Annotated in this window: 108 protein-coding genes, 2 tRNA genes and 2 pseudogenes (2 of these 112 cut by a window edge); 64 read left to right on the forward strand and 48 right to left on the reverse strand. The window is 62.3% G+C overall.

Annotation, left to right across the window (positions count from 1 at the left end):
- Positions 1–1123 carry the 5' portion of a 3-dehydroquinate synthase gene (gene aroB / locus OHD62_RS13625; RefSeq protein ID WP_263783293.1) on the reverse strand. The gene continues 20 nt to the left of window position 1, outside the view, so 1123 of the gene's 1143 nt are visible here — the first part of the coding sequence; the start codon lies at positions 1121–1123; its stop codon lies beyond the left edge, outside the window.
- Positions 1120–1725, reverse strand: coding sequence for a shikimate kinase (locus tag OHD62_RS13630; RefSeq protein WP_263783294.1), 606 nt, complete (start codon positions 1723–1725; stop codon positions 1120–1122). Before OHD62_RS13630 ends, aroB begins: the two co-directional genes overlap by 4 nt.
- Positions 1726–1897: 172 nt before the next feature.
- Between OHD62_RS13630 and OHD62_RS13635 the strand changes: the two genes are divergently transcribed.
- From OHD62_RS13635 to OHD62_RS13655, 5 genes are all read left to right on the forward strand, one after another.
- Positions 1898–2050, forward strand: a complete 153-nt coding sequence (locus tag OHD62_RS13635) for a histidine kinase (RefSeq protein ID WP_263783876.1) — start codon at positions 1898–1900, stop codon at positions 2048–2050.
- Between the two features lie 25 nt (positions 2051–2075).
- Complete coding sequence (locus OHD62_RS13640; protein ID WP_263783295.1) at positions 2076–2993, forward strand: site-specific tyrosine recombinase XerD; 918 nt, start codon at positions 2076–2078, stop codon at positions 2991–2993.
- Between the two features lie 99 nt (positions 2994–3092).
- Positions 3093–4043, forward strand: a complete 951-nt coding sequence (locus OHD62_RS13645) for an acetyl-CoA carboxylase carboxyltransferase subunit alpha (protein WP_107650696.1) — start codon at positions 3093–3095, stop codon at positions 4041–4043.
- A 219-nt stretch (positions 4044–4262) separates the two neighbouring features.
- Positions 4263–5591, forward strand: a complete 1329-nt coding sequence (locus OHD62_RS13650; RefSeq protein WP_263783296.1) for a L,D-transpeptidase family protein — start codon at positions 4263–4265, stop codon at positions 5589–5591.
- 10 nt (positions 5592–5601) lie between these two features.
- The gene (locus tag OHD62_RS13655; protein ID WP_263783297.1) at positions 5602–5841 is read left to right on the forward strand and encodes a sulfurtransferase TusA family protein; all 240 of its coding nucleotides are present in this window, start codon (positions 5602–5604) and stop codon (positions 5839–5841) included.
- 62 nt (positions 5842–5903) lie between these two features.
- Here the strand turns inward: OHD62_RS13655 and OHD62_RS13660 are convergent, their stop codons facing one another.
- Both OHD62_RS13660 and OHD62_RS13665 read right to left on the reverse strand, forming a co-directional pair.
- A complete protein-coding gene (locus tag OHD62_RS13660; protein WP_263783298.1) occupies positions 5904–7028 on the reverse strand; it encodes a CobW family GTP-binding protein in 1125 nt (374 codons plus the stop codon).
- A gap of 4 nt (positions 7029–7032) precedes the next feature.
- Positions 7033–8205, reverse strand: coding sequence for a D-alanyl-D-alanine carboxypeptidase family protein (locus tag OHD62_RS13665; RefSeq protein WP_263783299.1), 1173 nt, complete (start codon positions 8203–8205; stop codon positions 7033–7035).
- Between the two features lie 233 nt (positions 8206–8438).
- Here OHD62_RS13665 and OHD62_RS13670 point away from each other — a divergent pair, with 233 nt between their 5' ends.
- Positions 8439–9602, forward strand: a complete 1164-nt coding sequence (locus OHD62_RS13670) for a M20 aminoacylase family protein (protein ID WP_263783300.1) — start codon at positions 8439–8441, stop codon at positions 9600–9602.
- Between the two features lie 111 nt (positions 9603–9713).
- Here the strand turns inward: OHD62_RS13670 and OHD62_RS13675 are convergent, their stop codons facing one another.
- The gene (locus OHD62_RS13675) at positions 9714–10688 is read right to left on the reverse strand and encodes a dienelactone hydrolase family protein (RefSeq protein ID WP_263783301.1); all 975 of its coding nucleotides are present in this window, start codon (positions 10686–10688) and stop codon (positions 9714–9716) included.
- Positions 10689–10892: 204 nt separating this feature from the next.
- Here OHD62_RS13675 and OHD62_RS13680 point away from each other — a divergent pair.
- Positions 10893–10969 (forward strand) — tRNA-Arg (locus OHD62_RS13680).
- 482 nt (positions 10970–11451) lie between these two features.
- Positions 11452–12537 carry an ABC transporter ATP-binding protein gene (locus tag OHD62_RS13685; RefSeq protein ID WP_263783302.1) on the forward strand — a complete coding sequence of 362 codons (1086 nt, stop codon included), beginning with the start codon at positions 11452–11454 and terminating at the stop codon, positions 12535–12537.
- A 52-nt stretch (positions 12538–12589) separates the two neighbouring features.
- On the opposite strand, the gene OHD62_RS13690 is transcribed toward OHD62_RS13685, so the two are convergent.
- The 5 genes from OHD62_RS13690 to OHD62_RS13710 all read right to left on the reverse strand — a co-directional run bounded on the left by OHD62_RS13690 (position 12590) and on the right by OHD62_RS13710 (position 18299).
- Positions 12590–13432, reverse strand: coding sequence for a carbohydrate ABC transporter permease (locus OHD62_RS13690; protein WP_263783304.1), 843 nt, complete (start codon positions 13430–13432; stop codon positions 12590–12592).
- Entirely contained in the window at positions 13429–14313 is an 885-nt protein-coding gene (locus OHD62_RS13695; protein ID WP_263783306.1) for a carbohydrate ABC transporter permease, read from the reverse strand. Before OHD62_RS13695 ends, OHD62_RS13690 begins: the two co-directional genes overlap by 4 nt.
- Positions 14314–14373: 60 nt before the next feature.
- A complete protein-coding gene (locus tag OHD62_RS13700) occupies positions 14374–15648 on the reverse strand; it encodes an extracellular solute-binding protein (protein WP_263783308.1) in 1275 nt (424 codons plus the stop codon).
- Positions 15649–15762: 114 nt separating this feature from the next.
- Positions 15763–17268 carry an alpha-N-arabinofuranosidase gene (locus OHD62_RS13705; RefSeq protein WP_263783310.1) on the reverse strand — a complete coding sequence of 502 codons (1506 nt, stop codon included), beginning with the start codon at positions 17266–17268 and terminating at the stop codon, positions 15763–15765.
- A 104-nt stretch (positions 17269–17372) separates the two neighbouring features.
- Positions 17373–18299 (reverse strand): ArsR/SmtB family transcription factor, encoded by a 927-nt coding sequence (locus OHD62_RS13710; RefSeq protein ID WP_263783311.1) that lies wholly within the window; start codon positions 18297–18299, stop codon positions 17373–17375.
- A gap of 299 nt (positions 18300–18598) precedes the next feature.
- On the opposite strand from OHD62_RS13710, the gene OHD62_RS13715 reads away from it, so the two are divergent.
- The 4 genes from OHD62_RS13715 to OHD62_RS13730 all read left to right on the forward strand — a co-directional run bounded on the left by OHD62_RS13715 (position 18599) and on the right by OHD62_RS13730 (position 21176).
- Positions 18599–18665: transfer RNA gene (locus OHD62_RS13715), tRNA-Arg, on the forward strand.
- A 234-nt stretch (positions 18666–18899) separates the two neighbouring features.
- Positions 18900–19190 (forward strand): hypothetical protein, encoded by a 291-nt coding sequence (locus OHD62_RS13720; protein ID WP_263783312.1) that lies wholly within the window; start codon positions 18900–18902, stop codon positions 19188–19190.
- Positions 19180–19896, forward strand: a complete 717-nt coding sequence (locus tag OHD62_RS13725; RefSeq protein WP_263783313.1) for a glycosyltransferase family 10 domain-containing protein — start codon at positions 19180–19182, stop codon at positions 19894–19896. The genes OHD62_RS13720 and OHD62_RS13725 overlap by 11 nt, the downstream gene beginning before the upstream one ends.
- 257 nt (positions 19897–20153) lie before the next feature.
- Entirely contained in the window at positions 20154–21176 is a 1023-nt protein-coding gene (locus OHD62_RS13730) for a LacI family DNA-binding transcriptional regulator (RefSeq protein WP_263783314.1), read from the forward strand.
- Here the strand turns inward: OHD62_RS13730 and OHD62_RS13735 are convergent.
- Together OHD62_RS13735 and OHD62_RS13740 are read right to left on the reverse strand one after the other, a co-directional pair.
- The gene (locus OHD62_RS13735) at positions 21164–22156 is read right to left on the reverse strand and encodes an alpha/beta hydrolase (protein ID WP_263783315.1); all 993 of its coding nucleotides are present in this window, start codon (positions 22154–22156) and stop codon (positions 21164–21166) included. The two genes, OHD62_RS13730 and OHD62_RS13735, sit on opposite strands and share 13 nt — an antisense overlap.
- Before the next feature lie 9 nt (positions 22157–22165).
- A complete protein-coding gene (locus tag OHD62_RS13740; protein ID WP_263783316.1) occupies positions 22166–23314 on the reverse strand; it encodes a Gfo/Idh/MocA family protein in 1149 nt (382 codons plus the stop codon).
- Between the two features lie 174 nt (positions 23315–23488).
- Between OHD62_RS13740 and OHD62_RS13745 the strand changes: the two genes are divergently transcribed.
- The 15 genes from OHD62_RS13745 (at position 23489) to OHD62_RS13815 (ending at position 37201) form a co-directional block, all read left to right on the forward strand.
- Entirely contained in the window at positions 23489–24835 is a 1347-nt protein-coding gene (locus OHD62_RS13745; RefSeq protein WP_263783317.1) for an ABC transporter substrate-binding protein, read from the forward strand.
- 3 nt (positions 24836–24838) lie between these two features.
- Entirely contained in the window at positions 24839–25756 is a 918-nt protein-coding gene (locus OHD62_RS13750; RefSeq protein WP_263783319.1) for a carbohydrate ABC transporter permease, read from the forward strand.
- Positions 25753–26589: a carbohydrate ABC transporter permease gene (locus OHD62_RS13755; protein WP_263783320.1), complete on the forward strand. Its 837-nt coding sequence runs from the start codon at positions 25753–25755 to the stop codon at positions 26587–26589. The genes OHD62_RS13750 and OHD62_RS13755 overlap by 4 nt, the downstream gene beginning before the upstream one ends.
- A gap of 52 nt (positions 26590–26641) precedes the next feature.
- Positions 26642–27415, forward strand: coding sequence for a sugar phosphate isomerase/epimerase family protein (locus tag OHD62_RS13760; protein WP_263783877.1), 774 nt, complete (start codon positions 26642–26644; stop codon positions 27413–27415).
- 3 nt (positions 27416–27418) lie between these two features.
- Positions 27419–28495: a Gfo/Idh/MocA family protein gene (locus OHD62_RS13765; protein ID WP_263783321.1), complete on the forward strand. Its 1077-nt coding sequence runs from the start codon at positions 27419–27421 to the stop codon at positions 28493–28495.
- The gene (locus OHD62_RS13770; RefSeq protein WP_263783322.1) at positions 28495–29313 is read left to right on the forward strand and encodes a sugar phosphate isomerase/epimerase family protein; all 819 of its coding nucleotides are present in this window, start codon (positions 28495–28497) and stop codon (positions 29311–29313) included. The genes OHD62_RS13765 and OHD62_RS13770 overlap by 1 nt, the downstream gene beginning before the upstream one ends.
- The gene (locus OHD62_RS13775; protein ID WP_263783323.1) at positions 29313–30146 is read left to right on the forward strand and encodes an alpha/beta fold hydrolase; all 834 of its coding nucleotides are present in this window, start codon (positions 29313–29315) and stop codon (positions 30144–30146) included. Before OHD62_RS13770 ends, OHD62_RS13775 begins: the two co-directional genes overlap by 1 nt.
- Positions 30143–30865, forward strand: coding sequence for a ribulose-phosphate 3-epimerase (locus OHD62_RS13780; protein ID WP_263783325.1), 723 nt, complete (start codon positions 30143–30145; stop codon positions 30863–30865). Before OHD62_RS13775 ends, OHD62_RS13780 begins: the two co-directional genes overlap by 4 nt.
- Entirely contained in the window at positions 30865–31896 is a 1032-nt protein-coding gene (locus OHD62_RS13785; protein ID WP_263783326.1) for an ROK family protein, read from the forward strand. Before OHD62_RS13780 ends, OHD62_RS13785 begins: the two co-directional genes overlap by 1 nt.
- Positions 31889–32980 carry an ABC transporter ATP-binding protein gene (locus OHD62_RS13790; protein WP_263783328.1) on the forward strand — a complete coding sequence of 364 codons (1092 nt, stop codon included), beginning with the start codon at positions 31889–31891 and terminating at the stop codon, positions 32978–32980. Before OHD62_RS13785 ends, OHD62_RS13790 begins: the two co-directional genes overlap by 8 nt.
- A 144-nt stretch (positions 32981–33124) precedes the next feature.
- Positions 33125–33295 (forward strand): hypothetical protein, encoded by a 171-nt coding sequence (locus OHD62_RS13795; RefSeq protein ID WP_263783329.1) that lies wholly within the window; start codon positions 33125–33127, stop codon positions 33293–33295.
- Between the two features lie 14 nt (positions 33296–33309).
- Positions 33310–34299, forward strand: a complete 990-nt coding sequence (locus OHD62_RS13800) for a substrate-binding domain-containing protein (RefSeq protein WP_263783330.1) — start codon at positions 33310–33312, stop codon at positions 34297–34299.
- Positions 34296–35297: an ABC transporter permease gene (locus OHD62_RS13805; protein ID WP_263783331.1), complete on the forward strand. Its 1002-nt coding sequence runs from the start codon at positions 34296–34298 to the stop codon at positions 35295–35297. Before OHD62_RS13800 ends, OHD62_RS13805 begins: the two co-directional genes overlap by 4 nt.
- A complete protein-coding gene (locus OHD62_RS13810) occupies positions 35294–36058 on the forward strand; it encodes an ATP-binding cassette domain-containing protein (protein WP_263783332.1) in 765 nt (254 codons plus the stop codon). Before OHD62_RS13805 ends, OHD62_RS13810 begins: the two co-directional genes overlap by 4 nt.
- Positions 36059–36115: 57 nt before the next feature.
- Positions 36116–37201, forward strand: coding sequence for a Gfo/Idh/MocA family protein (locus tag OHD62_RS13815; protein WP_263783333.1), 1086 nt, complete (start codon positions 36116–36118; stop codon positions 37199–37201).
- Between the two features lie 9 nt (positions 37202–37210).
- Here OHD62_RS13815 and OHD62_RS13820 read toward each other — a convergent pair whose 3' ends face one another.
- Positions 37211–37486 (reverse strand): hypothetical protein, encoded by a 276-nt coding sequence (locus OHD62_RS13820; protein WP_263783334.1) that lies wholly within the window; start codon positions 37484–37486, stop codon positions 37211–37213.
- Positions 37487–37720: 234 nt separating this feature from the next.
- On the opposite strand from OHD62_RS13820, the gene OHD62_RS13825 reads away from it, so the two are divergent.
- Together OHD62_RS13825 and OHD62_RS13830 are read left to right on the forward strand one after the other, a co-directional pair.
- A complete protein-coding gene (locus OHD62_RS13825) occupies positions 37721–38695 on the forward strand; it encodes an ABC transporter substrate-binding protein (RefSeq protein WP_263783335.1) in 975 nt (324 codons plus the stop codon).
- 76 nt (positions 38696–38771) lie between these two features.
- Positions 38772–40451 carry an ABC transporter permease gene (locus tag OHD62_RS13830; RefSeq protein ID WP_263783336.1) on the forward strand — a complete coding sequence of 560 codons (1680 nt, stop codon included), beginning with the start codon at positions 38772–38774 and terminating at the stop codon, positions 40449–40451.
- A 5-nt stretch (positions 40452–40456) separates the two neighbouring features.
- On the opposite strand, the gene OHD62_RS13835 is transcribed toward OHD62_RS13830, so the two are convergent.
- Complete coding sequence (locus OHD62_RS13835; protein ID WP_263783337.1) at positions 40457–41512, reverse strand: ABC transporter ATP-binding protein; 1056 nt, start codon at positions 41510–41512, stop codon at positions 40457–40459.
- A gap of 122 nt (positions 41513–41634) precedes the next feature.
- Positions 41635–42423 (reverse strand): 3-hydroxybutyrate dehydrogenase, encoded by a 789-nt coding sequence (locus tag OHD62_RS13840; protein ID WP_263783338.1) that lies wholly within the window; start codon positions 42421–42423, stop codon positions 41635–41637.
- 229 nt (positions 42424–42652) lie between these two features.
- On the opposite strand from OHD62_RS13840, the gene OHD62_RS13845 reads away from it, so the two are divergent.
- Positions 42653–43399, forward strand: coding sequence for an acetoacetate decarboxylase (locus OHD62_RS13845; RefSeq protein ID WP_263783339.1), 747 nt, complete (start codon positions 42653–42655; stop codon positions 43397–43399).
- Positions 43400–43432: 33 nt separating this feature from the next.
- The gene (locus OHD62_RS13850) at positions 43433–44593 is read left to right on the forward strand and encodes a patatin-like phospholipase family protein (RefSeq protein WP_263783878.1); all 1161 of its coding nucleotides are present in this window, start codon (positions 43433–43435) and stop codon (positions 44591–44593) included.
- Positions 44594–44725: 132 nt separating this feature from the next.
- On the opposite strand, the pseudogene OHD62_RS13855 reads toward OHD62_RS13850, so the two are convergent.
- A pseudogene (locus OHD62_RS13855) lies at positions 44726–44923 on the reverse strand (inorganic phosphate transporter); the annotation flags it as partial.
- A 338-nt stretch (positions 44924–45261) separates the two neighbouring features.
- Here OHD62_RS13855 and OHD62_RS13860 point away from each other — a divergent pair.
- Positions 45262–46149, forward strand: a complete 888-nt coding sequence (locus OHD62_RS13860) for a hypothetical protein (RefSeq protein WP_263783340.1) — start codon at positions 45262–45264, stop codon at positions 46147–46149.
- A gap of 24 nt (positions 46150–46173) precedes the next feature.
- On the opposite strand, the gene OHD62_RS13865 is transcribed toward OHD62_RS13860, so the two are convergent.
- Positions 46174–46710: a TetR/AcrR family transcriptional regulator gene (locus OHD62_RS13865; RefSeq protein WP_263783342.1), complete on the reverse strand. Its 537-nt coding sequence runs from the start codon at positions 46708–46710 to the stop codon at positions 46174–46176.
- A gap of 145 nt (positions 46711–46855) precedes the next feature.
- Here OHD62_RS13865 and OHD62_RS13870 point away from each other — a divergent pair, with 145 nt between their 5' ends.
- A complete protein-coding gene (locus OHD62_RS13870) occupies positions 46856–48193 on the forward strand; it encodes an efflux RND transporter periplasmic adaptor subunit (RefSeq protein WP_263783343.1) in 1338 nt (445 codons plus the stop codon).
- Positions 48190–51273 (forward strand): efflux RND transporter permease subunit, encoded by a 3084-nt coding sequence (locus OHD62_RS13875; protein WP_263783345.1) that lies wholly within the window; start codon positions 48190–48192, stop codon positions 51271–51273. Before OHD62_RS13870 ends, OHD62_RS13875 begins: the two co-directional genes overlap by 4 nt.
- Before the next feature lie 239 nt (positions 51274–51512).
- Here OHD62_RS13875 and OHD62_RS13880 read toward each other — a convergent pair whose 3' ends face one another.
- On the reverse strand, positions 51513–51974 hold the full coding sequence (locus tag OHD62_RS13880; protein ID WP_263783879.1) for a L,D-transpeptidase: 462 nt from the start codon (positions 51972–51974) through the stop codon (positions 51513–51515).
- Between the two features lie 613 nt (positions 51975–52587).
- Here OHD62_RS13880 and OHD62_RS13885 point away from each other — a divergent pair.
- Positions 52588–52770: a hypothetical protein gene (locus OHD62_RS13885; RefSeq protein WP_263783347.1), complete on the forward strand. Its 183-nt coding sequence runs from the start codon at positions 52588–52590 to the stop codon at positions 52768–52770.
- A gap of 59 nt (positions 52771–52829) precedes the next feature.
- On the opposite strand, the gene OHD62_RS13890 is transcribed toward OHD62_RS13885, so the two are convergent.
- Positions 52830–53516 carry a response regulator transcription factor gene (locus tag OHD62_RS13890; protein WP_263783349.1) on the reverse strand — a complete coding sequence of 229 codons (687 nt, stop codon included), beginning with the start codon at positions 53514–53516 and terminating at the stop codon, positions 52830–52832.
- 46 nt (positions 53517–53562) lie between these two features.
- Here OHD62_RS13890 and OHD62_RS13895 point away from each other — a divergent pair, with 46 nt between their 5' ends.
- Entirely contained in the window at positions 53563–54342 is a 780-nt protein-coding gene (locus OHD62_RS13895; protein WP_263783880.1) for a response regulator, read from the forward strand.
- A gap of 54 nt (positions 54343–54396) precedes the next feature.
- Positions 54397–56484, forward strand: a complete 2088-nt coding sequence (locus OHD62_RS13900) for a PAS domain S-box protein (RefSeq protein WP_263783350.1) — start codon at positions 54397–54399, stop codon at positions 56482–56484.
- A gap of 189 nt (positions 56485–56673) precedes the next feature.
- Here OHD62_RS13900 and OHD62_RS13905 read toward each other — a convergent pair whose 3' ends face one another.
- Positions 56674–57084: a hypothetical protein gene (locus tag OHD62_RS13905; RefSeq protein WP_263783351.1), complete on the reverse strand. Its 411-nt coding sequence runs from the start codon at positions 57082–57084 to the stop codon at positions 56674–56676.
- Positions 57085–57585: 501 nt separating this feature from the next.
- On the opposite strand from OHD62_RS13905, the gene OHD62_RS13910 reads away from it, so the two are divergent.
- Positions 57586–58788 (forward strand): aromatic ring-hydroxylating oxygenase subunit alpha, encoded by a 1203-nt coding sequence (locus OHD62_RS13910; protein ID WP_263783353.1) that lies wholly within the window; start codon positions 57586–57588, stop codon positions 58786–58788.
- 171 nt (positions 58789–58959) lie between these two features.
- Here OHD62_RS13910 and OHD62_RS13915 read toward each other — a convergent pair whose 3' ends face one another.
- Positions 58960–60378: an aminotransferase gene (locus tag OHD62_RS13915; protein WP_263783355.1), complete on the reverse strand. Its 1419-nt coding sequence runs from the start codon at positions 60376–60378 to the stop codon at positions 58960–58962.
- Positions 60379–60799: 421 nt separating this feature from the next.
- Here OHD62_RS13915 and OHD62_RS13920 point away from each other — a divergent pair, with 421 nt between their 5' ends.
- The 3 genes from OHD62_RS13920 to OHD62_RS13930 are packed head-to-tail and all read left to right on the forward strand — an operon-like array spanning position 60800 to position 63663.
- Positions 60800–61717, forward strand: a complete 918-nt coding sequence (locus OHD62_RS13920; protein WP_263783357.1) for an ABC transporter permease — start codon at positions 60800–60802, stop codon at positions 61715–61717.
- Positions 61718–61727: 10 nt separating this feature from the next.
- Positions 61728–62552 carry an ABC transporter permease gene (locus OHD62_RS13925; RefSeq protein ID WP_263783359.1) on the forward strand — a complete coding sequence of 275 codons (825 nt, stop codon included), beginning with the start codon at positions 61728–61730 and terminating at the stop codon, positions 62550–62552.
- A gap of 37 nt (positions 62553–62589) precedes the next feature.
- On the forward strand, positions 62590–63663 hold the full coding sequence (locus OHD62_RS13930; protein ID WP_263783361.1) for an ABC transporter ATP-binding protein: 1074 nt from the start codon (positions 62590–62592) through the stop codon (positions 63661–63663).
- Between the two features lie 46 nt (positions 63664–63709).
- Here the strand turns inward: OHD62_RS13930 and OHD62_RS13935 are convergent, their stop codons facing one another.
- The 5 genes from OHD62_RS13935 to OHD62_RS13955 form a co-directional block, all read right to left on the reverse strand.
- Entirely contained in the window at positions 63710–64993 is a 1284-nt protein-coding gene (locus OHD62_RS13935; protein WP_263783362.1) for a flavin monoamine oxidase family protein, read from the reverse strand.
- The gene (locus tag OHD62_RS13940; RefSeq protein ID WP_263783363.1) at positions 64990–66066 is read right to left on the reverse strand and encodes an extracellular solute-binding protein; all 1077 of its coding nucleotides are present in this window, start codon (positions 66064–66066) and stop codon (positions 64990–64992) included. Before OHD62_RS13940 ends, OHD62_RS13935 begins: the two co-directional genes overlap by 4 nt.
- 115 nt (positions 66067–66181) lie before the next feature.
- The gene (locus tag OHD62_RS13945; protein WP_263783364.1) at positions 66182–67264 is read right to left on the reverse strand and encodes an ABC transporter substrate-binding protein; all 1083 of its coding nucleotides are present in this window, start codon (positions 67262–67264) and stop codon (positions 66182–66184) included.
- A 30-nt stretch (positions 67265–67294) separates the two neighbouring features.
- Positions 67295–68005: a transcriptional regulator BetI gene (gene betI, locus OHD62_RS13950; protein WP_263783366.1), complete on the reverse strand. Its 711-nt coding sequence runs from the start codon at positions 68003–68005 to the stop codon at positions 67295–67297.
- A gap of 6 nt (positions 68006–68011) precedes the next feature.
- On the reverse strand, positions 68012–68806 hold the full coding sequence (locus OHD62_RS13955) for a class I SAM-dependent methyltransferase (RefSeq protein ID WP_263783368.1): 795 nt from the start codon (positions 68804–68806) through the stop codon (positions 68012–68014).
- 200 nt (positions 68807–69006) lie between these two features.
- On the opposite strand from OHD62_RS13955, the gene OHD62_RS13960 reads away from it, so the two are divergent.
- Genes OHD62_RS13960 through OHD62_RS13975 form a run of 4 tightly spaced genes read left to right on the forward strand, consistent with a single transcriptional unit; the run spans position 69007 to position 73692 of the window.
- The gene (locus tag OHD62_RS13960) at positions 69007–70626 is read left to right on the forward strand and encodes a phytoene desaturase family protein (RefSeq protein WP_263783369.1); all 1620 of its coding nucleotides are present in this window, start codon (positions 69007–69009) and stop codon (positions 70624–70626) included.
- On the forward strand, positions 70613–72178 hold the full coding sequence (locus OHD62_RS13965) for a phytoene desaturase family protein (protein ID WP_263783371.1): 1566 nt from the start codon (positions 70613–70615) through the stop codon (positions 72176–72178). The genes OHD62_RS13960 and OHD62_RS13965 overlap by 14 nt, the downstream gene beginning before the upstream one ends.
- A gap of 3 nt (positions 72179–72181) precedes the next feature.
- Positions 72182–73429, forward strand: a complete 1248-nt coding sequence (locus OHD62_RS13970) for an aminomethyltransferase family protein (protein ID WP_263783372.1) — start codon at positions 72182–72184, stop codon at positions 73427–73429.
- A 2-nt stretch (positions 73430–73431) separates the two neighbouring features.
- Entirely contained in the window at positions 73432–73692 is a 261-nt protein-coding gene (locus OHD62_RS13975) for a hypothetical protein (protein ID WP_263783373.1), read from the forward strand.
- 27 nt (positions 73693–73719) lie between these two features.
- Here the strand turns inward: OHD62_RS13975 and OHD62_RS13980 are convergent, their stop codons facing one another.
- From OHD62_RS13980 to OHD62_RS14000, 5 genes are all read right to left on the reverse strand, one after another.
- A complete protein-coding gene (locus tag OHD62_RS13980) occupies positions 73720–74397 on the reverse strand; it encodes an outer membrane protein (protein WP_263783374.1) in 678 nt (225 codons plus the stop codon).
- 184 nt (positions 74398–74581) lie between these two features.
- Entirely contained in the window at positions 74582–75640 is a 1059-nt protein-coding gene (locus OHD62_RS13985; RefSeq protein ID WP_263783375.1) for a dipeptidase, read from the reverse strand.
- Between the two features lie 217 nt (positions 75641–75857).
- Positions 75858–76157: a GNAT family N-acetyltransferase gene (locus tag OHD62_RS13990; protein WP_263783377.1), complete on the reverse strand. Its 300-nt coding sequence runs from the start codon at positions 76155–76157 to the stop codon at positions 75858–75860.
- A gap of 3 nt (positions 76158–76160) precedes the next feature.
- The gene (locus OHD62_RS13995) at positions 76161–76784 is read right to left on the reverse strand and encodes an alpha/beta hydrolase (protein ID WP_263783379.1); all 624 of its coding nucleotides are present in this window, start codon (positions 76782–76784) and stop codon (positions 76161–76163) included.
- Positions 76785–76794: 10 nt separating this feature from the next.
- On the reverse strand, positions 76795–77727 hold the full coding sequence (locus OHD62_RS14000; RefSeq protein ID WP_263783381.1) for a VOC family protein: 933 nt from the start codon (positions 77725–77727) through the stop codon (positions 76795–76797).
- Positions 77728–77949: 222 nt separating this feature from the next.
- On the opposite strand from OHD62_RS14000, the gene OHD62_RS14005 reads away from it, so the two are divergent.
- Positions 77950–79524, forward strand: coding sequence for an alkaline phosphatase family protein (locus tag OHD62_RS14005; protein ID WP_263783382.1), 1575 nt, complete (start codon positions 77950–77952; stop codon positions 79522–79524).
- 76 nt (positions 79525–79600) lie between these two features.
- On the opposite strand, the gene OHD62_RS14010 is transcribed toward OHD62_RS14005, so the two are convergent.
- Positions 79601–80938: a PRC-barrel domain-containing protein gene (locus tag OHD62_RS14010; protein WP_263783383.1), complete on the reverse strand. Its 1338-nt coding sequence runs from the start codon at positions 80936–80938 to the stop codon at positions 79601–79603.
- Positions 80939–81220: 282 nt separating this feature from the next.
- On the opposite strand from OHD62_RS14010, the gene OHD62_RS14015 reads away from it, so the two are divergent.
- Entirely contained in the window at positions 81221–82141 is a 921-nt protein-coding gene (locus OHD62_RS14015; RefSeq protein WP_263783385.1) for a diacylglycerol/lipid kinase family protein, read from the forward strand.
- Positions 82142–82170: 29 nt separating this feature from the next.
- Here the strand turns inward: OHD62_RS14015 and OHD62_RS14020 are convergent, their stop codons facing one another.
- Complete coding sequence (locus OHD62_RS14020) at positions 82171–82347, reverse strand: hypothetical protein (protein WP_263783387.1); 177 nt, start codon at positions 82345–82347, stop codon at positions 82171–82173.
- A 151-nt stretch (positions 82348–82498) separates the two neighbouring features.
- Between OHD62_RS14020 and OHD62_RS14025 the strand changes: the two genes are divergently transcribed.
- Positions 82499–84010, forward strand: coding sequence for a sensor histidine kinase (locus tag OHD62_RS14025; protein ID WP_263783389.1), 1512 nt, complete (start codon positions 82499–82501; stop codon positions 84008–84010).
- Position 84011: 1 nt separating this feature from the next.
- Here the strand turns inward: OHD62_RS14025 and OHD62_RS14030 are convergent, their stop codons facing one another.
- The 3 genes from OHD62_RS14030 to OHD62_RS14040 form a co-directional block, all read right to left on the reverse strand.
- Positions 84012–84476 (reverse strand): hypothetical protein, encoded by a 465-nt coding sequence (locus OHD62_RS14030; RefSeq protein ID WP_263783390.1) that lies wholly within the window; start codon positions 84474–84476, stop codon positions 84012–84014.
- A gap of 7 nt (positions 84477–84483) precedes the next feature.
- The gene (locus OHD62_RS14035; protein WP_263783391.1) at positions 84484–84810 is read right to left on the reverse strand and encodes a DUF883 family protein; all 327 of its coding nucleotides are present in this window, start codon (positions 84808–84810) and stop codon (positions 84484–84486) included.
- Positions 84811–84940: 130 nt separating this feature from the next.
- Entirely contained in the window at positions 84941–85702 is a 762-nt protein-coding gene (locus tag OHD62_RS14040) for a Crp/Fnr family transcriptional regulator (protein WP_263783392.1), read from the reverse strand.
- Between the two features lie 217 nt (positions 85703–85919).
- Here OHD62_RS14040 and OHD62_RS14045 point away from each other — a divergent pair, with 217 nt between their 5' ends.
- On the forward strand, positions 85920–86240 hold the full coding sequence (locus OHD62_RS14045; RefSeq protein WP_412177386.1) for a response regulator: 321 nt from the start codon (positions 85920–85922) through the stop codon (positions 86238–86240).
- Between the two features lie 26 nt (positions 86241–86266).
- Here OHD62_RS14045 and OHD62_RS14050 read toward each other — a convergent pair whose 3' ends face one another.
- Both OHD62_RS14050 and OHD62_RS14055 read right to left on the reverse strand, forming a co-directional pair.
- On the reverse strand, positions 86267–86818 hold the full coding sequence (locus OHD62_RS14050; RefSeq protein ID WP_008873939.1) for a sigma-70 family RNA polymerase sigma factor: 552 nt from the start codon (positions 86816–86818) through the stop codon (positions 86267–86269).
- 3 nt (positions 86819–86821) lie between these two features.
- Positions 86822–87013, reverse strand: a complete 192-nt coding sequence (locus OHD62_RS14055) for a NepR family anti-sigma factor (RefSeq protein ID WP_008873938.1) — start codon at positions 87011–87013, stop codon at positions 86822–86824.
- Between the two features lie 218 nt (positions 87014–87231).
- Between OHD62_RS14055 and OHD62_RS14060 the strand changes: the two genes are divergently transcribed.
- The 6 genes from OHD62_RS14060 (at position 87232) to OHD62_RS14085 (ending at position 90839) form a co-directional block, all read left to right on the forward strand.
- A complete protein-coding gene (locus tag OHD62_RS14060) occupies positions 87232–88026 on the forward strand; it encodes a response regulator (RefSeq protein ID WP_263783394.1) in 795 nt (264 codons plus the stop codon).
- A 289-nt stretch (positions 88027–88315) separates the two neighbouring features.
- Positions 88316–88480, forward strand: a complete 165-nt coding sequence (locus OHD62_RS14065; RefSeq protein ID WP_036240811.1) for a DUF1328 domain-containing protein — start codon at positions 88316–88318, stop codon at positions 88478–88480.
- A 157-nt stretch (positions 88481–88637) separates the two neighbouring features.
- Positions 88638–89672: a sensor histidine kinase gene (locus OHD62_RS14070; RefSeq protein WP_263783396.1), complete on the forward strand. Its 1035-nt coding sequence runs from the start codon at positions 88638–88640 to the stop codon at positions 89670–89672.
- Between the two features lie 166 nt (positions 89673–89838).
- Positions 89839–90009 carry a hypothetical protein gene (locus tag OHD62_RS14075; RefSeq protein WP_263783905.1) on the forward strand — a complete coding sequence of 57 codons (171 nt, stop codon included), beginning with the start codon at positions 89839–89841 and terminating at the stop codon, positions 90007–90009.
- 175 nt (positions 90010–90184) lie between these two features.
- Positions 90185–90511, forward strand: coding sequence for a hypothetical protein (locus tag OHD62_RS14080; protein ID WP_263783397.1), 327 nt, complete (start codon positions 90185–90187; stop codon positions 90509–90511).
- An 82-nt stretch (positions 90512–90593) separates the two neighbouring features.
- Complete coding sequence (locus OHD62_RS14085) at positions 90594–90839, forward strand: YMGG-like glycine zipper-containing protein (RefSeq protein WP_006328050.1); 246 nt, start codon at positions 90594–90596, stop codon at positions 90837–90839.
- Positions 90840–90927: 88 nt separating this feature from the next.
- Here the strand turns inward: OHD62_RS14085 and OHD62_RS14090 are convergent, their stop codons facing one another.
- The 4 genes from OHD62_RS14090 to xylF form a co-directional block, all read right to left on the reverse strand.
- Positions 90928–92568: a CHASE domain-containing protein gene (locus OHD62_RS14090; RefSeq protein WP_263783881.1), complete on the reverse strand. Its 1641-nt coding sequence runs from the start codon at positions 92566–92568 to the stop codon at positions 90928–90930.
- A gap of 420 nt (positions 92569–92988) precedes the next feature.
- A complete protein-coding gene (locus OHD62_RS14095) occupies positions 92989–93789 on the reverse strand; it encodes an ATP-binding cassette domain-containing protein (protein ID WP_263783398.1) in 801 nt (266 codons plus the stop codon).
- Positions 93790–93803: 14 nt separating this feature from the next.
- Positions 93804–95120 carry a sugar ABC transporter permease gene (locus OHD62_RS14100; RefSeq protein ID WP_263783399.1) on the reverse strand — a complete coding sequence of 439 codons (1317 nt, stop codon included), beginning with the start codon at positions 95118–95120 and terminating at the stop codon, positions 93804–93806.
- Between the two features lie 148 nt (positions 95121–95268).
- Complete coding sequence (gene xylF, locus OHD62_RS14105) at positions 95269–96309, reverse strand: D-xylose ABC transporter substrate-binding protein (RefSeq protein WP_263783400.1); 1041 nt, start codon at positions 96307–96309, stop codon at positions 95269–95271.
- Between the two features lie 263 nt (positions 96310–96572).
- Between xylF and OHD62_RS14110 the strand changes: the two genes are divergently transcribed.
- Entirely contained in the window at positions 96573–97817 is a 1245-nt protein-coding gene (locus OHD62_RS14110) for an ROK family protein (protein WP_263783401.1), read from the forward strand.
- A gap of 58 nt (positions 97818–97875) precedes the next feature.
- Here the strand turns inward: OHD62_RS14110 and OHD62_RS14115 are convergent.
- Positions 97876–99023, reverse strand: a pseudogene (locus OHD62_RS14115) (IS30 family transposase).
- A 181-nt stretch (positions 99024–99204) separates the two neighbouring features.
- Positions 99205–102057 (reverse strand): ATP-binding protein, encoded by a 2853-nt coding sequence (locus OHD62_RS14120; RefSeq protein ID WP_263783402.1) that lies wholly within the window; start codon positions 102055–102057, stop codon positions 99205–99207.
- Positions 102058–102281: 224 nt separating this feature from the next.
- Between OHD62_RS14120 and OHD62_RS14125 the strand changes: the two genes are divergently transcribed.
- The 8 genes from OHD62_RS14125 to OHD62_RS14160 all read left to right on the forward strand — a co-directional run bounded on the left by OHD62_RS14125 (position 102282) and on the right by OHD62_RS14160 (position 109765).
- Entirely contained in the window at positions 102282–103643 is a 1362-nt protein-coding gene (locus tag OHD62_RS14125) for an epoxide hydrolase family protein (protein WP_263783403.1), read from the forward strand.
- 86 nt (positions 103644–103729) lie between these two features.
- Positions 103730–104158, forward strand: a complete 429-nt coding sequence (locus tag OHD62_RS14130) for a DUF6130 family protein (protein ID WP_263783404.1) — start codon at positions 103730–103732, stop codon at positions 104156–104158.
- Entirely contained in the window at positions 104155–105435 is a 1281-nt protein-coding gene (locus tag OHD62_RS14135; RefSeq protein WP_263783405.1) for an epoxide hydrolase family protein, read from the forward strand. Before OHD62_RS14130 ends, OHD62_RS14135 begins: the two co-directional genes overlap by 4 nt.
- 55 nt (positions 105436–105490) lie before the next feature.
- The gene (locus tag OHD62_RS14140) at positions 105491–106162 is read left to right on the forward strand and encodes a glyoxalase (RefSeq protein WP_263783406.1); all 672 of its coding nucleotides are present in this window, start codon (positions 105491–105493) and stop codon (positions 106160–106162) included.
- A gap of 216 nt (positions 106163–106378) precedes the next feature.
- On the forward strand, positions 106379–107038 hold the full coding sequence (locus OHD62_RS14145) for a VOC family protein (RefSeq protein ID WP_412177372.1): 660 nt from the start codon (positions 106379–106381) through the stop codon (positions 107036–107038).
- A gap of 67 nt (positions 107039–107105) precedes the next feature.
- Positions 107106–108224 carry a redoxin domain-containing protein gene (locus tag OHD62_RS14150; RefSeq protein WP_263783408.1) on the forward strand — a complete coding sequence of 373 codons (1119 nt, stop codon included), beginning with the start codon at positions 107106–107108 and terminating at the stop codon, positions 108222–108224.
- A gap of 28 nt (positions 108225–108252) precedes the next feature.
- Positions 108253–109290 (forward strand): alpha/beta fold hydrolase, encoded by a 1038-nt coding sequence (locus OHD62_RS14155; RefSeq protein WP_412177373.1) that lies wholly within the window; start codon positions 108253–108255, stop codon positions 109288–109290.
- A gap of 55 nt (positions 109291–109345) precedes the next feature.
- On the forward strand, positions 109346–109765 hold the full coding sequence (locus tag OHD62_RS14160) for an Ohr family peroxiredoxin (protein ID WP_263783409.1): 420 nt from the start codon (positions 109346–109348) through the stop codon (positions 109763–109765).
- Between the two features lie 224 nt (positions 109766–109989).
- Here the strand turns inward: OHD62_RS14160 and phoB are convergent, their stop codons facing one another.
- The 4 genes in view from phoB to pstA are tightly spaced (at most 32 nt apart) and all read right to left on the reverse strand, a layout consistent with a single transcriptional unit that may run on beyond the window.
- Complete coding sequence (phoB, locus tag OHD62_RS14165) at positions 109990–110679, reverse strand: phosphate regulon transcriptional regulator PhoB (RefSeq protein WP_123150227.1); 690 nt, start codon at positions 110677–110679, stop codon at positions 109990–109992.
- Between the two features lie 16 nt (positions 110680–110695).
- The gene (gene phoU, locus OHD62_RS14170) at positions 110696–111406 is read right to left on the reverse strand and encodes a phosphate signaling complex protein PhoU (RefSeq protein ID WP_263783410.1); all 711 of its coding nucleotides are present in this window, start codon (positions 111404–111406) and stop codon (positions 110696–110698) included.
- 32 nt (positions 111407–111438) lie between these two features.
- Positions 111439–112263 (reverse strand): phosphate ABC transporter ATP-binding protein PstB, encoded by an 825-nt coding sequence (gene pstB, locus OHD62_RS14175; protein ID WP_263783411.1) that lies wholly within the window; start codon positions 112261–112263, stop codon positions 111439–111441.
- 17 nt (positions 112264–112280) lie between these two features.
- Positions 112281–113441 carry the 3' portion of a phosphate ABC transporter permease PstA gene (gene pstA / locus OHD62_RS14180; RefSeq protein ID WP_263783412.1) on the reverse strand. The gene runs 156 nt beyond the window's last position, so only the last 1161 of its 1317 coding nucleotides appear in the window; its start codon lies off the right edge, out of view; it ends in the stop codon at positions 112281–112283.

The raw sequence follows: 113441 nt of genomic DNA on the forward strand, positions 1-113441 counted from the left end.
GCTGGCCCGGATGATTCTCCCTGAGGAAGGAGAGCACTTCCGACGCCGGCACATCCTTGGCGATGAAGGCCTGGCCGATGCCGCGTGTCAGGATGAAGGTCAGGGCGCCGCGCGACACCTTCTTGTCCTGGGTGATGAAGGAAAGCAGTGCCTCGGCGTCGGGTAATTCGCCTGATATGTCGGCCATGCGCCAGGGCAGGCCGACGGCGCGAAGATGTGCCTCGACGCGGGCAGCATCGTCGGGGCTCGCCAGATTGAGCCGTGACGAAAAACGGTGCGCCAGGGCCATGCCAATGGCGACGCCCTCGCCATGCACGAGCCGGACGCCGTCATAGTGCGTGGCGGCTTCGAGCGCATGGCCGAAAGTATGGCCGAGATTGAGCAGCGCGCGGTCACCGGTCTCGAACTCGTCGCGGGCGACAACATCGGCCTTGGCGCGGCAGGCTTCGGCGATGGCCTTGGCCCGCGCCGGGCCACCGGCGAAGACCTCGCGCCAGTTCTCCTCCAGCCAGGCGAAGAAATCCGGGCGGTCGATCAGCCCGTATTTGGCGAGCTCGGCATAGCCGGCGCGGAATTCGCGGATCGGCAGCGTGTCGAGCACGCCGGTATCGGCCAGCACCAGCTTCGGCTGGTGGAAGACGCCGACGAGGTTCTTGCCGCGCGCGCTGTTGATGCCGGTCTTGCCGCCGACCGAGGAATCGACCTGGGCGAGCAGCGAGGTCGGAACCTGCACGAAATTCATGCCGCGCCGCACGATGCCGGCGGCAAAGCCGGCAAGGTCGCCGATGACGCCGCCGCCGAGCGCGATAACGACATCGCCGCGCTCGAGTCTCGCGGCCAGCACACCGTCCACCACGTCCTCGAGATGCGCAAAGCTTTTGGTCTTCTCGCCCGCCGGCAGCGTAATGACGGCGATCTGGATGCCGCCCTTTTCGAGGCCGGCCTTCAGCGTTTCGAGATGTGCCGCGGCGACATTGTCGTCGGTGACCACGGCGGCGCGCGTGCCCGGCAAGCGCCGCGCGATCTCCATGCCCGAGCGCTCAAGCAGTCCCGAACCGATCAGTATGTCGTAGGCGCGATCGCCAAGCCCGACCTCGACGGTGACTTCCGTATCGGCGCTCACGACCGCGCCTCGCCTGTCACGGCTGCAACGCCGAAATGCCCGCAGAGCGCGTCCACGACCTCGGCCGCGATGACCTCCTTGCGGTCGTCGCGGGTCGGCACCGTGACATTGGCGGCGGCGTAGACCGGATAACGCTCGGCCATCAATCGCTCGAGCACGGCGCGCGGATCGGCGCTTTTCAGGAGCGGCCGGTTCTGCTTCTTGGAAACGCGCTCCATCAACAGGTCGATCTCGGCCTTAAGCCATACCGATACGCCGTGGCCCGCAATCGCCTCGCGCGTCTGCGCATTCATGAAGGCGCCGCCGCCGGTAGACAGCACCTGTGGGCCGTGTTCCAGCACGCGCAGGATGACGCGCTGCTCCAGCGCCCGGAACTCCGTTTCGCCATAGCGCTCGAACAATTCAGGCACGCTCATGCGCGACACGCTTTCGATCTCCTGGTCGCTGTCGATGAAAGGCAATCCCAACATCGTCGCCACCTTGCGGCCGATCGCCGTCTTGCCGGCGCCCATCAGGCCGATAAAGACGATGGAGCGGTTGCCCAACAGGCCAAGCAGCGCGGCATGGCTCTCATCAGGAGGATTTGCTGGCAGCGCGTTCATGACACTATGATATTTCCAAGCCTCTTTGCCGGGTATCGACATCAAAAGCCTGTTTGCGTCAAGCGCGGCAGGCGCCCGGCGTCGTGCGTGCTTCGTCCTTGAATTGGCCGGATTGACGCATCATAAGGGCACAGGGTTTGGAAACGCAGAACAAAAAGACGGGCAAAAATTGATGCCGACGCTGTTCCGCTTTGTCGTGACGCTCACGATTCTGGCCGGCATTGTCTATGGCGCGATGTTCGCATTGGCGATGTTCGTCGAGCCGAGAAAGACGGAAATGAGTGTGCGTATCCCCCCGGAAAAGCTGACCCCCAAGAAAAACTGACCAAGAACAAAACTGACCAAGAGCAATGAACAGCGCGGCCCGCATCGAAGCCTTTCTGGAAATGATGAGCGCCGAGCGGGGCGCGGCCGAAAACACGCTTTCTTCCTACCGCCGCGACCTCGAAGACGCATCGGCCGGGATCGGCGGCGGGCTGGCGGCCGCCGGAGCCGCCGATATCCGAGCCTATCTCGATGACATCGCCGCGCGTGGCTTTGCCGCCACCTCGCAGGCGCGCAAACTGTCGGCAATCCGCCAGTTCTTCAAGTTCCTCTATGCCGAGGGTCTGCGCGGCGACGACCCGACGGGAACGCTGGACAGCCCGAAGAAGGGCCGGCCACTGCCCAAGACGATGAGCGAGGCCGATACCGGCCGGCTGATCGACCGGGCGGCTGAGGAGGCAAGGGATGCCTCGCCCGGCGATGGCGACGGCCTGGCGGCGCTGCGCCTGCATGCGCTGGTCGAGGTGCTCTATGCCACGGGCCTGCGCGTTTCCGAACTGGTCGGCCTGCCGGTGACGGTGGCGCTACGCGACGACCGCTTCTTCATGGTTCGCGGCAAGGGCGATAAGGAACGTATGGTGCCGCTATCGGCCAAGGCGCGCAGCGCGATGCGGGCCTGGCTCGCCGCCCGGGCAACGGTGCCGGCTTTTGCCGACAGTCCGTTCCTGTTTCCGGCGGCAAGCGACAGCGGCTATCTCTCCAGGCAGGTCTTTGCCCGCGACCTGAAAGGCCTCGCGGCCAGGGCCGGCATCGCTGCGGCGAAAATATCGCCGCATGTGCTGCGCCATGCTTTCGCCAGCCATCTCTTGCAGAATGGCGCCGATCTCCGGGCCGTGCAGCAGTTGCTCGGCCATGCCGATATTTCAACGACGCAGATTTACACGCATGTGCTGGAGGAGCGCTTGGTACGGCTGGTCAACGACCATCATCCGCTTGCCGACTAGGCGCCATATCGCTATGTGAGGACGACGTTTCGCCGCTCGGAGCCTTGATCTCAAGGGTTCCGTCAGTCATTGCCTTCCGGTCTATCGGTCCGCTCAAGAATGTATAATTACCTCGATTTCGAAAAGCCGGTCCAGGATCTCGAAGGCAAGATCCTCGAGCTGAAGAAGCTTGCCGAGAATGGCGAGGCGGTCGATGTCGGCGATGAGATCAGCCGGCTCGAGAAGCGTTCGCGCGACGCGCTGCGCGACGCCTACAAGGCCCTGACCCCGTGGCAGAAGGTGCAGGTGGCGCGCCATCCGGACAGGCCGCATTGCGTCGACTACATCAAGGCTCTGTTCAGCGATTTCACGCCGCTGGCCGGCGACCGCAATTTCGGCGAGGACCAGGCGATCGTCGGCGGCTTCGCCCGTTTTCGCGGCGAACCGGTGGCAATCATCGGCCAGGAAAAGGGCTCGGACACCACGAGCCGGCTGAAGCATAATTTCGGCTCGGTGCGGCCGGAGGGCTATCGCAAGGCGGTGCGATTGATGGAGCTCGCCGACCGCTTCAAGATTCCGCTGCTTACGCTGGTCGACACGGCAGGCGCCTATCCTGGCGTCGGTGCCGAGGAGCGCGGCCAGGCGGAGGCCATTGCCCGCTCGACCTCGGCCTGCCTTGGCCTGAAGGTGCCGTCGATCTCGGTGGTCATTGGCGAAGGCGGCTCGGGCGGCGCCATTGCGATTGCCACCGCAAACCGCGTCTACATGCTCGAACACGCCATCTATTCGGTGATCTCGCCGGAAGGTGCGGCCTCGATCCTGTGGCGCGACACCACCCGCTCGAAGGATGCGGCGACCAACATGAAGATCACCGCCCAGGATCTTCTGGAGCTGAAGATCATCGACGCCATCATTCCCGAACCGCTCGGCGGCGCCCATCGTGCCCCGGAAACGGTGATTGCCTCGACCGGCGACCTCATCGCCAGGACGATGAAGGAGTTTTCCGGCGCCAACACCGATTTTCGCGAGCAGCGCCGCGAGAAATACCTGTCGATGGGCCGCAACCTTTAGTCTGAGCTGATTTCAGTGCCGCAATGTGGCGAGATTGGGCGCTTTCGCCACAAAATTGCCTTTGCATTCGGTTCAATCAGATTGCCGTGGGGGAATGGGTCCAGCGCTTGCGGTAAGGAATTTTCAAGGTTAACGGGCTTAGGGTCCGTCAATGTTCAGCGTGCGGACCTTGCAGCGCCCATGCCTGCGGTCCGAAAAGATGAAGACATAGCGACATCCATGTTTGCCAAGTTTGCCCGCACCGGACTTCTGATCGCCGCCCTAGGCGTTGCTGGCTGCAATGATTCCTCGATGAAGGATTTTGCCCCTTCGGCCAACAAGCCGTTGCCGGACAAGATACTGGCCGACATGCGGGCCAAGGGCATGGCGCGCACCTCGCCTGTGTTGGCCCGCATCTTCAAGGAAGAAGGCAAGCTCGAGATCTGGAAGGCCAAGACCAACGGCCGCTACGACATGGTCGCCAGCTACGACATCTGCAAATGGTCGGGCAAGCTCGGGCCGAAATACACTGAAGGCGACCGCCAGGCGCCGGAGGGCTTCTACACGGTCCGCCCGGCACAGATGAATCCGAGGTCGAGCTACCACCTTTCCTTCAACATCGGCTATCCCAACGCCTATGACCGCGCCAATGGCCGCACCGGATCCAATCTGATGGTCCACGGCGCCTGCTCGTCGTCGGGCTGTTATTCGATGACTGATGCGCAGATCGAGCAGATCTATGCCTTCGGTCGGGACGCCTTCCAGGGCGGCCAGACCGAGTTCCAGATCCAGGCTTTTCCGTTCCGCATGACCGCCGCCAACATGGCGCGCTATCGCAAGGATCCGAACTACGACTTCTGGAAGATGTTGAAGGTAGGCTACGACAATTTCGAGATCACCAAGGTGCCGCCGAAGGTCGATGTCTGCGAGAAGCGTTATGTCTTCAACCAGGTGGCGGCCGATGGCGCGACCTTCAATCCGACCGGCGCCTGTCCCGCGACCACTCAGCCGGATTCGTTGAAAACCGCCTACAGCGCCTACCAGAGCACCTATGACGCGGCCTTCAACGGCGCGGTCAAGGCCTCAGTGCCGGCGCCCAAACCGACGATTGCCGGCATCAAGGAAGCCAGCATCGTTTCCGACTGGTCGAAGCGGCGCGCCCGTGGCGAGCGCGTGCCGCTCGAGCCGCCGTCGCTCAACGCAGACGGCTCGGTAACCGAGACGGCGCGCATGGGGCGCATCGATTCGCCGGCCGGTCGCAAGATGGCCGCGATCGACGCCGAGAAAGCCGCCAAGCAGAAGGCCGAGCAACAGAGGCTTGCCGCCATAGAAGCGGCGAAGGCCGAGAAAGAAGCGGCCAGGGCTCAGGCACAGGCCGAAAAGGAAACGGCCAAGATCAATTCTCTGGCTGAAGAGGAGGAGGCCAGGGCCGCCGCCGAAGCGCCCGTCGCCACCGCAACTATTGCGCCGCCAACCGAGGCCACACCGGCTGAAACGCAGGCGGCGAGTGCCGATGAAAGCAGGGTAACAAAGCTGAAGAACAAGCTGCTCGGCATGTTCGGCGGCTGAGAGTCTCGCCTTGGCCAAGCGCGCTTCTGTCTATGACCTCAAGGGGCTGAACTGTCCCCTGCCCGTGCTCAAGGCAAAAAAGCGGTTGGCGACCATGGCGCCAGGCAGCCGGCTCTGGCTCGAGACCACCGACCCGCTCGCCGTCATCGACATCCCGGCCTTCTGCTCGGACGCCGGTCATCAATTGGTCGAAACGGCAGCGGTTTCCGGCGGCCATCGCTTTCTGGTCGAGCGCGGCGAAGCCACCTGAGATCCGCGATCTCACCGATTCTGCCAGTTCAGCGCTTGCGTATTATAGATAGGCGAAAAAGCCTACCGCCCGGCAATCGCCAGCGGGTTGTCTTCCAGCGCCGCACGGTCCGGAGTGTCGATCGAGGGCTTGTTGGTGAAGGCCGCGAAGAGCCGGCGAACGTAGTCTTCCGGCATGTCGAGCGTGATCAGCACCAGCCTTGTGCCGCGTTTGCCCTCCGGCCAGGACGGCAGCCGCGCCGGCGGATGCAGGATCTTCTGCACGCCATGCACCACCAGCGGCCGCGACGGGTCTTCCCTGAGTTCGATGACGCCCTTCATGCGCAGCAGGCGCTCGCCATGCGCCGAGCGCAGCAGGTCGAGGAACATCTCGATCGCCGAAAACGGCACCGGCCCGTCATGGACGAGCGAATAGGAACGCACGCGGGAATCGTGCCGGTGCTCATGCTCGCCATGATGGTGGTCATCATGATGGTGGTCGCCATGATAGTGGTCGCCATGATCATGATCGTGGTGCGCCTCTTCACCCAGCCAGCGCTGCACATCGGCGGACTTGGTGGCCGGATTGTAGAGGCCGCAATCAAACAGCGCCGCCACACCAGTGCTTCTGTCGCCGGCATCGAGCACGTCCGCACCCGAATTGATCTGCCGCAGCCGGGCTTTCACGCCCTCGACCTCGCGCGGATCGGCGGCCAGGTCGGCCTTGGTCAGCACGATGCGGTCGGCGACGGCCACCTGCTTGACCGCCTCGACATGATTGTCGAGCGTCGCATTGCCGTTGACCGCGTCGACCAGCGTGATGACGCCATCGAGCCGGAAGGCCTGGACCAGTGCCGGATGCGCCATGATCGACTGCAGCACCGGCGCCGGATCGGCGAGACCGGTGGTTTCGATGACGACACGGGCAAGCCGAGCGATGCGGCCGGTCTGCAGCCGGTCGACGAGATCGGCCAGCGTGTCGACCAATTCGCCGCGCACCGTGCAGCAAAGGCAGCCGTCGGAAAGCTGGATGATGCCGTCGGAGGCCTGCTCGACCAAGAGATGGTCGATCGCCACCTCGCCGAATTCGTTGATGATGACCGCCGTGTCGGCGAGCGCTGGATCCCTGAGCAGCCGGTTGAGCAGCGTCGTCTTGCCGGCGCCGAGAAAACCGGTCAGCACCGAGACGGGGATAGGAAAGCCAGCCATTGGCCTAGTTCAAGACCTTGGCCGCCTGGTCGCCCTGGGCAGCGGTGGCTGAGCCGACCACCGTCGGCTCGGCGCCGGGCGGCGGCGGCAAATCGGGCCGCCAGGTCGGCAGCGGCACATCGGCATATTCCTGGCCGGATTCATCGAGCATGGCCTTTGGCTTCGGCCCGGTGGCGCCGCCAAGGCCGACGGCGACCAGCGTCGGCACATGGTCGAGCTTTTCCTGGTAGGGCGACTTCGGCACTTCCTTGTCGCCGACAGGCGGCGCGGCCTCCGACTGTTCCTCGGCCGGTTTCTTCTTGCAGAGCTCGTCGCGCAGGTCATTGACCGATGTCGTGTCGCCATAGGCAGGCAGGGCCGCGATCGTGACCCAGTTCGGCTGAGGCGTCGCGAAACCTTGGTCGAGCAATCTCGCCGCCGTCTCGGCACGGCTGATGGCCGACTGTTCGCCGAGCACCACGGCGACCAGCGTGCGGCCATTGCGCGTTGCCGAGCCGATCATGTTGAAGCCTGAGGAGCAGACGAAACCCGTCTTCATGCCGTCGGCACCCGGATAGCGGCCGATCAGGAGGTTGTAGTTCGCAATCGCCTTCTTGCCGATGGCCAAGCCCTCGATCGAGAACCAGGGGACATATTGCGGAAAGTCCTTGCGGATCGCCATCACCAGCAGGGCAAGGTCGCGCGCCGTCGTATACTGGTCCGGCGAATAGAGCCCGTTGGGATTGACGAAATGCGACCCGGTCATGCCGAGCCGGCGCGCCTCGGCGTTCATGCGTTCGGCGAAAGCGGCTTGCGAACCGCCAACATTCTCGCCGACGGCCATGGCGATGTCGTTGGCCGATTTGACCAGCATCATCTTGAGCGCATTGTCGAGCCGCATGACCGAACCCGGCTTGAAGCCCATCTTGCTCGGCGGTTCGCCGGCGGAATGCTTCGTCACCTTGATCGGCGAATCGAGCTGGACCTCGCCGGCCGCAATCGCGCGGAACGTCACATAGGCGGTCATCAGCTTGGTCAGCGAGGCTGGATACCAGCGCTTGAAAGCATCCTGATGCTGGAGGATCTTGCCGCTCTTCAGATCGAACACGATTGTCGGATTGGCCAGAGCCGGTCCGGCCAGCGCCGCAAGCGCCACGGCGCCTGCCAGCAAAAATCTAGGGAAATGCCTGTACCGCATGGTGTAATCCGAAATCGCCTCTTGCCGTAGTCGCCCCTGGCTCCGTAAGATTTCGCTACGTGATCGCCAGCACAGTGGTCCGATCCCTCAATCCGGACCATAATGTTGCGGTGCTATTTACCCTATGTGACGTCAAGATGGCAAAGCGCCTGAATGACAATTGTAAACGAACAGGCATAATTGCAAAACAGCAGGCGCAACCCGTCTGCTCCAACAGCCGAAATGGAACCGTCATGCCAATCCTGAACCGCGCCGCCGAAATGCAGGACGAGGTCGCCGGCTGGCGCCGCCATTTGCACCAGACGCCAGAGCTGAATTTCGATGTCTTCAAGACCGCCGCCTTCGTCACCGACAAGCTGAAGGCCTTCGGCTGCGACGAAGTGGTGACCGGGCTCGGCAAGACCGGCGTCGTCGGCATCATCCGCGGCCGCCAGGGCGATGGCGCGACAATCGGGTTGCGCGCCGACATGGATGCGTTGCCGATCAACGAGATCACCGGCAAGCCCTACGCCTCGACCAACCCGGGCAAGATGCATGCCTGCGGCCATGACGGCCACACCGCGATGCTGCTGGGCGCCGCCAAATATCTTGCCGAAACCCGCAACTTCGCCGGTTCCGTCGCGGTGATCTTCCAACCCGCCGAAGAAGGCGGCGGCGGCGGCAATGAGATGGTCAAGGACGGCATGATGGACCGCTTCGACATCTCCAGGGTATTCGGCATGCACAACATGCCTGGCCTGCCGGTTGGACAGTTCGCCATCAGGCCAGGCCCGATCATGGCGGCAACCGCCGAATTCACCATCACCGTCAAGGGCCGCGGCGGCCATGCGGCGATGCCGCACGGCACGATCGATCCGATCGTCATCACCAGCCAGTTGGTCGGCGCGCTGCAGACAATCGCCTCGCGCAGCACCGATCCGGTCGAGGCGGTCGTGGTGTCGGTGACGAAATTCCATGCCGGCGACGCCTATAACGTCATTCCCGAGAGCGCCGAGATCGCCGGCACCGTGCGCACGCTAAAGAAGGAAATCGCCAAGAAGTCCGAGGAGCGCATCCGCACCATCTGCGAAGGGATGGCCACGGCCTTCGGCGCGACAATCGAGGTCGATTACAACGCCAATTATCCCGTCACCTTCAACCATGCCGAAGAGACCGTCTTCGCCAGTGATATCGCCGCGAATGTCGCCGGCGACGCTCAGGTGCACCGCGCCATCCAGCCGGTAATGGGCGGCGAAGATTTCTCCTATATGCTGGAGGCCCGGCCGGGCGCCTTTATTTTCATCGGCAATGGCGATACCGCCGGTCTCCACCACCCGGCTTACGACTTCAACGACGAAGTCATCCCGCACGGCATGAGCTATTGGGTGAAGCTCGCGGAAACGGCGCTGGCGGCGTAATTGTCGGCCTCAGCAACGGCCACAAAGCTAGCGTTCCCGGCCTGGGTACGGCTGCAATGCTGAGGCTATTGGATTGCCGGCTAAGATGATGTCCCGCCAGTCTCGTTGCGCTCACTTTCCCGCAAAGACCTCTGCCAAGAATGCCTTCACCGCCGCCTGCGCCGCGGTTGCGGCCGCGTCATTGTACTGTGCGCTCGGACCGTGTTCGACGCAGGCATCGGAATAGCTGAAGGGGCGGCCGGTTGCGGCATTGAGGAGTTTCCCATCCTCTTCCTTGCGCATGCAATTTCGCGAGGTCTGGACGTCGGAATCAATCCAAAGTGCAGGGTTTTTCGGGCTGTCGAAATTATGCCGCGCGCCCTTGTACTCTGTCATTGCTGCATCATTGCCGGCCGCGGCGAGGCGATCGATGTAGGAGCGACAAGGCGCGGCGGGCGTCCAGTCGTCATCGGCGCCGTGGAATTCCCGGATCGGGACGTCGGCAACCTGCAATTCGTCGACGAGCTGGAAATTGCATGCGGGGTAGAAGGGCAGATGCGCCACGATGCGCGCCTTGGTCGGTCCGAATGACTTCTGGAATCGTGTCATTGCCGAGTACAGCGCCGCATTGCCACCGCGTGAAAAACCCATCAGGGCGATGTGCGATGCATCGACCCGCGGATGAGCGGCGAGCGCATCGACGGCTCTGTAGGCATCGTAGATTTGCGTGAACTGGCCGAAAACAGATTGATTGGTCGAAGCCTGGGTGAGATCTCGCGCCGTGTAGCTATCAAGGCTCAGCGTTGCGATGCCCATGCCGTTGAGAAACCGCTCCCAACCCCATACCGCGCCGCTGCTCGGTCCATCCGTGCCATGCAGCAAGACGACGACCGACAGCTTGTCCCCACCTTCTGGACCAGTACCTTCCGGGCCGCTGAGATTGCCGGTGAGTGTCACCGGTGTTCCCGCCATCGTGTTGCCGCTCAGGAAGTCTTCGTCGGCAAGCGTGCGGGATTTGACTTCCAGCTTTTCGTCCAATGCGAATGCGGACGAAACGCAAAATAGCGCCATGCCGAGAGGGATGAACAGAATGCCTAGTCTCATCATGGACATCGGTCTCCCAGAAGCAGATCGATCGCCGGCAATGCGTGCGCCAGTTTGCTTGGGCCAGGCGCAAGCGCAATTTACCCAGCTTGCCTGTGGATGTGCAAGGACATCCACTATCGCCAGGCGCCGCGTGAGTAGAACACTGATTGAGCTGCGCCTGCCTCTTGGCGAACTTCCCCGAAGCGGTTATGTGTCGGGTCGCGTGGTCCCGTAGCTCAGTAGGATAGAGCGGCAGATTCCTAATCTGTAGGTCACAGGTTCGATTCCTGTCGGGATCACCATAGTTTTCAAGGGATTAGCGAAATTATCGCCGTACTTTTTTGCGAAATTTTTGCGGAATAAGTACGGCGAATTTCCAAGACCTTCAAACTTTTGGCACGCAAACCTGAGGAAGATCCGGCGCGAAGCGGAGCGCTAAGATGCCCGATTGAAAGTGGTCATCGGGTGTTCCCAATCACGCTCGCCTGTTTCTCGACGCACAGGCAATCCGATGACCTTTCTGCAAAGCCCCGGCCCTGCAACCTGCCTTCCATGGCAGCTGTCGCGTTGATCGCCCTTCCGTTTTCGTTGACCGCCTCGAGCTAGCGCAATGGGAGCAATATTCATGAATGACTGAATTGGGGGCGACTGCATATGCTCGGCTTTTGGCAAGGTAGCTTGGAAAGCAGCTGTTCCGGGGACCAGGGATGAGGGCGCCGCAGCCCCCAGTTCCTTGACATCGGGTATTTATCCGAAATTATGCAGGAAAAGAAGGATCGCAAGCATGACGGGAATCGCGCTGTCGGGCGTATCAAAGCACTTTGGCGCAGTCGAGGTGATCCGCGACGTGAGCCTGGACATTGAGCCAGGAGAGCTGGTCGTGTTTCTCGGTCCGTCCGGTTCTGGCAAGACGACGCTGCTCCGAATGATCGCCGGCCTCGAAAGCATTGACGAGGGCACGCTGACGATCGACGGGGTGCGCTCGGAGAACCTTGCGCCTGGCAGGCGCAACGTTGCGATGGTCTTCCAGAACTATGCGCTTTACCCACATATGACAGTCGCGGAAAACATGGCTTTTGGGCTAAGGAACATTCGGGTCGCGCCGGATGTTATACGCCAACGGATCGCTGAGGCCGCGCGTATCCTGGAGATCGAAGCGCTGCTCCACCGGCGGCCGTCGCAGCTCTCCGGCGGGCAGCGCCAGCGCGTGGCCATCGGGCGTGCGATTGTCAAGGAGCCCAAGGCATTCCTGTTCGACGAGCCACTCTCCAATCTGGACGCGGCGCTTCGAGCCCGTACACGCGTCGAGCTTGCCGAACTGCATCAGCGTTTGAAGTCGACGATGATCTACGTCACTCACGACCAGGTGGAAGCGATGACGCTCGCCGACCGTATTGTGATCCTCAACAATTGCCGGATAGAGCAGATGGGAAGACCCGTCGATGTCTATGCACGTCCGGCGTCGCGGTTCGTCGCGACCTTCGTCGGGTCTCCGGCGATGAACATTCTGCCTGTAACGGTTTCGGGCTCAGGCGACAGGCTCAATGCGCGCTTGACTGATGGATCGCTCGTCGGACTTCCTGGTGCGCCGGTCAACATGGATTGGCGCGAACTCGGAGTGCGGTCGGAATCGCTGACTGTCGTCTCCGAGGGCAATGAAACATCCGCCACGGCCACCGTTGTCGAGCGCCTTGGCGAGCGAACGCTCGTCTATGCGCGACTTGCGGATGGGACGCAGGTTACAGCACAAGATCGCGGGCTTTCGAGCGTCAAACCGGGCGACGCCGTTCGGCTGAAGTTCGACACCACCGCCCTGCATCTCTTCGCCGCGGACGGATCGGCCTGGCACGCGCGCGCTGACGGGGCCTGAACCCGCCCGAGCGGGTCGCGCCCTCCGGCATTGCGGTGCGCTTGCGGGCGCTCTAGCCCTTGATACCGGCCGAGAGCGTTATCGCTTCGGTTACTCGGCGCTGGAAGAAGAGGTAGGCCAGTGCCACGGGAAGGCCGGCCAGTACGGCTGCCGACAGCTGGCGCGCGTAGTAGACACCGAACGCGTCGTTGACCTGCGTGATGCCGACGGTGATCGTCATCATCTCGGTGCGGGTCACCGAGAGGAACGGCCACAAAAACGCGTTCCACGTCCAGATGAAGCAGACGATCGACAGCGCCGTCGTCACCCCCCAGTTCATCGGCATGTAGACCTTGAAGAGGATCCCGAATTCAGACGCATTGTCCATGACCGCGGCCTCGCGGAAGTCCTTCGGGACCTGATCGAAGAACTGCTTGTACACGATGATGATGACGGGGTGGATAAGCTGCGGCAACATGATTCCGGCCCAGCTGTTGAGCAGGCCAAGGTTGGCGACCAGTACGAAATGATTGATGATCAGCGCTGAAATCGGCACCATGAAGGAGGCGAGGATCAGCCACCACAGCGCGATCCGCCCCGGGAACCGCAACTGCGAGATCGCGTAGCCGCACAGCATCGAGATGAAGATGGTGATGACCGTTACGCCGACCGCGACCGCCACCGAATTGATGTACCAGGTGCCGATCTGTGTGGTGGTCAGGGCAGCAATATAGTTCTCCAGCGTCGGTGTCTCGGGCCAGAGTTCGATGTAAGGCCGGACGACCTCGTCGTCCGGTTTGAGCGATGAGATCACACCCCAATAGAGCGGGAACGCCCATAGGATCGCCCAGACGAGCGTCAATGCCGTGATTATCCCGCCCCAAAAATTCCAGCGCTGCGCGGCCATGGCGTTCATCGGCGCCGCCTTTCGGCGAACCGGAGCAATTGGAATTGCAGGACCGAGACGACGACCACGAGCACGAAGAGGGTGACGGCGACAGCCGCCGCCCTGCCTCCCTGGTTCTGCTGGAAGGCCTTCTGGAAGACGTAGTAGACGAGCACCATATTGTCGTTCGGCCGGCCGCCGATCGAGAACAGATAGACCTGATCGAAGATCTTGAGCTGCAGGATGAGCTGGATGGTTAGTACCAGCGAGGTGATCGGCCATAGCAGTGGCCAGGTGATACGCCGGAACGTGGTCCATCGCGTCGAGTTGTCGAGCGCCGCGGCTTCGTAGATCTCCGCTGATATGGACCGCAGTCCGGCGAGGAAGAGTAGGATCGAGAAACCCGCGGTCCACCAGATCGTCACCCCGGCCACCGCCGGCAAGAACCAGACGCGCGACTTGAATACCGGGACGCGCGAGATTCCCAGCCAGTCCAGCACATGCATCGCGATCCCGAACTGGAAATTCAGCGTCCAATCCCAGATCAGATAAACTACGGACACCGGCAGGATATAGGGCAGGAAGAACAGCGCCAGCACGATCGCCTGGAACCGTCCCTTGAGGCGCGATACGCCAAGCGCGATCAACAGGGCGATGAGCGTCCCGGGGACAACCGTCATCAGCACGAAGTAAGCGGTGTTCCAGACCGCGCGCCGGAACATCGGGTCGTTGTCGAGCCGCAGGTAGTTGTCGAGACCAACCCACCGACCCGCGCCGATCAGCGGCGCATCGGTGAAGGAGATGCGAAACATCTGGACCGTCGGATAGACGAACGCCAGCAAGTAGATCGCCAGGAAGGGGGCGACCAGCACCAGCGCGACGAGACGTTCAGTGCGGGAGTTGCGAAGCATGGCTCGTCCTAAGATATGGCTGGGACCGCCCTAGGCAGAACAAGTCCCAGCCTTTGAGCCTTACATGCTGTTCAGCTCTTCCTTGATGGATTTCACCGCCTCGCCCGGGTCCATCTCTCCGTTGAGGGTCGGCACGAAATAATTGGACATGATGTCGAAGATCGGCCCGGCGACACCGGCCTTGGGCGACCTCGGATCGAAGATCATGTTGGCCGTCAGCGTCGAGTAGGTCGCGTTGGGCTCCATTGCCTTGTATTCTGCCGTCTCAGTGACCGGCTTGTATGCAGGGATGTGGCCCGCCGTAGCCCAGAACAGCGAGTGCTTGTCCATCCATGAGATCACCTCAAGAACGGCCGCACGCTTTTCCGCGCTGATCTCCTTGCCCTTGTTCTTCGGGATTGCGAACGAGTGGCTGTCCGCATAGGTGCATGGCTTGTCGAAGATCACCGGGATCTCGACGGCGCCCCAGTCGAACAGCTTGCCTTGCTTGGCGAGGTCGGTCATCGTGGGAACTTCCCAGACGCCGTTGATCATCATTGCGGCCTTGCCCGAGGTGAAGAGGGCGACGGTTGCGGGATAGTCCGTATAGGTCGACTGCAGCCCTGCCTTCGTCCACCCTTGCAGAACCGCCAGCGCCTTCGCCAGCTTTTCTGCATTGTCGCCGGCGAGGAACTCGTTGCCCGTCAGAAGCTCGCCGCCTTGCTGGCACACAAGCGAATAAATGGTGCGGTACATGAAGTTGCCGTCGGCGGTGACGCTGCCCAACGGGAACTCGACCCCGGCGTCCTTCAACTTCTGCAGTGTCGCGGTGAAGTCCTCCTTGTTGCCCATGCCCACTGGACGGCCGTCGCCGCCGAGCACGCCTGCCTTCTTCAGGAGGTCGCGATTGTAGTACAGGACGATTGGATGGGTATCGAGCGGCACCGCGTATTGCTTGCCGTCGACGGTCACGGCGTTCATGGTCGTCTGGGCGAAATCCGAGGCCGAGAGGCCCATCTTGCTCATGTCGTCGGCGGTGATTTCTTCGAGAATGTCCTGGCTCACCGCCAAGGGGATGCGGCTGGCATGATAGGTCATGACGTCTGCCGCCTCACCGACGGCGGCCGAGGTCTGCACCTTCGCGTAGAAGGGCGTGCCCCACTCCAGCGTCGTGGCGTCGATCTTGATCTTGCCGGCGTGGGCGGCGTTGAAATCGGTGATCATCTGCTTCATGCGCACACCGTCACCGCCGCCGAGGAAATCCCACCATATGACGGTTTCTTCGGCCTGGGCCGCGACGGCCCAGAATCCTCCGGCCGCAACCACCGCTATGGCCATCATCCTGCGAAAGTTCATCTCAGCTTCCTCCCGAGTACGGCGGTTAGATCCGCCTTGAACGTTTCAATGCTACACCAAACCAAACCGCCTGCAACGGATTTTACGGTATATATCTGATAGTCAGATATTAACTCAGAGTGTCACACGCACCATCGAGTAGGAATGCGGCGGCAAGGTCAGCGTCATTCCCTTGCTGCTGAGCGCTGCCCCGTTGCCTTTGACCGGTGATACGTTGTCCGGCGCGTCCTTCGTGTTGCAGGCCTCGAGATCGTCATGACGGATGATCGTGTGCTCGATGGACTTGGCGGCGAACCGCTCGAGGGCGACGTCGGCCTCGAGCGTCTCGGACCCATGCCGGTTGATTGCGAAGAAGGTCAGCGTGCCGGCGTTCGAATCGTGCACGCCTGCAATGTCGAGCCATGGCACCTTGTCGGCCGCGGCCGCGTCATAGGTAGGCACCTCGACCGCGAGCTGCAGAGCGGTGCCGCGGCCGTGCTTGGAGGCCAGCATAAAAGGCCAGTAGATCGTCTGCCGCCAGGCGCCGCCGCCGGGATCGGTCATGATCGGCGCGATAACGTTCACCAGCTGCGCAATGCAGGCGATGCGAACAATATCCGACCGGCGGATGAAGGTATTGATGATGCAGCCGACCTGCAGCACGTCCTCGAAATTGTAGATGTCTTCCAGAAGCCTGGGCGCTTCCGGCCAGTCCCAGCCGCGCATACGCTCGGCGTCCCGCTTGCGCTGATGGTACCAGACGTTCCACTCGTCGAAAGAGATCTTCACGTCCCGCTTCGAGCGGGTCTTGGCCTTCACGTAGTCGATGATGCCCGCGACCGTGCCAATGTAGCGGTCGAGCTTGGCCGGAAGAGCGAGATATTCGGCCGTATTCTTCTCGTAGTTCTCGAAATACATGTGGAGAGAGATGTAGTCGACCTGCTCGTAGGTCGCTTCCAACACGGTTGCTTCCCACTGCGGATAGGTCGGCATGTTGGAATGCGACGAGCCGCAGACGACAAGTTCCACCGTCGGGTCGAGGCCGCGCAGCGCCTTGGCGGTCTCGTTGGCGAGATGGCCGTATTCGCCCGCCGACTTGTGGCCAACCTGCCAAGGACCGTCCATTTCATTGCCGAGACACCAGAGGCGGCAGTTCCAGGGTTGCGCGCGTCCGTTCTTGGCCCTGAGGTCGGACCAGTAGCTGCCGCCCGGGTGGTTGACGTATTCAACGAAGGCCCGCGCCTCGTCGAGGCCGCGGGAACCGAGATTGACCGCAAGCATCATCTCGGTGCCGGCTTTTTCGGCCCAGTCGGCGAATTCGTGGATTCCAACCAGGTTCGGCTCCGTGGTGCGCCAGGCAAGATCGAGCCGCCGCGGGCGGTTCTCCTTTGGGCCTATGCCGTCTTCCCAATTGTAGGCGGACACGAAGTTGCCACCCGGGTAACGGCAGATCGGAGTGTCGAGCGCACGCACCAACTCGATCACGTCCTTGCGCATCCCTTTTGCGTCCGCTTGCGGATGTCCGGGCTCGTAGATGCCCGTATAGATCGCCCGGCCAAGATGCTCGAGAAACGAGCCGTAAAGACGTTTGTCGATATCCGCGACGGCATAGGCCGCGTTCGCCGTGACTCTGGCCTTCATGATCCCTCCCACTGCGGACTATCAATCCGACTTTCCGGTCTATATCCGGGTCGCGGGTCAGTTAAGGGCGGAGTTCGTTCGCCCGTCAAGGGCCTAACATGCTCTCAAGCCTTCAGCAGGCGCAGAACGATGTCGTTGCTGTAATTGCCGAAGCCGCTGCCGAAGATGTTTATGCCGCCGGGGTGCCGCGCATCTTCCTTCACGCCGATTCGTATCCGGATCGAGCGGTGCCGCTCGAGCTCCAGATCAGTCAGCGAGCATTTGGAAACCTTGTCATTGTTGCGATAGGTGCCGTTGTTCGTGACGCGCCAGTGTGCGAGATCACCATACTGCGATCCGGCCAGCTTCCACCAGCCGGGCGTATGCTTGCCGCGCTTGTCGCCATAGTCGGCCGGCGCCGTCCAGGTATCTATCTCGTGTCCGTTGATCGCGACCGTGATGTCCGATGGCCAATCCTTCGATGTGCCCGGCACCTCGGACGAAAGCTCCATCGCCAGTTCCAACCCTCCGACTTTGGCATTGGCAAGCGTCGCATTGTTGGGAAACTGGTATTCGACGAAGCCGCGCGTGAACCACAGCAGCCCGGCCCGCATACGGTCAGGATCGAGGAAGGTGTCGGGCACATCGAGAAGTCCGATGACGCCGTCCTTTGAACACAGGCCGCAGGGAGCGGAAACTTCGCATCTTGTATAGAGTCCAAGCGGCATCGCCACTTCTATGACGCCGAGATCCTGAGCCGGGGTGCGGTCCTTAAAGACAACAACCAACTCGGAGAAGGTCGAATAGCAGACCTTCTGGCTTCCCTTGCGCGCCTTCTGTGATTTCGTCTCGATCAAACCGACATCGACAAGAACCTGGATGTTTGCGGAAATTGTCGATTGCGGAAGACCCAGTTCTTCGGCCACTTGATTGACGTTTTTCGGCCCCTTGCGGTGCAGCAGATCGAGAATCCGGACCCGGACCTCGCTCGCGAGGCTCTTCAACAAGTCAAGCCGCTCAAGCGGATCGACAACCATGATTTCATTCGACATATGGCCCCGCACTCGTCACACGGGGTTATGTATCAGCAGATCAGATACAAATAAAGACGGTGGCGTTATGAATTGAACCGCATGGTCCCGCCCGAAGACGCCGGCTGGAGGCTTGCAACGGCGCGATTCGAAGATCTGTCATGAGATTTAGTACGGAATTAGTACGGCAATTGCGTCGTATTCGATCTGGCTCGATCTGTCGGTTTGTCTACGCTATCATGGCTGCGCAATACGAAAACCACAACAACTTGAATACGTTAGAACCAACGGAATCGTACAACGACCGGCATTGGGAAACAACAGGAAACGGCGTCTGACAAATTCCTAATCTGTAGGTCACAGGTTCGATTCCTGTCGGGACCACCACTCGGCAGCAGCAGGCATAGCATAGACGGCTGGTTCGAAATTCGGTCGACATTTCCTTGAGTTAGCCAGAGTCACCCTCTGAACTTTCGAACATGTCAGGCGATTGCGCTGCGATGGCCGTCGCGGCCATATTGAGGTTCTGAATGGTACCACTGTCACGCCGTAGGCCTGTTGGGTGGGCATTTGCTTTTAGGGCAGGCAGGTATAGGACTTTACCGATCCTGAGGTGCCTCCTTGCTGTCGATGCCTTCAAAAGACCCGCTCGTCCTTTTTTATACGACATTCTTCAGCAAGCCCGTCGACATCGCATCCATTCATTGTGACTTTCCGGGGCAGTGGACGCTGGACAAGCGCCGGATCGCCGAGGCGGCGGCGGTCGTCTTCCACATCCCGAATTTTCGCGAGATCGGCGACGCCTGGAAATATCCCCGCCAGTTTAGCCTGGTCGATGGAGAGCCGTTCAAATTACAAGCGGATCTCCGATCCGAAGATCATGCGGCACTTCGACTTCACGATGACGCATGAACGCAGCTCCGATATCTGGGCGCCTTATCTGCCACGCGCTCCCTGGTGGGAAGAGGTTCGCGCAACGCCGATCGTGGCGAAGACGGAAGCGGCCCCGGCCGTACTCTTCCAATCGGCTCGCTTGAACTATAGCGGGCGCGTCGACTTCGTGCAGGAGCTTTCCCGCCACATCAAGATCGATTCCTACGGCCGGCATTTTCGCAACCGAACGATGGAAGGTCCCGATCTTGGCAGGAAGACGAAGATCGACACCGTTGCGCGCTACAAGTTCTGCCTTGCTTTGGAGAACTCCAGCGAGACGGACTATGTCACGGAAAAGCTCTTCGATGCGTTCAAGGCCGGCTCGGTGCCGGTCTATCTCGGCGCCCCGAATGTCGACGAATTCGTGCCAGCAGGTTCTTACATCAACGCGGCTGATTTCAGCAGCCCTGCCGAGCTGGCGGCGTATCTGCGGCATCTGATCGATACGCCGGATGCCTACGAGGCGTATTTCGCCTGGCGGTCAAAGCCGCTGCCTGACGATCTCGCTCAGCGCTTGCAAGAACTGGAATCGCCCGTCTTCTGTCGGCTGATGACATTTGTGCGGCAGCGGCTGGAAGATCATCCACTCCAACCTGGCGGGCGGCCTCGGCTTCCTTTGGTCCCAGGTCCTATATCAGCACGCGGCTGCGCAAATGGAGGAAGAAGGTTCCGAGCTGAGGGCTGAGCAGAGCGCTGGTCGATCCACCCAGCCATGGTTTCGACGGGAATCTCGCCGGCGCTGACCGGCAGCGTACGCCTCTCGGGGCGAATACGGCTTGCGTTTTTCGCGTCAACTAATAAATTTACGCATGAAATAATTTACTAGTACGCGTTAAAACTAGCAAACTTGTCTGTAAAATTTCGCCTTGCAGTTGCACGCCAGCTCACCGTATGTAGGAGCCGGGTAGCGCATGGAACCAGGTCCATGACGCGAGGGTTTGAATGCCGATGACGCACAAAACGATGGAGGATTTCGCCCGCTCCTGCGGCGTCTCCAGGCCGACCCTGTCGAAATTTTTCGACGATCCGACCAGCGTCAAGCCGGCAACGCGAAAGCGCATCGAGGAAGCGCTGCGCTCGTCCGATTATCAGCCCAATCTGTTCGCGCGCAACCTCAACCGCAAGCGCACCCGCAGCATTGGCATTGTGGTGCCGACGGTCGCCGACCCCTTCTATTCCGAGATGGTCAGCCGCATCGAGCTCAGGCTGCGCGACGAAGGCTATTGGCCGATCGTCATCTCCTCGCACGGCTCGCGCGAGCTCGAAGTGGAAGCGACGCGAACCATCCTGTCGCTGAAGGTTTCCGGCGCGCTGATTGCGCCGCTCGGCCTGCGCTCGGATCATCGCACGCTGGAGAAGCTGACGCAGGCCATGCCCATCGTCTATTTCGACACTTATCTTGAAGGCGGCACGCCATTCGTCGGCAACAACAACAGCCAGAGCGTCTCGACGATCGTCGACTATCTCTGCCGCTCCGGCGACGCGCCGGTCTATTTCGACATACCGCATGTCAACCACAACTCGCCAGAACGACTGAACAGCTATGTCGCCTCGATGCAGCGGCTCGGGCATGAACCGGTCGTCATCGGCAATATCAGCGACTACACCTGGGATTTCGAACGGATCGGCTACGAGCAGATGGAAAAGATGCTCGGCAATGGCGGCCTGCCGGGCAAGACCATCCTGTGCGCCAACGACCGTCTCGCCTTCGGCGTCATGGCGGCTGCCTTCTCGCTGGGCCGCAAGATCGGCCGCAAGGCCGATTGCGACCTGCGCGTCGCGGCGCATGATGACCATCCGCTCAGCCGCTACACCTGCCCCGCCCTGACCACCATGGCGCAGGACTTTGCCGCCATGGCCGGCCGCAGTGTCGAGACGCTGCTCGCCTTGCTGAATGAGGATGAGGCAGTGGTTGCACCCAAGGTCTATCTCGATGCGACGCTGGTCATGCGTCAATCGGCCTGAGCATTTCCAAAGACAGGATCGAAGCTGCGCCATGCGGCGACCGCCGCAGCAACCGCCTGGCGTGCCGCCGGGCCATGGCGACCCGTCGACACAAAACCATGGATCTGACCCGGCCAGCGCCGCAACACGACCGGCACGCTGTCTTCCCGCAAACGTCGGGCATAGGCCTCGCCTTCATCGGCCAGGATGTCGTGGCCGGCGATCGCGATGAAGGCCGGCGGCGCCCCGGCAAGGCTTGCCGCCTTCAGCGGCGAGACGCGCCAATCGTCGATGTCGCCGGCACTGCTTATGTAGTGATCGCGGAACCAGGCCATGGTGGCCGCGGTGAGGCCAAAACTGTCGGCAAAGCGACGATAGCTGTCCGCCGTCTGCGACGCATCCGTGTTCGGATAGAACAGCAATTGCGCTGTTGGCGGGTTCTTGGCTCCACGCGACATCAGGCAAAGCACGGCGGCAAGATTGCCGCCGGCGCTGTCACCGGCGACGGCAATTCGGCTGACGTCGATGCCTAGGCCTCCCTCGCCGCTTTGCATGACGGAAAGCACGGCGACGCAATCCTCGATCGCCGCCGGGAATTTGTGTTCCGGCGCCAGCCGGTAGGCGGGTGAGACGACGACGCAGGCCGCCAAATTGGCAAACCAGCGGCAGATCTCGTCATGCGACTCCAGATTCCCGATCACCCAGCCGCCGCCATGCAGATAGAGCAGCGCGGGAGCATCTATCGCCGGCGCTTCGCGCCCGCGATAGATCCTGAGCGTCAGCGGGCCGCCCGGCCCGGCGATGGTGCGCTCGCTCAGCGAAGCGACCGGCTCGCGCTCGCCCTGGAGTGTGGGAAATCCCTCTTCATAGGCGCGGCGGGCCTCTTCGGGCGTGCCAGCCTCGAATGGCCGGGCAGCCGTCTGCCGGCCGAGGTCGAGCACATGCCGGGCTTCCGGATCAAGCAAGGACACTGCCGGTGTCGTCGGGGGCGATGTTGTCATGGACCGACCTCAGGCAAGCAGGCTCGCCGCCTCGTCTTCGCCAAGCAGCGGCGGCTGGTCGACCGTTCCATTGACGGCGACCGATTCGCGGCTTTCGCCCGAAGCCAGGATCGCCTCCATGATCTCCAGCACATGCAGCGCAAGCTCGCCGGAGGCACGCGGCTTCCTGCCCGTCGCCAGCGCCCGCGAAAGGTCGGCGACGCCGAGCATACGGTAGTTGGCGCGGTCAGGCGTGGCGAAAGGCCAGTTGCGTGCGCCGTAGAGCTCGGCCTCGCTGGCGAAGTCCGCCCAGTCGGCGCCGCGCTCTGACAGCGAGACGGTGCCGCCGAACGTATCGGGGTCGGGCAGGCGCAGCGAGCCTTCCGTGCCGTGCAGTTCGATCGGGTGGTTGGAGTGCTTGAAGACGTCCCACGAGGCGCCGAAGGTGACGGTGGCGCCCGAGCGGAACTCGAGCAGCGACAGGATGTTGGTCGGCGTGCCGACCTTGAAGCTGGTGTTCTTGAAGGGACCTTCGGCGGTGATCAGCCGCTCTTCCTGGCCACGCGTCGCCATCGCCATCACGCGGGCAACCGGCCCGAGCAAATTGACGAGCATGGTCAGGTAGTAGGGCCCCATGTCGAAGACCGGGCCGCCGCCGGGCTGGTAGTAAAATTGCGGATTGGGATGCCAGTGCTCCATGCCGCGCCCCATCATGAAGGCGGTGCCGGTCACCGGCTTGCCGATCGCGCCTTCGTCCATCAAGCGGCGCGCCCGCCGCCCGGCGGCGCCGAGGAAGGTGTCCGGGGCCGAGCCAAGCAGCAGCCCGCGCTTCGCCGCCTCCGTGACGAGGCGCTTGCCGTCGGCGGCCGAGGTTGCCAGCGGTTTTTCGGTGAAGACGTGCTTGCCCGCCGAAAGCGCCGAAACCGAAATGTCGAAATGCGCCGCCGGAATGGTCAGGTTGAGCACAAGGTCGATCTCCGGATCGGCCAGCAGCCCATCGACGCTGGCGGCGCGGATGCCGTATTCCTTGGCGCGGAGCGCGGCCATGTCGGCCGAAATGTCGGCGCAGGCGCGCAGCTCGACCCCACCGAACAGCGCGGCATTGCGCAAATAAGTCATCGAGATGTTGCCGCATCCGACAACGCCAATGCCGAGTTTAGCCACTGATTTTCCGTGCATTTTCGCTTTAACCTCCCAACGCTGCAATGTCCTGTCCGACCTATCACACCGGCAACGGATCATAGTCGGAAGCCGCTATACAATATTTTAAATCTTGACGCGCGTAAAATTTTTATGGAACATGCGGAAATGCTGGCGCAACATCGGGAGGCTGCCAGCCTCAAGGAGGAGAAAATGACTGACATGAAAAAAGGGCCGGTCTCCGGCTCGAAGCCTGTTGCGCATGTGACCATCGCTGACCGCCGGCAGTTTCTCATTGGCAGCGCCGGATTGCTGGGAGCGGCGGCACTCGGCATCGGTACTGGTCTCGGCGTTCGCCGGGCTCGCGCTCAGTCGCGTGCCGAAATCAGCTTTGCCAGTGCCGCCTTTTTCGGCAAGGAAACCTTCGGCGACCTGATCAAGGTCTTCAACGAATCGCAAGACCGCGTTCTGGTCAAGAACATTGAGCTGCCACCGCCGAGCTCCTCGACGGAGGTCTATCAGGGCCTCGTCCAGCAGCTCGCCCGCCGCACCGGTACGCCTGACGTATTCAGCCAGGACGTGATCTGGATCGCCGGCTTTGCCGCCGCCGGCTGGGCGCTGCCACTAGACGAGTATTTTCCGGCGGACAAGCGTAGCGCCTACTTCACCGGCACCCTCAACGCCTGTACCTATGGCGGCAAGCTGACCGCCCTTCCCTGGTTCATGGATTCGGGCATGTTCTATTACCGCAAGGACGTGCTGGAGAAGCATGGCGGCAAGGTGCCGGACAACTGGGCCGACATGGCGACCATCGCCGCCGCGGCGCAGAAAGCCGGGGATGTCGATTTCGGCTATCTCTGGCAGGGCAAGCAGGCCGAAGTTCTGGTCTGCGACGCGGTCGAGATCATCACCTCCAACAATGGCGCGATCCTTGCCCCCGACGGCAAGTCGTCGCAGATCAACCAGAAGGCGGCCGTCGAAGCGATCCAGTTCCTTCACGACACCATTGCCAAGACCAAGATCAGCCCGCAGGACGTGCTGTCCTGGGACGAGGAACCGTCGCGCCAACCCTTCACGTCGGGCAAGGCGATGTTCATGCGCAACTGGTCCTATGTCTATCCGATCGCCCAGGACGCCAAGGCCTCGCAGGTGGTCGACAAGGTCGGCGTAGCACCATTGCCGTCCTTCCCCGGCGGCAAGAGTGCGGCCTGCCTCGGCGGCTACCAACTCGGCGTCAACGCCAACTCCAAGCAGCGCGAGGCCGCTATCGAACTCTTGACTTGGCTGTCGTCGACCGAAACCCAGCACCGCATCGCGCTGAATTTCGGCCTCGCGCCGACGCGCCCGGCATTGTTCCAGGACGAACAGATCAAGAAGGAACAGCCTTTCATGGCGAGCCTCGAGAAAGTGTTCACCGGCGCCACGGCGCGGCCGATCACGCCCGAATACGCCAAGGTGACGCTCGCGCTCCAGTCCGGCATCTCCAAGGCGCTGGTCTCTGGCAATGTCCAGGCCGAGATGGACGCGCTTTCCGACCAGATCAACAAGATCGTCGGCTAACCAATGTCCGCGGCGGCCACTGTTCCCGGCATTGGCCGGCCGCGGCTTCCGGGCCCCGTCTGGGCCTGGCTCCTGCTGACGCCGGCCTTCGTGTCGCTGGCGTCGGTTTCCTTCTATCCGATCGTCAACGGGCTCTACCTCTCGCTCACCAACACCTCGCTGATCACCCAGGAGAACGAATTCTCCGGCTTCGCCAACTATGTGCAGCTCTGGGGCGACGCGCAGTTCTGGAATGCCTGGTGGCACACAATGTGGTTCACCGCGGCATCGACGATCCTGGAGACGGTGATCGGGCTCGGCATGGCGCTCATCCTGTGCGAGGCTTTTAAAGGCCGCGGGCTCGTCCGCGCGGCCATGCTGGTTCCCTGGGCGATGCCGACCGTCGTCACCTCGAAAATGTTCGGCTGGCTGTTCGACGGCCAGAACGGCATCATCAATTACATTCTCCTTCATGCCGGGCTGATCGACCAGAACATCAACTGGTACGGCTCTCCCGACACCGCGATGACCACCATCATCATCGCCGATGTCTGGAAGACCACGCCCTTCATGGCGCTGCTGCTGTTGACCGGCCTGCAGACGGTGCCCAATTCGCTGATCGAGGCGGCGCGCATGGATGGCGCCAAGGGCTGGATCACCTTCTGGCACATCCGCTTGCCGCTGTTGATGCCGACCTTGCTGATTGCCGGCCTGTTCCGTGCGCTCGACGCGTTCCGCGTCTTCGACCTCGTCTATGTGCTGACCGGCGGCGGCCCGGCCGATTCGACCGAGACGCTGTCGACGCTGTCCTACAAGGTGCTCTTCTCGACACTGCAATTCGGCTACGGTTCGGCCGTCTCGACAGCCATGTTCGTCACCGAGGGCATCATCGCGCTGGTCTTTGTCCTTTATCTCATGCGGCAGATCCGGAGGGCGCAATGAACGACACGCGCTCACCGCTGCAGACCATCGTCATCTATCTCGGCGCGCTGCTGATCCTCGTCTGGTCGGGCGGCCCGTTCATCTGGCAGTTCTCGACCTCGTTCCAGCTCGACAAGGCGCTGACCTCTGGTTCGCCGTCGCTGATCCCCGACCCGTTCACGCTCGAACACTATTACAACGCCTTCGTCGAGAAAGAGCTTCACCGCTATGTCTGGAACTCGCTGGTGGTCTCGCTGGCGACGACGTTCCTGTGCCTCTTCGTCGGATCGCTGGCCGCCTTCGCGTTGTCCAGGCTCAACGTCAAGGGCCGCTTCGGCATCCTGATGGTCATCCTTTCGGTGTCGATGTTCCCGCAGATCGCGCTGGTCGGGCCGCTCTATCTGGTCGCCACCAATCTCGGCCTGCTCGATACCTACACCGCATTGATCATCACCTATCTGGCGCTCGGCCTGCCGCTGGTCACCTGGGTGCTGTTCGGCTATTTCGAGACGCTGCCACGCGAGATCGACGAGGCGGCGCGCATGGACGGTGTCAGCATTCCCGGCCTGCTCTGGCACATCATCCTGCCGATGTCGCTGCCGAGCCTGGTGACGACAGGCCTGCTCGCCTTCATCACCGCCTGGAACGAGTTCCTGTTTGCGCTCGCCTTCACCTCCAACATCGATCGCCAGACGATCCCTGTCGGCATCGCCAACTTCACCAACCTCTATTACGTGCCCTGGGGCGACATCGCCGCCGCATCGGCGGTCGTTACCGTTCCTTTGATCGTGCTGGTGCTGTTCTTCCAGCGCCACATCATCGAAGGGCTGACCCAAGGTGGCATCAAGGAATGAAAGGACGATCGTGAAAGACCTGAAAGTCGGCTGCCAGACCTTTACCTGGGAAATGCTTGGGGACCGTTTTACCGGCGGTCCGAACGACCTGCTCAAGGCGATCGCCGACGGCGGCTATGCCGGCATCGAGATCACCGACACGATGATCGGCCGTTATGCCGACAGGCCGGCGGAATTCGCCGCGGCACTGAAGTCGTCCGGCCTTGCCCTGGTGTCATTCGCCTTCGGCTCGAAGAGCGGCTTCACGCTGAAGGAGAAGGTCGGCTCCGACCTGGAAACCGCGCAGCGATGGATCGATTTCGCGTCCGCATTTCCCGGCGCTCTCGTCTCCATCGGCTCGGCCACCGTCGTGTCCGACGGCCCGCGCGACGACAAGTTCGCGATTGCGGCGGAATTCTACAACAAGGCTGGCGAGCTCGGGCGCAAGGCCGGCGTTGATGTCGCCGTCCATCCGAGCTCCCACCACAACACCCTGCTCTTCGACCGCGCCGACTACGACCGGATTTTTGGGCTGATCGACCCGTCGTTGATCGGCTGGGTGCCAGACACCGGCCACATATTGCGCGGCCACACTGATATGGCGGACACGCTCGCCACCTATCGCGACCGCATCCGCTACGTGCATCTGAAGGACGTCGATGCGAACGGCACCTGGGCAATGCTTGGCAAAGGCGTCTGCGACACGCCAAAGGTGATCGAGATCGCCAGTGCCGCGCCCAACTTCAACGGCTGGCTCGTGCTGGAGGAGGAATCCGAGACTGCCGCCGCCGATCCGGCCGCTGCGGTCAAGACCAACCGCCAGACCATGCGCGGCTACGGGGCGTAGACCATGATCCGCAAGCAAGACCGTCGCCTTCGTGTCGGTGTGCTCGGCTGCGGGCCGATCGCGCAATTCGCCCATCTGGAATCCTGCGTGAAGGCGGTCAACGCCGATCTCTATGCGATCTGCGATGCCGCTCCCGATCTGCTGGCGCGCATGGGCGCGACCTATGAGCCTGAGAAGATGTACGGCGACTACGACGAGATGCTGGCCGACCCGCAACTGGAGGCGGTGATTGTCGCCACCTCGGACGCCTATCACGTGCCGATGTCGATCAAGGCACTGGAAGCCGGCAAGCACGTTTTGTGCGAGAAGCCGATCGGCGTCTCGGTCGAAGAGGGCCAAAAACTCGCCGACGCGGTCAGGCGCTCCGGCAAGGTGCTACAGGTCGGCCATATGAAGCGCTTCGACCCGGCGCTGGAAGCGGCGCGCGATTTCGTCCGCGACGAGATGGGCGAGATCCTGGCGCTGAAGGCCTGGTATTGCGATTCCACCCATCGCTACACCAACACCGACGCGGTGCAGCCGCTGCCGGTCACCAGCAAGCTGGCAAGAAAACCAGCCGGCAACCCGAAGGCTGATCTCAGGCAATATTTCATGCTGGCGCACGGCTCGCATCTGGTCGACACGGCACGCTTCCTGTGCGGCGAGATCCTTGCTGTACGCGCGCGCCTCAACGAGCGTTTCGGCGCCTATTGCTGGTTCGTCGAAACCGAATTCGCCAATGGCGCGCTTGGCCATCTCGACCTCACCGTCGCCGTCCGCATGGACTGGCACGAGGGTTTTCAGCTCTATGGCGAGAACGGCTCGGTGATCGCCAGGACCTTCAATCCCTGGTACTTCCGGGCGAGCGAGGTCGACATTTTTCACGAAAAGGATGCGACATCGCGCAGGCCGCTCGGCGCTGACGGGCACTTCTTCAGGCGCCAGCTCGAAGGTCTCGCCGAGACAGTCCTTGATGGCAAGCCGATGCGCGGCGCCAATGTCGAGGACGGCCTTGCCTCGATCCGCGCCATGGTGGCGATCGCCCGCTCGGCCGAGAGCGGTGAGCGCGTCGAGATCGCCAGCGTGACGGGAGCGGTCTGATGCAAATCGGGGTGTTCGCCAAGACCTTCCCGGGCAGCGAACCGGCCGATGTGCTCGCGGCGGTGCGCGACGCCGGATTTGCCGTTACCCAGTTCAACCTTGCCTGCGCCAGCCTGCCCTCGATGCCGAACGCGGTTCCAGGCGATACCATACGTTCCATCGCGGCCGCGTCCGATACCTCCGGCGTTACCCTGGTGGCGCTGTCGGGCACCTACAATATGGCGCATCCCGACAAAGCGGTGCGCGATGACGGCCTGCGCCGGCTGGCCGTTGTCATTGAAGCCGCGGCGGATCTCTCGGTTCCGCTGGTTACGCTCTGCACCGGAACGCGCAACGCAAACGACCAATGGGCGTACCATCCGGATAACGCCAATCCCTCGGCGTGGGCCGACATGGCGGCCGAGATGGAAAAGGCGCTTGAGTTGGCGGAACGTCACGGCGTCGATCTCGGCATCGAACCCGAGCAGGCCAACATCGTCACCTCGGCGGCGGACGCGGTGCGGCTCATTGCCGAAATGAGCTCGAAGCGGCTGCGCATCGTGCTCGATCCGGCAAACCTGTTCGAGCAGGCGAATGCTGAGGACGCGCGCGCCATCGTTGCCGACGCGATCGAACGTACAGCCGGCCATGTCGCCATGGCGCATGCCAAGGACCGCTTCGCCGACGGCCGCTTTGCCACTGCCGGCCGTGGCGTCGTCGATTTTGCGGATTTCGTCGTACGGCTCAAAGCGTCAGGCTTTGACGGGCCGCTGGTGACGCACGGGCTTTTGGCCGAGGAAGCGCCTGGCGTTGCCCGTTTCCTGAAAGGGCTAGTGTGATGGCAGGCTCGACCACCTTGCTCCGCGATGACGCCACGCTGCGGGTTTCCGACACGGGCGACGGGCTGGCGGTCGTGTTCCAGCACGGGTTGGGCGGCAGCGAGGCGCAGGTCGTCCAGGCTTTCCCCGCCGGCGCCGGCGTCCGGCGCCTCACCCTGGAATGCCGTGGGCATGGCGCCTCCGGGCTGGGCGTAATCCGGCCGTTTTCCATGAGCATGTTCGCCGACGATGTCCTGGCCGCCGCAGATCAGGCCGGGCTCGACCGTTTCGTCGCCGGCGGCATTTCCATGGGCGCTGCGATCGCCTTGCGCCTCGCCTGCCGCCATCCGGACCGCGTGGCCGGCCTGCTGCTCGTGCGTCCAGCCTGGATTTTCGGCAGCGCGCCGGCAAACATGCGACCGAACGCCGAGGTCGCCAGCCTGATCCTCGACCATGGCCCTGACAAAGCGAGAACGATCTTCGCGCAATCGCGGACAGCCGCGCGCCTCAAGCGTGAGGCGCCCGACAATCTCGCTTCGCTGCTGGGTTTTTTCGACCGGCCGGATTCGGCATCGTTCGTGCAGATTCTGGCCGACATCTCCGCCGACGGGCCGGGAGTTTCAGAAAGCGACGTCGCTACTCTCGGCATGCCCGCATTGGTCGTCGGCAATGCCATGGATGCGGTGCATCCCTTGTCGGCTGCCCACAAATTAGCCGCCACTATTCCCGGCGCGACATTTGCCGAAATCCCTTCCAAGGCCCTCGACGGCGCCAGACATTTCGTCGAGTTGCAGGCTGAGATCACCGCCTTCCTTCATGCCCATGCCAATTTCCGGAGCCTTATCCCATCATGACGACCAAATCCCTGTCCGGCCCCGCTGCCATCGCCGCCCTGCCGCGCAACCGACTGCTCGGCGAGTTTTCGCTGTGGTCGGCGGACCTTGCCAATATGGAGCGCGACTTGAAGCGCATCGACGCTTACGTCGACCTGCATCACATCGACGTCGCCGATGCCCGTTTCACCCCCGGCTTCCTGTTCTTTCCCGATCTGGTGGCGCGGATCGCCAAGCTGACGACAAGGCCGATCCATGTCCATCTGATGGTCGAAGCCGAGATCGTCGAGGAACAGACGCGCCAGTTCATTGAGGCCGGCGCCGACCTGATCAGCGTGCACGCCGAAAACGGCGAGGCAGGCTTGCGCGCCGTGCGGCTGGCGCATGCGCTCGGCGCCGAGGCCGGCGTCGTGCTCAGGCTGGAAACGCCGGTCGTGGCGGTCACGCCGTTCCTGTCGCAAGTGGCATTCGTGACGCTGCTCGGCACCTCGATCGGCGTCAAGGGCCAGAACCTGTCCGAACAGGCCTGCGACCGCCTGATCGAAGCGCGCGCGCTGATGAAAAAGGCAGGGCGCGAAGCCGATATCATCCTCGCCGCCGATGGCGGCATCCGCCACGAGACGGTGCCGCGCCTGCGCGCCGCCGGCGCCGAGACGGTGGTGCTCGGATCGCTGGCTTTCGGCGACCCGGACCTTGCGCAACGCATGGCCTGGCTGCATGGGCTGAAGGTCGCCGCCTGATGACAAAACTCGCGCTTGCCTTCGATCTCGGCGGCACTGAGTTGCGTGGCGCGCTGGTCGAGCGCGGCGGCCGCGTTGCCGCCCGCGTTTCGGCGCCGACGATGGCTGGTGCGGGATCGGAGGCAGTGATCGGCCAGATTGTTGCCCTGGCAGGAACCTTGCTGGCGGAGCACCCGCAGGCAAAGGTCGCCGGCATCGGCATGTGCGCACCTGGGCCACTCGATCCCAAAGCGGGGATTGTCATCGGGCCGCCGACGCTGGCCGGCTGGCACGACGTGCCGTTGATCGACATTCTTAGCCGGCAATTCGGCCTGCCGGTGCGGCTGGAGAACGACGCCAATGCGGCGGCTCTCGGCGAATGGCGCTTCGGCGCCGGCCGTGGCAGCGGCTCGCTGGTGTTCGTCACCGTGTCGACCGGCATTGGCGGCGGCGTGGTTGCCGACGGCCATATCTATCACGGCCGGCGCGGGCTGGCGGCCGAGATCGGCCACATGACCATCACCGGTGAGGGCGACCGCTGTTTCTGCGGCGCCGTCGGCTGCTTCGAAGCCGTCGCCTCCGGCACCGCGCTTGGACGCCGCGCCACGCGGCTGACGGCGCCGGGTGACGGTTCCCTGCTCAGGCGCCTTTCCGGCGATGGCGACGTCTCGGCCAGGCATGTCGTCGAGGCAGCGCGCGCCGGTGATGTCAGTGCGCTCGAACTAGTCGACGCCGAGGCGAAGTGGCTCGGCATCGGCTTCACCAACCTGCTCCATCTCTATTCGCCGGACCTGATCGTCATGGGCGGCGGCCTCGCCAACGGCTTCGACCTCCTGGGGCCAGGAATCAGGGCCACCGTCGAGCAGCGAGCGATGCCGGCCTATCGCGACGTGCCGATCGTGCCGGCGGAGCTCGGCGACCGGGCAGGCCTGATCGGCGCGGCAAGCATGATCTTGTGGGAGGGCGAACCGGGCGCGCCGCTGGCGATGGCGCAAGACGAAGATAATGGTGCGAGCAAGCGTGCCGATGCCAGGGAGGCAAGCCATGGCTGAACTCAAGCTGCGCGGCGCGCGCAAATCCTACGGATCGGTCGAGATCATCAAGGGGATCGACCTCGATGTCGAGGATCGTGAATTCGTGGTCTTCGTAGGCCCGTCCGGCTGCGGCAAGTCCACATTGTTGCGCATGATCGCCGGACTGGAAAGGATCAGTGCCGGCGACCTTCTGATCGATGGCGTGCGCGCCAACGACATCGATCCGTCCGAGCGTGGGCTGGCCATGGTGTTCCAGTCCTACGCGCTCTATCCGCACATGACAGTGGCCGAGAATATGGGCTTTGCGCTGAAGATCGCCGGCGTATCCGCCACCGAAAAGCACCGCAAGGTGAAGGAGGCGGCCGATGTGCTGCAGCTCTCGCATCTCCTCGACCGGCGGCCGAAGGCGCTGTCCGGCGGCCAGCGTCAGCGCGTCGCCATTGGCCGCGCCATCGTGCGCAATCCCAAAGTGTTCCTGTTCGACGAGCCGCTGTCCAATCTCGACGCTGCCTTGCGTGTCAGCATGCGGCTCGAGCTGATGCGGCTGCACGAGCAACTCAATGCAACGATGATCTACGTCACCCACGACCAGATCGAGGCCATGACCATGGCCGACAAGATCGTCGTGCTGAACAACGGCTCGATCGAGCAAGTCGGCTCGCCGCTCGACCTCTACAACAGGCCGGCCAACATCTTCGTCGCCGGCTTCATCGGCTCGCCGAAGATGAACCTTTTGCAGCTGAAAGTGGCATCGGTCGGACCCGAAGGCGTCACTGTCACTTTGCCAGGCGGCCAGACGCTGACCGTGCCGGTCGAGGCGGGCGCGGTCAAGGCCGGCGACGAACTGCTGCTCGGCATGCGGCCGGAGCATCTGCGCATCTCAGCCGATGGCCGCTTCAAGGGACAGGCCACGCTGGCCGAACGGCTGGGCGGCCTGACCATTTTTCATGTCGAGGTCACGCCAGACATCACGCTGGTGGTGCAGGCCGAAGGTAGCGACACCACGCCGCTGCACAGCCCGATCGCCCTCGACATCGCGCCGTCGGTTTGCCACCTGTTTCGCATGAATGGGCCGGCGCTGGCGCCTTTGCGTTCCGCTTGAATCAACCCCCTCCATTGGCATTGATGTGCTGCGCTGCAGCACATCAAAAGCCACTGCACACCATTTTAAATCTTGACGCGTGTTAAATTTTTATAAAACATGCGGAAATGCTGGCCTGTGTGGGTCAGCGCTCTGGGAGGAGAAATGCCTGATACGAAAAGTGGCCCGAACCAGGCCTTCAACCTGCGTGCCGCATGGCGGCCGATGATTGGTCGGCGGCTTGCCATCGCAAGCGCCGGGCTAGCCATTGCCGCGCCCCGCACAGGCATTCCGGCCGTCGAGAAACGGGCCAGATACAACGCAACCAACAATTAGGAGGAGGACGAAGCATGCGCATGTTCAATTGCCTGACGCTTGGCGCAGGTCTGTTTGCAACCGTGATTTCAATGCCGGCCCATGCCGAGGACGCGGCGAAGGTCGCGGCCATCGTCAAGGGCCTCGACAATCCGTTCTTCCAGACCATGCAGAAGGGCATCGAGGACCAGGCCAAGGCCGACGGCGTCAACGTCACGGTCCAGGCTGCCGCCAACATGGGCGACGCGACCGGGCAGGCCGATCGCCTGACCGCCATGGCCATGCAGGATTTCGATTGCTACCTGGTCAATCCGATCAGCGTCTCCAACCTTGTCCAGGCGCTGGTGCCGGTCGCCCAGAAGAAGAAGCCGATCGTCAACATCGACAGCACTATCGACGCCGAGCAGGCCAAGGCGGCGGGCTTCGCCATCTCGACCTATATCGGCACCGACAACGTCGCCGCCGGCGCGCTGGCCGGCGAGGAGATGCTGAAGCTGGTGCCTGCCGGCTCCAAGGTGGCGCTGGTCGCTGGCATCGTCGGCGACGTCGGCTCCAATGCCCGCATCAAGGGCTTCAAGCAGGCCGTTGAAGGCAAGCTCGAAGTCGTGGTCATGGTCAGCGCCGATTGGGACCGCGAAAAGGCCCTGACCGCCGCCACCGACATCCTCGCCGCGCACCCTGATCTCGCCGGTTTCTTCGCCGCCAACGACATCATGGCGCTCGGCGTCGAACGCGCCGTGCAGACCTCGGGCAAGGACGTCAAGGTGATCGGCCTCGACGGCATCGTCGACGCGCTGAAATCGATCGCCGCCGGCGAACTCACCGCCACCGTCGCCCAGTATCCCTATGTCGTCGGCGCCATGGGCGTCGAAGCTTGCGCCGTGGCCGCCAAGGGCAAGGAACTGCCCGCCAATGTGCCGGCGCCGGTGCTCTTGATCAACAAGGACAATGCCGAAGCCTCGCTGAAGAACTTCCCGGCCCCCGGCGGCGACTATCCCGATCCCTTCCGCGAGATGTTGAAGTGAGCACTCCTGAACAAAACGCGCCCGTGCAGACCGCGGGCGCGGCGGAGGAGAGCCGCCCCTCCCTGTCGGCTCTCCTCCTGGATCCTTCCTTCTGGGCCGACTGGGCATCGGTCGTCGGCCTCGTCGGCCTCGTCATCGTCTTCGGCATCGCCCAGCCGGTCTTTCTCAGCATCGCCAATTTGCAGGCCCTGCTGCTCGCGGCGGCGATCCTGGTCGTGCTGTCTATCGGCCAGACCTTCGTCGTGGCGACCGCCGGCATCGACCTCTCGCTGGCTGCCGCGGTCATGTTGGGCGCCATCATCCTCGGTCTCGTCAACGCCGCCGGCTGGGGCATTTTCCTCGCTTGCGTGCTGGCTGTTCTTGCCACCAGCGCGGTGGGTTTCCTCAACGGCGTCCTCATCACCGCCGGCAAAATTCCCGACTTCGTGGTGACGCTCGGCACGCTCTCGGGCATCACCGGGCTCGGCCTGATCCTGTCAGGCGGCGAGCCGACGATGGTCGGCTCGACGTTTCTGCTCAAGCTCGCCTCCGGCTCGTTCGGACCGTTCGGCTATCCCGTCTGGGTGGCGATCGCGGCCGTCATCGTCGCGCATATCGCGCTCTATCATACCCGCTTTGGCGTGCATCTCCTGGCCACCGGCGGCCAGGTCGAAAGCGCCGGCGCGCTCGGCATCCGCACCAATCGTGTCAAGATCGCCGCCTATACGATTTCGGGCTTCTGCGCCGGCATCGCCTCGCTGCTTCTGGTGGCGCGCATCGGCTCGGCCGAGCCGCTGATCAACACCAGCCTTCTGCTAAATTCGGTAGCGGCGGTGGTTCTCGGCGGCGTCAGCCTGTTCGGCGGCCGCGCTAGCATTCTCGGGCCGGCGATCGGCGCGCTGATGCTCACCGCGCTGGTCAACGGGCTGACCCTGCTCAGCGTTTCGGCCTTCTACCAACCGCTTGCCGTGGGCGCCATCGTGGTGCTGGCCGCCCTGATCATGCGGTACCAGAAATGAGCGCCACCCATCACATCCCCTCGTCCGACGCGATCCTCGCCTGCGAAGGATTGAGCAAGCATTTCGGCGGCATCCGCGCCTTCACCGACGTCGCCTTCCAGGCCCGCCGCGGCGAGGTCACGGCGGTGATCGGCGACAACGGCGCCGGCAAGTCGACGCTGATCCGCTGCCTGGTCGGCGTCCATGTGCCAGATGGCGGCGAGATCTTCTTCGACGGACGGCCGCGTCCCTTCGCCAATCCCGACGAGGCGCGCAAGGCCGGCATCGAGACGGTGCACCAGAACCTGGCGTTGATCGACGAACTGACCGTGGCGCAGAACCTGTTCCTCAACCGCGAGATCGTGCGCCGGATCGGCCCGATCGCCCTGCTCGACCGCAAGGCGATGCGAGAGCAGGCGCGCGCCATGCTGTCGCGCCTGTCGATCAACATGCCTTCGGTCAACCAGCGCGTGCGGCGCCTGTCGGGCGGACAGCGGCAGGCGATCTCGATCTGCCGCGCCGCTGGCTCCGGCGCCAAGCTGGTGGTGATGGACGAGCCGACGGCGGCGCTCGGCGTACAGGAAACCGGCAATGTCGAGGCGCTGATCCGCCGCCTTCGCGAACAGGAAGTCAGCGTCATCCTGGTCAGCCACAATTTCGATCAGGTGCGGCGCCTGTCCGACCAGATCTGGGTGATGCGGGCGGGACGGATGGTGGCGACGGTACGTTCGTCTGAAACCACCGGCAACGAACTCGTCGCGCTTGTCACCGGCGCGGCCTAGAAGCTGCCGATCCGGCCGGCCTGTCACGAATTGATTGGTACAAAAAGGAGTTTGCGAGTGGCGGTAATCCGTGTCGGACTTGTGGGTCTCGGCGAGGTCGCGCAGTCGATCCATCTGCCTGTATTAGCCGACCAGCGCGACCGCTGGGTGATAGCGGGCGTCTACGACGTCTCGCCAAGCCTGGTGGCATTGTGCAAATCCGAGTACCCGACCGCCAAGGCCTTCGAAACGGCCGAGGCGCTGATCAAGTCGCCCGACATCGACGCGGTTTTCGTGCTGTCATCCGACGACACCCACAGCCGTTTCGTCCAAGTCGCCGTAGCAGCCGACAAGCACATCCTCCTGGAAAAGCCCGCTTGCCTGACGGTGCGCGAGATCGACGAATTGCTGGCGCTGACCACGAATTACGCCAAGACGATCTTCGTCGGCTACATGCGCCGCTATGCACCGGCCTATTTGGCGGCGAAGGACGAACTGCCCGCCTTCGCCGACATCACCCATGTCCGCATCTTCGACCTGATCTCCGAAGGCCGGCATTTCCTGAAGAAAAGCCAGAACATCCTCTATCCCAGGGATATCGACCCGGCGCTGCTCGAACGTGGTGCTAAGGAGCGCGATGCATTGATCCGCGAAGTGGTGGGCAGCGATGCGCCGGCGGACCTGGTGCGCGCCTATCGCGGTCTCACCGCGCTCTCTTCGCACCATCTTTCGGCGATGCGCGGCCTGCTCGGCGAGCCGAAACGCGTGGTGGCGGCGTATCGCACCAATGGCGGCGCCAACACCAGCGTCACCTTCGACTATGGCCACTTCGCCTGCCTCTACGACGCCGTCGTCGACGATCTCGGCCTGTTCGACGCCATGATCGAGGTACGCTCGAACACCAGACGGGTCCGCATCATCTACGACACGCCCTACATCCGCAGCCTGCCAACACGGCTCGAAGTGACGGAGGCCGGACCGCTCGGCCCGGTGACCAGGACATTCGGGCCGCTCTATGGTGATGCCTTCTCGAACGAACTTGAGATTTTCCACCGCCACATCACGGACGGCACGAAGCCACTGACGGACCTGGGCGATTCGCGCCGCGACCTGGCGCTGATGGCGGAGATCATCGAGCAGATGAAGGAGACTGGCGGCCGCTGAGGGTACCCGCTACTTCCCGCAATGGTGATCGTTGATCTTGTTCAGCGCGTTCGCGTCCGGTCCCGTCCGATGATAGGAACAGGCTCCGGCAGCGGTGGTGAACAACTGCTGGTCATAATAGCGCGGGCCGCCGAACAAGACGTCGATTATATCGCCTTCGGCGGGAACGTAGCGTTCGGATTGAACCCTGTGGTCGCGGTGCTTGTCGCCCGCGAAGGCGGAGGCGGATAGGCTACAGCCTATCGCGAGAGCGAGCGCGCGGATCGCAAAGCGTTTTGTCGTCATCGGCAAAGCCCTTCTGGCCGTTCGGTTTTCCATCATATATCCAAAATCGTTACCAGAACAAAAGTTCCCCCCGAGCGGCACATTGGACCTGTCGGAATCCGTCAATCCTTGTCGACTCCGCCTGTCACAATAGGTTTATCCCACAGCGATAGGGAGAGCGTTCCCGCATCCGGTGCTCAGCCGGACCGGTCTCTTCACACTAAAACCGTCTCTTCACACCAAGTGGGGTTTTTCATGCGCAAGATCGTTCTCGCCGCCATGTTGCTGGCATCCGCCATCGGAGGCGCTTCGGCCGCCGACGGCAAGCTTGTCCTCTATACCAGCCAGCCCAACACCGACGCCCAGCAGACCGTCGATGCCTTCATGGCGAAGAACCCCGGCATCAAGGTCGAATGGGTGCGCGATGGAACGCCGAAGATCCTGGCCAAGCTGCGTGCCGAGATCGAGGCCGGCCAGCCGCAGGCCGATGTGCTGTTGATCGCCGATGTCGTGACCATGGAAGGCTTGAAGAAGGAAGGCCGGCTGCTCAGCTTTCCCGAGGCCGATGTCTCCGGCATCGACGCCGCTCTCTACGACAAGGACAAGACCTATTTCTCGACCAAGCTGATCACCACCGGCATCGTCTACAACACCAAGGCGCCCTTCGTGCCGTCGAGCTGGGAAGACCTCACCAGGCCGGAGGCCAAGGGCCTTGTCGCGATGCCGAGCCCGCTGACCTCGGGTGCCGCGATGATCCACACCGTGACGCTGACCGGCAATTTGCCGGAGGGTTGGGACTATTACAACGCGCTGGCCAAGAACGGCGCCCAGGCAAGCGGCGGCAATGGCGACGTGCTGAAAGCGGTCAGCGGCGGCGACAAGCTGTTCGGCATGATCGTCGACTACATGCCCATTCGCGAGAAGGCCAAGGGCGCTCCCGTCGAGTTCGTCTTCCCCAAGGAGGGCGTTTCGGCCGTCACCGAGCCGGTCGCCATCCTGTCCACGGCCAAGGACACCGAGGCTGCCAAGGCGTTCGTCGACTTCCTGCTGTCCAGGGACGGCCAGGAAGTCGCCGCCAGGATGGGTTACATTCCGGCGCGCGCCGATGTCGCCTTGCCGGCCGGCTATCCCGACCGTTCGTCGATCAAGGTGCTGGGCTACGATGCCGCCGCCGCCCTCGCCAACGACGCCGCCAACAAGGAAAAGTTCGGCGCCGTGATGAGCCAGTAGCTGGGCCGGGCAGCCAGCGGTGTCGTCCGCGCAGGACATCCTCTCCGGGCAGCGTGTGTCGGCGCGACGCGGGCACATGTCGCGGACCACGCCCGGGTTCCGCGCGTCAGCGCTCGCCGTCCTGCTGGTGATCGTGCTGCTCAGCCTGCTGCCGATGGTCAGGCTCGTCATCGCGGCCATCGCGCCGGGCGGCGAGCTCGACTTCAGCGCATTTGCCGAACGCCTGGCCAAGCCGGCCGCGTTGCGGGCGATGTGGCACACGCTGGACACCGCTTTTTTCGGCGCTGTGCTGGCGCTCTGCCTCGGCGCCCCCTTTGCCGTTGCCGTCACCATGACGGACCTGCCCGGACGAAAGGTGCTTAGCTTCCTGTTGCTGTTGCCGCTGATGATCGCGCCGCAGGTCACCGCTCTGTCGTGGCTGCATCTGTTCGGCCCGTCCAGCACGCTTCTCGGCATGGCCGGCATGGCGCCGCCGCCAGGCACGCCCAATCCGATGCTCGGCCGCAGCGGCATCATCCTGCTTTACGCCGTCCAGCACGCGCCGATCGTGTTCATTACGCTGCGCGCCGGGCTTGCCCGGATTCCGCGCGATCTGGTCGAGGCGGCCAGGGCCTCCGGCGCCAGGCCGCTACCCGTGCTGTGGACCATCGTCCTGCCGGTGGTGCGTCCGTATATCGTGGCCGCGGCCGCGCTCGCCTTCGTCTCGGGCGTCGGCAATTTCGGCATCCCGGCTCTGCTCGGAATGCCGGTCAACTATCTGACACTGCCGACGCTGATCTATCAGGACCTGTCGAGCTTCGGCCCCGGCGTGCTGCCGCAGATCGCGGCGCTGTCGGTATTGGTCGGGGTGCTGGCGCTGGCCGGTGTCGCCTGCCAGTCGCTGGCCCTGCGCGGCGCCGCGCACCGCTTCACCGCCGGCACGCCGGCGCGTTTCGAGCTTGGGCGCTACCGCGTGCCGCTCGCCGGCCTTGGCTGGCTGGTGATCGGCTTCATCCTTGTGCTTCCGGCCTGCGCGCTGCTGGCGACGTCGCTCGTCCCATCCTTCGGCGTGCCGCTTGGCTGGCAGACGGTGACCGCGTCCAACTACGCCGAGGTTCTGGTCCGGCAGGCCTCGACCGTTCGCGCCTTTCGCAACTCCATTCTTTTTGCCGGCGGTGCAGCCCTTGTCCTCGCCATCGGCGTCATTCCGGTGACCACAGTGCTCGAACGGTTCGGCCGGCGCTGGCAACGCATCCTCGGCGGCATCGTCGATCTGCCCTATACCGTCCCCGGCGTCGTCCTGGCCATCGCCTGTATCCTCCTCTTCCTGCGCCCGCTGCCGCTGATCGGCAGCCTCTATGCAACGGCTTCGATCATCGTGATCGCCTACATGATGCGGTTTTTCACGCTTGCCCTGAAGCCGGTGGCGACCGCTGTCGGACAGATTTCGCGCGATCTCGACGAGGCAGCTTCGGTGTCGGGAGCCGGGGCCCTTCGCCGGCTAATGACGATAACCGCGCCGCTCGCGGCACCCGCGGCGGTGGCGGGCGGTCTGCTCGTCTTCATGAGCGCCTTCAACGAACTGACGGTTTCCGCTCTGCTCTGGTCGAGCGGTAACGAAACGCTGGGCGTGGTGCTGTTCAGCCTCGAGGAAGCGGGTCTCGGAACGCAGGCCGCGGCGATCGCCGTTTCCACGATCGCCGTTGTCGTCGTCCTGCTGCTGGTGCTCGACCGGTTCGGACGGCGGCTCCCAGCGGGCGTATTGCCCTGGCGATAGCGGACCTAGGTGCTGGGGATGATCCACGCGTCCGAGACTGCGACGTGCACTTTTTGGCCAACCGTCAGAGCCTCGGTACTATCGATCAGCAGTTCCTGCCGTGCCTCTTGTTCCGATGCCGAGAGTGCCAGCCTGATCTCGTGGACCGGGCCGCGATAGATGCTGTCGAGCACAATGGCCGGCATGCCTGCGGATGAAATCCGCAGCGCTTCCGGCCGCAGCAGGATCTTGGCCGGTCCCACGGATGCCCCGGCACTTCGCGCCATGAGACGATGCCCTGCTACGTCGACCGTCGCGGTATTCCCGGCGGGATCGGTCACCATTCCCGCAATGATGGACCCACGGCCGACAAAGCCGGCGATCGTCGCATTGGCGGGCGCGCGGTAGACTTCCTGCGGCGCCGCCGCCTGCAGCACCTTGCCTTGGCTCATGATGGCGACCCGGTCGGCCAATGCCAAGGCTTCGGCCTGGTCGTGGGTGACATAGACGATGGTGGCCCCGGTGCGGCGATGGATGTCGCGAAACGCATCGACCATGGAGGCGCGCAGATGCATGTCGAGATTGGCGAGCGGTTCGTCGAACAGGATGATCCTGGCGTCGGCGACCAGGCAGCGTGCCAGCGCCACGCGCTGACGTTGGCCGCCGGACAATTCCTCGATGCGGCGGCTTTCGAAACCGGTGAGCCCGACAATGTCGAGAACAGCGCCGACACGGCCGGCTATTGCGCCCCGTTCGACATGCCGGGCCTTCAGCGGATAGGCGATATTCGCCGCGACATCCATATGTGGCCAAAGCGCATAGGACTGGAAGACGACCCCGACGCCGCGCGCTTCCGGCGGCACTTGCCGCTGCGGATCGGCCATCAATGCCTCGCCAAACAACACGCGGCCTTCGCTGGGCGCCTCGAAGCCGGCGATCAGCCTCAGCATCGTGGTCTTGCCGCACCCGGACGGGCCGAGCAGTGCGGTGAAGGAGCCCGCCGCGAAGTCCAGCGAAACGGCGTCAAGCGCGGCGGTTTCGTTGAACCGCTTGCTGAGACGCTCCACCCTGATTTCGCTCATGCTTCACCCATTGGCGTATCACTGCACCTCACGCCGGTTGCGCGAACAACCGGCGTGGCATGGGTCGGCAATACGTTGGAAGTCCGGCCATGACAATGATGGCGGGGCCGTGGTGCCGGCGCTTATTGCGCCGTCCAGCCGCCATCCATCGGCAAAGTCGTTCCGGTGATCTGCCTGGCTGAATCCGAGCACAGGAACAGCGCCAGCGCCGCAAGCTCCTCGACAGTGACGAACTCCTTGGTCGGCTGTGCCGCCAGCAGCACATCGCGCTTGACCTGCTCCTCGGTCATGCCGCGCGCCTTCATCGTGTCGGGTATCTGCTTTTCAACCAGCGGCGTCCAGACATAGCCGGGCGCGATCGCATTGACGGTGACGCCGTCAAGTGCCGCCTCCAGCGCCACCGTCTTGGTCAGGCCCGCTATGCCGTGCTTGGCCGACACATAGGCGGACTTGAACGGCGAGGCGACCAGCGCGTGTGCCGAGGCGGTGTTGATGATGCGGCCCCATTTGCGCGCCTTCATGCCAGGCAGTGCCGCCTTGATCGCGTAGAAGGCGGCAAGCAAATTGATGCGGATGATGGCTTCCCATTTGTCGTCGGGAAATTCCTCGATCGGCGCGACATGCTGGATGCCTGCATTGTTGACCAGTATGTCGAGGCTGCCGAAGGCTTTCTCGGCCTCGTGCACCATGGCGCTCACCGCAGCACCGTCCATCATGTTGGCGCCGGAATAGCGGCATTTGACGCCGAAATCCTTCTCGATGCTCAAGCGCTCCTGCTCGATATCCGCGGCGTTGCCCAGTCCATTGATGGTGATGTTGGCGCCTTCGGCGGCAAATGCGCGGGCGATGCCAAGGCCAATGCCGCTGGTCGAGCCGGTGACGAGGGCATTCTTGGAGGACAGGAAACCCATGATGATCTCGCGACAGGTGGGAGGGAACACGAAAGGAAAGAGGGGCGGCTTGTGCACCGCAGCATGACAATGCCACAGCCATGTGTCGGCGCGATTACAGGCTTGCGACGGCGTCAGCAGGCCCGTTTTAGAGGGACTGTCAGACGGCTGACACGGCATTGTCATGGTGCCGTGCAACATAAGCCGTTGCGCGCTCGCGCAGTCATTCCTCAGCGAACGGGGCCACAGTTTGGAAATCGCCGATGTCGTGAAGCGCGCCTATGCGATGCCGCTCACTAACCCCTCATTTCCGCCCGGTCCCTATCGTTTCTTCGACCGCGAATATGTCATCATCACCTACCGCACGACGCGCGAAGCGCTCGAGGCGGTGGTGCCGGCGCCGTTGGAGATCGACGAGCCGCTGGTCAAATACGAATTCATCCGCATGCCTGATTCAACCGGCTTCGGCGACTATACCGAGACCGGCCAGGTCATCCCCGTGCGCTACAATGGTGAACATGGCGCCTATGTCCACTCCATGTATCTCGACGATGACGCGCCGATCGCCGGCGGCCGCGAGCTATGGGGCTTTCCGAAAAAACTGGCCAATCCGAAGATCGTGCATGAGGGCGAGGTGGTGGTCGGCACTTTGCACTATGGCAGCGTTCTGTGCGCCACCGGCACGATGGGCTACAAGCACAGGCCGGCCGATCACGACCAGATCCTCGCCTCGCTTGCGGCACCCAACTTCCTGATCAAGATCATCCCGCATGTCGACGGCACGCCGCGCATCTGCGAGCTGGTGCGCTACCATCTCACCGACGTGACATTGAAGGAGGCCTGGACCGCGCCGGCGGCGCTTGACCTGCGGCCTCATGTCATGGCCGACGTAGCGCGCCTGCCGGTGCTCGACATCGTGTCGGCCGTTCACTTCACCGCCGATCTGACGCTTGGGCTGGGCGAGGTGGTTCACGACTATCTCTCCGACCGTGGCTGATCCGCCCCGAAAATCATGTCGGAGACCAAAACCGTGCTCGAACGCAACAGCAAGAAGGTGGCAGCCGCCACCATCGAGGAAATCTCCGCGCAATATGACCGCGTCGCGCTGGTGTTCCAGGGCGGCGGGGCGCTGGGCGCCTATCAGGCCGGTGTCTACCAGGCGCTGGCCGAGGCCGGCTGCGAGCCGAGCTGGCTTTCCGGCGTGTCGATCGGCGCCATCAATGCGTCTATAATCGCCGGCAACGAGCCGAGCCGCCGGCTGCAGCGGCTGGAGCAATTCTGGCAGACGATTTCGGGTCGCAAGATCTGGGCCTATACGCCCGAGGGCGACATCTACCGCGACATCCGCAACCGCACCTCCTCATGGATGACGATGGCCATGGGGCAGCCCGGCTTCTTCAAGCCGCGCAATCCCAACCCGTGGTTCGAGCAGCCGGGCGCCGAGGGTGCCACCTCCTTCTACGACACCGCCGAGCTGAAGGACACGCTGGAGAGCCTTATCGACTTCGACGTGTTGAACGACGGCAAGAAGCGGCTCAGCGTCGGCGCGGTCAATGTCAGGACCGGCAACTTCGTCTATTTCGATACCGAGAAGGTGCGCATCGGCCCCGAGCACATCATGGCAAGCGGCGCGCTGCCGCCGGCCTTCCCAGCGGTCCGCATCGAGGGCGAATATTACTGGGACGGCGGCATCGTCTCCAACACGCCGCTGCAATATCTGCTCGACCAGGAGGAGGACCGCTCTTCGCTGGTTTTCCAGGTCGACCTGTTCAGTGCGCGCGGTACCTTGCCGCGTGGCATGGCCGACGTTTTGTCACGGCACAAGGACATCATGTATTCCAGCCGCACACGTCAGAACACCGATAATTTCCAGCGCATCCACGCGCTGAAGATGAAGCTGCTAGATGCCCTGAAACGCGTCCCCGCCGAACTGCTGAATGATGGTGAAAAAGAGCTGATCGAGGACTATTCGAATGCCGGCGTGGTCAACATCGTCCACCTGATCTACCAGCACAAGGGCTACGAGGGACACGCCAAGGATTATGAATTCTCGGGCACCTCGATGCGCGAGCACTGGGAAATGGGGCTTGAGGATACCCAGCGCACGCTGCGTCATCGCCAATGGTTGACACTGCCGACCAATGTCGAGGGCGTCGCCATCCACGATCTGCACCGCGAGGATCCGACCTGAAGTCAGGCTTCATCGGATGATCCTGCAATAAGGCCACCTGCATCGCCACAGTGTCGGCAGACTCTCTGAAAACATCTGGAAGCAGAAATGACGCCGCAAGCGGCGCCGTCTCTTTGATCGCGCCGTGGTCGCTCAGAACACTTGGCGGAAGATGATGAACAGCACGAATGCGAGCGCAATCGAGCAAGGCAGCGTCAGCACCCAGGCGAGCAGCAGATTGCGCACCGTCGACCATCGCAGGCCCGAACCGTTGGCCGCCATCGTGCCGGCGACGCCCGAAGACAACACGTGGGTGGTCGACACCGGCAGGCCGAAACGGTCGGAATCCCCGCTTCGCTTGAAACAACGTCCACCGTGTCCAACTCCTCTTGCATTACAGCAAAAACCGGGAGGGAACGCTATGTCCGCACAATGAACCCTATGTGACGGCACCGATCGTGCGCGGCACTCTGGAGGCTGCAAACTGGCACGAACTGCCTGGATAACCTCATCGTGATCGGTCCGAGATCCCGGCTTCGCTGGAGATCACACGCGACATTAAAAAGCCGCGGGATCTTTTGCGTATCCAGGGGCACATGGCGCGTCGTGCGGTTTCTGATTTGAAATTCCTGAACGCCGATGCCATGAAATGGAGGGGATCAAAAATCCACAAGCCGGGCCGTGGACGCATGGGCCTGACCGGAGCACGGGGGCGGAAGATAGCTCTGAACGCTGAAGACATAGTCGGCCATCCGGCGTTGCATCTCTGTGTCCAGGCGCAGTCGCTGGCGCTTATCCAGATTTACGAAGCGAGCCCGCGCCTTGCTTCCGTCTTCGCCACACAGCAACGTTGGCTGATGGGCCATGTCGGTCTTGCCTTGCATTTCAGGCGAGACCCGAGCGACCATCGCAAGCAATTGACGGCAGCCCGTTTCATCGATGCCATACGCCAGCATTCGGTGGCCAGCCGCAACACCGCCGAGGCTTTCATCAAAGAGATGCTGCACTATCACGTCGTCGAGTATCTGCCGACGAATGAGGATGGGCGTGCTCGCCCTTTTCAGGTCACGGCGGCAACAGTGAAGACATTTGCCGGCTGGGTCGTTGCCCATCTACAAACGCTGGACAGCCTCGACGGCGGGAGCCGGCTGGCCACATTCCTCGCCCGACCCGACATGCTTGCCAGATTGCAGCCGCTGGTGGCGGACGGCCTGCTTTCTTCTCAGCCGGTGCGCGAGCCCAAGCAGACCTTTTCCCTGTTCATCTGGCTCAACAATGGCGGCATCGTCATGGACTGGCTGATGTCCGGCATCGATCCCGACCAAGCGGGTCTCGACCGGATCCCGACCAGTGTGGTGTCGATCGCAGACCTCGCCAACTGGCTCAGGCTTTCCCGGACCCATCTTTCACGCAAATTGCGCGACGCCGAACAACTCGGCAGCGTCGGCTGGCTGGGCCAGCGGGGGCATTCGGTCATGTGGGTTTCGAAGCAGTTCTACCAGGAATACATGGCCGTCCAGGCCGCCAAGCTTGCCATTGTCGATGCGGCGTTCTCGACGTGCTTGCCGACCCCTTGAGCCTTCCCCGGACGGCCGCGGCGACTATCCGGCAATCCGCAGCAAGGACGATATCAGCAGCCCGCGCTCGTCAGCCGAAAGGATATCCGAATCGAAGAGGTTCATGCTGCGAAGCCCCTCGATGGCGAGAAAGCAGACCAGCAGCGCCTTGAGATCAGGGGTTTCTCCTTTCAGTCGCTCGAAGAGCTGCCGCTTGAACGATTTTATCGGCGTCAGGAAATCGGGATCCTCGGCGATCGCCGAAAATATCCACGAGGCCGACGGTTGCGGCTCCTCGCAATCGCTGGCCGAAAGCTTGATATAGATGGCAAGCAGACTTTCGCCGCTGGCCCCGGCCGTACGTGCGGCCTCCAGCGCCCGCTCGAACTCGCGCAGGTAATCCTCCACCAGCGCCTGCATCAACTTTGCCTTGGTCGGAAAATTATACAGCAAGCCACCCTTCGACACGCCGGCACGACTGGCAACCGCATCCAGCGACAGGCTTCCTGGTCCGGATTCCCGGGCAACATCGGCAGCCGCTGCGAGAATCTTCTCGCGCGAATTCGATCTTTGGGCTTTCATGGCACCCTCCCATCGCAACATTAGGCCCAATTGACAAGACCGTCCAGACGGTACAGTAAGACCGCCATTATTTGAAAATCGGGACCTGCCGTGGATAGTGTCCCGACATCGACCGCCATGACGGTCGCCGGTTGAGGGGACACTCTTGTTCAGACGCATAATCCAGATAGTCGTCATCGCCTTGGTTTTGCTCGTGCTGGTCGCCGTGGTCGGCGGCATTGTCGGCTTCAACTTCCTGCGCGACAACGGCATCAAGCAGTATTTCGCCACCATGAAACCGCCGGCGGCGACCGTGTCCACCACCATCGTCAAGCCGATCAGCTGGACGCCGGGCATCGAGGCGATCGGCACGGTGAGTGCGGTGCGCGGCGTCGACCTGACTGTTGAGACCGCTGGTATCGTCAAGGAGATCCTTTTTCACGCCAACGAGAAGGTCAAAGCCAACGCGGTTCTCCTTCAACTCGACGATGCCGTCGAACGTGCCGATCTCGATGCGGAGAAGGCTCAAGCCGTGCTCGTCCAGACGGCGCTGACGCGCGCCATCGAATTGCAGAGGCGCGGCGTCGGTGCGGACGTTACGCTTGACACGGCGCGGGCAACCGCATCAGCCACCCTCGCACAGGTGAACAAGATGCAGGCGGTGCTCGAGCAGAAGCAGTTGACGGCGCCTTTCGGCGGCACGGTGGGTATCCCAAAGATCGACCTCGGCCAGTATCTGGCGTCCGGAACCGCAGTGGTGACCCTGCAGGATCTGGACACGATGCGGGTCGACTTCTCGATTCCTGAACAGCAGCTTCCCCTGCTGAAGATCGGCCAGACGGTTCGGCTGGGCATCGGCGGCGGCGACATGCCGTTTGCCGGCGCCATTCGCGGCATCGACCCCAAGATCGACCCCAGCAGCCGTCTGGTCACGGTCCGGGCGGAGGTGGCCAACCCCGAAGGCAAGCTGACGCCTGGCCAGTTCGTGCAGGTGCGCGTCGAATTGCCGGAGGAGAACAATGTGCTGGCGCTGCCGCAGACTGCGCTGACGTCCAGCCTCTATGGCGATTTCATCTTTGTCGTGCGTCCGGCCGGGGCGGAAGCCGCCTCGGCCCCGGCTGCGAAGCCTGGAGAAATGCCCGCCGCCTCGGCAGCAGACGAGCCCGCGGCGGCGGATGCTGCAAAACCGGCGGACGCAACCAAGCCGGCGGCGGATGCCACCAAGCCCGCCGCTGATGCGGCAGCCGACAAACCCGCGGACAAGACGGCTGCCGACCCGGCCAAGCCGGCCACGGAGGGCGAAAAGCCGGCTCTCGTCCTGTCGCAGGTATTCGTCAAGCCTGGCCGCCGCAATGCCGGCATGATCGAGATCCTCGAAGGTCTCACTGCTGGCGATGAGGTCGTCACCGCCGGCCAGAACCGGCTTTTCAACGGCATGTCCGTTGCTGTCGACAACACGATCGACCCGACCAAGCCGGTGAACCAGCAGGCAAGCCAGAAATGAGTTTCTCCGATATCTTCATCCGCCGACCGGTTCTGTCGACCGTTCTGGCCTGCATGATCCTGCTCTTGGGCTTCCAGGGCATCTTCAACCTTTCGATCCGGCAGTATCCGAAGGTCGACGAGACCGCCATTACGATCACGACCGCCTACCCGGGCGCCAGCGCCGACCTGATCCAGGGCTTTATTTCAGCGCCGATCGCCCGCGCCGTCGCCTCGACCGAGAACATCGATTACGTCACATCGGCCAGCCGGCCGTCCTCCAGCACCGTGACGGTGCAGATGAAACTCGGCTCCAACCCGGATGTCGCGCTGACCGAGGTGCTGTCGAAGGTCCAGGGCGTGCGCGGCACTTTGCCGGAAGCATCCAAGGACCCGGTGATCGTCAAAGGCACCGGCGATCAGTTCGCGATGATGTATATCTCGATGCAGAATCCGAACATGACGAAGGAGCAGTTGACCGAATATATCGAGCGCGTCATCCGGCCGCGCATGTCCACGGTCGAAGGCGTTGCCGACGTGCAGATCTTCGGCGCCCAGGAATATTCGATGCGCGTCTGGATCGATCCGGTGAAGCTCGCGGCGCGCGGGGTCACCGCGGGGGACGTGCTGACCGCCATCAACGAGTCGAATTTCCTCTCCGCGCCCGGCAATACCCAGAACGAATATGTCGTCTCCTCGATCACCGTGCGCTCGACGCTGCAGACGCCGGAGGCTTTCGCCGAGCTTCCGCTCCGTTCGAAAGACGGCAACGTGGTGCGGCTGCGTGACGTGGCGCGTGTCGAGCTGGGCGCCGCGAACACCGACACCAGGGTCAGCTTCAACGGCAAGCCCGGCACCTTTCTGGCCATCTTCCCGACGCCCGCCGCCAATCCGCTGACCACGGCGGCGGCGATCCACAAGATCGTGCCGGAGATCCAGGACACCCTGCCGATAGGCATGACGATCGAGATCGTCTACGATTCGACCGAACAGATCAGCGCTTCGATCTACGAGGTGTTCAAGACCATCGGCGAGGCAGTCGCCATCGTCATCGTCGTCATCCTGCTCTTCCTCGGCTCGTTCCGCTCGGTGATGATGCCGATCGTGACCATTCCGCTGTCGCTGGTCGGCGTCTGCTTCCTGCTGTTTGCAATGGGCTACTCGATCAATCTCCTGTCGTTGCTCGCCATGGTGCTAGCGATCGGCCTGGTTGTCGACGACGCGATCGTGGTGGTGGAAAACATCCACCGCCATATGGAAGAAGACCACATGTCGCCGATGCAGGCGGCCTTCAACGGCATGCGCGAGATATTCTCCGCCATCGTCGCCATGACGATCACGCTGGCCGCCGTGTTTGCGCCGCTGGCTTTCACCGGGGGCCTGACCGGAGCGCTGTTCCGTGAATTTGCGGTGACGCTCGCCGGCTCGGTGGTGCTGTCGGGCCTCATCGCCGTCACCATCACGCCGATGATGTCGGCTCGCCTCCTGAAGGCCGGTTCGCATAGCCGCTTCCAGCACATTGTCGACAGTACCTTCGGGTGGGTCGAGCGCGTCTACGAGAAGGCTGTCACCGGCTCGTTGAACTATCGTCCGCTGACACTGATCATTGTGCTTGCGCTTGTCGGCGTCACCGGCTTTGCATTCACCAAGACATCGAGCGAACTGGCGCCGGAGGAAGATCAGGGCTTCCTGCTTTCGCTGGTGACCGCGCCCCGTTACGCGACGTCCGACTATACCGAGACCTACGTCAACCAGATGCTCGGCCTGGTCAAGGATCTGCCGGAAACGCGGGCGCAGTTCTCGGCGGTCGCCTTCGGCGGCCAGACCAACAGCGCCTTCGTCGGCTTCGCCTTCAAGGACTGGGCCGAACGCACGCGCAGCTCCAAGGAAATCCAGGCGGACATCCAGGGTCGGCTGTCCAAGGTCGCCGGCGTCGAGGCTTTCGTCTTCGCGCCGCCGACGCTGCCGGGCTCCGGCGGCGGCCTGCCGATCACCATGGTGGTGCGCTCGACCGGCGACGCTTCCGAAGTGTACGAGGCGGCCGAGAATATCAAGAACAAGGCGCAGGCCTCCGGCCGCTTCATCGTCGTGCAGAATTCGATGGCCTTTGACGCACCGCAAGTGACGGTGACGATCGACCGCGACCGCGCTGCCGCCCTCAACCTGCCGATCGCCGAAATCGGCCGGACGCTGACCTTGCTGGTCGGCGGCGCCGAAGTGGCACAGTTCGATCGCGATTCCAACAGCTATGACATCATCCCGCAGGTGCCGCAGCAATTCCGCGACAACCCCGAAAAACTGGCCGAGTATTTCGTGCGCAGCGCGTCGGGCGAAATGGTGCCGCTGTCGGCGGTGGTGAAGATCTCGACCAACGCATCGCCGGCCGCGATCGAGCAGTTCAACCAGTTGAACTCGGCAACGATTTCCGCACTGCCGCTGCCCGGCGTCACCACCGGCGACGGGCTGAAGACCATCGAGGACATCGCCAGGGAGAGCCTGCCCGACACCTTCTTCATCGACTATTCCGGCCAGTCCAGACAGGAGAAGGAACAGGGCAGCACCATCCTGATCGCCTTCGCTGCCGCCATCGTCGTCATCTACCTCGTGCTGGCGGCGCAATTCGAAAGCTTCCGCGACCCGCTGATCATCATGATGGCGGTGCCGCTGTCGATTTTCGGTGCGATCGTGCCGCTCAATCTGGGCTTGGGAACATTAAATATCTACACGCAGGTCGGGTTGATCACGCTGATCGGTCTGATTACCAAGCACGGCATCCTTCTCGTCGAATTCGCCAATCAGCAGCGCGAGCAGCACGGGATGCGGCGTCGCGATGCCATCATCGCCTCGGCCAAGGTGCGGCTGCGGCCGATCCTGATGACGACGGCGGCGATGGCGCTCGGCGTGGTGCCGCTGATCACCTCCAGCGGTGCAGGTGCTGCGGCACGCTATTCGATGGGCCTGGTGATTTTCACCGGCATTCTGGTCGGCACCATGTTCACGCTTTTCGTGGTGCCGATGTTCTACACTTTCATCGCCAGCAAGGACCTGCCGCATCATGCCGAGAAGCCCGACCCGAAGCTGATGCCGGCGCTGCAGGACTAGAGCCTGTTCCATCCCGATGGAATCGGGATGGAAACAGGCTCTATCTCTCTGCTTGAGCATGATCTTCTCCGAAAATCGGTTCCCACTTTTCGGGATCATGCTCTAAAACTGCACGACCAAATAAAAAGAGGCCGGAAAATCCGGCCTCTTTTTTGGCTGCTTGACTTTACCGCCGCCATCGGCGGGAAGCCGGAGCGGCGAAGCCCGATAACTCAGGCCTCAAACCGTTCCAACGCAGCCTACTTGACGATGACGATGCTGGTGTTGGCCGGACCGAAGACCTCGACAAGCTGGTAGAAGTCGGCGGCATTGTCCGGATGCAGCCGCACACAGCCATGCGAGGCCGGCTGTCCCAGGCGCTTGACGGCATTGGTCGCATGCACGGCGTAGCCGCCGCTGAAGAAGACGGAATGTGGCATCGGCGCGTTGTCGTATTTCTTCGAATACCACATCTGGTGCATGCGGGTCGGCCTGAACGAACCGGTCGGCGTGACATACCCCCTGGCGCCGGTCGAGACCTTCCACGCGAAGGTCGGCCGGCCGTCGACCAGGACTTCCATGGTCTGCTGCGAAAGCGACACCCGCGCCACGATCTTGTTGGCAGCTTGCGCAGCGCCATTGCCGGCACCGAGGAGAAGGGCCGCACCCGTCAGGGCGGCCGCGGTGATGTGAATGAGCTTGGCGGAAATGGTGGTGCGCATGATGTCCCCCTGTTTGCCGGACATGGCCGGTTCCAATTCGATGACCGGCTTATCGTTGGCGCGTGTTTCGAACCGATTTCGTAGGATATGCGTTTCTGTTTCGAATCTGTTTCCTATGGTTAACGGAAGCGACTCGCTTGGTGCAGATCTTTCGAAGCGAGACCCGAAGCAAACAGCGCTGGCTGCCGTCGAGCTGGCAAACGGAAGATGCCAGCTAACCTCAAGCGAAAACTTGCTTTTCCCTCATATGAAAGAAATCGACCCCGCTCGAAACCAACCTGCAACAGAGCGCGGCGTGGGGCGGCATGATACGGATACAGGCCAGCCGCAGATTTGACCCAACGGAAACAAGCCCGCGCCAAACGAAAGTTGGCACGAAATTGAAAGCGGTCCTGTTTCCCGCCACGGTCTGGATCTTTTCCAGCCTGCGCGTCAACCGGCTCAAGGCCCTCTGGCGGGTCGGTTTTGGGCTGAAGAAGATGCGCGGCCCCTCCGGCAACTTGCAGCCGAGAGGACCGAAGGCCCGCGCCGCGACGGGGGGCTCCGCAGCGGCGCGGGCACTTCGGGAGGTATCCCGAAGCGTGACGTAATCTGGATTTGGGGAGTGGATAAGATGAACACGAAATTTGCAGCTTCGGTGCTTTCCGCACTGCTCTATGCACAGGGCCTGCTCGGCTTTGCCGGCCTTGTCACCGTGCTTCTGAAGGATCGCGCTCAGGCGACCGAATTCGTCATTGCCAGCGAGATGGGACCTAGCGAAGTGCCGTCAGGTCCGTCGCTTCTCGTGGTGCGTTGAGCGCCACGGCCTGTGGACAGCAGGTGGCCGCCCTGCTCTCAATCGGTGATGAACTACCCTTAATCGCCGAACTGCATCGGCGGATCGAACCGATAACCCGCACCCCTTATGGTGGTGATGGTTTCAGTGTCGAGCTTGCGGCGCAGCCGCACGATGCGCGAATCGATCGAGCGATCGAAGGCATCGGCATTTTCGGCGGGCGCTCCGGCAATGATGTCGTCTCGCGTCAACACCTTGCGCGGACTGGCCAGAAACAGCTTGAGCAGCGCCACCTGGCCTGGCGACAATTGTTCCTCCGTGCCGGAGCGATGCATGACCATGGCCGACCGGAGGTCGACCGTCGCGTTCTCCAATACGATCAACTCCCCGGCGCTCCTGCCGCGCCGCGTCAGCAATCCGCCGATGCGGGCAGCGAGTTCTCTGACATTGAGCGGGCTCTCGACGACGTCGGCCGCCCCCAGTTCGAGCGCCAGCACCTTGTCGACCAGGTCGGTTGGCCGGCAGATCAGAATGAAATCCGGTCCGCTCTCGCCGCCATAGCGCCTGAGCAGATCGCGCCCTTCTGCCTGGCTGAGGCTGTCACCGATGACGGCGACATCGATGCCCTTTCCCGAAAGCAGGGATTCGGCCTCCCAGGGTTGGCGCACCGCGCGCACATCATGGCCGCGCCGTTCGAGATGGTCGGCGAGATCGGTCGCGACCGTATCAGCGACGGAAACAAGCGCGATGACGGATCGTGCAGCCATGTTTTCTTACCATTCCTTCAGTAACCGAATATGAGCGCTGGACATGATGTTTATACCCAATCTACTTTCCACTGAAAGCGGGAGCGAGAGCATAGTGCGGGCACGAATTGTCATCGTCGAGGACGAGCCCGATCTGCGGGACGCGGTTGCCGAGTATCTCGGCGCCAGCGGCTATGATGTGGCGACGGCTGAGAGCGCCGCCGCAGCGCGCAGCTTGCTGGAGACGCAGTCGTTCCATCTGGCCATCCTCGATATCGCCATGCCTGGCGAGGACGGCCTGTCACTCGGCCGCTGGCTACGCTCGAAAATGCCGATCGGCGTCATCTACGCCACCGCCGCTGGCACGGCGCTCGACCGCATCGTCGGGCTGGAACTCGGTGCCGACGACTACATCGTCAAGCCCTACGAATTGCGCGAGGTGCTGGCGAGGGTCCGCAGCGTGCTGCGCCGTGTTCCCCAACCGACCGAGCCGCATGGCGTCAAGACCGAAGCAACGGCCGACCGCCGTTCCATGAGCTTCGGGCCCTTCCATGCCGATCTCGACGGCAGGTTCGTTACCGGCGCCAATGGCACAGTCATCGACATGGCCAAGAGCGAGTTTGACGTGCTGGAGGTTTTCCTGACACGCGCCAACCGGCTGTTGACACGGGCCGCGATCTCCGAGGCGATCGGCTTCGTCGAGGATCCGGAATCGTCACGCGCCGTCGACATCCGCATCATGCGGCTGAGAAAGAAGATCGAGGCGGACCCGGCCAATCCGAAATTCCTGCGCACGGTGCGCGGCGAAGGCTATATCTTCTCGTTGCCGACCGGTGAAGGCAACTGACGGGCCGCAGGTATCCATTCCGGCCTGGCACGGCTCTGAAAATGACGGCTGATAATGACTGCTGAAGCAGGACACACCGATGTGCACGGCGCCAGGCAAGGCGCGGCGATGGCGGCTGTCAATGTCGTTCGCCGATTGCGCGAAGCCGGCGACTGGCAGCGCGAGATGGAAAACATCCTGGCGACACTCTGCACGGCGCTCGATTGCCAGCGCGGTATCCTGTTTCGTCTGCGCGAACTGCCCGGCCAGGGTTTTGCCCAGTCGGTCGCGGCCTACTGGATCGACCCCCGGTTTGGCGGCGAATTGGCGTCGCCGACGGTCATCATGCAGTCGGTCGTCAATTCGGACCCGCTGTTGGAGCGGTTGGGCGAGGATGAACGGCAAGGCAAGGTCTTCGCCGGACACACGCGCGACCTCGAAGGTTTCCTGAGAACCGACTTCGAAAAGCAGCACATCAAGTCGTTCCTGTCGGTATCTGTCTTTGCGCACGGCCATCTGTGGGGCACGCTGGCGATCAACGATTGTGTGAACGAGCGTGAATGGACCGACGAGGAAGAGGCGACGCTACACATCATTGCGCTGGCCATCAGCGACGCCATCGAACGATCGCTTTCCGACGCCCATGCCAGCGAGGTCATCCGCCGCACCATGCTGCAGGCCTCGCTCGATGCCATCATCGTCATCGACGAAACCGGCTCGATCATCGAATTCAATCCGGCCGCAGAAAAGATGTTCGGCTACCAGCGCAGCGACATCCTCGGCAAGGACCTGCTCGACACCGTCGTTCCGGAATATTACCGCAAGGGCTACGCGTCAGGCGCCGAATACATGTCGGGCCGCGGCGCGCCGATGGTCGGCCAGCGGCTTGAGACCGTCACCCAGAACGCGGCCGGCGAAGTCTTTCCGATCGAACTGACGGCGACCGAGATGCGGGTCGCCGACCGCCGCCTGATCTTCGGCTCGATCCGCGACCTGCGCGACAAGCTGCGCGCCGAGGAGGAGATCGGCCGCCAGCGCGAAAAGCTGCACCAAAACGAGAAGATGGCGGCGATGGGCTCGCTGCTCGCCGGCGTTTCGCATGAGCTCAACAACCCATTGGCCGTGGTCGTTGCCCAATCGACGCTGTTGCACGAATTCGCCTCCGATCCGCAGACCAAGGTGCGCGCCGAAAAGGTGCGCGCCGCCGCCGAGCGCTGCGGCCGCATCGTCAAGAGCTTTCTGTCGATGGTGCGCCTGCATCCCGCCGCCCAGGCCGAGACCGACCTCAACCAGGTGGTTCGCGCAGCCCTCGAAGTGACGGCCTATGGCGCTAGGTCGACCGGCATTATCATCGATACCGATTTTGCCAGCGGTCCGCTGCTGGCCATGGCCGACGCTGACCATGTGACGCAGGTGGCCGCCAACTTCCTCGTCAACAGCCAGCACGCCTTGGCCGGCATAGGCGGCGACCGGCTGATCAAGGTTCGCACCTTTCGCAGCGACCGCGGCAATCCCTGTTTCTCCGTCGAGGACAACGGCCCTGGCGTGCCGGAAGCGATACGCGCCCGTATCTTCGAGTCCTACTTCACCACCAAGCCGGTCGGCGTCGGCACCGGCATCGGCCTGTCGATCTCGAAGTCGATCATCGAAAGGCACAATGGCAATGTCTGGTTCGAGGAGGTTGTGCCAAGGGGCGCACGTTTCGTCGTGCAATTGCCGGCAATTGCCGCCAATGGTGCCGTCGCCGGTGAAAGCCCAGCGCGGTCGAGCGGATTGCGCCATGCGCTGATCATCGATGACGAGCCCGATGTCGCCGCCTCGCTCTCCGACATTCTGGAGCTGATGGGCATCAAGTCGCGCATCGTGCCTATCTGGGCATCGACGGCTGCGACCTTGAGCGGCCACATGCCGCCCGACATCGTCTTTTCCGATCTGCGCATGCCCGGCACCAGCGGCATATCGATCTATCGCGAACTGCTCGCCGAGCGGCCTGATCTGGCGCGGCGCTTCGTGCTGGTCACCGGCGACCTGATCGGCGCCAAGGCCGAGATCGAGGCCTTGCCCGCACCGCTGCGGCCGCAGATCCTGGAAAAGCCGTTCAGCACGCTGGACGTGCGCGGTGTGCTATCGGCCATTGCCGAACAGGCGGCATTGGGAAGCTAAGCAACTCCAGGAAAAGTGTGAAACGGTTTTCCATCCGGAATTGCGTCAAAACAAAGAGAAAGCGTGTAAAAAGAAGACTCCCGACCGACGGTGCGGTGGGAGCCTGACTTGAGCGCTGGAGGACGCTCGGGCAAAGCATGATCCCTAGAAGTGGGAACCGGTCTTCGAAAAGATCATGCTGGCCAAAACTCAAAAAACGTTCGGCGTGCTGGCCATCGGCGCGGCATTCGCGATCATGCGGACGGCGCGAGCCCTGTGCACCCCGGACTGCTGGGCGATGGCGCGCAGGCAGTCCACGCTCTCGGCGCCCCAGGCCTGGCCCTTGCAGGCAAAATCGATCTGCGGCATCGGCAGGCGCCCGGTCTTGGTCGTGGTTGTCGCGCCATCGATGACGTTGGCGGGTGGGTTCAGCGAGGCAAAGGCCGGGCCAACCGTCGGCGCGAACGCCATGCCGACGAATGCGGCGGTCGCCAGCGCTGTGAACAGCCCCATCGGATTGTCGCTGGCGCGCTGGCGCAAAGCCAGCTTCGGGCGGCGGTCATTGCGCTCCGGAGCCTGGAACTGGCGGTCGTGGCTGGCGGTCTGGATCTTGGTAAACATCATCGTTCCCTGCATCGATTTTCTTTTTTCGGTAGAACGAACTTAATCGCGCCTGGTAACGGGCGAATGATGCACCCGCTTGCTCGTGTAACGGCTTTGAAACGAGAAATTTCGGTTGTTATTGGCATGTTTGGCCACACCCGACACAGGTTCGTTTGCGAAACTCGTTGCCTGACAATGATGCTTGGCAGCACCCTTCTAGGCCTGAATCGGTCGCTGGACAGTGATCAATCCCACACTGGGAATGGATTTTGGGCAGCGGCAATCTTTCCATGCGAGGCGAGGTCATTTCCCGACGCGGCAACGCTGAATCCTCATCCGGCGCGCCCGGTGTCACAACCCATGTTAACACCCGGAATTTCCGGGATTTTCTGTCGCCACGCTGGTTCTAAAAGTGCCGTAACTCAGCTCCATAGAAATTTCTGATTTCCACAAGCCATTGCATTTCAATGAAAAATATGCTTTTATTGAATGAGTATTCAACAAATGATGAGCCGTTTTATGAACCCGCACCTCCGTGACGTGGCGATCCCCAATGATTGGGACCGGCGGGGGTTGCCGGGCTGGAGCTATCATTCCGACGCCCTTCTCGAACTCGAGAAAGAATACGTCTTCCGCAATCACTGGCAGATCGCCGGCCATGTCTCCGACGTGCCGAATGCCGGCGACTATCTAACCATGGACGTGGTCGGCGAACGGGCGCTGATCGTGCGCGGCAAGGACGGCGTCGTGCGCGCCTTCAACAATATGTGCCGCCACCGCGGCAGCCGCGTCGTCGCCGACAGCCAGGGCACCTGCAAGAACGCACTGGTCTGCCCCTTCCATGGCTGGGTCTACAATCTCGACGGCACGCTGCGCGGCGCCGCCCGCCCGCGCTCCTTCCCCGATCTTGACAAGACCGAATTCGGCCTGATGCCGCTCGACCTCGAAATCTGGATGGGCTTCATCTTCATCCGCTTCCGCAAGGGCGGGCCGCAGCCGTCGGTGACCGAATTGCTGAAGCCGATCGAGGCCGAGATGGCGCATTACGGCGTCGCCGACATGGTGCCGTCCTGGGGCATCTGGACCCAGAAGTCGCCGGTCAACTGGAAGTCGGTGCGCGACGTCGACAATGAAGGCTACCATGTCGCCATGGCGCATCCCGCCTTGCAGGATCTCTATGGCGCGACCTATTTCGACGAACCGTTCATCAACGGCGTGTCGCGCTCCTTCGCCACCTACAATCCGCATGCTGGACGGCGCTGGAGCGTGGGCCAGTACATCAAGCTCGCACCCGAGGCGACGCATCTGCCGGAGCACCTGCGCAAGGCCTGGATCTATTACGGCATCTTCCCCAACAACGCGCTGTCGATCATGCCGGAATCCGTGCAGTTCTATCAGGAGTTTCCGCTGTCGACCGGCGAGACGCTGCTGCGCGGCGCCATCTACCGCTACAAGGACGAGACCAGGGAACAGGCGGCGGCGCGCTATCTCGCCTATCGCATCGACCGCGACACTATGAACGAGGACGTGCAGCTTTCCGTCTGGTCGAACGAGTCCATGCTGTCAGAAGCCTTCGAGGGCTTTTATCTCTCCGATCTCGAATATGGCGTACGCACCCACCACGACCATCTGCGCAAGCAGATTCCTGTGCTCGGGCTGGAGACCGCGCCGGAGGAGAAGGACATGTGGAACCTCAACGAGGCTATGCGGTCGCAGATGTAGGACGGCGAAGCTGCAATCTTCCCCCTTGAGGGGGAGATGGCCGGCAGGCCAGAGGGGGGTCGCCTCACATAAGCGCCAACCTCCATCTGCCGCAATAGGGTCGCGCCCGGTCGGACCAACCCCCTCTGTCGCCTTTGGCGACATCTCCCCCTCAAGGGGGGAGATCGGCTCTCACCCCTGCCACACCCCTTCTTTCCTCAGATCGTCCATTGTCCGCGAAATGCCTTCACGCAGGATCGACACCATCTCGTCGATCTGCTCTCGCGAAATGATCAGCGGCGGCGACATCACGCACATGTTGATCAGCGGCCGGACCAAAAGGCCAAGTTCGTGGCAATGCGCGTCGATGCGCTTGCCGACATTCTTGTCGAGCTGCAATGGATCCCTGCTTTCGCGGTCGGCCACGCATTCGACACAGCCCATCAGCCCGAGCCCGCGCACCTCGCCGACCAGCGGCAGTTCCTCCAGCGTCTTCAGTTGCGCCTGGAAATAGGGCGCGACCTCGCGCGCATGGGCGAGCACGCTGTCTTCGAGGATGTCGAGGTTCTTCAGCGCCACCGCGCAGCCAATGGGATGGCTGGTGTAGGTCAGCCCATGACCGAACATCGCGTCGGGATGGTTCGAGCGGCGCAGCTCCTGCAGCAGCCGTTCCGAAATGATGACGCCGCCGAGCGGGAAGTAGCCTGACGTCACGCCCTTGGCGAAGGTGATCATGTCGGGTTCGATGCCGAACACCTCGCCGGAAGCAAAGACATGGCCGAGCCGGCCGAAGGCGGTCACCACCTCGTCGGAGATATAGAGGATATCGTTGTCGCGGCAGATCTGGCGGATGCGCTTGAGGTAACCGTCGGGCGGCACGATGACGCCGCCGGAGGCCTGCACCGGCTCGCCGACGAAAGCACCGATCCGCTCAGTGCCGACACGGGCGACGGTGTCGCGGAATTCATCGACCAGCACATCGGTGAAGGCGGCAAGGCTCATGCCTTTTGGACGGCGGAACGGATCGGGCGACGATAGCTTGACGACGAGCTCGTCGGCGCCGTCCATCCAGTCGCGGTCGCGCGGACGTCCGTTGAGCGAAGCCGACAGATAGGTCGAGCCGTGATAGGCGCCGCCACGGCTCAGGATCAGCTTCTTTTCCGGGCGGCCGCGCACATTGTTGTAGAACTGCATGAAGCGCAGCGCCGTCTCCACGGCCGAGGAACCGCCCGTGGTGAAGAAGACATGGCTGAGGTCGCCAGGCGCATGGCCAGCGATGCGCATGGCAAGCTCCGCCGACGGCGCGTTCATCGTGTACCACGGCGTGTTGTAGGACAGCGCCATGGCCTGATCGTACATCACCTTGGCGAGCTCCTCGCGACGGTGACCGATATTGATGCACCACATGCCGGCCGGTCCGTCGATCAGTCTTTTGCCAGTGCTGTCGGTGATGTAGATGCCGTCGCCCTCGCCGATCAGCGCACGCGCTTCGTCGCCGACCGAGCCAGCAAACGGCCAGGGCTGGATAAGATGACGCTTGGCCAGTTCCACGGCGTCCTCATCGCCAGGTCCGGGCATTCCGGTCGTCCTCAGATCTCTTGCAGCCGCCATCGTCGCCTCGCATCGTTTCTTCGTAAATTTCATCGGACACCAAGCTCGCCGTCAACTGCGGGCAAACTGGCTTTCTTCACTTCATTTTGAATGTCCGTTCAATCAATATTGCAGAAATAGCGCTTGATTTCAATCCGCGGATGCGCTCATGATGAAAGAAAGCCGGCAAGCTTGGAGTGCGATCGGCAAACGCGGTCGATGGCACTTCAGGCATAAAATTGGGAACGGTCAGCCGGCACTAGAGCGACGTGCGTCCACTTGGATGCACAAAGTACGCTCTAGCACTTTGAATACGCGCTTCGTGCTTTCCGAAAATCGATTCCGGTTTTCGGGCCGAAGCGCCAGCGAATGGGAGACGCATGGCAGGACAATCCGCGCCAGCAACCGAGATCACGCTTGGGATCCTGCCCGGGGGCTTGCAATGACGGCGGCTGCGGAAGGGTCGCCCGCGTTCGGCATGACGCGGGCCAGGCGAGATGCCCTTCTGCAGTCCGAACCCGTCCAGGGCTTTGCCCTGATCAGCCCGACCTTTCTCTACGCGCTCATACTCCTGGTACTGCCGATCCTGGTGGTCATCGCGCATTCCTTCTGGACGCAGAACTACCTCACCATCGACCGCACCTTCACGCTGGAAAACTACCGCATCGCGCTGACCGAGCCGATTTATCGCGACCTGCTCTGGCGTTCGCTCTACATCTCACTGACGGTGAGCTTCTTCACGGTCGTGCTCGCCTATCCGATCGCCTACTTCATCTCCTTCCATGGCGGCCGCCACAAGAGCCTCTGGCTATTCCTGATCACCATCCCGTTCTGGACCAGCTATCTGCTGCGCGTAATGTCGTGGAAGGTCATCCTCGGCTACAATGGCGTCTTGAATTCCGGCCTGATGGGGCTTGGCGTCATTGACGAGCCGTCGACCGCGCTGCTCTACAATTCGAGTGCTGTCATCATCACGCTGACCCATGCCTGGGCCGCTTTCGCCATCCTGCCGATCTTCGTATCGCTGGAAAAGGTCGACCGCACGCTGGTCGAAGCGGCCAAGGACCTGGGCGACGGTCCCATTCGTTCCTTCCTGCGCGTGACGCTGCCGCTGTCGGCGCCGGGTGTCATCTCGGCGGCGCTGATCGTCATGATCCCGACCGTCGGCGACTATGTCACGCCCAAGCTCGTCGGTGGCAAGGACGGCGTCATGATCGCCAACGCCATCCAGGCGCAGTTCGGCAAGGCCTCCAATTGGCCGCTGGGCGCGGCACTTTCGGTCACCACCATGCTGATAGTGACGCTGATCGCCGGCGCCACCGTGCTGATCCTCCGCGCCGCCCAAAGGTTAGCGCGATGAGGTTGGCGCGATGATGGCGATGCGGCGCTTCCTGGCCAATGGCTGGCTGTCGGCCTATGCATTTCTCTACGTCGTCTTCCTCTATCTGCCGGTCATCTTCCTGCCGATCTTCTCGGTCAACACGGCCGCGACGCCAAAATTCCCGCTCTCCGGCTTCACGCTCAAATGGTACGAGGATCTGCCGCGCACGCCGGCGTTGCTCGACGCCGCCTGGAACAGCCTTGTCGTCGGCGTGTCGGCCGCCATCCTGTCGACGGTTCTGGGCATCCTCGCCGCCCGTTCGATCACCCGCTACCGCTACCCTGGCCGCCGCGCCATCAACGGCCTGATCATGGCGCCGCTGGTGCTGCCCGAAATCATCGTCGCCATCTCCTTGCTGTTGGTGATACTGCAACTTGGCCTGAGCCTGTCGCTGTTCACCGTCGTGCTCGGCCACGTCCTGGTCTGCATTCCCTATTCGATGACGGTGCTGACCGCCGGCTTCGAGGGCTTTGACCGCAGCCTCGAGGAAGCCTCCGCCGATCTCGGCGAGAGCGCCTTCGGCACTTTCCGGCGCGTTACGCTGCCAATGGTGGCGCCGGCGATCATTTCCAGCCTGCTCGTCTGCTTCACCATTTCGCTCGATGAGTTCCTCATCGCCTTCTTCCTGACCGGCACCGAGGCCACGCTGCCGATCTATATCTGGGGCCAATTGCGCTTCGCCTCGAAGCTGCCTGGCGTTCTGGCGCTGGGCACGCTTTTGCTGGCTGCCTCTTTCCTGTTGATGACCGTTGCCGAAATCCTGCGCCGCCGCGCGGCCAAACGCACCCAGAACGAGGGAGGCCTCTATGCCTGAGCGGCCCCAGACTGAACGCCCCCAGACCGAACGCCCAATGATCGAGATCAAAAGCGTCACCCGCAGCTATGGCGCCTTCAAGGCGCTCGACGACGCTTCGCTGACCATCAAGGAGGGCGAATTCTTCTCGCTGCTCGGCCCGTCCGGCTGCGGCAAGACCACGCTGCTGCGCATGATTGCCGGTTTCGACAACCCGACCAGCGGCTCGATCTCGGTCGACGGCCAGTCGATGGAGGGCATTCCCGCCAACCGCCGGCCAACGAACATGGTGTTCCAGAGCTATGCGATCTTCCCGCACCTCAATGTCGAGCAGAATGTCGCCTATGGGCTGAAGCGGCTGAAACTCGAAAGGGCGGAGGAAAAGCGCAGGGTCGAAGAGGCGCTGGCGCAGGTCTCTCTGACCGGTCTTGGCAAGCGCCTCGCCACCGAGCTTTCCGGCGGCCAGCGCCAGCGCGTGGCACTGGCCCGCGCCCTGGTGATGCGGCCCAAGGTGCTGCTGCTCGACGAGCCGCTGTCGGCGCTGGACAAGAAGCTGCGCGAACAGATGCAGGTCGAACTGCGTCGCCTGCAGCAGGCGGTCGGCATCACCTTCGTGCTGGTCACCCACGACCAGTATGAAGCACTGGCCATGTCCGATCGTATCGCCGTGATGTTCGGTGGCAGGATCGCACAGGTCGCCTCGCCCAAGGAAATCTACCAGCGCCCGGTCAACCGCCAGGTCGCCGACTTCCTCGGTGGCATGAATTTCGTCAAGGCAGAGATCGTCGAGGAGAACGGCGCCTCGCTGGTCGTCGACACGCTGGGCTTTGGCCGCATCAAGACCGACAAGCCGAAGGCTTTCGTCCGCAATGGCGGCGCAGCCACGCTCGGCATCCGCCCCGAGCGGCTGCGCGTGCTGTGGGACAATGCGACGGCCAAATTCGAAGTCGCCGGCAAGGTGGTCGAGCGCCATTATTTCGGCGAGATCACCCACCTGATCGTCGAGATACCCGGGCTGGAAAAGCCGCTGTCGGTGACCGAGACCAATGATTTCGGCGCCGACGACATCCCAGTCGGCACCTCGATCCGCCTCGCCTACGACCCCGAGGCGCTGGTGGCGATGGCGGACTAGAGCATGATCCCGAAAAGTGGAAACCGGTTTTCGGAAAAGATCATGCTCAGCCAAGAAAGTCCGCAATGATCTTTCGCGCCGCGATCCGCCCCGCCACGATCGCGCCCTCGACATAGCCAGGAAATGACGGCGACAGTTCTGAACTGGCGAAATGGACCGGCGATGCGCCAGCCAGGATGACCTTTTCAGCATCCGTCGCCATCGCGTCGACGATGAGGTCGCCATAGGCGCCACCGCTCCAGCGATCATGCGTCCAATCGCGATAGCTGAGATCGGTGATGCCGGCTGCCTCGGCGCCGAGCGCATCCTTCAACCTTGCCGTTAGTTCGCCGCGCAATCTGGCATCGCCGAGTTCACGCCAGCGTAACGCCAATGGCCCGCCAACAAAGACGACCAGCGCCGCATGGTCGCCATCCTTGCTGACATCGCAGGCAAACAGACCCGGCAGGTCGCGCCACATCACCATGCCGCTCAGGCCCCTGGCGCGCCAGAACGCCGTGGGATAGCGCACCAGCACTTTGACCACCGCGCCACTTTGCCAGACGCCGAGCGCTCTTTCCAGGGCAGCCGGCAGCGCCGGCAGGAAATCCAGCTTCGAGGCCATTACTGGCGGAACCGCGACCAAGGTAGCCCGTGCCTCGACCGCGCCTGCCGCCGTGACGAGGCGAACCCCTTCCGGCCCGTTCTCGATGGTTTCGACCGCTGCATTCAATCGCAGGCGGCGGCCGAGATCGCTAGCCATATCATCTGCCAGCGCGTGCATGGTTTCGCGAACGAAATATTGCAGCTCCGGCGCCTCGTTGGTGATGCGGCGGTCATTGTCGATCAGATGCCACAGCGGCAGCTTTTCGAGCGCCTGGCACCAGAGGCCCTCGATCATCGAACGGAATGCAGCTTTGACCTCCCCCGGATCGCTTTGGCGCTCGAGCCATGCGGCAACGGTCAGGCCAACGATATCGGGATCGTCCGGCGCGATCATATTCATCCGGTCGCGGATCGCCATCGAGGCAACAAAGATTCGCTCGCCCTGGTGCGCGCTCATCCGTGGCTGGGTGACGAACTCGCCCTCAACATAGGTTTCGATAAGCGTCTTGCCGCGTGCTTCAACCAGCGCCATCAGTTCCGGCATGTCCTCGCACAGGAACTGGCCGCCGCTGTCGATGCGCTCGCCAAGCCCATTGCGTCTGGACTCCACGCGTCCGCCGACACGGTCGCGCGCTTCAAGCAGCAGGAAATTGATGCCGGCCTTCTTCAGCTCCAGCGCCGCCGACAGGCCGGTGAACCCGGCGCCGACGATGACGACATCGGCTCTTTCAGTTCCGCGCTTCAATAGCCGGCCTTGATCTTCTCGAATTCCTCGATCATCCGCTGTTTGAGCTCCGGCGCCACCGGTTGCTGGAACAGGGTCTTGTCGAGGAACTTGTCGAGATTGTCGAAGCCTCGCTCGGCCAGCAGCTTGGGCTCGATCGCCGCCATGCCGGCGGCATTGCCGTGGCCATAGCCGAACGTCGTGACCATATAGCCCGATACATCTGGCGCATTGACCGCGTTCAGGAAATCATAGGCCTGGTCGAAATTACCCGGCGCATCCTTCATCAGCACATAGCCGCACACCCAGGTCGAGATACCCTCCTTGGTGTTGCGGTTCATTTCGATCGGCACACCCTGACCCTTGAGCGTCACGAAAGTCTCGTTCCAGCCCCAGGCGAGGTCGACTTCATTGCCTGAAAAGGCCTGGTTGATGTCGGTGTCGTCGGTCCAGTAGAAGCGGATGTTCTTGTGCACCTGGCGCAGGAAATCGGACGCCTCCTTGAACTGCGTGTCGGTCATCTTGGTCCAGTCCTTGAGACCGATGACCAGGCTTGCCAGTGCGTAGGCGTCGTCGACATTGTCGCCAATGGTGACGCGCCCCTTGAATTTCGGATCGGCGAGGATCCTGAGCGACTGCGCCTCTTCCGCCGTGACATCGTCGGTGCGGTAGAGCAGCGATGTGTTGCCCCAGTCGAAGGGCATGAACCAGACCTTGCCGTCAGCGGTGGTGGCAAGATCCTTCATCGCCATGATGCCGGGATTGAGGTCTTTCCACCCGGTGATTTTGGACGGGTCGAGCGGCTGCAGCATCCCCGCCTCGCGCCACTTCACCACGCTTTGCGAACAGGGATGCGCAATATCGGCCTTGAAGCCGGCCCGCATCTTTTGGAAGGCTTCGTCCTCGTCGCCGAAGAAGGCGAAGGTCGGTTCAGCGCCATATTTGCTGGTGTAGGCGGGATGCAGCAACGGATCCTCGTAGCCCGACCAGTCGAACACGACGAGGTCGCCGCCGCCTGCCGCAAATGCAAGATGAGCGCCAGCGCCAATCGTGCATGCGGCGGCGATGGCAAGGTTGCGAAGCATGGACTTCATGGCTGGAAATTCCCCCGTCGCAAACAATATCCAGCGAGGTTAGGAGAATTCCCAAGCTTTGGCGAGCCCGTCCGCCCACCATATTGGCAGGCGGACGGGTCAAGCCAGACAGGGCTCAATAGCCGGCTTTAATCTTCTCGAACTCGGCGATCATCTTGAGCTTGAGCTCGGAGGGCACCGGCGACTGAAACAGCGTCTTGTCGACGAATTTCTGCACATCGTCATAGCCCTTCTCCTTCAACACTGCCTGGTCGACACCTTCCATGCCCTTGGCATTGGCCTGGCCGTAACCCCAGTCCTTGACCAGCACCTTGGCGACTTCCGGATCGTTGATGGCGTTCAGGTAGTCATAGGCCTTGTCGGTATTGTCGGGAGCATCCTTGAACAGCACATAGCCGCAGACCCAGGTCGAGATGCCTTCGTCGGTGTCCTTCTTGGCCTTGATCGGCACGCCGGCGGCGACCGATTGCACTGTCGCATCATTCCATGCCCAGGCGAGATCGACCTCGCCGCCGCTGAACAGCTGGACGATGTCAGTGGAGTCGGTCCAGTAGGAGCGCACATTCTTGTGCACCTCGCGCAGGAAGTCCGACGCCTGCTTGAACTGGTCGTCCGTCATCTTGGTCCAGTCCTTGAGCCCGATGGCGAGGCTGGCCAGGGCATAGGCGTCGTCGACATTGTCGCCGATGGAAACTTTGCCTTTGAATTTGGGGTCGGCGAAAGCCTTCAGCGACTGCACGTTCTTCTCGTCTACCTTGTCGGAATTGTAGGTGAGCTGGGTATTGCCCCAGTCCCAGGGCATGAACCATGCCTTGCCATCGGCTGTGGTGGCGAGATCCTTCATCGCCATGATGCCGGGATTGAGGTCCTTCCAGCTGGTGATCTTGGAGGTATCGAGGGGCTGCAGCAGACCGGCCTCGCGCCATTTGACCACGCTCTGCGAACAGGGATGGCCGAGATCGGCCTTGAAGCCGGAACGGACTTTTTCGAACGCCTCGTCTTCGTCACCAAAGAAGGTGAAGGTCGGCGAATCGCCATTCTTCTCGACATATTTCTGGTGGAAGCTTGGGTCCTCATAGCCGGACCAGTCGAAGATGATCAGGTCCTTGTCCGCGGCGACCGCAAGCGCGGCGGCCGAAGCCGCCAGCACACCAGTCAGCGCCAGTGTCAGTGTCAGGCGTCGGGTCATTGTCTTCATTGCTGTTCCATCCTCTTTTTGGTTTTTGTTTCAGGCCGGCTTGGAGCCACTGGCCCACGGATAATGTTTTGGAAATGCCGCCGACAGGAATTCGTTCGCCGCCTGCAAAGCGGTTTCGCGGGTGACGTCCTCGGTACCCATCATCAGCCGCAGCCACAGACCCTCCAGCATGGCGCTGAGCGCCAGCGCCATCACCTGCGGCTCATAGGCATAGCCGCCGCTCTCTTTGAGCGTCGCGCAAAGGTCGATGAAGATCTTCTGATAGGCGGCGTCGCGCGCGCCGCACAGCGCCTGATAGGTCGGGCGCGACTTGGCTTCGCCCCAGAAGGCGCACCAGGCGGCCAGCTTGCGCTTGTTGCAGATCGAGCGGTCGAAATCGGCGGCGACCAGCGCCCGCAACTGGCGGGCGGGATCGTCGCCGGCCTTGGTGAGGGCCGCGCGCCAGTGCGCGGCGTATTCGTCGGCCATGTATGCCAGCGTGGCGACGAGCAACTTCTCCTTACTCTCGAAATGGAAATTGACGATGCCGCGCGACAGGCCGGCGCCATCGGCGACATCGGCCATCGTCGTCTCCGAATAGCCGCGCTTGGCCAGCGAATCGATCGTCGCCTCGATCAGTTGCAGCTGCCTGACTTCCTTCGACGCCTTGCGGCCGCGTTTTTCGGTCTCGCTTTTTCGCGCCGACTCAAGGACGGCTTCCCTGGCCTCTGCTGTCTTCATGGGCGTGATGATCTCCAGCATCGCCGGCTATCCAGCCGGCTTTCGACCGCGAAGATGAGTGGGACGGTGCTCGCCACTGTCAAGCACCTTCTGCATGGCTTCCCAGGTTCGTATGTTCTTGTCGACATAGGCCGCCCCGACCGCAGCCGCGACCGTGGCATAGAGCGGACCCTTGAGGCGGACGAGTTCCTCCCGCGCGACCTCGCGGTACCAGGGATTGCGGTCACGCACGCTGACGTCGGCAAAGCCGGCGCGGCGCATCGCTTGCGCATAGCGCGCCGGCGACGCCATGGCGAAGGACAGGCCTTCCGCGGCGACATAGGCCTTCATATCGGTCGAAGGCTCGCCGTCATGCGAGATCATCCAGTTCGAAGCGGCAAAGACACCGCCCGGTTTCAGCACGCGGAATATCTCGGCGAACAGCCCATCCTTGTCGGGCACATGCAGCAACGCGTCCTTGGAGAAGACGACATCGAATGAAGCATTGGTGAAGGGCAATGGCCCGGGCGGCGCCTGGACGAAATTGGCGCGATCGGACAGCCCGCGTGCGGCCGCCCTTTGCCTGGCCGTCTCGATTACCGGCCGCTCGACATCGAAGCCGGTGGCGTGGCCAGCACCATGGCGCTCGACCAGATGCAGCGTGATGCCACCCGAGCCGCAGCCTATGTCGAGGATTGTCTTGTCCTTGAGCGAGAGGCCTTCGATCACGCGGTCGACTTCATCCGGTCCGCCGGGCGATAGATAACCGTCGCCCCACAGCGCCTCAAGGAAGCGGATGGCGTTTTCGTCATATTCCGGCTCGGCGTCCGCCGTTTCGATCATCAGACCTCGGCCCCAACCCTCGAAAACCCACTTCCGAATATTGCCAAAGCCTAGCGCATGTCAGGGAAAACGCAATATCATTTGTTGAACATTCATTCAGAATGGCTGGACAAAATGACGGCTGCCATGCCAAATTCCACACATCCGGGAAGCGGATCACGCAAAAATGAAGGGCAGGTCGCGATGAAAGCTGGGCGCATATGAAGGCTTGGGATGCGATCGTCATCGGTGGTGGCCATAACGGACTGGTCAATGCCTGCTACCTGCAGCGCGCCGGGCTCGACGTGCTGGTCGTCGAAAAGAACGACTGGGTCGGCGGCGCCGCCACCAGCCGCGAATTGACGCCCGGTTTCCTCTATTCCAATTGCTCCTATGTCTGCTCGCTGTTTCGCCCCGAGATCATGCGCGACCTCGAACTGCCGCGCTTCGGCCTGCAGGTGATCTCTTACGAAGGCGGCGCGGTGTTCACCCGCGACGGCGACTACCTCGCCAACTACCGCGACCACGATGCCCATCGGCGCGAGTTCGCCCGCTTCTCCAGGCGCGATGCCGAAGCCTATGATCGCTACGCCCGCGACGTGACGCGGCAATGCCGCTTCATCCAGCCGCTGCTGATGCGCACCGCGCCCGACCCGACCAGCTTGCGGCCACGCGACCTTGGCGAGCTTCTCTATCTCGGCAAAAAATTCGCCGGGCTGTCGGCCGAGGAAATGGCGCTGACGCTGCGCTTCTGGACCATGTCGATCTCCGACTTCCTCGACGAATATTTCGAGACCGACGTGATCAAGGCGAATTTCGCTCTGTCCGGCATCATCGGCACCGCACTCGGACCGATGTCGCCGGGCACCGCCTATGTGCTGCTGCACCACTATATGGGCGAGGTCGACGGCTCGGTCGGCGCCTGGGGCTATGCGCGCGGCGGCATGGGGGCCGTCACCAAGGCGCTCGCCGCGTCCTTCCTGGCCGCTGGCGGCACCATCCGCACCAGCGCCGAGGTCGGCCATGTGCTGGTCCAGCGCGGCAAGGCCAAAGGCGTCGTCCTTGCCGATGGCGAGGAGATTTGTGGCAAGCTCGTCGTTTCCAACGCCGACGTGAAACGCACCTTCCTCAAGCTGGTCGAGGAAAAGGAACTGCCCGACATCTTCCTGCGCCGGGTCAGGAACTTCAAGATCCGCGGCTCGTCGGGCAAGATCAACATCGCGCTCGATTCGCTGCCCGAATTCCCGGAGTTGCCGAAGGATTCGCCTGTCTATCGCGGCGACATGCATTTCACCGATTCGATGGAGCGCATGGAGCGCGCCTATGACGACTGGAAGGCCGGGCGCTGGTCGGCGGACCCTTTCCTCGACATGGTCATCCCCACGACGCTCGACCCGACCATGGCGCCACCCGGCAAGCATTTCATGAGCTGCTTCGTCCAATATGCACCACCGAAGGTAAATGGCCGCGACTGGACCGATGCCGACCGCGACGGCTTCGCCGAAAGCGTGATTTCGCAGATAGCCGAGTACTCGCCGGGCTTCCGCGACCGCATCGTCCATATGGAAGTGCGCACGCCGCGTGAGATCGAGGCCGAGGTTGGCCTCACCGAAGGCAATATCTTCCAGGGTGAACTGACCTTCGACCAGCTTTTGTTCAACCGACCGGTGCCGGGTTACGCGCAATACCGCTCGCCGGTCGGCGGGCTCTATATGTGCGGCTCGTCGACCCATCCCGGCGGCGGCGTCATGGGCGCACCCGGCCGCAATGCCGCGGCCGAAATCCTGCGCGACCTCGCCAAGCCAACTCAGCATATGAGCCCGGCCCATGACGTCATTTGATGTTGTTGTCATCGGGGGCGGCCACAACGGCCTCGTCGCCGCCGCCACGCTGGCGAAAGCCGGCCGCAAGGTGCTGGTGCTGGAAGCCGCTGGCGACGTCGGCGGCGCGGCGCGCACCGAGGAATTCGCACCCGGCTTTCGCGTCTCCTCGGTCGCCCACCTGCTGAACCGGCTCCACCCTGATGTCGTGAAGACATTGGAACTGGAGAAGCACGGGCTGCAATTCGCGCGCAGCGATTTCGTACCGTCGGTGGCGCTGTCGACGAACGGTCCGCCGCTTGTCCTGCACGGCGCCTATGGCGAAGTGCTGACCGGCGCCAACCCGTCGGAGCAATCCGCCTGGAAAGAGTTGCGCGCTCAATTGCTGCGCTGTGCCGGCATCCTGAAACCGTTTCTAGCGCGCCGCCCCCCCGATCTCAGCGGCATGTCGCTGGCCGAGACGACAGCACTTGGCCAGACCGCGCTGGCGCTGAAGAAACTCGGCAAGGAGGACATGCGCGACTTCCTGCGCGTGCTGTTGATGAACGTCGCCGACCTGCTCGACGAGCAGCTTGCCGACGACCGGCTGAAGGGGCTGCTCGCCTTCGACGCCACGCTGGGCAGCCATCTTGGCCCGCGTTCGCCGACCTCGCTGCTCGGCCTCTACTATCGGCTGGCAGGCGAAACCGCTGGTGTTGTCGGCACGCAGATACTGCCGAAAGGCGGCATGGGCGCGGTCGTCGCCGCCATCCGCGCGGCGGCGCAAAAGGCCGGGACGACCATCCGCACGGCGGCACCCGTGGCGAAGATCATCGTCGAGAAGGGCCGCGCTGTCGGCGTTACGCTCGACAATGGCGAGGAAATTCGCGCCAGGACGATCGTCTCGGCCATCAATCCGGCGACCACTTTTGCCGACCTTGTCGGGCCGCGCGAGATCGATACCGGCTTCGTGCGCAAGGTGAAACACATCCGCATGAAGGGCGATGCGGCGAAGCTTCATCTGGCGCTCGATCGGCAGCCTGAATTCACCGGCGTCGATGCCGCCGGCCACAAGGGCCGGTTGGTCATCGCACCTTCGCCCGACCATGTCGAGCGCGCCTTCAATCCATCGAAATACGGCGAATTCTCACCTGAACCGGTGATGGAGATCACGCTGTCGAGTCTCGCCGATCCGTCGCTGGCACCCCAAGGCGCCTGCGTGCTGTCGGCGGTGGTGCAATACGCGCCCTATGCGCTGAAAGAAGGCTGGAGCGCGGGCAAGCCGAAATTCCTCGAAGCAATCATGGCTCAGCTCGAGATTTATGCACCTAGGATCGGCAAGACGGTGCTCCATGCCGAGCTTTTGACGCCGGCCGATATCGAGACACGCTACCGGATGCCCGGCGGCCACTGGCATCACGGCGAGTTGCAGGCCGACCAGATGCTGATGTCGCGACCGGTCTCCGGCTGGTCGGGCTACGACACACCGGTCGAAGGGCTGTTCCTTGCCGGCGCCGGCTCGCATCCGGGTGGCGGCGTCTCCGGTGCGCCGGGGCTAAATGCCGCAAGACGCATCATCGCGATGAAGGGCTAGGCCATGGCACAGGCGATAAAAAAGAAATCCAGCGCGCCGACGAGCCCGGCCCGCACCGCAGCCCAATCCCATTTCCGGACGCTGCGGCTCGGCACGCCGTTCCAGCCGCGCATCGATGTTCTGGCCCGCACCAACGACTGGTACAATTGGGCCGGCTATCGCGCCCCGCACTCACTGTGGGACGAGGAGCTCGAATATTTCGCCATCCGCAGCCAGGCCGCTTTGTTCGACATCTCGCCGATGACGAAATACCGGATCGAGGGAAAGGACGCCGAAGCCTTCCTCAACCGTGTCACACTACGCGACGTGACCAAGCTCAAGCCCGGCCGCGTCCATTACACCGCCTGGTGCGATGACGAGGGTTTCGTCCTCGATGACGGCACCTTGTTCCGATTGTCGCCAACACGCTTTCGGCTGTGCTCGCAGGAGCGGCATCTGCCCTGGTTGCTCGACAGCGCCATTGGGTTCGACGTCACGGTCGAGGAAGAGACTGAGGCCATCGCCGGTCTGGCGCTGCAGGGCCCGACTTCGTTTGCCGTGCTGCGCGATGCCGGCTTTGCCGGCGTCGAGCGGTTGAAGATTTTCGACCTCGCCGAGTTCCCGCTCGGTGGTGGCACGGTCACCATCTCGCGCACCGGTTTCACCGGCGATCTCGGCTACGAACTGTTCGCACCGGCTGAGCAGGCGATCAGCTTGTGGGACCGGCTGATGGTGGCGGGCGAACTGCGCGGCATCCGCGCCATCGGCTACACGGCACTCAACCGTGCCCGTCTCGAAGCAGGGTTGATCGTTGCCAATGCCGACTTCGTCACTTCCGAGCATGCCATCCGCGCCGACCGCTTGCGCATGCCAGACGAGATCGGGCTTGGTTTCATGATCGACCTGGAAAAAGGCCATTTCAACGGCCGTCGCGCCATCCTGGAAGCCCGGGCAAAGCGGAAACTGCGGCATGTGCTGGTCGGGCTGGAGATCGAGGGCAACATCCCGGCCGAGCACGCCATCGTCTATCATCGCAAGAGCCAGGAGGTCGGGCTGGTCAGCGCCGCCATGTGGTCGCCAATGGCCAAGCGCAACATCGCCATCGCCTCGCTGGCGCGGCCGTTCGGCGATACGATGGTCGACGACCTCTGGGTCGAGATCTACGCCATGCGCGAGCTGCAATACCAGAGGCTGATGAAGCGGGCCAAGGTGGTGCCGCGGCCGTTCATCAAGCTCGACCGTCGCACCGCCAATCCACCGGCGGATTTCTGACCATGACGGACGAGGCAGGCAAACACGACGTTGGTGGGGAAGCCACCGAGCAGTGGGAACTGGTTAACACGCCGCTCGGTGAAAAATGGTCGGGCCGCACGCGCTATGCCGCGGCGATGTTCTTCTACAAGCGCGGCGAAATGAGTGCCGAAACGCTCGAAGTCTACCGCATCTGCGCCCGGCTGGACTCCACCGATCCGCTGCCGATCGTCCGTGATCGCGGCGTCGGCCAGGACTGGCTGAAGCGCATGGGTTTCGGGTAGTAGCCCCCAAAACTGTCGTGTCGAAGGTCAGAACTTGTAGTTCAGACCGATGCGGACTGCGTCAAACTTGGCGTCGGATTTGAAGAAGCCGTTTGAGACGTCCGTCCACCCCAGATCGACGTGCAGATATTCGGCCTTAGCCGTCCAGTTCTGATTGAACGCATATTCGACACCGCCACCGGCCGACCATCCGACATTTGTGTCGCTTGCCTGAAAGTCCGAAGAGTTGTTGATCCCGGACTTGACCCGACCAAAAGCCAAGCCGCCGGTTCCATAGACGAGAATGTTGTTGAATGCGTAGCCGAGTCTGCCTCGCACCGTGGAGTACCATTCCACTTTCGTGACGCAGGCGCCTGATCCACAGTTCCAGCCGTCGCCGTTCGGCTGGCCGAGGTTACCCGGACCGAAGCTGCCCTTGACGTCGGAATAGGACAGGTCTGCTTCGACACCCACAACCCAGTTCTCATGGAATTGGGCATTATAGCCAACCGTTACGCCGCCGATGAACCCGTCGATATCGAAGGAGTTTGAATCGACGCCGTCGTTGAATTTGCTGTCGCCCCAGCCGTAACCCGCCGTCAGGCCGACATAGGCGCCGGACCAGTTGTAGGTCGATGCAACAGGAAGTTCAGCCACGGCATCTGCCGCAAAAGCACTACCGCTTGCGGCCAACACAACCGCAGTTGCGAGAAGAATCGATTTCATCAGTGTAAACCCCCAGCTATTGCCCAATTGTAGATACGCTGATGGGATTGTGAAATGGCGAATTCGTACCGATGAAAGGAATGCAACTCAGTGTTGCTTCTGCGCCACAAAGGCTCGGCAAGGCGCGGAAGGACTACCTCGGCGGACGCCGACCGGTTCGAGCGAACAAAGCAGGGCTGACGATCTACCCGATCGTCCTTTCCAGCATGCCGAGCCAGTTTCGATAGGCGATCTTCTCGATCAGCGCGCGCCCGAAGTCGCGCGCGGCGAACGCATCGATGAGTTTCGGCAGTCCGGTGACGTCGCCAATCGCGGCCGGGATCATGGTGCCATCGAAATCCGAACCCAGGCCGACGCCGTCCTCGCCCAGCGCCTGCAGCAGGGAATCGACATGACGCACCATGATGTCGAGGCTGGTGTCGGCATTCATCCTGCCGTCTTCGCGCAGGAAGCCGGTGGCGAAATTCAGCCCGACCATGCCGCCCGACTCACGGATCGCGCCGAGCTGCCATTCGGTGAGATTGCGGGAGTGACCGCAGATCGCATGAACATTGGAATGGGTCGCGACCAGCGGGGCATCGCTGATTTCGGCGACATCGCGAAACCCCTTCTCGTTGAGATGAGAGAGATCGATCATGATCTTGAGCTTGTTGCAGGCCTTGACCAGCGCCTTGCCCGCATCGGTCAGTCCAGGCCCGGTGTCGGGCGACGACGGAAAGCGGAACGGCACGCCGTGGCCGAAGGCGTTCGGGCGACTCCAGACGATGCCGAGCGAGCGCAGGCCGGCGGCGTGCAGCACGTCGAGCATCGTCAGTTCGGTGTCGATCGCCTCGACCCCCTCGATGTGGAACACGGCCGCGATCGACCCCTGCGCCATCGCATCTCGCACGTCGCGGGCATTCCGGCAGATGGTGAGTGCCGAAGCGCGTTCCAGCCTGAACAGGATGGAGGCCATAGCGACTGTCGAAGCGAGCGCATCGGCGTGGGGAACCTCGGGCGGCAAAGGTTCGGTATCGCTTGGTGCGGGCGGAACCGCGCTGCGCCTCGATTTCTCGACTGGCGGCGGGAAGATCGCGAACATGCCGCCGGCAAATCCACCCTTTTTCGCGCGCGGCAGGTCGATATGGCCACCCTGCGTTCCCTCGATGAAGAGCTTTTCGACATCCGCATCTTTCGACTGGTAGAGCCTGAGCAGCGTGTCGTTGTGACCGTCGAAGACGGGAACGAGGTCGGTTTCGGTCATCAAGGGGTCATTCGATTGGTTGGTCGGCAACAGGCGGTAACCCCGTTCGGCGGGCTACATACCTACTTAGGCAAGACGGGCGATCTGCGCAAATGCCAGAATAATATTGCTTTTGAGGCTGCACGTCCCGAACGGTTGAGGAAGGGCGCACGACAAAGCCGTGCGCCCTTCCCCATCATTCACATCACGCGTCGTCGTTCACATCAGGCGTCGCCTGCTATTGCTTCAGCACATCGGCCCATTCCGGGTGGCGGCGGAACTGGGCGTTGGCGAACGGACAGAGCGGGATGATCTTCTTGCCCGCCGCGCGTGCGTCCTCGACGGCGCGGGTGACGAGACGGAGCCCCGCACCCTGCCCGCGAAAGGCATCCGGCACTTCGGTGTGGTCGATGATGAGCTGATGCTCGCCGATCTTGGTGAAGGTCATCTCCGCCTCGGCGCCACCTGGCCCGCGCAGGAGATAGCGGCCCTTGGAGCCGCGGTCTTCCAGTTCGATCTCCGGCAATTGGTCAGGCATCGCTTACGCTCCTTCAGCCGGCGTGGCGGACAGGAACCGCCGTGCTGCTTCGATCTCGTTCGACTGCACCTCGTGGCCGCCGTCGTGCCATTCCACTGTGACATCGGCGCCATCGGCGCGCAAATAGGCTTCGAGCCGCGATGTCAGGTTCGGCGGGCAGATCGGATCACGCCGGCCTGCGGTAACCAGAATGCGGCGGCCGGCAAGGCTGCCCTTCACCTCAGGCTCGAACGGGATCAGCGGATGCATCAGCACCGCCGCATCGAACAGTGACGGTGCCGCGAACACCACCGAGGCCAATATATTGGCGCCATTGGAATAGCCGAGGCCCAGCACTGCCGATGGCTTCGCCGCCTCGACATGCGCCTTGACGAAACCGGCCATCTTATCCGTCGCCCGTGCCAGGTCGCCCATGTCGTAGACGCCTTCGCCGGTGCGGCGGAAGAAGCGCGCGGCGCCTTGTTCCGAAACATCGCCGCGTGGCGAGACGATGGTCGCTTGCGGCGCGAGATCGCGCCCGAGCGACAGAAGCTGGCTCTCGTCGGCCCCGGTGCCGTGGAAGACGAAGAGCAGCGGCCCACCCGGCGAACCGGGCAGCACCTTGTGAATGTAAGCGTCCTTGCTCATGACCTGATCCTCAGTCTTCCAGTTTCTGCAAATGCTGTTCCAGATAGGGCCTAAGATGCTGGTGCTGCGACGGCAGCTTCAGCGCCTCGCCGAGATGGGCGGTGTCTTCATCGCGGTCGAAGCCCGGTTCGTTGGTGGCGACTTCGAACAGCACGCCGCCCGGCGTGCGGAAATAGATCGCCCAGAAATAGTCGCGATCGATCACCGGCGTCACCTGGTAACCAGTGTCCATCAGCGCCTTGCGCACTTCGAGCTGCTTGGCGCGGTTCTCGACGGCAAAGGCGACATGGTGGACGGAGCCGGCGCCGAGATTGGCAAAACCCGCACCCGGCAGCGTTTCGATGTCGACAACGTCGGCGCCATTACCGTTCTTCACCGCCAGCCGCCTGACACTGCCTGCCTTGTCGACCTCCTCATATCCCATGAATTTCAGGAGCTCTTCGGTGGCGCCGCCATCCCTCAGCCTGAGCGACACCGAGTGAAAGCCGCGGATCGCCTCATCCGAGGGAACTCCCCCCTTTGCCCATGGCGCGCGCTTATCGGCCCTGTCCTCGACCAGCGCGAAGCCGTCGCCGTCGGGACCGGCGAAGGCAAGGCGCTTCTCGCCAAATGTCTCGTCGCGCGAAAGACCGGCGCCGCCCTCATCGGCAAGACGCTTTTCCCAATAACCAAGCGTGCCCTCGGGCACCGAATAGACAGTGGTTCCGACCTCCCCGACGCCGTGACGGCCTTTGCCGATGTTAGGGAATGGGAAATAGGTCATCACCGAACCGGGTGTGCCGACCTCATCGGCATAATAGAGGTGATAGACGTCAGGCGCGTCGAAATTGACGGTTTTCTTGACCCGGCGCAGGCCAAGCTTTTTCGTGAAGAATTCATTGTTTTGGCGCGCATCCCTGGCCATCGAGGTGACGTGATGCAAGCCCTTGATCTGGTCGAGCATTTCTTGCTCCTTCCCTTTGTCCTTATGCGGCCCTTGCCGCTGTTCCACCCCAATATGAGGATCCGCCCATCAGCGGCAAAGGCCGCAAACACAGAATGGACTGTGCGCTAAAAGTGAACAACGTGATGATTTTTGTTCACCATTCTGCAAAGGCGGTGATGTTGCATCTCCGTCGAAATTCAGCTCCATGAGCGGCGTGCCCCCTGATGAGGAGACAGACGATTGGCAAGAAAAGGCAGACGCCCGAATATTCTCCTGATCAGTTGCGACCAGTGGCGCGGCGACTGCCTGTCGGCTGCGGGCCACAAGGTGGTGAGAACGCCGAATGCCGACGTGCTGGCCGCCGAGGGCGTGTTGTTTCGCCGCCACTATGGCGGGGCAGCACCCTGTTCGCCAGCCCGCGCCTGCCTCTACACCGGCCTCTACCAGATGAACAACCGAGTTTGCCGCAATGGCACGCCGCTCGACGCCCGTCACGGCAATATCGCGCTGTCCTTACGCGGCCTCGGCTATGATCCGACGCTGTTCGGCTACACCGACGTGTCGCTCGATCCGCGCACCCTGGCGCCGGGCGACCCGGCGCTGAGGAGCTATGAAGGCGTGCTGCCCGGCTACACCGTGCGCCAGTTCCTGCCCGAGCACCAGAAGCCATGGCTGTCCTGGCTCAAACTACGCGGCGTCGATGCCAGCGCCGGCTCTCCCGACATCCATCGTCCGGCGGGTGAAGCAGGCGACACAAGTAGCGCCGTCACCAACGCACCACCAGTCTATTCGAAAGACGAGACGCCCACGGCTTTCCTGACCGGCGAATTCGTCCGCTGGCTTGGCGAACAGGAGCGCGATACGCCGTGGTGCGCGCATCTTTCCTTCATCAACCCGCACCCGCCCTTCATCGTGCCGGAACCTTACAACGCGATGTATGATCCCGCCGATGGCCCGGCTTTCCGTCGTGCCGAAAATTGGCAGGCCGAAGCCAGGCGCCACCCCTATGTCGCCTACGATATGAGCCAGCAACAGCGGACCAAGTTCCGGCCGGGCGCCAAGGGCAAGGTGCGCGACTGGGGTGACGACGATTTCCGCCGCATCCGTGCGCTCTATTACGGCATGATCTCGGAAGTCGACGCGCAGCTTGGCCGCATCTGGCAGGCGGTCAAGGCGACGGATGCATGGGACGACACCATCATAGTGCTCACCTCCGACCATGCCGAGATGATGGGCGACCATTTCATGCTGGGCAAGGGCGGTTTCTTCGACGGCAGTTACCACATTCCGCTGATCGTCCGCGACCCGCGCCGCCTCAAGGCCGCCGGCACTGGCGTCGATCGCTTCACCGAGGCTGTGGACATACTGCCGACGCTGCTCGACCTGCTCGGAGAGGAGGTGCCGCCGCATCTCGACGGACACTCGCTAAAGCCATTCCTCGACAATGAGGCGCCTCGGGATTGGCGCGATGCCGCGCATTGGGAGTTCGATTTCCGCTCGATTGCCGAAGGTGAGGCCGAGCGGCATTTCGGCATCGCATCACGCCAGTGCAACCTCGCCGTTATCCGCACCGAAAACTTCAAATATGTGCATTTCGGCGGCGGCCTGCCGCCGCTTCTATTCGACCTGGAGCGTGACGCGAGCGAGTTGAACAATCTTGCCACCGATCCCGCCCATCTGTCGATTCGGCTGGAATTCGCCGAAAAGCTGCTCGCCTGGCGGGCCGAGCATCTCGACCAGTCGCTTGCGCTGGCAGAACTGACGGAAGATGGCGTTGTTGGATATGTGAGTAAGGCAGTAGGCAGTAGGCAGTAGGAAAAGTACAAGATGGCACCAACTGCCACACGCCTTCTTCCTTGTACCTACTGCCTACTGCCCAACTCCTATTCCCCTACCGCACAATCATCCGCTGCTGGTCGCGCTTCTCGGCATAGCTGCCCTTGTCATAAGCCGCCTGCGCTTCGAGCTGCTCCTTGGTGAAGGTCGTGTAGAGGTATTTCTTGCCGTCCTTGTCGGTCATGAATTTGAGGTTGTCCATGGCGATTGCTACTTCTTTCTCGCCAATGCCGAGGAAGCCGCCGACATCGACGATCACCGCGTCGGTCTTGCCGTCGGGGGCCGGCACGACATCGCCGATCTCGCCGACCTTGGCGTCATTGGCGCCGTAGACGGTGGTGCCTTTCAGATCATCGCCGCGAATTTCGCCCGCTGGCATCTCGGTCAGCGTCGACTTGTCGATCGCCGCTGTTTCAGTCGGGTCGGTGGCTTTCGCATCAGGCGCTGTCGCAGCCGGAGCCTCGGCCGTCTTGTCCATCGGGGCCGGAGCAGCGGTATCGGCCGGAGCGGCAGTCGTCGGGGCCGGCGCTGTAGCGTCGTTGGATGCCGTGGTCACCGGGGCCGGATCATAGGCCTTGCGGTTGAAGTCCGGCTGCGCCCGCAGTTCGTCCTCGGTGGTCTCGGCCACCAGCCAGCGATCGCCGTTCTTCTCTGCCCTGGCAGCCTTGTCGAAAGGATAAGTGACGCTCTTTTCGCCCATGCCGAGGAACCCGCCGACGCCGATGACAAGCGACTCGGCCTTGCCGTCCTTGGTCAGCACGATATCGTTGACGTCGCCAATGTTCTTGGCATCGTCGCCGGTCCCGTTATAGACGCTCTCACCGATGATGTTGGTGGCGAGATTGCCCTCGGCGCGCTTCACCGGTTCAGCCGGTGCGGCATTCATGTCGACGGGCGCCGGCGGTCCGCCTTGCGCACTATCGCCGGAGGCCGAGGGTGCTGCCGGCGCCGCGGCGTCGGTTGAAGCCACGGGGGCAGGATCATAAGGCTTGCGGTCGAATTCCGGCTGAGCCGTCAACTCTTCCTTTGTCGTCTGGGCGACCAGCCAGCGGTCGCCATTCCTTTCGACCCATTGCAGCTTGCCATAATCGAAAGCGATGTTCTTGGCGCCGATGCCGAGAAAACCGCCCACCCCTATGACAGCGGATTTCGCCTGGCCGGTTTCGTCGAACACGACATCGCTGACCAAGCCGATATTCTGGGCGTCATCACCTGTACCATTGTAGACCGATTCACCGATGATGTTGGTGGCAAGGCTGCCCTCGGCCTGTTGCACGACCGGGGCGGCTTCTTGGGTGGCGGGTGGCTGCGCAGGCTCAGGCGCCGACTGCGCATAAGCGCCCGTGGCAATCAGTGTGGCGAGCGCCGTAGTGGCAAAAAGGGTGCGAACCATGACCATCTCTCCTCATGCGTGATTTTGTGCACGCCGCGCCACTTCGAACGCTGCCGGAGAAGGACGCGGCATCTCTACATGTTCACAACGTTGTGAGTACGCTGTTGTTCCGAAAAAACGTCGTCGTGGAGAATGCGCTGAATCAGACCTAAACATGCGCCGGGCCAGTAGAATTTGCTCTTGGATTCGCCTGGGCCTGCGGAACCTTTTTTCAGCCACTTCGTTCCAGCATGTGGCTGGCTTGGCGGGTTGCCTGCCGGCCGCCAACGAAAGGGAGTGGGCATGCGATTTGCAGCGGTGCTGAACCGGGACGGCGGCACCTTGCGGACCACCGATCTTTCCGCCTTTTCGGACCAGATGCGCCGGACGCTGGAGGCCGCTGGTCATTCCATCGAAATTGACATCGTTGCTGGCAAGGACATCGTGGCGACGCTGGATAGCATTGTTTCCAAACGCAGTGTCGACATTGTGATGGCCGGTGGCGGCGACGGCACCATTTCGGCTGCGGCAGCACGGTTGATGGGCGGGAAGAAGGCACTTGCCATATTGCCGGCCGGCACCATGAATCTTTTTGCGCGCGGGCTCGGCGTCCCGCAGACGCTTGACGCGGCCGTGAAATCCTTCGCCGACGGCGAGGTGATCGCGGTCGATGTGGCAACCGCCAACGGCCGGCCCTTCGTGCATCAGTTCTCGATCGGCATGCATGCCAAAATGGTGCAGCTACGCCAGAACATGGAGTTCCGTTCTCGGTTGGGAAAGATGCAGGCCTCCGCGCGAGCCGCCTGGGCGACGATCAAGAATCCGTCGGCAATGAAAGTGACGCTGGCCATCGGCGAGGCCGAGATTGTGACGCGCACCACCGGTATCGGCGTTACCAACAATCTGTTTGGCGAGGGCCACCTGCCCTATGCCGACAATCCGGCCGGTGGCGTGCTCGGCATCTACGTCACGGTGGCGCAGCAGCGCGGCGAGCTGGTCAGGTTCCTCTTCGACATCGCGCGCGGCAGGTGGCGTGCCAGCCAGCATGTCGAAATCCACCAGGCCGACCGGGTCGTTCTGAAAATCCACTCGGCGGCCAGGAAATACCGCGCCGTCATGGATGGCGAATTGGTCCGACTTGACCGCGAAACGACGATCGAAATCCATCCCGCTGCACTGAATGTTCTCGTTCCGGCGCGCACTGCCCAAGCGAAGGCCGCGTGATGCAGGCCGGCACGACTAATTTGCAGGCTTCAGCCTTTGGGAAGCTCACCCTGTTCGGCCGTCTGTGTCTTGTCGATCATCTCGCCATAGATTTCCGCGATGCCCCAGGCGATGAAAGCCAGAAGCAGCGCGGCGATCAAGATACGCAAGCCATGACGGCCCCAGTGCCCTTGACGGGCTTTGTCTTCAGGAATGATCTTGGCCATGTTTGGCCTCCCCGTTGGTTGGCATCGGCGTCTGGCAAGGCATTTTCGGGTAACGATTCCCTGCTACGAAAGTTCCTGAGACAACAGCGCGTGGCGGCAATGACGGCAAGCCGGCGAATTTGGGTGAGTGGTGGATAAGCGGGTCCAGAAAATGCCGGCACTGCCGGCCGGCGTCCATCGCGCCGTCGAGGATGCCGACCGGCTGGCCGTGCTGCACGGCCTCGACGCGCTCGACACGGCCGCGGACGCTGACTTCGACCGGATCAGCGGACTTGCCGCCGCGCTGATGCAGGCGCCTATCGCCCTGGTCACGCTGCTCGATGCCGAGCGGCAGTGGTTCAAATCCTGTGTCGGACTGGATGAGGCCGAGATAGCGACCGACATTTCCTTCTGCGCCCATGCCATCGCTGCGGGCGACGAACCATTGGTGGTGACCGATGCCGCCCTCGATCCTCGCTTCTCCGCCAATCCGCTGGTCACCGGCGCGCACCATGTCCGCTTCTATGTCGGCGCGCCGATGGTGGTGGCCGGTGCCCGGATCGGCACGCTCTGCGTACTCGATCGCAAGCCGCACGCATTTCCGTCCGCCGCCAGGCTCGAACAGCTCAAAGCGCTGGCCGGCCTTGCCGCCAGCCTGTTTACGCTGAAGGACGCTACCCGCGACGCCGCCATAGCCGAGGCCGCGCTTGCGCGTGAGGAGAAGCGCCGTGCCATTGCCCTTGACGCTGCCTCGCTCGCCAGCTGGGCGTGGGACATCCGCACCGACATGATCGAATGCGATGTCCTCTTGTCCGAGCTGTTTAATCTGCCGCGCTCGAACCGGCTCAGGGCGCGCGACATCCTGACCGCCATCGACCCGCGCGACGTCTACCAGACGGAGACGCGCTTTCGCGATGCGCTGACCGGCAGCGACGACTATTTTGGCGAATACCGCGTCAAAGGCTTCGATCCGCCGCGATGGATCGCCACGCGTGGCCGTGTCATCGAGCGCGATGGCGACGGCAAGCCGACGCTGATCTTCGGCGTCAATTACGACATCACCGAACGCAAGCTCGGCGAAGAGCGGCAACGGCTGCTGCTGCGCGAGCTGAACCATCGCGTCAAGAACACGCTGGCGACGGTGCAGGCGTTGGCAACGCAGACCGTTCGTCATGCCCGCCAGCCGAGCGAATTCCTCCAGGCTTTCGGCGCCAGGCTGCAGGCGCTCGGCGTCGCCCACAACCTCCTGTCCGACCGCGAATGGCGCGGCATCGGCATTCGCGAGCTCGTGCAGATCGAAGTGAAGCCGTTCGACAGCGTCCAGCAGCCGCGCATGACGATCTCGGGCGCCGACCTCCTGCTTTCGCCCGACCAGGCGGTCGGGCTTGGCCTGATCCTGCACGAACTGGCCAGCAATGCGCTGCAATACGGATCGCTGTCGGCGCCTTCGGGCAAGGTTGATCTCGATTGGAAGACCCTGGGCAAGAGAGGCGCGCGGCGTCTTGTGCTAACCTGGCGCGAGAGCGGCGGCCCCAAGGTAGCTCCGCCTGAACGCCAAGGCTTCGGATCGATCCTGATCCGACGCAGCCTGGCCAAGGTCATCTCCAGCGAAGTGACCCACGAATACCGGCCCGAAGGCGTGTTCGCTGAAATATCGATGCCGCTGGAGGATTTGTCGAAATGACTTATTTCGTACCACCGGCATCCGGATCGTCGGGACCTGGCTTTGTGTTCTCGCGATAGATGGCGTAGGCGGCGAGCGCAATGGCCGGTCCGAGAATGGCGCCCAAGCTGCCTTTTCCCTTGAGCAATGTCGGCAGCATGGCGAGCGCCGCGGTGATGCCGATCGCCTTGAGGTCGGCGTTGCGCCTTTGCGTCCGATACCGGGCCTGCGTGCCGGCCGATATTTTGTAAACAAGCAGGATGAGCCCCGCAATCAGCAGGAAGCCGATCCCGAATCCGAGGGCAGCCGCCATCGATCCATAGCGGCCCGCAGCCCAGATATAGGCCGTTCCGACGAGGAAGCCGAGGCCGCAAAAGGCGGCGAGTGCCGCCAACACGTAAACGATGGCAGCCGTGCGGGCGCGCCGCATGGCTGAGACGGTTTCCCCTGAAGCCAAACCCGAGATCAGGGTTGCCAGGATTCCCACGGTCGAGCTAGCGCCGAGCGAGAAGCGCGAAGAGGAAGCCCACACCCGCCGCGATCGCCAGCGATGTCACCGGCTTTTCGCGCACGCTGGCCACCATCTGCGCCTCGATGTCCTTGGCGTTGCTGCTGAGGCTACTAAAGGCAGCTTCGCCCTGGGCGCGCAACTGCTCGACGCCTTCGGCTGCGGCACGCCGGGCCGTCCCGTAGCCATGTTCGCCGGTCTTGGCCAATTGCTTGGTGAGTTTTTCGATATCGGCTTTCAATTGCCTGATGTCGGCTTCCAGATCCGAATTCACCCGACTTTCGTTCGCGGTCTTTCCTGTGGCAGTTGCCATTGCTTAACTCCTTGCGTTTGCTTGGTTTCAAACGCTTGATACACACCAAGGTTCCGAAATCGGCACAGGGCCTATGAAAGGGTGTTTCCGCACCCGAGTCCAGCCCGGCACGAGCATCCCGGCTCGGTGTTCAGATCAGCGGCCGGCGATCCTCACCCAACCCTTCCCAACGGGCGAGCTCCTGCAGCCTTTCACCGTCGACCACCTCGCAACCACCGTCGCGCCAGACGATCAGCTTACGGTCGATCAGCTTGCGGATCGTCTTATTGGTATGAACCAGCGACAGGCCGAGCGTGTCGGCTATGTGTTGCTGGGTGATCGGGATCCGTACCGGCGTCTTGCCATTCAGGCCAACCGCTCTGGCGCGACTGGAGATGAAGGCGATGAGATAGGCGGCGCGTTCGAGCGCGGTACGGCGGCCGATGCTGAGCAGGTTCTCGTCCAGCATGCGCTCCTCCCGCGACGCGATCCAGGTGATGTCGTAGGCGAGGCCCGGATGGTTGCGGTAGAGCTCGGGTAGATATTCACGCTCGAAGACGCAGAGCAACATGGGTGACAGTGCCTCGACGGAATGCTGCATCTCGCCCATCAGGCTGCCCTGCAGGCCGATGAGGTCGCCCGGCATCGAATAGTTCAGGATCTGGCGGCGGCCGTCCGACATCAATTTGTAACGGAAAGCCCAGCCGGAAAGCACCGTGTAGAGGTGGGCGCTGTGGTTGCCCTCGACCAGGACCGTGGCGCCCTTGTCGACGGCAAGCTCGCCTTTCTTGAACGTGCTGACGAAGGCAAGTTCCTGCTTTTCGAACTCGCGAAAGACCGGCAATGGCCGAAGCGGGCACTTCTCGCACGGATACTGGCGGCTGGAAAAGGCGCGACCGTTCTGGCCAGGCATTTCGACCCTCTTCGAAAGCCCTCTTCGAAAAAGGGCGCTGTGCAAACGCCTTGCGGGGATCGAGGTTCCCGCCACCGGCGATCATCATGTCTTTTTTAAATGACAGGACGCCAAATAGCGCTCATGACTCCTCCCGCTTTGCAGGAGACATTGCCACGTGCCCCCATTGCTAGACGGATTGCGGATCCTCGTCCTGGAAGATGAATTTCTGATCGCCATGGATGTCGAGCAGCTGTGCCGCGACTACGGCGCCGGCGACGTGGTCATCGCCCGCGATCTGGCCGAGATCGATCGGCAGAACGTGGCCGCGCAATTCGACGCGGCCATCGTCGACCTCATGCTGGGCGGCGCCTCGACGCTCGATTTCGCTTCGGGATTGCATAAATCGGGTGTGCCCTTCGTCTTCGCCTCGGGCTATTCGGACGCAGACGAAATCAAGTCGACCTTCCCTGATGTCAGATTGGTCACGAAGCCCTATTCCGGGGACGATCTTATCGGCGCGGTAGCAGCGGCTTGTGGCCGCGGACCTCTTGGTTGAAAAGCGGCCCCAATCGGGGTCATGTTTCAGGCGGCGTTCGAGCCCGTCACCTGCGCCGAGATCGCGTCCGGTCCGAACTCGTCTTCGCCGGAAATCTTGAGTATCTCCTGCAGCCGTGCCCGGGCGCGGCTGACGCGGCTCTTGATCGTTCCGACCGCGCAGCCGCAGATCTCGGCGGCTTCCTCGTAGGAAAAGCCCGACGCGCCGATCAGGATGATGGCTTCGCGCTGGTCCTCGGGCAATTGCTCGAGCGCGCCGCGAAAATCCTTGAGGTCGAGCTGACCATGCTGGGCCGGATGAACGGCGAGCCGTGCCGTCATGATGCCGTCGCTGTCCTGCACTTCGCGGCCGCGCTTGCGCATTTGCGAATAGAATTCATTACGCAGGATGGTGAACAGCCATGCCTTGAGATTGGTGCCGGGCTGGAAGCTTTCATGCTTGTCCCAAGCCTTGACCAGCGTTTCCTGCACCAGATCGTCGGCCTTGTCGGCATTTTGCGTCAGCGACACGGCAAAGGCCCGCAGGCTCGGGATGGATCCGAGCAGATCGGTCTTGAAGCCTTGAGAGACGGCCGCCATGCCTCAGTCCTTCTTCTGTGCGGGTTCGGCCTGTTCCAATTGGCTGAGCAATTGGGCGAAGCGATCCGGCACATGGTCGGAGACGAGCTCGTCATAATATTGTTTGAGTTTGCGGCCAATTTCCGAGTTCGGCCCGAGCAGGTCGCCGGAAGCAGCCCGGCGCCTGTCCGCACCAGCCGTGATATTCTTAGTCATGTCCTTGGTTCGCCCTTCATTCCCAGCACCCGAGCCGCACAATATTCAACACAAGCGGCACCCTTGTCTGGTTGCCCATCCCGATTTCAAACGCCGTCCCCTTATATTAGTTCCGCAACCATCGGAACTTTTTCGGAAAATCGGCGTTTGTGCTTTCGGGGCTTGCAAGGGGCCTGACCTGCAATCTAAGCAATCACGTCAGAGGGAGACGTCCAATCATGAGCCTGTCAGCAACCATCGCTCCGCATCTGCCGTTCCTGCGCCGCTTCTCGCGGGCCGTCTCCGGATCGCAGGAAAGTGGCGACGCGCTGGTCGCCGCGATGCTCGAAGCCATCATCGCCGACACCGACATCTTTCCCAAAGCATCGACCGAACGCATCGCGCTCTACAAGGTCTTTGCCAGGCTGTTCACTTCGGTCGCCATCCGCGTTCCACAGGAGCACGCACAGTCAGCGTGGGAGCAGCGCGCCGCGGCCAATCTGAATGCCATCGCGCCCCGTCCCCGCCAGGCCTTCCTGCTGGTAGCCGTCGAAGGCTTCAGCGAGGATGAGGCGGCGGAGATTCTCGACGCTGACGAGCAGGAATTCTCCGAGCTTCTCTCCCAAGCGAGCAACGAGATTTCCCGCCAGGTCGCGACCGATGTGCTGATCATCGAGGACGAGCCACTGATCGCCATGGACATTGAGGAAATGGTCGAAAGCCTCGGCCATCGCGTCGTCGGAACGGCGCGCACCCATACCGAAGCAGTGGCGATGTTCGGCAAGATGCGGCCAAGGATGGTGCTGGCCGACATCCAGCTTGCCGACGGCAGTTCGGGCATCGAGGCGGTGAACGAGATCCTGTTGTCCACGTCGGTGCCGGTGATTTTCATCACCGCCTTCCCTGAGCGCCTCCTCACCGGCGAGCGGCCGGAACCGACCTTCCTTGTCACCAAGCCGTTCAATCCGGATATGGTCAAAGCCTTGATCAGCCAGGCGCTGTTCTTCGACCGGCACGCAAAGGCCGCTGCCTAACGCTTGTCGCGCAAAAGCATGCCCTCAAGCTTGAACCGAGGGGGTGCGCAGCGACTTAAAGGCGCGTCGGCTGAACCCTTTCAGCTCGACGCGCTATAGGATTTGGACGGGCCCTGCGTCACGCCATTTCCGGACGCCTTTGGTTGGGCCAGGCACGCTTTCTCCAGCGCGTCTTCCTGCGATGAAAATTCGCATCGCAGGGACCTTTAATGGATCGTCTTTTTCGGCAATTGGTGGAACAAACGGCAACGAACCACGTTTTTCCCACATCAGTCGAAGGAGATGAACCATGCTTTACTGGGCGCTCGTATTTCTCGTCGTGGCGATTATCGCCGGTGCGCTTGGTTTCGGCGGCATCGCCGGTACGTCTGCAGGTATAGCGCAGATACTGTTTTTCATCTTTCTCGCTTTCCTGATCATTTCGCTTATCGCCGGCCTGTTCAAACGGGCGTGAAGCCGAACCTTAGCGAACACTGGAGACCGCACCCCTCAAACGGTTTCCAGCCACCGCCGGACGGGGTTCCCAACGGAGCACCGTCCGGCGGACCGTTTTAGGGGAACCCATTTGTCGGTGAGCCGTTCAGCGTCCGACCGGGCGGGCGACGTAAGCGATGCATTCCAAAGCCGGAGATATGACAGACAGCGGACAGAGTGACGAGATCATCGCTTTGCATCGCGCAGAGAGCGGAATGCAGCTTGGCCGCGCCCTTCTGCATGCACTTCACAACGCTGGCATTTCGGTTCTCTATCAGGATCGCGAGATGAAAACCGTATGGGCACGCAATATGCGCGCGCCCTGGACCGTTGATACGGCCGACAGCAACGGCATCTTGCCACCGGCGCAGGCGGAGCGCATCGGTGCGGCCAAACGCAGCGTTGTTGCTTCCGGCAATCCGGAACATCTCGAGCTCAGCGTTCCCGCCGACGATGGCGTCCGCTGGTTCCAGGTATGGGTGGACGCCGATCATGGCGACGGCGGCACCGTGACCGGAGTCGTCACCACCATGGTCGAAACGACCGAGCAGAAACGCCGCGAGCAGACCCTGAGAACACTGCTGCGCGAGGTCAGCCACCGTTCAAAGAACCTTTTGGCCATCATCCAGAGCATCGCCACCCAGACCGGCCGATACTCGGACACGCTCCCCGATTTCTTGACACGCTTTCGCGGCAGGTTGCAGTCGCTCGCCTCGTCCCAGGACCTGGTGACATCGTCCAACTGGCGGGGAGCCGCGCTGCGCGAACTCGTGTTTGGCCAGGTCAGCCGTTACGGAGCCGATCCGTCGCGCAGCCTGCGTTTTCAGGGTGCGAACCCATACCTCAACCCCAACGCGGCCTTGCATATCGGTTTGGCCATGCATGAGCTCGCCGTCAATTCGGTCAGCTATGGCGCTCTGTCGCGAGCCGACGGCTTCGTCGAGGTGACGGCCGATATGACAACCGCTCGCGCCGACGAGACCGCCCTGTCGCTGACATGGGCCGAAGCCATCGGAGCTAGCGGAATCAGGCGCAGCGAAAAGCGGTTCGGCAGCGTCGCGCTCGAACGCGTCGTGCCTTCATCGCTGAACGGCACGGCGACGCTTGAAATCGCGGACGGCCGCCTCGAATACCACCTTGTCGTTCCCCACGGCAATTTCGAGACGGATTGATCAAACAGATGATGACAGTCTTGGAAAGGGCGCGGAGGATGGCAGCCGAAGTTAACCGGCTGTTCACCATAAAGTCCGATGCTAATGGCCCCAGATACAGCTGGAAACTCGCCGATCCACCCGACGTTTTGGCAGCGGTTCGTAAAGCAGTATGGGAGGAATGATCTTGACGGTCTCCGATATGAACAGGCTGGAGCAGGCCGCCCGCGTCTCGATGGGAGGCTTTCAGGATCCCGAAGCATCGGCCGCGCCTCATACGTCCTACTCGTCGCTTCGCATCGCAATTGTCATATCGATCGTAACCATCGTGCTGATAGCGGCATTGCAGTTGGGCTGATTTCAGATCGAGACCTCTTCGGGCAGACTGCCGCGTCAAATGAGGCTCGTCGTCCGTTACTTGGCTGTGCCCCGCCTCCAATTATTTCACTGGCCATGTTTATTTCACTGGTCATGTCGCCCACACAGGAACTTTGGCTGTTGTGGGCCGTTCTTGTGGCGAGAGGATAGTTGCCATGGAACACATTGCCGCCGTGCTGCTGGTCATCGGTTGTTCGAACAATATGACCGAGTGCCGCGAACTCAACGTGCCGGTGAGTGTTTTCGAAACCGCCACGGAATGCGCCGCCCAGCGCCCCTTCGCTTTGGCAGATGTCCAGGGCCAGGCGGCACGCATAGTCGCCAAATGCCTTCCCGTCGACCCTGCGCTGGAAGATGAATACGATCAGATCGTCTGGAACGTTCGTCCCGACGGCACGCTCGATGCATCGGTGGAGATCTCCAATCTTGTGGTTGCATCGAACGGCGCGCGCCCCGAAAAAGACTATCTTAGCCAACAATGAAATCGGGCAAGCAAGGGCCGACAATTCATGCTAAATGGCGGCTGGAGCTTGTTAAAGTGAGGACAAAGCGAGGAGTGACTCTATGCGGAAGATGATTATTGCCATGGTTGCCGTGGTCGCGGTCAGCGGCTGTACCACCACCGAGGAAAACGTGGGTATCGGCACCGTGGGCGGCGCGCTCATTGGTGGCGCCGTTGGTGGCGGCAAGGGCGCTTTGATCGGCGCTGGCGCCGGTGCGATTGGCGGCCTGCTCGTGCGCCGCCTGCAGAATGGCTACTGCCAGTACAGAGACCGTCACGGCCGAATCTACACAGCTCGCTGCAACTAGCTTGCTCGATAGCTGAAACGTCAAATGCGGAGACCCTGGTCTCCGCATTTGCACGCCGGGCTTCTGCTGTCGCTGCGGCAAAGCCGTTTCAGCCCGGCAGTGGGATTTTGATTTCCACACTCAACCCGTCATCGCGAAAATGGCGATTGATCGTACCGCCCAATTCGCGCGTGACGTTCAGATCGATCAGCTTGGTGCCAAACCCGGTTTTTGCAGGCGCTTCGAGCTTCTTCTGGCCGGCTTCGCGCCAGTTGAGGGCCAGCATCCTGTCGCGCCCGCGGCCTTCAAGCGCCCAATCGACCTTCAACGCCGAGTCGCCCTTGAGGGTATTGGCAGAATTGCCGGCTTCGCCATATTTCAGCGCGTTCGTCGCCAGTTCGTGAAAGGTCAGGCCCAGCGCCTGCGTCGTCGTTTCGTCGAGCAGCACTTGCGGCCCGGACAGAATGCCGTCAGGAAGCTCCTTGCCGAACACCTGGCCAAGCTCGATGCGCAGGAGATCGCCGAGATCGGCCTTCTGCCAGCGCGAGCGTGTCAGCATGTCCTGGGACGCCGCCATAGCTTGCAGCCGGGCCGAGAAGGAGGACGAGAATTCCTTGACGTCGGTGGCATGCGATGCCGTCTGACGTGCGATCGCCAGCACCCGCGTGATCGAGTTCTTGATACGATGCTTCATCTCCTGCAGCATCAGGTCTTTTTCCAGCAGGCTCTTTTCCGTCGTCTCGTGCAGCAGCGACACCGCGTCATAGGCCCGCTCCTGATAGCGTGCCACCAGCGCTATCGCGCCTGCCAGCAGCAGCCCGAACAGGCCGAGCATTACCGGGATGGCGCGCGAAGAAGGTTGCGAGAATGCGCTTGTCGGCCTGAACAGGACAGTCCACTGGCGGCCGGCGATGGTCAACTTGCGGGAAACCAGCAGCCCGTCTCCGAAGGTCGACACCGGCGGCGTTTCCGACTGGAACAGCAGATTGTCGGCATCCACCTTGCCGTCATAGATTTCGGTGTTCACCGGCAACAGCGGCGTGCGGCTGAGCGCGGTCTGGAACACATCGCGAGCACGGAAGGCGGCATAAAGAAAGCCGGACGTCGAAGACCTGGACGCATTGATGACGTCCGGGGCGGTTTCGACATTGAGCCGCACGAAAACCAGGAAGCCGGTGAAGGTCTGTGCGGCGCCTGTGTCCTGGCCAAGCTTGACGAGCCCGCTTGCGTGCTGCTGGTCGTCGGCCATCGCCTTTTCGATCGCCCCGCGCCGCACCGGGTCGGCGAACATGTCGTAGCCGATGCTGGATTGATTGGAAGGGTCAAGCGGCTCGAAAAGCACAATGGGCGTACGCCATGGCAGTGTCGTATCCGGATAGATCGCATGGGCCACGCCATGGTCGTGCAGGATGTCCCGCTCGACCGCCGCCTCGTCGCCGGTTTTCGCTAGCCGCAGGAAGCCGATGCCGCGCAGGCCGGCGAAATTCTTGTCGATATCGAGCGCACTGAAAAACGCCTTGAACTCGCCGCGCGAAATGTCGCCATTACGGGCGTCGAACAATGCCTGGGTCGATCGCAGCAGCGACAGATGCAGATCGATGCGGCCCTCGATCCGGTTCAGCGCGTCGTCCGCCGTCGCTTCGAACTTGATGCGCGCCGCCTCCTGCGTGGCGAAATAGGCGAATCCAGCCATCGTCAGGCTAATCAGCGCGACGGCGATGAAAGCGACAATCGGGAAGAACTTCTTCAACTGCGGATGCGGCCCATGATCGGTTCGCACCTTTATGGGCAACTCCCCGCGTCAACACAATGGCGGGGCCAATTCATCGTGATGGCTGGTATATTTACTCTGAGACGATTAGCCGGCTTACTAAACTGTCATTTAGTCAAGAAATTGGCCGATAAGCAGGGCACTTTCGGCCGCGCCTTCCATGGCGGCATTTTTGTCACGGTTGGAAGCGGATCTGATTTGCCCTTGACAAATGATATTGATTTGATGTTTTCGCTATCGCTAATATAGCACTCTGCGCGCCGACGGGGGACTGAGATAGGCACGCCAGGGCCGCCGTCTGCTGCAACATACGGCGGCCTTTGAACTTCTCGCTGATCGCGCTTGTCGGAGCGAACCGCCGGCCTTGTTTCGCGTGCGGCAACGATACCAGGCCGCGCCTCAGGCGGCGATTTTCAGCGCGCCTGGCCCCGGGATGGCGCCGGGCGGGCACTTGCCAAGGATGATCATGCCGAGCACCTCGTCCTGGGTCACGTCGCTGGTGCGCGCAGTGCCCACCACCTGGCCGTTCTTCATAACGCAGACCCGGTCGGCAAGCTCGAACACATCGTGGATGTCATGGCTGATCAAGAAGATGCCGATGCCGTCAGCCTTGAGCTGCCTGACCAGTTCACCGACCTGCGCCGTCTCCTGTGGTCCAAGTGCGGCGGTTGGCTCGTCCATGATGAGGATGCGGGCGTTGAACAGGATGGCGCGCGCGATCGCCACCGACTGCCGTTGGCCGCCCGAAAGCTTGATCACCGGCTCCTTGAAGCGCTGGAAGCGCGGGTTGAGCCGGCCCATCACCTTGCGCGCCTCGGCCTCCATCGCGACATCGTCGAGCGTGCCCCAGCCGGTCATCAACTCGCGGCCGAGAAAGAGATTGGCGGCGGCGTCGACATTGTCGGCAAGAGCCAGCGTCTGGTAGATCGTCTCGATGCCGTATTTCTTGGCGTCGCGCGGATTGGAGATCGAGGCCTCCTCGCCATTGACGAAGATCTGTCCGGCGTCGCGCTTGTAGGCGCCGGATAGTATCTTGATCAGCGTCGACTTGCCGGCGCCATTGTGGCCAAGCAGCGCCACGACCTCGCCGGGGAAAAGGTCGATCGACGCATCGTCGACGGCGCGAATGCCGCCAAAGGCGATCGAGATGTTGCGCATGTCGATCAGCGGTGTGCCTGTGGAAGCAGACTTGTCAGCCATGATCGTTCTCCTCCCTAGACCCGCTTGCGATAGACGGTGTCGAGCCAGACGGCGACGACCAGCACGGCGCCGACAACGATGCTCTGCAGCGGCGAGTCGATGCCGAGCAGCACCATTCCCGACTGCAGCGACTGCATCAAAAGCGCCCCGAGCATGGCGCCGAGCACTGTGCCGGAGCCGCCGGCAAGTGACGTGCCGCCGATGACGGCTGCGGCGATCACCAGCAATTCATCCAGCGTGCCCAGCGCATTGGTCGACGCATTGAGACGGGCCGACGCAATCGCCGCGCTGATCGCCGCCAGCACGCCCATGATCATGAACACCTTCATGGTCACCCAGCGGGTGTTGATGCCGGCAAGTTCCGCCGCCTCCGGATTGCCGCCGATGGCAAAGACATAGCGGCCAAAACGGGTCCGCCTGGTGATGAAGGTCATGACGATGCCGACGGTGACCGCCATCAGCACCGGGATGGCGATGCCATGGGCGATGAACAGACCACCTTCGGGAATGGTGATGCCATTCTGCTGGGCATATTGGCGCACGATGCCGATCGGCCAGGGATAGGAATTGGCGATCCAGACGGCACCGAGGATGGCAGCGCAGGCGACGACACCAAGCAAGGTCTCCGCCCAGACGGGGCGCAGTGGAAAGTGAAAACGCTTGCGCTGCGAACGGCCGTTGAGCAGCATGAAGGCGACGGCCGCGCAGGCAAGCACGCCGACGATCCAGCTCGCCGTGGCGCCGATCGAGCCCCTCGGCCCGCCGCCCATGAGCTGGAAGGTGGTGTCGAGCGGCGCAACCGTGCGCCCGCTCGTGATCAGCCATGCCATGCCGCGCCAGACCAGCAGGCCGCCCAGCGTCACGATGAAGGCCGGCACCTCGAGATAGGCGATGATGAAGCCCTGGAAGGCGCCGATCGCAAGACCGAGCACCACGCCGACGGCCAGCGCGATGATCCAGAGCCAGGGATTTCCAAGTTGGAACCCGAAGACGCGGATGAGGAATTCGGCCTGCGCCACGCCCATCACCATGCCGACCACGCCTTCGACGGAGCCTACCGAAAGATCGATGTTGCGCATCACGATGACCAACACCATGCCGGTTGCCATGATCGCGACCGAGGAGGTCTGCACCGACAGGTTCCAGAGATTGCGTGGCGTCAGGAAAAGCCCACCCGACAGGATGTGGATGCCGATCCAGATGACGAGCAGCGCGCCGACCATGCCGAGCATGCGCGTGTCGAGCTCCGTCGCCTTCAGGAAACGTGCGACGGCGCCGAGTTCAGAGGCACGCGCCGTATCGGCCGGCTGGCTAGAGGTCGTGTCGGTCATGATGTCCTCCCACCGGTTTGCCGTCTGCCGCGGATGCCGGAACATGATGCTATTGGCTTTCCCCGGTCATTTGAAGCGGAAAGCACCTTGAGAAACGCCGCGGCTTTTGGGCCGCGGCGCCGAGATTTCGAGCCGATATCGGCCCGTTTTAATTGCAGGCCGCGACACTGCCCGCCGCTACGCCGGCGCAGACCTCTTCCTTCTTGATCCAGCCGGCGTCGATGACGACGTTGAGATTGTCCTTGGTGATGGCAATAGGCGTCAGGAACAGCGAGGTGACGGTGTTGCCGCCAGGCGTGGTGAAATCCTTGACGCCGGCGATGTCGGTCATCTTCTTGCCGTCGGCCAGCTGCGAGGCGATTTCGGCGGCATTCTTGCCGAGTTCGCGCGCGTCCTTCCACACCGACACGGTCTGCGTGCCGAGCGCGATGCGGTTGAGCGCTGCATGGTCGCCGTCCTGACCAGACACAGGAACGGTTCCGGCGAGGCCCTGCGCCGTCAGCGCGGCGACGACGCCGCCGGCGGTGCCGTCATTGGCCGCAACCACCGCGTCAACCTTGTTGTCGTTGGCGGTCAGGAACTGTTCCATGTTCTTCTGGGCGTTGGCGGGGAGCCAGCCATCCGTATAAGCCTCGCCGACATTCTTGATCTTGCCGCCGTCGATCGCTTCCTTCAGCACTTCCATCGAACCGGCAAACAGGAAATCGGCGTTCGGATCGGCGCCCGAGCCCTTGATGAAGACGTAATTGCCTTCCGGCTTGACCTTGAACACTTCGCGGGCCTGCATGCGGCCGACTTCCTTGTTGTCGAAGGTAAGGTAGAACACGTCCTTGTTCTCGATCAGCCTGTCGTAGCCGACGACCGGGATGCCTTCGTCCAGCGCCTTCTGCACCGCCGGCCCGATGGCCGAGGCATCCTGCGCAAGGATGATCAGCGCATTGGCGCCCTGTGAGATCAGGCTCTCGACATCGGTGAGCTGCTTGCCGGGATTGGACTGCGCGTCGGCCGAAATATACTTGTCGCCAGCGGCCTCGATGGCTGCCTTCATCGCGGCCTCATCGGTCTTCCAGCGCTCTTCCTGGAAGTTCGACCACGAAACGCCGATGACCTTGTCCTTCGCCTGCGCGACCGACGCGAGCGTCAGCGACATGGCGACACCCGCCAGGATGGCGGCTGCGAATCTCTTCATGATATCCTCCCTGCGCCACATATGGCGTGACTAAACTAGCCCGAAGGCCGGCACAGAGGCTCTATTTTTTCGAGCCTCGAAAAAATACTGATCCAACACCTGGGCGCTGTCAACATCGATTCTGAGGGATTTTGATGTCGTGTCGAGTTTTTTTCGAGTCCCGGAATAAATAATGACAGGACCTTGTCCTTCTGACAGTATTTGTCAGACATTGCCGACGGCTGCCGATTCATGAGCGGCCGCGGCAATTGGGAGGAGGAAAAATGTCGGCTGGAATCCGCCACGACGATTTGCGCCGGCGCAACCGGGCGATGGTCATTTCGGCCGTGCGCCGGGCCGGCCAGCCGTCGCGGACGGAGATCGCCGCGACCACCGGCCTTAGCCATTCGACCATATCGGCGATCTCTTCCGACCTGATCGGGGAAGGCATCCTGAGCGAGAGCAAGGCAAACGAGGCCATATCGCTGAAACGCGGCCGGCCGCAGGTCGGCCTCGCCCTCAATCCAGAGGCGGCAGCGGTGCTGACCGTCGTGTTGTCGCTGAATTTCCTCTCGGTCGCCGTCATCGACTATGCCGGACAGGTGATCGCCGAGGAGCAACGCCGGCTGGACACGCTGACCATGCCGCGCGACGAGCTGATCGGCGAATGCACGGCGATAGTCCGGCGCCGGCTCGAAGATCCCGACCTCGATGTGCAAAGCATCGCCCGCATCGCGCTGGCGATCCAGGGCATCACCGATTCCCACGCTCGCGCCATGCTGTGGTCGCCGATCACGCCGCTGACGAACATCGCCTTCGCCGACATATTGGAAGGCGAGTTCGGCATTCCAGCCACCATGGAGAACGACTGCAACATGATGGCCGTGGCGCTGCGCTGGCGTGACCCGGACCGCTATCGCGACGACTTCATCGCCATCCTGCTGTCGCACGGCATCGGCATGGGGCTGGTGTTGAAGGGCGAATTGTTCACCGGCACCCATTCCTCGGGCGGCGAGTTCGGCCACATGATCCATCGGCCGGGTGGCGCGCTCTGCCGCTGCGGCCGGCGCGGCTGTGTCGAGGCCTATGCCGGCAACTACGCCATCTGGCGCAATGCGAAACAGATGGGTGAGGATGCCGAGCCGGTCGCCGATGTCAGCGACGCCGACATGCGGGCGCTGGCCGCCCGTGCGCGCGAGGCGGACGGGCCGGAGCGCGAAGCCTACCGCAAGGCCGGCGAAGCGCTCGGCTTCGGTCTCGGCAGCCTGTTCGCGCTGATCGATCCGGCGCCGGTCGCCATGGTCGGCGTCAGCGCCGGCGCCTTCGATCTGATCGAACCGGCGCTGCGCGAAGCCATCGCCCAGACTGCCGGCGGCCAGCATTCGGGATCGATCTCCTTCGACACCGAGCCGAATGAACTGCCGCTGATCCGCGAAGGCTGCGCCATGCAGGCGCTGAGTTTCGTCGACCAGGAGATTTTCGCGCCGGGCACCCAGATACGAGCGGGTTCCAAAAAGAGCGTTGCCTGAGGACCGGGGTCAAGCCCATCAACCCGAACGACCGAGTTCGGCCGGTGAGTTCAATAGGTCATTGCAACACCCTCTGTAGCCTATCGGCCGGCGTTTCGAAGTCCAGGATTTTTCGGGGGCGCTGATTGAGCCGCAGGGCGACGGCGTTGAGTTGGTCCTGCGAGACGTGGGAGAAGTTGGTTGCTCTGGGGAAGTACTGCCTGAGCAGACCGTGGGTATTTTCGTTGCTGCCGCGCTGCCAGGGACTGCGCGGATCGCAGAAGTAGACCTGTAGGTCGGTGGCAACGGTGAAGCTCTTGTGACGAGCCATCTCCTTGCCCTGGTCCCATGTCAACGAGCGCCGCAACTCTTCGGGCAATGTGCCGATCTTCTCGGCGATGGCCCTCACGACGGTCGCCGAGTCCCTTCTCGCCAACTTCACAAGCATAGTGAACCGGCTGTATCGCTCGACGAGGGTGGCGATGTTCGTGTCGTTAGCACCGGTGAGCAGATCACCCTCCCAATGACCTGGGATGGCACGATCCTCCGCCTCGGCGGGGCGGTCGCGGATGGAGATCATATCGAGTATTTGTCCTTGCCCCGTCCGGCTCTGTGCGCCTTTGGCGAGGCGCATCTGTCGTTTGGTACGCAGGTGCGCTGTCAGTTCCTTCTTGAGCATCCCTCGCGACTGGATGAATAGACTGCGATAGATCGCTTCATGAGATATCCGCATGCTTGGATCGCCCGGGTACTCTCGCCTCAACCAGCCCGCTATCTGCTCCGGCGACCATTGCAGCGCCAGCTTTTGCGCCACCCGCCATCGTAGCCGTCCAGAGCGTGCCAGGCGACACTGCTTCGGGCGCAGCGCTCGCTCCCAAGCATGCTTGTCAGCCCGGGTTGCACGATACGTTTGTGCACCGCCATTGCGCGAGATCTCGCGACATATTGTCGATGGGGATCGCCCGAGACTTCGTGCAATAGCACGTATTGCGAGACCCGCCGCGATCCCGCGCGAATCTCTTCGCGCTCCGCCAGCCCGAGCGCCGAGGCCGCTCTACGCCTTGCTGACGGAGCAATGCCGCCGTGTAAGGATACGATCCGCTGAACGCCGGTCTTGTTCCGGCGGTCCAGCGCTCGCGAGATCGACGAAATGCTCTGACCCTGCTTCCATCGCTCCCAGAGCTCAGCCTTCTGCGCTGACGTAAACCAGATCCGTGACGTCACCATGCAACACCTCCTCATCCTCTCAGATTAAGAGTGTTGCGGCGACCTATTGAACCCACCGGCGCATGGCAGTCATTCAGCCAGCCACGCCTCCCCTCTCGAAGCCGACATTGATAGTGCCCATACCACCGTCGAAATGCGCCGACAGCGGACGACACCAGTGGGGGCGGTGGCATTGAAGGTGCTACCTGAGCGTCGCCAGCAGGTGTCCGGCAGCCTTGACATCCGCCGTATTCAGGCCCTCCACAAAATGCGCCGCAACCGGTTGCAAGAGCTCGCGAGCGCTATTGATCTCCCCACGCCCGGCCATCAGCGTCGTCATGTCGATTGCGGTTCGCAACTCCCATGCCCGCGCGTGCTGACTGCGGCTCAACTCCAGTGCCTGCATGAGGTAGGCGGCAGCTTCGTCGCGGTTGCGTTGCGATTGGAGAAGGAGGCTTCCCTTCATCCGCAGCAACTCCGGGAGGTACAATTGGTCGCCGTTCTTTTCGACGAGGCCAAGCGACTCGTCGATCAGCGCAGTTGCCTCATCGACCTGACCGATTGCGGACAATCCCCCGACCAGCGAGAGGTTGAGCGGCGTCGTGAGCAATTCGTAAGGTGCCGCGTGCAGCTTCTGAAGAGAAGTCTGCAGGCCCTCGACACCGCCCTTTGCATCGCCTTGACGGATCGCGACTTCGCTTTTGAATCCCCGACCGACCAGCAGGTAAGGAGTCATGGAATGGGATTCCGCGCGGGCGATGAGCATGTCGATGTACGCCTCGGCGCTCTTCAGGTCGCCCGTCCACAGGAAGACCGATATCGCCCAGATCAACGCGATCGCCAGCGTTAGAGAATGATCCATGGCGGCAGCCTCTTCGACGGCCTGCCGAGCATGTGCCATGGCTTGATCCGGATGGCCTTGCAGCCAAAGGTTCCTCGCCAGAATTGCCCTGGCCAGGATTTTGCCTTCGAAGCCCAGATAGATCGTCGTGGTCCGCTGAGAGCGTGGCCCACGATCGAGCGCCGCCTCCAGCTCTGCGCGCGCTTCCGCGAGGTCACCTCGCAAGTGAAGCGAGATGCCCAGGATCGAGTGTGCAAGCGCGATCGCGACCGAATCCTCCAGACCTGCGGCTGTGGCTGAACAACGTCTTGCAAATTCGAGGGCGGTTACGAAATTGCCCGTCCGCAGATGGAACATGTTGAGCGGACCCAACAGACGCACCTGATCCAGCGCATCACCGCGCTCCTCGGCGATCGCTAGGCTTCTCTGCAGGGCTACGCGCGCCCTGTCGCGTCCTCCGCGCATGAACATGAAGGATACGCCGAGAGCGGCCTGAAGATGCATCTCGTCAAGTCCGCCAAGGGCGGCACCGTCGGAAGCCAATATTGCTCTTTCAGACCAGCGATGACACTCCTGCAACAAGGACATCGCCAGGAAAACCGGCGCGGCAGCGATGGCGAGTCCCATGCCGATGTCGGCGTTTCCGTTGTTGCCGAAGCACCATTCCAGGGCAGCTCGGACATTGTTGATGGCGGCGAAGTGAGGAGCCCGTTCCTCACCGGTCGCCAGTTTTGGCCATGCGATCCCTGTCTGCTCAAGCCATCTCCGATAGTAGGCGGCGTGGCGCACTGCCAGATCGGCAGCCTCCGCGTCATCGATCCGGATATCGAGAACGTAGGCGCGCGTGGTATCGAGGAGCCGGTAGCGTATCATCGCTCCGGCCGGTCGCGTCGCTACAATCGATTTGGCGACGAGACTGTCCATGGCGCCCAGGACGGTCGATCGATCGAGGGTCGCGCTCGTCACCACCTCCAGTGCGGCATCGAGCGTGAAATGACCGACGAATACAGCGAGCCTGCGCAACACCATGCGCTCAAGGTCGGTCAGGAGCCCAAAGCTCCAGTCCAGTGTCGCCTGCAGGGTTTGCTGACGCGGCGGCGCGGTCCGCGAACCGAGCCACAGCAGTGTCAGGCGTTGATCAAGAAGTGCGGCGGTCTGTTGCAGCCCATAGGATTCGACGCGCCTGGCCGCCAGTTCGATGGAGAGCGCCACGCCGTCGAGCTTTCGACAGATGCTTGCGATGAGCAGGGCTTCCGCATCGCTGACGTCCAAACGAGCACCGCCTGCCACCGCTCGTTCGACGAACAGTTGGGTGGCCGGGAAGGTCTGGACAATGGCCGCCGTTAGTCCAGGTTCGTCGGGCGGATAGGCAAGCGCATCCAATCGATAGATATGCTCGCCCTCGACCCGAAGCACCTCGCGGCTCGTTGCCAGAATGTGGACCTGTGACGCCGCATCGACGATGCTTGCTGCCAAAGGCGCCACCGCATCCAAGAGATGCTCACAGGTATCGAGGATCAAGAGAATCCGCTTGTTGCGCAAGTAAGCGATCAGGTTGGGCGTGGCATCTTCCGTTTGAACGGATAGCCCAAGCATCGAGGCGACGGCTGTCGTCACCAGACCGGGATCACCGATCATTCCCAGATCGACGAACAGAACTGCCCCATAAAATGCGTCGATCAGATGATGCCCGACTGCGATCGCGACGGTGGTTTTACCGACACCGCCGGCGCCAACGATGGTGACGAACCGCGAAGCATTCAGCTGCGCCGACAGCTTGAGAACATCCTCATCCCGCCCGACCATTCTGCTCAAGCGGTTTGGAAGATTCGCATGGGGAAACCCGGCGGCGATGAATGGGGCTTCGTCGTGTGTGCTTGATCGCGAGACCGGTGCAACGAAGCAATAGCCGCGCCCCGGAAGCGTCGCGATGTAACGCGCGCCATCCTTTCCATCGCCCAGCGCCTTGCGCAGCCCGGTCATGTGGAACCGCAGGCTGCCTTCCTCGACAACCACATCGGGCCAGACCCGCGACATCAGATCCTTCTTGCTGACGACTTCATTCGGCGCGGAAGTCAGGACGATGAGAATTTCAAGGGCGCGCGAGCCCAGCTCTACGGGAGCGCCTTCTCTTGTCAGGAGCCTTTCACCCGCAGCCAAGCAGAAAGGGCCAAACGACAATCTGTCTTTGGCCTGACTTGCCGTTATCGTCATGGCGTCTCTTCTTTTGGGAGCCGCCTACACCCAGCGCCTCAGTTTAAGTCAAGGAACGCTCCCGCACCATAGGGAGTCTCCACTGTCTGGCGCCTCCTATCTGCTCAAAAAAGCGGCTGGCGGGCAGCGACTAACAAGAGCTCACGACGCATAACGGGCTAATCCCATCTCCCGGGGGTACATCAAGCAGTGCAGATCGCATCCATCAACCCCAGGAGAGTCCCATGGACACGACCAGAACCTCCGAAACAATCGACCAGGATCGCCGGCGACTTTTGGGCACTGCCGCGGTCGGCATCGCCGCCGCAGGCGCCGCGAGCCTGCTCCCGTCGCAAAAGGCCGCCGCATCAACCAGCGATGGCATCCGCCCCTTCACCGTTAGCTTCCCGCAGGAGGAGCTCACCGAGCTTCGCCGGCGCATCGTCGCTACGCGCTGGCCCGAGCGCGAGCTCGTATCCGACGAGGCCTCCCGACGGATCTGGTCGACCCCTGCGACGGTAGGGCCAACGCAGGGCGTGCAACTCGCCACGATGCAGAAGCTCATGCAGTATTGGGGAACGGAATATGATTGGAGCAAATGCGAGACGCGGTTGAAGGCGCTGCCGAATTTCGTCACCGAGATCGACGGCCTCGACATCCACTTCATCCACGTGAAATCCAAACATCAGGGCGCCCTGCCAGTCATCATCACGCATGGCTGGCCCGGTTCGGTCATCGAACTCCTGAAGATCATCGATCCGTTCACCAATCCCACTGCGCACGGCGGTACCGCGGCCGACGCGTTCGACGTGGTGATCCCGTCGATGCCGGGCTACGGCTTTTCCGGCAAGCCCACCGAAATCGGTTGGGATTCAGCGCGCATCGCGCGGGCGTGGATCGTGCTGATGAAGCGCCTCGGCTACGACCGGTACGTCGCGCAGGGTGGCGATTGGGGAGCACTTATCACCGAACAGATGGCACTGATCGCACCTCCGGAGCTGGTCGCCATCCACACGAACATGCCGGGGACCATTCCGCCCGAGATCGTGAATGCGCTTGCCTCTGGCGGCCCGCCCCCTGCCGATCTCGGCCCCGACGAGAAGCGCGCCTACGAGCAGGTCGCGTTTTTCTACAAGAACGGCCTGGGCTACGCCAACGAAATGGCGCTTCGTCCGCAAACGCTCTACGGGATCGTCGATTCACCGGCCGGCCTGGCGGCGTGGATCCTCGATCACGATGCGGATAGCTATGCGCTGATCGCCCGCTCCTTCGACGGAGAGCCGGAGGGCCTTACCCGCGACGACATCCTCGACAACATCACGTTCTATTGGCTGACCCACACGGCGATCTCGTCGGCACGTCTCTATTGGGAACACACGCAAACGGCGAAGGCTGGCTTCTTCGACGCCAAGGGCATCACAATTCCTGTCGGCGCCACTGCGAACCCCAGCGAAATCTACACAGCGCCGAAGAGCTGGACTGAACGCGCGTTCCCGAAGCTTCTGCATTACGGCCGCACAGACAAGGGCTGCCATTTCGCGGCCTGGGAACAGCCCAAGATCTTCACCGATGAGGTGCGCGCAACATTCAAGACGTTGCAGACCTGACGTGTTGGCGGGGGATGGCGCGCCGGACGTGGTCATCTTCCGCCCTGCGATAGCTGCGTAGCGAACTTCCGAAGGGAGCGAATGCAATGAACCCCCTCATCAAGACGCTCGCCGCAGTTGCGGCTTGCACCGTGCTCGCTACCGCTGTGCTCGCCCAGAGCACGGTCGTTCCCATCGACAACGAGCCGGCGCCCAAGCTGATCGTGGAGCCGCCGCTTCCGGGTCCAATGGCCGGCGGCGTCGTGTTCATCCCGTACCGGGTGGAGAATCTGCGCATCCTGCCTGTGGGTGGGTCGGCCGCACGTAACGTGTCTCCGCGTCTCGGGCATCTGCACGTCACCGTCGACGACCTGCCTTGGGCGTGGGCGGATTACGGTCAGAGCAACACCATCATCTTGGTGGGCATGCCCGGTGGCCAGCACAAGGTCCTGATCGAGGTGGTCGACCCCGAAGGCAATGTCTTCACTAAGCAAACAATGACGTTCCACACTCCGGACAAGAAGGTGCAGCCATGAGTCTCCACCAACTGGCGGCTGCGCTGGTGTTCGGGCTTTGCACCCTCTCCGCGCCCGCCTTCGCAAATCCGGTCGAGGATCGCTCGATCCGGCCCTTCAAAATTCAGGTGCCGCAAACGGCGCTCGACGATCTACGCGGTCGTATTGCAGCAACACGGTGGCCCGACCGGGAGACCGTCGGTGACCAGTCGCAGGGCATTCAGCTCGCGAAGATCAGGCCGCTCGTCGAGTATTGGGGCAGGGCCTACGACTGGCGGACAGCGGAAGCGAAGCTGAATTCCCTGCCTCAGTTCATGACAACGATCGACGGCGTGGACATTCACTTCATCCACGTTCGCTCGAAACATCCCGATGCCCTGCCGCTGATCATGACGCATGGCTGGCCTGGCTCGGTGCTGGAACTGCTCAAAACAGTCGGCCCGCTCACCGATCCCACCGCGCATGGCGGCAGCCCTGAGGACGCGTTCGACCTCGTCCTGCCGTCGTTGCCGGGTTTCGGCTTCTCCGGCAAGCCGACTGAGATCGGCTGGGGTACAGAGCGCATTGCGCGAGCCTGGGCAGAGCTGATGAAGCGCCTAGGCTACACAGAATACGTTGCCCAAGGCGGCGACTGGGGCTCCCCCGTTTCGAATGCGATGGGCCGCCTGGCCCCTGCGGGACTTCTTGGCATCCATGTCAACCTACCGGCTGTCGTACCACCTGAGATAGCTGCTGTGCTCGCCACCGGCGGACCAGTGCCGGCAGGTTTGACGGGTAAGGAGCGCACGGCATTCGACGCGCTCAGCATGGCCGCTAAGATGGGGAATAGATCCTACGCCACGATGATGGGCACCCGACCGCAGACGATCGGCTACGCCATCAATGATTCCCCTGCGGGGCTCGCAGCGTGGATGCTCGGGCATCCGGGCTTTTCAGGCTGGACCTACGACGATAGCGACCCTGAAAAGTCGCCGGACGAGGTGCTGGACGACATAACTCTGTACTGGTTGACGAACACCGCCACCTCGTCCGGGCGAATTTACTGGGAGTACGGCGGCGGGCGCAGTCCCGTTTTTGCCGACCCTGAAAAGACCAACGAAGTCTCGCTGCCGGTCGCCATCACGGTCTTTCCGGGAGAAGGCTATCAGGCCCCCGAGACGTGGGCCCGGCGCGCCTATCCCAACATGATCTACTTCCATGAGGTCGACAAAGGCGGCCACTTCGCCGCGTGGGAGCAGCCGGAGCTCTTCTCCGCCGAGTTGCGCGCTGCCTTCAGGTCGCTGCGGCAAAGAAACTGAACTGAGCGGAGGGCACAAAGAAGCATTCCCATCAAACTCAACGGAGGAGGCAGACATGACGATTGCCACTACCCGCAGCAACACCGCAGTCGAGACGCAAAAACCGCGACCCCACGATATGAAGCTCGAGGTCGTAGTCATTCCAGTTTCCGATGTCGACCGCGCCAAGCTGTTCTATGCAGGCTTGGGTTGGCGGCTGGACGCCGACCTCATAGGCGACGAATTTCATATCATCCAGTTTACACCTCCTGGCTCCCCGTGTTCGGTTGTCTTCGGCTCGGGCGTTGCACCAGGCCCTTATGCTCGTATCGAGCTCGACATCCTCGAAACCGCTGGTGAACTCGTCGTGTCGGACATCGAGGCAGCACGCGCCGAACTCGCCGATCGTGGGGTCGACGTAAGCGAAGTGTACCATTATGCCGGTGATAAAGGGCGCGTCAGCGGGCCCGATCCGGAAAGACGCAGCTACTCCTCGTGGGCTTCCTTTAGCGATCCGGTCGGAAACAACTGGCTCTTGCAGGAGGTCACTGCGCGAGCGCCAGGCCGCGTCGACGCTGACGGCGCCACCTTTGTCTCGTCGGCCGAGCTCGCAGCCGCGCTTCGGCGTGCATCTGTGGCTCATGGCGAGCACGAGCAGCGGACAGGCGGCCAGCGTGACGAGAACTGGCCGGACTGGTACGCCGAGTACATGGTGGCGGAGCACGCCGGCCAACCGCTTCCGCCATGAGTACTTCGATTGAACGGACGGCGTCGCCTTCGCTTACCCAGCTAGAACACGCGGCATTCGACACACTCCGCGTGGTGCCACGATGGCGATACGCCCTACGCCTTGATGATGGAGTTCTGGCCGCTCCGACAATGTATCTGAAACGAGCGGAGCGGGCTTCTGTCCCGAGCCGCACGCGAGACGAGCTTCTCACGCAACTTAACGCAGGAGGTAGATATGGACATCACTAGGACCCTCAGCAGTACCGCAGTTGAGACACAACGGCCGCGATCCCTCGACATGAAGCTCGAAGTTGTTGTCATTCCCGTCTCGAATGTAGAGCGCTCTAAGCAATTCTACGAAGGGCTGGGCTGGAGACTCGACGCTGACTTTGTCGTTGGAGACACGTTCCGTGGGATACAGTTCACACCTCCCGGCTCGCCGGCCTCGATACACTTCGGCACCGGGATCACGACGGTTGCGCCCGGCTCTGCAAGCGGACTTTATCTTGTTGTTTCGGACGTTGAATCGGCTCGCGCCGAGCTTATAGGCCGCGGCGTCGAGGTCAGCGAGGTGTTTCATCGCGAAGGCCCCGGCAAGCCAGCGGTGAAAGGCCGCGATCCCCAGCGACGCAGCTACTCTTCATTCGCTACGTTCAAAGATCCGGACGGCAATGAATGGTTGCTTCAGGAAATCACCACCCGGTTTCCCGGTCGCATCGACTCCGGCACCACGACCTACGCTTCCGGGGCAGATCTTGCTTCCGCGCTGCGACGCGCGTCGGAGGCCCACGGCCAGCACGAGAAGCGCAACGGCGGTCGGCGCGATGAGAACTGGCCGGACTGGTACGCGGAATACATGGTGGCTGAGCAGGCTGGCAACGAGCTTCCGCTGTGAAGGGTTGGGCGCGCAGTGCGCATTCGAACCGTTCACGCGACATCGATCGAACCAAAAGGCGTCGTTGATGAAAGCAACCAAGCTGCTGGTCGCCGCGGCGCTCGCAATGGCAATCGGGGCTCCGATTGCCGGTTTTCTAGGGGGCACGAATATGGCGCAGTCCATAATCTCCACACCAATGCGGGTTCCGTTTCTTCACGAACTCTCTAGCTACCGGCTTGAGGAAAAATCGGGGCTTGCTTCGCTCGAAGCGGCGCACGAGTGGATAAATTCACCGCCGCTGACGGCGTCGGCTTTGCATGGCAAGGTCGTCCTTATCGATTTCTGGACTTACACCTGCATCAACTGGCTGCGCACGTTTCCCCACGTTCAGGCATGGGACGAGAAATACCGAAAGCATGGTTTGGTGGTGATCGGAATCCACGCGCCGGAGTTCGCATTCGAAAAAGACCCGATCAACGTGCATCGGGCGGCGAAAGACCTGGGGATCGATTATCCGATCGCTGTCGACAACGACCATCTCATATGGCGGGCCTTCAGCAACCAGTATTGGCCGGCACTCTATTTCATCGATTCGCGGGGACGTGTCCGGTATCATCATTTTGGCGAGGGGTCATACCAACAATCGGAAATGGTCATCCAGGAATTGCTGGCCGAGGCTGGCGCTGGTGGATTTGATCGTGAGCCTGTGTCGGTAGATGCCCTCGGCATCGAAGCGGCGGCCGATTGGGAGAGCCTCAAGTCTCCGGAAAACTATTCCGGATATGAACGCACCCAGAATTTTGCGTCCAGCGGCGAGCTAGTCTTGGACGAGCCGCATGCCTACGAATTGCCGGCGCGATTACGCCTGAATGAGTGGGGGCTGTCTGGCGATTGGACGGTAAGGAAAGAAAACGCCGTACTGAACAAGTCCGACGGCCGCATCGTCTACCGTTTCCACGCACGCGACCTTCATCTGGTCATGGGTCCGGCATCGCCGGGAACGTCCGTGAGATTTCGCGTGCTGATCGACGGACAGCCACCGGGCACGGCTTACGGCATCGACGTCAATGAAAAGGGCGAAGGTGCAGTGACAGAGCAGCGCCTGTACCAGCTGATTCGACAATCGAAACCCATCGTCGATCGCCAGTTCGAGATCGAGTTTCTCGACTCGGGCGTGGAGGTCTTTGCATTCACGTTTGGCTGATCGTCCGGACAACGAAAGAGGTTCTCAAATGCATTCGCTCAATATCCCAGATCAGATCGACCAAGAACGCCGACGGTTCTTTGGCGCCACTGCGATGGCTCTCGCCGCCACTCAGTTCGGCCTGATAGGCCCGGCACAGGCGCAAGAGGCGACGGGAGAGCCCGTGGCGGCGTCCTTCGGTCCCTTGAAGCAGGTCGATGCCGGCGTGCTGAGCGTCGGCTATGCCGAGCTTGGACCCGCCGACGGCCCACCCGTCATCCTGCTGCATGGCTGGCCGTATGACATCCACACCTATGCCAATGTCGCGCCTCCGCTGGCGGCGAAAGGCCACCGCGTTATCGTGCCGTACCTGCGCGGATACGGGCCAACGCGTTTCCTGTCGCAAGATTCGATGCGCAACGGCCAGCAGTCGGCGATCGCCGCCGACATTGTCGCCCTGATGGACGCACTGGGCATCGAAAAGGCGACGATCGGCGGCTGCGACTGGGGCGCCCGCACCGCGAACATCATTGCCGCGCTATGGCCTGAACGCTGCAAGGCGATGGTCTCGGTGAGCGGCTACCTCATCGGCAACCAGCAAACCGGCAAGCTGCCGCTGCCACCCAAGGCCGAGTTGCAATGGTGGTATCAATATTACTTCGCCACCGATCGCGGCCGCGCTGGCTACGAGAAATACACACGAGATTTCGCCAGGCTGATCTGGCAACTCGCGTCCCCCCGGTGGAACTTCGACGATGCCACATTCGAGCGCAGCGCCGCGGCTTTGGGCAATCCCGATCACGTGGCCATTGTGGTCCACAACTATCGCTGGCGGCTCGGACTGGCCGCCGGCGAGCAGCAATACGCCGCGTTTGAGGAGCGACTCGCGCAGGCACCGGTCATTGGCGTGCCGACGGTCACGCTCGAGGGCGACGCCAATGGGGCGCCGCATCCGGACGCCAGCGCATACGCTAAGATGTTCTCAGGGAGATATGCGCATCGGGTTGTCACCGGAGGCATCGGGCACAACCTGCCCCAGGAAGCGCCGCAGGCCTTCGCTGATGCCGTTGTCGAGGTCGACGCCTGATCGAGTTCGCGGTAACCGCCCCCGGCGGTTACCGCTGCCAGCAAAAAGAATGCCCATGAGCCGCATCGCAAGGGTTGTCTACACGGCCAGGACCTCAACGACGGGCGGCCGCGAAAATGGCGCCTCGCGCAGCTCCGACGGCCTTCTGGACATCTGGCTTTCGGCGCCCGGATCGGCGCGCATAGGCACCAATCCGGAGCAGTTGCTCGCGGCCGGCTGGTCGGCCAGCTTCGCAAGCGCAATCGCATCTGCGGCCCACGAACGAAAAATCGCGCTGCCTGCAGGGGTGAGCATCGAGGCCGAGGTGAATCTGAACTACGGAGAAAACGGCCACTTTCTCAGCGTCCAACTGGATATTGCCGTGCCGGATCTGGAGCGTGATGTCGTACAAATTCTGGTGGATGAAGCGCACGACATTTGTCCTTACTCCAAAGTGACACGGGGCAACATCGATGTCATAACCAGGATCGTCTGATCTGACCTAAATCGCCCGTCGACGTTGAAGCTCTTGGCACCTCGCTGCCGGTCTGTTCTGGGTCAGATCATGATCATGCCCACGTCGACGTGAATGTCCGCTTTCGATATCCGCGGGCTCGAAGCTACCGGTCCGTTGTCGGCCCTTCGCGGCTACTGGCGACTGCTCGCTGATTGAGTTTTGACCCTGGAGCCTTCCCGATCTCATCGGGATGGGATCAGGTTCTAATCTTCCCTGATCGCGTAGCCGGCGCCACGGATGGTGCGGATCACGTCGGGCATGCGGCCATTGTTGACCGCCTTGCGCAATCGCCCGACATGCACGTCGACCGTGCGCTCGTCGATATAGATCGTCTCGCCCCAGACATTGTCGAGCAACTGGCTGCGCGAGAAGACGCGACCGGGGTGCCGCATCATGAATTCGAGCAGTCGGAATTCGGTCGGCCCGAGCCGGATCTCGCTCTTCTTGCGATAGACCCGGTGCGACTCGCGATCAAGCATGATATCGCCGACCTTGAGCACGCTGGACAAGACTTCAGGCTTGGCGCGGCGCAGTAGCGCCTTGATCCTGGCCATGAATTCCGGCGTCGAGAACGGCTTGACCAGATAGTCGTCGGCGCCGGTGGAAAGGCCGCGCACACGGTCGCTCTCCTCGCCGCGCGCGGTCAGCATGATGATCGGCAGCCGCTCGGTCTCGGGTCGCATCCTGAGGCGCCGGCAGAGCTCGATGCCCGAAACCGCCGGCACCATCCAGTCGAGCACCAGGAGGTCGGGCACGTTCTCCTGCAGCCGGATCTCGGCCTCGTCGCCGCGCGTCACCACCTCGACCTGGTAGCCTTCGGATTCGAGGTTGTAGCGGAGCAATACCCCCAGCGGCTCCTCGTCCTCAACCACCATGATGCGTGGCGCGATCATCGGACGGACGCCTCTGTCATGCCGCCGGCGCCGACATCGCCGTTTCGTCCTGCTTCGGACGATTGGCGGGCAGCTGCTGACCGGTCAGAACATAATAGGCGTTTTCGGCGATGTTGGTGACATGGTCGCCGATGCGCTCAAGGTTCTTGGCGCAGAACAGGAGATGCGTGCAGGCGGTGATGTTGCGCGGATCCTCCATCATGTAGGTCAGCAACTCGCGGAACACCGAAGTGTATTTGACGTCGATGCGCTCGTCTTCGTTTCTGAGTTTGGCGAGTGCCGCCGCGTCCCTTGCGGCATATTCCTCAATCACGCCTTGCACCTGGATGAGCACCAGCTGCGCCATCGCGTCGATGGAATGCGACAGGTCGCGTGGCGTAACGCTGAGGCCGACGGTGCCGACACGCTTGGCGATGTTCTTGGCAAGGTCGCCGATGCGCTCGAGGTCGCCGGCCATGCGGATCGAACCGACCACCGCGCGCAGATCATTGGCCATCGGCTGGCGCTTGGCGATCAGCGTGATGGCGCGATCGTCCAGCTCGCGCTGGCGCGCATCCATGATGGCGTCGTCGGAGACGACGCGCTGCGCCAGCGCATTGTCGGAATTCAGCAGGGCCTTGGTCGACCCGCTGACCATCGAGCGGGCCAGATCGCCCATGTCGCTGATCAGCTTGCTGATCGCTCCGAGATCCTCGTCGAAAGACGCAACCGTATGATGTTCACCCATGATCCTGTCCTTCTATGCGTGGTCGGAACCGCTCAGCCGAAGCGGCCGGTGATATAGTCCTGGGTGCGCTGGTCGTCGGGATTGGTGAACATCTTGTCGGTGGCACCCTCCTCGACCAGATAGCCGAGATGGAACATCGCCGTGCGCTGCGACACGCGCGCTGCCTGCTGCATCGAGTGGGTGACGATGACGATCGTGTAGTTCTGTCGCAGCTCGTCGATCAGTTCCTCGACGCGAGCAGTGGCGATTGGATCGAGCGCCGAGCACGGCTCGTCCATCAGGATCACCTCTGGCGACACGGCGATGGCGCGCGCGATGCACAGACGCTGCTGCTGGCCGCCGGAAAGGCCGGTGCCGGGCTCCTGCAGGCGATCCTTGACCTCGTTCCAGATCGCCGCCTTCTTCAGGCTGGATTCGACGATCTGGTCCATGTCCGCCTTGCGCTTGGCCAACCCATGGATGCGCGGACCATAGGCAACATTCTCATAGATCGACTTCGGGAACGGATTGGGCTTCTGGAACACCATGCCGACGCGGGCCCTGAGTTCGACGACATCGATGTTCTTGTCGTAGATATCCTCTTCGTCGAGGGTGATCTTGCCGGTCACCCGCGCCGAGTCGATAGTGTCGTTCATGCGGTTGAGGCAGCGCAGGAAGGTGGACTTGCCGCAGCCAGAAGGGCCGATCAGCGCCGTCACCTGGTTCAGGCGCACGTCGAGGTTGACGTCGAACAGCGCCTGTTTCTCGCCGTAGAAGACGCCGACCTTGTCGCCGCGCATCTTGATCACTTCGTTCGACTTGGCGCTCATTTTTTCGCCCACTGCATTTTCAAGAGACTGTTCGGTCATGATGTTCATACCAAAATGCCTTTTTTCTACCAGCGCCGCTCGAACCGACGCCGAAGCACGATCGCGGTGATGTTCATGGCCATGAGGAAGACGAGCAGAATGATGATGGCGCCCGACATGCGCTCGACGAAGGCGCGTTCGGCCTCGTTCGCCCACATGTAGATCTGCACCGGCAGCGCCGTTGCCGGATCGAAGGGCGTCTTCGGATAGTCGGCGACGAAAGCGACCATGCCGATCAAGAGCAGCGGCGCGGTTTCGCCGAGCGCGCGCGCCAAGCCGATTATCGTGCCGGTGAGGATGCCTGGAGCAGCAAGCGGCAGAATATGCTGGAACACCATCTGCATCTTGGAAGCGCCGAGGCCGAGCGCAGCGGAGCGGATCGATGGCGGCACGGCGGCAAGGGCGGCGCGCGTCGCGATGATGATCGTCGGCAGCGTCATCAGCGTCAGCACCAGGCCGCCGACGAAAGCCGCCGAACGCGGCATGCCGAGGAAATTGATGAAGACGGCAAGACCGAGCAGGCCGAAGACGATCGACGGCACCGCGGCGAGATTGTTGATGTTGACTTCGATCAGGTCGGTGAAGCGGTTCTTCTTGGCAAATTCCTCCAGATAGATGGAGGCGGCGACGCCGATCGGCAGCGCCAGCAGCAGCACGATTATCATCATGTAGAACGAGCCGATGATCGCCACGCCCATGCCGGAGGTTTCCGGGCGGCTGGAGGCGCCGTAGGTGAACAGGCCGGTGTTGAAATGCTCGGCCATGGCGCCGTCCGCCTTGAGCTTGTTCATCCAGGCGATCTGCTGGTCCGAGACCTTGCGGCGCGCTTCCTCGACGCTGAGGTCGATCTGGCCCTTGAAGGCCGAATCGAGATTGGCGGCGGCGAGGATGTTGACGTCGCGCGTCGTGCCGATCACCGACGGATCGGCGGCGACGATGTCGCGCAGCTGGACGCGGGCGCCCTCGGACAGGAAGCCCTTGAGCTTCCGGATCATCGGCTTGTCATCGGGATTGATGCCGAGCTTGGCGACCAGCGCGTTTTCAGCGAGCTTTGGATAATTTGCCTTGATCAGCACGCTCGGATCGGTCGCGCGCTTGTTGGAGGGATCGATCACCTTCTCATCGAAGTTGATCGGTAGCGTCACCGTCGTCTGCCAGAAGGCGGTGTAGCCCTTCGAGACGATGGT

This window comes from Mesorhizobium sp. YC-39 (assembly GCF_025753795.1).
Taxonomy (GTDB): Bacteria; Pseudomonadota; Alphaproteobacteria; order Rhizobiales; family Rhizobiaceae; genus Mesorhizobium.

What these genes read in the sequence shown, in the direction of transcription:
- OHD62_RS13630 (WP_263783294.1), bottom strand. Translation starts at nt 1,725, where the DNA reads ATGAACGCGCTGCCAGCAAATCCTCCTGATGAGAGCCATGCCGCGCTG.
- OHD62_RS13635 (WP_263783876.1), top strand. Translation starts at nt 1,898, where the DNA reads ATGCCGACGCTGTTCCGCTTTGTCGTGACGCTCACGATTCTGGCCGGC.
- OHD62_RS13640 (WP_263783295.1), top strand. Translation starts at nt 2,076, where the DNA reads ATGAACAGCGCGGCCCGCATCGAAGCCTTTCTGGAAATGATGAGCGCC.
- OHD62_RS13645 (WP_107650696.1), top strand. Translation starts at nt 3,093, where the DNA reads ATGTATAATTACCTCGATTTCGAAAAGCCGGTCCAGGATCTCGAAGGC.
- OHD62_RS13650 (WP_263783296.1), top strand. Translation starts at nt 4,263, where the DNA reads ATGTTTGCCAAGTTTGCCCGCACCGGACTTCTGATCGCCGCCCTAGGC.
- OHD62_RS13660 (WP_263783298.1), bottom strand. Translation starts at nt 7,028, where the DNA reads ATGGCTGGCTTTCCTATCCCCGTCTCGGTGCTGACCGGTTTTCTCGGC.
- OHD62_RS13665 (WP_263783299.1), bottom strand. Translation starts at nt 8,205, where the DNA reads ATGCGGTACAGGCATTTCCCTAGATTTTTGCTGGCAGGCGCCGTGGCG.
- OHD62_RS13670 (WP_263783300.1), top strand. Translation starts at nt 8,439, where the DNA reads ATGCCAATCCTGAACCGCGCCGCCGAAATGCAGGACGAGGTCGCCGGC.
- OHD62_RS13675 (WP_263783301.1), bottom strand. Translation starts at nt 10,688, where the DNA reads ATGATGAGACTAGGCATTCTGTTCATCCCTCTCGGCATGGCGCTATTT.
- OHD62_RS13685 (WP_263783302.1), top strand. Translation starts at nt 11,452, where the DNA reads ATGACGGGAATCGCGCTGTCGGGCGTATCAAAGCACTTTGGCGCAGTC.
- OHD62_RS13690 (WP_263783304.1), bottom strand. Translation starts at nt 13,432, where the DNA reads ATGAACGCCATGGCCGCGCAGCGCTGGAATTTTTGGGGCGGGATAATC.
- OHD62_RS13695 (WP_263783306.1), bottom strand. Translation starts at nt 14,313, where the DNA reads ATGCTTCGCAACTCCCGCACTGAACGTCTCGTCGCGCTGGTGCTGGTC.
- OHD62_RS13700 (WP_263783308.1), bottom strand. Translation starts at nt 15,648, where the DNA reads ATGAACTTTCGCAGGATGATGGCCATAGCGGTGGTTGCGGCCGGAGGA.
- OHD62_RS13705 (WP_263783310.1), bottom strand. Translation starts at nt 17,268, where the DNA reads ATGAAGGCCAGAGTCACGGCGAACGCGGCCTATGCCGTCGCGGATATC.
- OHD62_RS13710 (WP_263783311.1), bottom strand. Translation starts at nt 18,299, where the DNA reads ATGTCGAATGAAATCATGGTTGTCGATCCGCTTGAGCGGCTTGACTTG.
- OHD62_RS13725 (WP_263783313.1), top strand. Translation starts at nt 19,180, where the DNA reads ATGACGCATGAACGCAGCTCCGATATCTGGGCGCCTTATCTGCCACGC.
- OHD62_RS13730 (WP_263783314.1), top strand. Translation starts at nt 20,154, where the DNA reads ATGCCGATGACGCACAAAACGATGGAGGATTTCGCCCGCTCCTGCGGC.
- OHD62_RS13735 (WP_263783315.1), bottom strand. Translation starts at nt 22,156, where the DNA reads ATGACAACATCGCCCCCGACGACACCGGCAGTGTCCTTGCTTGATCCG.
- OHD62_RS13740 (WP_263783316.1), bottom strand. Translation starts at nt 23,314, where the DNA reads ATGCACGGAAAATCAGTGGCTAAACTCGGCATTGGCGTTGTCGGATGC.
- OHD62_RS13745 (WP_263783317.1), top strand. Translation starts at nt 23,489, where the DNA reads ATGACTGACATGAAAAAAGGGCCGGTCTCCGGCTCGAAGCCTGTTGCG.
- OHD62_RS13750 (WP_263783319.1), top strand. Translation starts at nt 24,839, where the DNA reads ATGTCCGCGGCGGCCACTGTTCCCGGCATTGGCCGGCCGCGGCTTCCG.
- OHD62_RS13755 (WP_263783320.1), top strand. Translation starts at nt 25,753, where the DNA reads ATGAACGACACGCGCTCACCGCTGCAGACCATCGTCATCTATCTCGGC.
- OHD62_RS13760 (WP_263783877.1), top strand. Translation starts at nt 26,642, where the DNA reads ATGCTTGGGGACCGTTTTACCGGCGGTCCGAACGACCTGCTCAAGGCG.
- OHD62_RS13765 (WP_263783321.1), top strand. Translation starts at nt 27,419, where the DNA reads ATGATCCGCAAGCAAGACCGTCGCCTTCGTGTCGGTGTGCTCGGCTGC.
- OHD62_RS13770 (WP_263783322.1), top strand. Translation starts at nt 28,495, where the DNA reads ATGCAAATCGGGGTGTTCGCCAAGACCTTCCCGGGCAGCGAACCGGCC.
- OHD62_RS13775 (WP_263783323.1), top strand. Translation starts at nt 29,313, where the DNA reads ATGGCAGGCTCGACCACCTTGCTCCGCGATGACGCCACGCTGCGGGTT.
- OHD62_RS13780 (WP_263783325.1), top strand. Translation starts at nt 30,143, where the DNA reads ATGACGACCAAATCCCTGTCCGGCCCCGCTGCCATCGCCGCCCTGCCG.
- OHD62_RS13785 (WP_263783326.1), top strand. Translation starts at nt 30,865, where the DNA reads ATGACAAAACTCGCGCTTGCCTTCGATCTCGGCGGCACTGAGTTGCGT.
- OHD62_RS13790 (WP_263783328.1), top strand. Translation starts at nt 31,889, where the DNA reads ATGGCTGAACTCAAGCTGCGCGGCGCGCGCAAATCCTACGGATCGGTC.
- OHD62_RS13795 (WP_263783329.1), top strand. Translation starts at nt 33,125, where the DNA reads ATGCCTGATACGAAAAGTGGCCCGAACCAGGCCTTCAACCTGCGTGCC.
- OHD62_RS13800 (WP_263783330.1), top strand. Translation starts at nt 33,310, where the DNA reads ATGCGCATGTTCAATTGCCTGACGCTTGGCGCAGGTCTGTTTGCAACC.
- OHD62_RS13810 (WP_263783332.1), top strand. Translation starts at nt 35,294, where the DNA reads ATGAGCGCCACCCATCACATCCCCTCGTCCGACGCGATCCTCGCCTGC.
- OHD62_RS13820 (WP_263783334.1), bottom strand. Translation starts at nt 37,486, where the DNA reads ATGACGACAAAACGCTTTGCGATCCGCGCGCTCGCTCTCGCGATAGGC.
- OHD62_RS13825 (WP_263783335.1), top strand. Translation starts at nt 37,721, where the DNA reads ATGCGCAAGATCGTTCTCGCCGCCATGTTGCTGGCATCCGCCATCGGA.
- OHD62_RS13830 (WP_263783336.1), top strand. Translation starts at nt 38,772, where the DNA reads ATGTCGCGGACCACGCCCGGGTTCCGCGCGTCAGCGCTCGCCGTCCTG.
- OHD62_RS13835 (WP_263783337.1), bottom strand. Translation starts at nt 41,512, where the DNA reads ATGAGCGAAATCAGGGTGGAGCGTCTCAGCAAGCGGTTCAACGAAACC.
- OHD62_RS13840 (WP_263783338.1), bottom strand. Translation starts at nt 42,423, where the DNA reads ATGGGTTTCCTGTCCTCCAAGAATGCCCTCGTCACCGGCTCGACCAGC.
- OHD62_RS13860 (WP_263783340.1), top strand. Translation starts at nt 45,262, where the DNA reads ATGGGCCTGACCGGAGCACGGGGGCGGAAGATAGCTCTGAACGCTGAA.
- OHD62_RS13865 (WP_263783342.1), bottom strand. Translation starts at nt 46,710, where the DNA reads ATGAAAGCCCAAAGATCGAATTCGCGCGAGAAGATTCTCGCAGCGGCT.
- OHD62_RS13875 (WP_263783345.1), top strand. Translation starts at nt 48,190, where the DNA reads ATGAGTTTCTCCGATATCTTCATCCGCCGACCGGTTCTGTCGACCGTT.
- OHD62_RS13880 (WP_263783879.1), bottom strand. Translation starts at nt 51,974, where the DNA reads ATGCGCACCACCATTTCCGCCAAGCTCATTCACATCACCGCGGCCGCC.
- OHD62_RS13885 (WP_263783347.1), top strand. Translation starts at nt 52,588, where the DNA reads ATGAACACGAAATTTGCAGCTTCGGTGCTTTCCGCACTGCTCTATGCA.
- OHD62_RS13890 (WP_263783349.1), bottom strand. Translation starts at nt 53,516, where the DNA reads ATGGCTGCACGATCCGTCATCGCGCTTGTTTCCGTCGCTGATACGGTC.
- OHD62_RS13895 (WP_263783880.1), top strand. Translation starts at nt 53,563, where the DNA reads ATGTTTATACCCAATCTACTTTCCACTGAAAGCGGGAGCGAGAGCATA.
- OHD62_RS13900 (WP_263783350.1), top strand. Translation starts at nt 54,397, where the DNA reads ATGACTGCTGAAGCAGGACACACCGATGTGCACGGCGCCAGGCAAGGC.
- OHD62_RS13905 (WP_263783351.1), bottom strand. Translation starts at nt 57,084, where the DNA reads ATGTTTACCAAGATCCAGACCGCCAGCCACGACCGCCAGTTCCAGGCT.
- OHD62_RS13910 (WP_263783353.1), top strand. Translation starts at nt 57,586, where the DNA reads ATGAACCCGCACCTCCGTGACGTGGCGATCCCCAATGATTGGGACCGG.
- OHD62_RS13915 (WP_263783355.1), bottom strand. Translation starts at nt 60,378, where the DNA reads ATGGCGGCTGCAAGAGATCTGAGGACGACCGGAATGCCCGGACCTGGC.
- OHD62_RS13920 (WP_263783357.1), top strand. Translation starts at nt 60,800, where the DNA reads ATGACGGCGGCTGCGGAAGGGTCGCCCGCGTTCGGCATGACGCGGGCC.
- OHD62_RS13925 (WP_263783359.1), top strand. Translation starts at nt 61,728, where the DNA reads ATGATGGCGATGCGGCGCTTCCTGGCCAATGGCTGGCTGTCGGCCTAT.
- OHD62_RS13930 (WP_263783361.1), top strand. Translation starts at nt 62,590, where the DNA reads ATGATCGAGATCAAAAGCGTCACCCGCAGCTATGGCGCCTTCAAGGCG.
- OHD62_RS13940 (WP_263783363.1), bottom strand. Translation starts at nt 66,066, where the DNA reads ATGAAGTCCATGCTTCGCAACCTTGCCATCGCCGCCGCATGCACGATT.
- OHD62_RS13945 (WP_263783364.1), bottom strand. Translation starts at nt 67,264, where the DNA reads ATGAAGACAATGACCCGACGCCTGACACTGACACTGGCGCTGACTGGT.
- betI (WP_263783366.1), bottom strand. Translation starts at nt 68,005, where the DNA reads ATGCTGGAGATCATCACGCCCATGAAGACAGCAGAGGCCAGGGAAGCC.
- OHD62_RS13955 (WP_263783368.1), bottom strand. Translation starts at nt 68,806, where the DNA reads ATGATCGAAACGGCGGACGCCGAGCCGGAATATGACGAAAACGCCATC.
- OHD62_RS13960 (WP_263783369.1), top strand. Translation starts at nt 69,007, where the DNA reads ATGAAGGCTTGGGATGCGATCGTCATCGGTGGTGGCCATAACGGACTG.
- OHD62_RS13965 (WP_263783371.1), top strand. Translation starts at nt 70,613, where the DNA reads ATGACGTCATTTGATGTTGTTGTCATCGGGGGCGGCCACAACGGCCTC.
- OHD62_RS13970 (WP_263783372.1), top strand. Translation starts at nt 72,182, where the DNA reads ATGGCACAGGCGATAAAAAAGAAATCCAGCGCGCCGACGAGCCCGGCC.
- OHD62_RS13975 (WP_263783373.1), top strand. Translation starts at nt 73,432, where the DNA reads ATGACGGACGAGGCAGGCAAACACGACGTTGGTGGGGAAGCCACCGAG.
- OHD62_RS13980 (WP_263783374.1), bottom strand. Translation starts at nt 74,397, where the DNA reads ATGAAATCGATTCTTCTCGCAACTGCGGTTGTGTTGGCCGCAAGCGGT.
- OHD62_RS13985 (WP_263783375.1), bottom strand. Translation starts at nt 75,640, where the DNA reads ATGACCGAAACCGACCTCGTTCCCGTCTTCGACGGTCACAACGACACG.
- OHD62_RS13990 (WP_263783377.1), bottom strand. Translation starts at nt 76,157, where the DNA reads ATGCCTGACCAATTGCCGGAGATCGAACTGGAAGACCGCGGCTCCAAG.
- OHD62_RS13995 (WP_263783379.1), bottom strand. Translation starts at nt 76,784, where the DNA reads ATGAGCAAGGACGCTTACATTCACAAGGTGCTGCCCGGTTCGCCGGGT.
- OHD62_RS14000 (WP_263783381.1), bottom strand. Translation starts at nt 77,727, where the DNA reads ATGCTCGACCAGATCAAGGGCTTGCATCACGTCACCTCGATGGCCAGG.
- OHD62_RS14010 (WP_263783383.1), bottom strand. Translation starts at nt 80,938, where the DNA reads ATGGTTCGCACCCTTTTTGCCACTACGGCGCTCGCCACACTGATTGCC.
- OHD62_RS14015 (WP_263783385.1), top strand. Translation starts at nt 81,221, where the DNA reads ATGCGATTTGCAGCGGTGCTGAACCGGGACGGCGGCACCTTGCGGACC.
- OHD62_RS14020 (WP_263783387.1), bottom strand. Translation starts at nt 82,347, where the DNA reads ATGGCCAAGATCATTCCTGAAGACAAAGCCCGTCAAGGGCACTGGGGC.
- OHD62_RS14025 (WP_263783389.1), top strand. Translation starts at nt 82,499, where the DNA reads ATGCCGGCACTGCCGGCCGGCGTCCATCGCGCCGTCGAGGATGCCGAC.
- OHD62_RS14035 (WP_263783391.1), bottom strand. Translation starts at nt 84,810, where the DNA reads ATGGCAACTGCCACAGGAAAGACCGCGAACGAAAGTCGGGTGAATTCG.
- OHD62_RS14040 (WP_263783392.1), bottom strand. Translation starts at nt 85,702, where the DNA reads ATGCCTGGCCAGAACGGTCGCGCCTTTTCCAGCCGCCAGTATCCGTGC.
- OHD62_RS14045 (WP_412177386.1), top strand. Translation starts at nt 85,920, where the DNA reads ATGGATGTCGAGCAGCTGTGCCGCGACTACGGCGCCGGCGACGTGGTC.
- OHD62_RS14050 (WP_008873939.1), bottom strand. Translation starts at nt 86,818, where the DNA reads ATGGCGGCCGTCTCTCAAGGCTTCAAGACCGATCTGCTCGGATCCATC.
- OHD62_RS14055 (WP_008873938.1), bottom strand. Translation starts at nt 87,013, where the DNA reads ATGACTAAGAATATCACGGCTGGTGCGGACAGGCGCCGGGCTGCTTCC.
- OHD62_RS14060 (WP_263783394.1), top strand. Translation starts at nt 87,232, where the DNA reads ATGAGCCTGTCAGCAACCATCGCTCCGCATCTGCCGTTCCTGCGCCGC.
- OHD62_RS14065 (WP_036240811.1), top strand. Translation starts at nt 88,316, where the DNA reads ATGCTTTACTGGGCGCTCGTATTTCTCGTCGTGGCGATTATCGCCGGT.
- OHD62_RS14070 (WP_263783396.1), top strand. Translation starts at nt 88,638, where the DNA reads ATGCATTCCAAAGCCGGAGATATGACAGACAGCGGACAGAGTGACGAG.
- OHD62_RS14080 (WP_263783397.1), top strand. Translation starts at nt 90,185, where the DNA reads ATGGAACACATTGCCGCCGTGCTGCTGGTCATCGGTTGTTCGAACAAT.
- OHD62_RS14085 (WP_006328050.1), top strand. Translation starts at nt 90,594, where the DNA reads ATGCGGAAGATGATTATTGCCATGGTTGCCGTGGTCGCGGTCAGCGGC.
- OHD62_RS14095 (WP_263783398.1), bottom strand. Translation starts at nt 93,789, where the DNA reads ATGGCTGACAAGTCTGCTTCCACAGGCACACCGCTGATCGACATGCGC.
- OHD62_RS14100 (WP_263783399.1), bottom strand. Translation starts at nt 95,120, where the DNA reads ATGACCGACACGACCTCTAGCCAGCCGGCCGATACGGCGCGTGCCTCT.
- xylF (WP_263783400.1), bottom strand. Translation starts at nt 96,309, where the DNA reads ATGAAGAGATTCGCAGCCGCCATCCTGGCGGGTGTCGCCATGTCGCTG.
- OHD62_RS14110 (WP_263783401.1), top strand. Translation starts at nt 96,573, where the DNA reads ATGTCGGCTGGAATCCGCCACGACGATTTGCGCCGGCGCAACCGGGCG.
- OHD62_RS14120 (WP_263783402.1), bottom strand. Translation starts at nt 102,057, where the DNA reads ATGACGATAACGGCAAGTCAGGCCAAAGACAGATTGTCGTTTGGCCCT.
- OHD62_RS14125 (WP_263783403.1), top strand. Translation starts at nt 102,282, where the DNA reads ATGGACACGACCAGAACCTCCGAAACAATCGACCAGGATCGCCGGCGA.
- OHD62_RS14130 (WP_263783404.1), top strand. Translation starts at nt 103,730, where the DNA reads ATGAACCCCCTCATCAAGACGCTCGCCGCAGTTGCGGCTTGCACCGTG.
- OHD62_RS14135 (WP_263783405.1), top strand. Translation starts at nt 104,155, where the DNA reads ATGAGTCTCCACCAACTGGCGGCTGCGCTGGTGTTCGGGCTTTGCACC.
- OHD62_RS14140 (WP_263783406.1), top strand. Translation starts at nt 105,491, where the DNA reads ATGACGATTGCCACTACCCGCAGCAACACCGCAGTCGAGACGCAAAAA.
- OHD62_RS14145 (WP_412177372.1), top strand. Translation starts at nt 106,379, where the DNA reads ATGGACATCACTAGGACCCTCAGCAGTACCGCAGTTGAGACACAACGG.
- OHD62_RS14150 (WP_263783408.1), top strand. Translation starts at nt 107,106, where the DNA reads ATGAAAGCAACCAAGCTGCTGGTCGCCGCGGCGCTCGCAATGGCAATC.
- OHD62_RS14155 (WP_412177373.1), top strand. Translation starts at nt 108,253, where the DNA reads ATGCATTCGCTCAATATCCCAGATCAGATCGACCAAGAACGCCGACGG.
- OHD62_RS14160 (WP_263783409.1), top strand. Translation starts at nt 109,346, where the DNA reads ATGAGCCGCATCGCAAGGGTTGTCTACACGGCCAGGACCTCAACGACG.
- phoB (WP_123150227.1), bottom strand. Translation starts at nt 110,679, where the DNA reads ATGATCGCGCCACGCATCATGGTGGTTGAGGACGAGGAGCCGCTGGGG.
- phoU (WP_263783410.1), bottom strand. Translation starts at nt 111,406, where the DNA reads ATGGGTGAACATCATACGGTTGCGTCTTTCGACGAGGATCTCGGAGCG.
- pstB (WP_263783411.1), bottom strand. Translation starts at nt 112,263, where the DNA reads ATGAACATCATGACCGAACAGTCTCTTGAAAATGCAGTGGGCGAAAAA.